We start from the raw sequence: 115,343 nt of genomic DNA on the forward strand, positions 1-115,343 counted from the left end.
CATCGCGGAGTCGATCTTCAGCCAGCTCGCTCTGGAACGGCACCGGATCCCGGCCTGGATCGTCGTCGGCGCCGGCACCGGAGGCACCAGCGCGACCATCGGCCGTTTCGCCCGATACCGCCGCTTCGCCACGAAGCTGTGCGTTGTCGACCCGGAAGGCTCGGCGTTCTGGCAGGCTTATCTCGCCGGCGACTGGAGCGTCGTGACCGGCCAGGGTTCCCGCATCGAAGGCATCGGCCGCCCCCGCGTCGAACCGTCGTTCCAGCCGGGCGTCGTCGACCGGATGGTGCACGTCCCGGACGCCGCGTCGCTCGCCACCATGCGAGCCGGCTCGGAAGTGCTGGGCCGCCGCCTCGGCGGATCAACCGGCACCAACCTCTGGGGCTCGTTCCGCCTGATCGCCGAAATGCTCGCTGCCGGCCGCACAGGTTCCCTGGTCAGCCTCATCTGCGACGGCGGCGAACGCTACGCCAACACCTATTACTCCGACGACTGGGTCGCCCGCCAAGGCCTCGACCTCGCCCCGCACACCGCGATCGTCAACCGCTTCCTCTCCGACGGCGAGTGGCGAGACCGCTGAGGGATTCTCACGCTCTTCCTTTGGTACGCGTAACGCAAAGGCTGGCCTGGCACGCCGGACACGCTCTACTGCCCACTCAAGGCCGTCGGCGGCCTCCGGCGGCCCCGGAACGCAGCCTCCAAAGCAAAAGGCCCGGCACGCTGATCGCGTGCCGGGCCTTTCATCATGCTTCTAGCGGTTGTGCACCGCCGGCCTCAGCTCAGTAGCTGCGGGCCGGGCGGGACGAGCCGACGCGACCCTGGGGGCCCTCGCGGCGGTCGCCACGGGGAGCCTCACGGCGCTGGCCGGTCGGACGGTCACCGTAGTGACGCTCGCCGGCCGGACGGTCGGTACGGGCCGGACGGTCGCCACCGGCGAAGCCGCCACGGTCACGGTCGCCGAACGAACGCTGCGGGCGGTCGCCGTAGCCACCACGGTCGCCGGCGGGCCGGTCACCGTACTGGGGGCGGTCGCCACCGGCCGGACGGTCGCTGCCGGCCGGCCGGTCGCCGTACTGCGGGCGGTCGCCGAACGAGCGCTGCGGGCGGTCGCCGTAGCCACCACGGTCACCGGCGGGCCGGTCACCGTACTGCGGGCGGTCGCTGCCGGCCGGACGGTCGCCGAACGAGCGACGCGGACGGTCACTGAAGCCGCCACGCTCGTTGCGGTCGCCGAACGAACGCTGCGGGCGGTCGCCGTACCCACCACGCGACGGACGGTCACCGAAACGACGGGGACGGTCGCCACGCTCGCGGCGCTGCTCCGGCTCCTCGACAACCGGGATGCCGCTCGGCTGGCGAGCGCCGGTGATCTCGGACAGTTTCTCGTCGCCGACCCGGACCCGGGTCTCCTCCGGCGCCACGCCGGCCTTGGTCAGCATCGCCTGAGTGGTGCGGCGCTGCTTCGGCAGGACCAGCGTCACGACCGCGCCGGACTCGCCGGCCCGAGCGGTACGACCGGCCCGGTGCAGGTAGTCCTTCGGGTCCTTCGGCGGGTCAACGTGCATGACCAGCGAGATGCCGTCGACGTGGATGCCACGCGCCGCCACGTCCGTCGCGACCAGGACGTTCGTCCGGCCTTCCTTGAACTCGGCGAGCGTGCGGGTGCGTACCCGCTGGGTCTTGCCACCGTGCAGCGCACCGGCGCGGACGCCCACCGCGGCGAGCTGCTCGACCAGGCGGTCGACGCCCATCTGGGTGCGGGCGAAGACGATGGTCTTGCCCTCCCGGTTGGCGATCCACGAGGTGATCGGGAACTTGTCCGCCGGCGGGATCAGCAGCATGTGGTGATCCATCGTGGACACGCTGGCCTCGGCCGGCGCGGTCGAGTGGGTCACCGGGTCGTGCATGAAGCGCTTGACCAGGCTGTCGACGTCACCGTCCAGAGTGGCCGAGAACAGCAGGCGCTGCGCGTTCTCCGGCGTCTTGGACAGCAGGTCGGTGACCTCGGGCAGGAAGCCCATGTCGGCCATCTGGTCGGCCTCGTCCAGCACGGTGATCTCGACGTCGTCGAGACGGCACGCGCCACGCTCGATCAGGTCGGCGAGCCGGCCCGGCGTAGCGACGATGACCTCGACGCCACGGCGCAGAGCGTCCATCTGACGGTCGTACGGAACGCCGCCGACGGCGGTCTTCAGGAAGACGCCGACCGAACGGCCGAGCGGCATGAGCGAGTCGGCGACCTGCATCGCCAGCTCACGGGTCGGCACCAGGATCAGGGCCTTCGGGTAGTGCGGGCGAGCCTTGCCGCTCAGCGCGATCCGGGCGAGCACCGGAAGGCCGAAGGCGAGAGTCTTGCCGGAGCCGGTCTGGCCACGGCCGAGCACGTCACGGCCGGCAAGCGCGTCCGGAACGGTGGCAGCCTGGATCTCGAACGGGGTGGAGATGCCCTCACGGGTCAGCACCCGGACGAGCTCAACCGGCAGGCCCAGGTCAGCGAAGGTGAGGCTCGGGACCTCAACGGCCTCCGGCACCTCAGCGGCCTCGGGGGCCGCAGCGATCTCGGGAGAGTCAGTCTGCTCAGCGGCGGCCTCAACGGTCGCGCTGGCCTCGGTGGTCTCGGCCGTCTCCGAGGACTCCGGGGCGATGATCTCCGTGGTCGCGGTGGTTTCTTCCGATGTTGCGGGGGTTTCGAGTACGGACGGGAACGTGCTGGGATCAGCGAAAGTGGTCAAGAGAACCTCTCTACGGGGGCGCATGCTCGCGAATGGCCCGCCGCGGATCTCTGAGAACCGCTCGCTGAAATGCCCGCAAGAACGCCCGTGGCGCGCACCGGGTGGGCACGCCGCGTGAATAACTGTCATTAGTGTACGGGTCAACGTTTGCCAGACCGGCCGCATTCCCGGCTGGTAGTGGGCAGGCTCACCCGGAGCACAACCCTGCAAGCTTAGGTCTAGACGCTCCCAGCGGCAAATACTCACCGCATCGGGTTAACCCGTCCGTCCTCGCCGTAACCTCCACCCGGTCCGAATTCAGCCGCTCTCAGCCGCCGATGTTCTTGACCATGTCGGTGAAGGCGTCGCCCGCGGTGAACACGAAGATGAGACTGATCGTGACGAGCAGGCCGAGTACGGCGAGCATCGCGACGACCACCTTGAAGTTGCTCCGCCGCTGGTCGACGGGGCCGTCGTGCCAGCCCTGCGCCAGGATGTGCCCGGTCAGCGAGCCGGAGTTCTCCACCGGGTCGACATTGACCGGCATCGTCATGTCGATGGCCGGGTAGCCGCCGGTGCTGTAAACCGTCCCGCCGGCCTGCGCCCGCTGCTGCGGCACGCCGTTCTGCACCGGCGTGGTGGGCGGGGGAGCGTTGAACCCGTACGAGTTCCCGGTCTGCACCGGTTGAGTCATGTCGCTGGGAACCTGCTGCGTCATGTCGCTGTTCTCCGGTGCGGACGGGAAGCCCGGGTAGGCCTTCGAGACGGGCGTGCCATAGGTCTTCGGCGGTCCGGCAGGCGGCAACCCACCCGGCCCGGCAGCGGGCGGCAAGGTGTAGGCCGGCAGCCCACCCCCCATGACCGGCGGCACCGGCCCAGGCCCAGGCGGCATAGGCCCGGGCCCCGGAGGCACAGGGCTAGGCCCCGGCCCGGGCGGCACAGGGCTAGGCCCGGGACCGGGCGGCACGGGGCTGGGTCCGGGACCGGGCGGCACGGGGCTGGGTCCCGGAGCCGGGGGCACCGGGCTAGGTGTTGGGGCCGGGGGGACCGGGTTAGGTCCTGGGCCGGGAGGGAGCGGCGTCGGGGCCGGCTCCGGCGTGGGCGTCGGGAACGGCACAGACGGCTCCGGAACCGGCACCGGACTGATCGGCTCCGGCCGGATCGGTCCGGGCTCGGGCTCGGGCTCGGGCTCAGAAGGCTTAGGCCGCGCGGGAACAGGCTGCGGCACAGGCGCGGGGTCCGCCGGGTCTGAGGGATCGGCAGGGTCGGCCGGATCTGAGGGGTCGGCGGGGTCCGCCGGGTCCGCTGGGTCGGCCGGGTCTGCTGGGTCGGCGGAGTCTGGGTCGGCTGGTTTGGCGTCGGTCGAGGCAGAGCCGTTGGAGGACTCGGCAGCCTTGAACTCCGCCACCTTGGCCTCGAAGAACGAGGAACCGCTGACCGGCTTGACGGCCTCACTTCCAACAGCCTTGACCGCGGAGCCGTCGGAAGCGGCAGGGCCGGCATCCTCAACCACGCCGGAATCATCGCCAGGCTGGTGCGGAGCTCCATAAACAGCCGGCGTCCCGGACGAGTGCACCTCACCGTCGCCGGGCCGGATCGCGCCCGGCACAGCGGCCCGGGCGGCACCGGCTGCGGGCACAGCTGAAATCGGCCGAACCGACCCACCGGACAAAGGAACCCCCGACACCGGCGCGGAGCCGACAGCCGGAGGCAGTGAAACAGGAGCCGACCCACTCGCAGGTGGGCTGGAAACAGAAGCCGACCCACTCGCAGGTGGGCTGGAAACCGAGGCCGACCCCGAAGCCCACAGGGCTCCAGGCGCAGGTGGGGGCGGTGGTGCGTACCCCTCGGTGTCGGGCGCCGGCGGCCGCGCGGCTGCCGGCGTGCCGAGCTCGCCGTCCCGGGTCGCCTGCTGGTCCTCCATGGGTCCTCCCGACCACCGCTGCCGACGGTTCGGACGTCGCGCGCTGACCTTAACCGTGCCACATCAGCCGGTGTGAACACACCCGGCATCAGGCTCGCCTGCCGGACGCCGGGTGTCCGATGGGCTGATGGCCGTTTCGGATGGAATTTCGGGAGTTTTTATCGACCCAATTCCGACTATTCGCCAGAGGACGATGTGGACTCGGAAGGCGAAACCGACTCCGCGTTCGCGCTCGCCGCGGAAGACTCGGCCGCCGCGTCCGACGACTCGACCGCTGCGGGTGACGTGGAGGTCTCCACCGGGTTCGGCGTGGTCTCCGGCTCGCTGGTCGTGGTGGTCGGCGACGGCGCGGTGGTCGTGGTCGTCGGCGTGCTGGGCGACGTGGTCTTGGTGGGCGACGTCGAAGTGCTCGGCGAGGTCGTCTTGGTCGGCGACGTCGACGGCGAGGTCGTCTTCGTAGGCGTCGTCGACGGGGACGGCGTCTTGGACGGCGTGGTCGGCGAAGTTGGTGAAGTCGGCGAGGTCGACGGTCCCGTCGACCTCGTGGGCGACGCCGACGGTGAGGTCGGTGTGGTCCCGGCCGGTGACGTCGGGGTGGTCCCGGCAGGCTCGTCCGGGTCGGGAGCGCCCAGGTCAGGAGCCTCGGTGTCACCCTCGATCGAGCCGAACACCCGGGTGGCCGCGAAGAGCCGGCTCCACCGGACCGGCGTGAGCCGGACGTTCAGACCGGTGCGGGGGGCTTCCACCATCATGCCCTCGCCCGCGTACATGGCGACGTGGTGAATGCCGGTCCAGCTGTTCGAGGAGCTGAAGAAGAGAAGGTCACCGGGGAGCAGCGAGTACCGCGAGACCGTCTTGTTGCGGGTCTGGCTGAACTGGTCGCGCGACACGCGGTTGAGTGCGTAACCCGCGCCGGACGAGCGGTAGGCCGCGTACATCAGGCCGGAGCAGTCGTACTGATCCGGGCCCTCTTCGGACCACACGTACGGGTCGCCGCGCTGCGCCAGCGCGAACTCGAGCGCCTTGATGGCGCGAGCGTCGGCGCTGCGACCGGCTTCGGTCCCGGCGAGGTAATCGGTGCCGAGGGCCTGGTCGGCCGCGTTCTGCACGGTTTCGGCGGCGCTCAGCTCGGCCGCGTTGTCCAGCTCGAGTTTCTGCTGGGCAGCCTGTTTCTGGGCGAGCTGGGCGCTCAGTTTCGTCCACTCGCCGTTGAGCTTCGTGTACTGGCTGCCGGACAGGGTCTGCTCGTCCAGCGCGAGCTGCGCGGCGGTCTGCGCCGAGTCGAGCAGGCGGGCGGCTGCCTGGTGCACGGTGTCGTCACCGCGCTGGAGCCGGGCCAGCGACTCGAGGTCGATCAGGCCGGAGCCGGTGGCGCCGGGCGGGAGCGCGGCAGCATCGAGGACCGCGGCGTCAGCGGCCTCGACAGCGGCGGTCTGCGCGGATCGGAGTGATTCCTGCGCGGCCAGCACCTTCTGATTCGCGGTGGTGACCTGGGTCTGCACGATGTCGCGGTCCTGGCCGACCCGGATCAGCTCGTCGCCGAGCGTGGCGATCTCAGCGCGGCCCTTTTCCACCTTGGCGACGATGGGGCTGGTCGCGATGCCGGTGATCGAGGTCGCCGGAATGGTCGTGGTGGTGGAGGCCGGGGCGCCGGGAAGAACAAGGGATCCGAGCTGCGTCGGCCGGGAGCCGCTGTCGGGGATCGAGACCGGGGTGGCGGGTGCGGGGTCGGTCGGCGCGGCCATCGCGGGGATCGGCTGGAACAGCGCGGCGATCGCCGCGAGCACCGCCGCCGGGTACACGAACGGACGGAGACGCCAAGGTACGAAGCGTGACGATCCGTACCGCACTGCCTTGGACATGAGCTCCCCGTCCGCGCGGACCTAGACCGCGCTAGTCGTTCCTTAAGGTTCATACCCCAGGGCGAGGACCGGTGTCGATCGAAAGAAGGTGAAAACACGCTGAGAAAATTTCGACTTTCCGGTGTCCGTGAAGATCATCGCAGGTGCCGGAGGTAACGCCCCCGCACGTCCCGTGCTTGTTGTCGGACCCGGCACGTACCCTCGACCACGAGGTTGACGGAAAGGGGCGCACATGGACGCCGGGCTCAAACGCGAACTCGAGGCGAAGGTCTACGCCGGCGAGCGGCTGACCCGTGAGGACGGCATCGCGCTCCACGAGTCGGACGATCTGGCCTGGCTCGGCCGGCTGGCCCATCACCGCCGCACCGAGCTGAACGGTGACCGCGTGTCGTTCACCGTGAACGACCACCCGAACGTACTTGGCGAGCTGACGGCCGCGCTGCCAAACGTGAACCTCGACGAGATGATCGCCGCCGGCGTCGCGACGATGCTCTACGGCCACATCGACGAGCCGGGTGACCGGGTCGACGAGGTGCTGCGCCTGCGCGCGCGTCAGGACGAGACCGGTGGCTTCCGCACTTTCGCCCCGGTGCGCCACGAGTCGGCGATGCCGGCCGAGTCGCTGAAGACGTTCGCCGTCGCCCGCCTGCTCCTCGACAACGTCCCGCACCTCACCGCTCTCTGGGACTCCCACGGCCTGTCCGTCGCCCAGCTCGCACTGAACTTCGGCGCCGACGACCTGGCCAGCGCGGCGCCTGGAGATAAAGACGAAGCGCCGGATGCAAAAGACGACCTGCTCGACCTGATCGGCGACGCCGGTTACCAACCGGTCGAGCGAGACGACAGCTTCGAGATCGTTCACGAGCACGACAAACCCATTTCGTACGCCGAGCGGCGCAGCGAGCCGCAACGGGTCTGGGCCTGACAGGCGGTCCGCGATGACTCAGCAGAGAAACGTGCCCGGTCTGCGGCGTGACGCCGATGGCCGGCTCGCGACCATCAACGATCTGCTGGGCGCGGCGTTCGCCGGGCTCGCGGTCGGCCTCGTCGTGCTGCTGATCTTCGAGGCGGTGATGGCGCTGACCGGACTCGGCGAGTTCGGCGCGTCCAACGGCTGGCTTGTTCTGATCCTGCCGGTCTGGCTTTTCGTCGAGGAGTTCCGGGCCGAGGGCTTCGGCGCGGACCGGGTGATCGTCGCCGCCCTCGCCGGCGGTTTCGGCGTCGCGTGCGGGATGTCGGTGGCCGGCCTTGTCTCGTCAGTGGCACCGGCACTGGTCAGCGGCGTGGCCGGAGCGGCCACCGGTACGGTTCTGTACTGCCTGATCTGGTTCTACGGCCTCCGCTGGCTCGGCCAGCGGTCCGGCTGAGGGAGAGTAAAGATGAGCCCCGCCATCAAATACACGTTCGGCCGGATCGGCCTGTTCGTGATCGTCTTCGTCGCGCTGTCACCCACTCCGCTGAACATCCTGGTCAAAGCGATGGTCGCGTTCGTCGCCTCGGCCGGGCTCTCGTTCCTGCTGCTGCGCAAGTGGCGTGACGAGATGGCCGAGCAGCTCGGCACGATCTCCGCGAAGCGCACAGCGGAAAAGGACCGGCTGCGATCCGCTCTGGCCGGCGACGAGGACGCCGCGGCCGCGGGTGACCGGGTCGTCGCCGCCGACTCGGCCGAGAAAGCACCCGACGCCCGCTCCTGACAAGAGCCGAGAAAGCACCCGGCGCCCGCTCCTGATAAGAGCCGACAAAACGTCCGTCGGTCGCCCCTGATAAGAACAGGTCATGCGACAACGACGTCTGATCAGCACCGCGATAGCCGCGACCGCTCTGCTCCTCGCCGCATCCGGCTGTGGTGGCGAGGAAACCGCGGATCCGACGGTTGCGCCGGCCGGCTCGTCAGTGGCGTACCCGGTCGCGGTTGGTGCCGTGACCCTGGAGGCCCGGCCGGAGAAGATCGTTTCGCTGAGCCCGACCGCCACCGAGATGCTCTTCGCGATCGGCGCCGGGCCGCAGGTCACCGCGGTCGACGACCAGTCCACCTACCCGGCCGACGCGCCCAAGACCGACTTGTCGGGCTTCAAGCCGAACGCCGAGGCGATCGCGGCGAAGGACCCGGACCTCGTGGTGGTCTCCAACGACACCGAGAACATCGTGGCGCAGCTCGACAAGCTGTCCATCCCGGCGTTCGTGGCGCCGGCCGCGACCACGCTGGACGAGACCTACGACCAGATCAGCGACCTGGGCACGCTCACCGGCCACCGGGCCGAGGCGGACAAGGTCGGCACGGACATGGCCGCCAAGATCGACGAGATCGTGAAATCGGTCCCGGCCCGCACCGAGCCGCTCTCCTACTTCTACGAGCTCGGCCCGGAGCTCTACTCGGCCACCTCGAAAACGTTCGTCGGCTCGGTCTTCACCAGGTTCGGCATGACCAACGTGGCCGACTCCGCCGACCCGACCGGTTCCTTGGGCGGATACCCGCAGCTCACCCAGGAGTCGCTGGTCAAGGCGAACCCGGACACGATCTTCCTGGCCGACACCAAGTGCTGCCAGCAGTCCGCCGAGACGGTGAAAGCGCGCGCCGGCTGGGCCGCGGTCACCGCCGTCGAGAAGGGTCAGATCTACGGCCTCGACGACGACATCGCGTCGCGCTGGGGTCCGCGTACCGTCGATCTTGTCCAGGCTGTCGCCGACGCGGTGAGCAAGGTTCCCGCGTGACCGATCGCCGCGTCGTGGCGCGGCCTGCCGGGCTGCGTCCTGCGTGGCTGGTCGCGGGGGTGCTGTCGGTGCTGGTCGCGATGCTTCTCGGCCTCGCCTTCGGCTCCGCCCGGCTGCCTCCCGCAAGCGTCGCGGTGGAGATCTTCAATCAACTTCCTTGGGTACGCGTGGACAGCGGCCTCAGTGATCGTGAAGTCGCGATCCTGATAAAGTTGCGGCTGCCCCGGGTCGTGCTGGGTCTGCTGGTCGGCGCGATGCTGGCCCTGGCCGGTGCCGCCTATCAGGGTGCTTTCCGCAATCCGCTGGCCGACCCGCACCTGCTCGGGGTGGCGGCCGGCGCGGGGCTCGGCGTGACAGCGGTGATCGTGCTCGGTGCCGGCGCCGCCACTGAGCTGCCGGTGGGCGTACCCATGGCTGCTTTTGCCGGTGCGGTGATCGCTGTGGGTCTCACCTGGTTGCTCGGTGCGGCCGGCAGCCGGGATCGATCGCCGGCCGCGCTGATCCTGGCCGGTGTCGCGGTGTCGGCGTTCCTGTCGGCGGCGCAGACCTACTTACTGCAGCGGCATGTCGAGTCGTTGCAGCAGGTGTATTCGTGGCTGCTCGGCCGGCTGTCCACCGCCGGGTGGCACGACGTGCTGGTGATCCTGCCGTACGTCGTGGTGACCGGCGTGATCGTGCTGGCCCAGCGCCGGGAGTTGGACGTTCTGACCGTCGGTGACGCGGAGGCGGCCAGTCTCGGGCTGCATCCGCAGCGCAGCCGGTACCTGTTGATCATCGCAGCGTCGCTGGGTACCGCGGCGGCGGTGTCCGTCTCCGGGCTGATCGGGTTCGTCGGGATCATCGTGCCGCACACCATCCGGTTGCTGACCGGCCCGAGCTATCGGTCGTTGCTGCCGCTGTCGGTGCTGTTCGGTGCCGCGTTCCTGACCCTGACCGACCTGCTGGCCCGGACCGTCGCCGGTGACGCGGAGATCCCGATCGGTGTGGTCACCGCGTTCCTCGGCGCGCCCTTCTTCGTGCTGGTCATGCGCACGATGAAGTCGATGCCGACATGACCGCAGCGATTTCCGTACGCGGCCTGACGGTCCGGCTGGACGGCAACCTGATCGTCGACGGTGTTGATCTCGACGTCGCCGAGGGCGAATGGGTGACCGTGATCGGACCCAACGGCGCCGGTAAGTCCACGGCGCTGCGGGCGATCGGCGGCCTGCTGCCGCACGACGGGGAGATCCATTGGCACGGTACGCCGATCGCCCGGCTGCACCGCCGGGAACGCGCGAAGGCGATCGCCACCGTGATGCAGTCGCCCGTGGTCCCGCCGGCCATGGGGGTCTACGACTACGTGCTGCTCGGGCGTACCCCGTACATCCCGCCGCTGGGCCGTGAGTCGGCCTCGGACCTGGCCGTTGTCGACGAGGTCCTGGCCGCGCTCGACCTGGAGCCGTTCGCCGGGCGCCGCCTCGACACGCTCTCCGGAGGCGAACGGCAGCGGGTCTTCCTGGCCCGCGCGCTCACCCAGGGCGCCGGCATCCTGCTGCTGGACGAGCCGACCAGTGCCCTCGACATCGGCCACCAGCAGGAAGTCCTCGAACTCGTCGACCGGCTGCGCGCCGAACGCGGCCTCACCGTGCTGGCGACCATGCACGACCTGTCGACCGCGGGGGAGTACGCCGACCGCATGATCCTGCTGGCCGGCGGTCGTGTCGTCGCCTCCGGCACACCCGCCGAGGTGCTGACCGAAGCGAACCTGGCCGAGCACTACCGGGTACGCGTACGCGTCATCGACGGTGAGCACGGCCCCCTGGTCGTCGCGGTCCGCGGCAACCCGAATGCAACCGTTTAGCACTCGAAAAACTCTTGATTCGCCCGAACAGTTCGTTATGACGGACACGATGGTGGTGGAACTAGCGCTCCAGGCCATGACCATCTCGGCGAAGCTGGCGGCACCGGTGCTGCTCACCGCGCTCGGGGTCGGCTTCGTGATCTCGCTGTTCCAGTCGGTGACCCAGATCCAGGAGGCGACGCTCTCCTTCGTCCCGAAAGCGATCGCGATCGGGCTCGTCCTGCTGCTCACCGGCAACTGGATGCTCCGCGAGATGATGACGTTCACCGAGCAGCTGTACGCCAAGATCCCGCAGCTGCTGGCCTGAAATCAGGGTGCCAGGATCGCGAAGCGGCCACCCTGCGGGTCTTCCAGCAGTGCGTACCGGCCCGCCGCGATCGTGGTGGGCCCGTGCACGACCCGGCCGCCGAGCTGGTGTGCGTGCTCGGCCGCGGCGTCGCAGTCACCCACCGCGAAATAGACCAGCCAGTGCGGCAACAGGTCATCGGGCCACCCCGCACCGGCCATCAGCTGGAAACCGGCGACCGGCTGCTGGCTGAGCTGGCACAACGCGTACGGCAACCCGCCGATGCTGGTGTCCTGGTACTGCCAGTCGAACACCAGGGCGTAGAAGTTCTTCGCGCCGTCCAGGTCGCGGGTGTTCAACTCGTTCCAGGTGAGGGCGCCCGGTGCGTTGAAGATCTCGGCGCCGCGCATCATCCCCGGCTCCCACACGCTGAACGGCGCGCCGGCCGGGTCGAGGAACGCGGCCATCCGGCCCTGATCCATCACGTCGAACGGCGCGACCAGCACTTTCCCCCCGACCGCCTCCACCCGGGCGGCCACCACGTCGGCGTCGCCGGCGGCGAAGTACGTGCTCCAGGCGGTCTGCTGGCCCTCGCCGAAGAGCGGCCCCGCCCCGGCCACCTGCAGGCCGTTCAGCAGGAACGTCGTGTATCCACCGAAGTCGTCGCCGGAGACCTCAGCGGTCCAGCCGAACATCTCGGTGTAGAAACGGGTCGCGTCTCCCAGGTCGGCGGTGGCCAGATCCACCCAGGTAGGCACGCCCGGCGCTGGAACGGTCATGTTCCGCATGGTCGCATTTACATGCTCCGCTCAGAATGAAACTGTCGTTGTTCCGGCTCACCTGAACCAAATCGGTAACCGGCGACGTAACTATCATGGCGGTCATGATCTTGAGGCCGGTGCGTCGCGACGAGTTGTCCCAGGTCCTGGCGTTCTGGCAGGAGGCGGCGGAAAACGACGTCCGCCCGGTCGACACCCTCGCGGCGGTCGAGGCCCTCGTCGACCGTGACCCGGACGCGCTGATCGTCGCGGTTCTCGACGAGGTCGTCGTCGGCACGATCGTGGCCGGATGGGACGGCTGGCGCTGCCATCTGTACCGGCTCGCGGTCGCGCCGTCGCACCGCAGGGAAGGCATCGGCGGCCGGTTGATCGAGGCGGCCGAGCAGCGGTTCCGCGAGCTGGGCGGTACCCGCGCCGACGCCATGGTCCTCGACCACAACACCAAGGCGCACGGCATCTGGGCAGCGCACGGCTATTACCAGCAGGGCGAGTGGTCCCGCTGGGTGAAGCCGCTCTAGTACAGGTGGGTGCGCTCGTCGAGGAAACGCGACGGGGTGCCGCCGAAGACGCCGATGGCTCCGAATGCGAGGTTCAGCGTGTCGAGGCGGTAGCTCCACTCGCCGTCGCGCAGGTGTGCGATCCGATAGTTGATCTGCCAGCGCAACCACTGCCCGGGCGCGAGCAGCACCATCGACCCGCGGTACCACCGGGACGGATTCATGTCCGGCTCGGGGACGAGTTCCACACTCAGCAGCCGACCGGCCGGGCGCAGCGAGACCCGGGACGGATCCGGCAATTCGCGCCGCAGCGTGAACCGGGGGTCGAAGTCGTCCCACTCCGCCATGTCGATCTCGTGCAGGATCGGCGTGCCGGCCTCCGGGACCGGAAACGCGATCGGCATCGCATTGCGCCGCGCGGCTGCTTCCCCGCCGCGCGACTGTTTCGTCCATGCAGTTCGTACCCACTGGGCGACGATGTCCACATCGGGATCGTCGCCCGAGCCGACCCGGTTCGGCGAGTGGGATTCCCCGTTCAGGGGAGGGAAATCAGCGGCCCAGCGCTGCGAGCGTGGTCCGCACCTGGCCGACCGGGTCCGGGCCGAGGGGTCGCAGCACCAGCGTGCTCATCCCCGCGTCGGTGATCGCCTGCACCTTGGCCGGGATCTGTGCCACCGGGCCGATCAGCGAGAACAGGTCCGACGGGTCGACGCCGAGCCACTCGGACTGGATGCGTACCAAATCGCCTGTGATCTTTTCGGCGTCAGCCGAATCGTCGTTGACGTGCAGGAACACGAAAACGATCGCCTCATGATCGGGTTTGGCGCCGCCCTCGCGCACGTGCGCGAGCGACTCGCTCAGCTGCACCGGGCCGTTGCCCTCGGCGATGATCGTCCCGTCCGCGACCCGGCCGGAGAGCGCCAGCGAGAGCGGCTTGACCACGCCGGTGACGATCGGCGGCACGACCTTGGGCGGGTGCACGAGTTTCACTCCATCGATGTGCACCTCGCGGCCGTGCAGCGTCACCGTCTCGCCGTTCAGCAGGCCGCGGGTCGCGACGATGCTCTCTTCGAGCAGGGCGAGTTTCGACTTGTGATCGGCGCCGACCTGGCGCATCCAGCCCGCGACGCCATGACCGAGGCCGGCGACGACGCGGCCGGGGTAGACCCGGGCGAGCATCGCCAGCTCCATGGCGAACAGCGCCGGGTTGCGGAGCGGCACCGGCGCGATGCCGATGCCGACCCGGATCCGCGAGGTGGCGGCGAGGGCCAGCGCCACCGTGCTGATCGCCCCGGCCCAGCCCAGATCCTCGACGACCCAGAGGTCGTCGACGCCGGCCTCCTCCATCGCCTTGGCGTAGGCGGGCAGTTCCTCGGGGGCACGGTCGCGGTCGAACATCACTCCGATTCGAGACATCAATCGATCCTAAGGGCGTCGGGCAGCGGCTCGGCGTGCAACACCGACAGCCGGGTCACGGCCCGGGTGAGCACCACGTAGAGGCGGTTCAGACCCTTCGGCTCGGCGGCCACGATCGCGGCGGGCTCGTGGACGATGACATGGTCGTACTCAAGGCCTTTGACCAGCGTCGCGGGCACCACCGTGACGCGCGCTTCGGACTCGGTCTCGTCGGGGGTCGCGTGCTCGATGCCCGCCGCGGTGAGGTGACCGCGGAGCCGGTCCACCGCGTCGTCCGCGGCGATGACCGAAACCGATCCCTCATGCCCGAGCGCGGCGGTGACCTCGGCGAGAGTCCGGGCGTCCAGGTCCGCGGGGTCCGGCACGGCGATCACCGCGAGGTCGCCGTCGCGGCGAAGCGACACCGCTTCCGGCACGTTCACCCCGAGCCAGGGCAGCAGGCGATTCGCCAGCGCAACAACTGCCTCGGGTACGCGGAACCCGACGGTCAGCGGCACCACGGCGGCGTCCGGCTTGCCGAGGTGCCCGAGGATCTCCCGCCAGTCCGTGGCCGCCCAGGGTGCCGTGCCCTGCGCGAGATCACCGAGCAGCGTGATCGAGCCGTGCTCGCTGCGCCGGGCGATCACCCGGGCCTGCATGGGCGACATGTCCTGAGCCTCGTCGACGACCACGTGACCGAAACTGTTCTCCCGGTCGAGGAGCCCGGCGGCCTCGTCGAGCAGCACCAGATCGGCCGTCGTGAACTTCGCCGACTTCGCGGTCTTCGGCGGCTTGGCCCAGCGGATCGCGTCCTGTTCGGACTCGGTGAGCAGGTCGCCGGCGATCGACGGGTCGGTCAGCACGCCGGCGACCAGCGTCTCCGCGGTGACGGCCGGCCAGGTCGACTCAAGGAACTCGGTGACCGGCCCGATCTTGCTCATCTTGCGCAGCCAGGTCTCGTTGGGGGAGTTGCCGGTGCGGTACTCCGACTGGCGTTGCAGCAGGCCGACGACGCGGGCGCGGACACGTTCCCGGCCGACCGCGTACGGCAGGCCGTCACGGCGTGCCTCGTCGACGATCCGGCGCAGCGGCTCGGTGTCGATCCGCCAGCGGTACGAACCGTCCGACACCATGATCGGCACGGTGGGCTTGCCCAGGCGGCCCCACAGGGCTTTGCGGAGCACCTGCGCCATGCGTACGTCATGTTTGATCAACGCAGCCGGCGGCGAGTCGACCGCCTTGACCGGCACCCGGCCGATGAGTTCTTCCAGTGTGGACTGCTGAACCTCGACCTCACCGAGGGTCGGCAGGACCGCCGAGATGTACGACAGGAATGCGGTGTTCGGCCCGACGATCAGCACGCCGGAGCGGCGCAACCGTTCCCGGTGCAGGTAGAGCAGGAATGCCGCGCGGTGCAGGCCGACCGCGGTCTTGCCGGTGCCGGGCGCGCCCTGCACGCAGATCGAGTCGCCGAGATCGGCGCGGACCAGCTCGTCCTGCTCCGGCTGAATGGTGGCGACGATGTCCCGCATCGGCCCGACACGTGGGCGCTCGATCTCAGCGGTCAGGATCCGGCTGCTGGTGCCGAGCTCCTCGCCGCGATCAAGATGCTCGTCCTCGAAGCTGGTCAGATCACCTTTGACGAAGCCGAACCGGCGCCGGACGGCGACACCCTGCGGGTCACGGACGCTGGCCCGGTAGAAGCTCCGCGACAGCGGCGCCCGCCAGTCGAGGACCATCGGCTCGCCCAGGTCGTCGGTGACGTGCCGCCGCCCCACGTGATAGGCGGCCTCGTCGATGTCGAGCCGGCCGAAGAAGAGCGGCGTCTCCGGGTCGTCGGCGAGCTCCTTGACCCGCCGGGCCATGTGCCGGCCCAGCTGCTCGGCGGTGTACGCGTCGCCGGCGACCTTGTCACCCGCGGCGAAAAGCGACTGCGCCCGGTCACGCATGCGGCGCAGCGCGGCCCGGGACTCGATGAGATGGGTACGTTCGGCGGCGAGCTCAGTATCCAGATCGGTGGGCACAGATCATCCCCAGAGAATTCGAGGGCTGCTGCTCGCGTATCCGCAGGACAGGTAGGCCGCCGGCGGCGCGGGGACGCCCGCTGCGGTGCATTGTCACCACGGCCGTCAAGCGGCCCTCCACGCTACGCCTTGACAGCCGTCTGTCCACCGAATTAGCGACTGCCAGTCGAGATATCCTGAGATATCAAAGGGGGTGTGGAGATGGATCTATTGATTCGTGACGTTCCCGACGAAGTGGTGGCTGCCATGGACGCCGAGGCCAGGCGCCTCGGCCTCTCCCGCAGCGAGGTCCTGCGGCGAACCTTGGCGCGGGCATTCCCCCAGGAGAACCGCAAGGTGACGATGGCCGATCTGGTGAGCTTCGAAGACCAGTACGCCGGGCTCGCCGACGAGGAGTTGATGACCGAGGCCTGGCGGTGACCGGCTGGCTGATCGACAAGTCGGCCCTGGTGCGCATCTCGAAGAGCGTCGACGCCGAGGGCTGGCTCGAACGGCTCGGGCGGGGGCTGGTCCGGATAACCACCCCGACATTGCTGGAGGTCGGCTTCTCGGCGCGGTCGGGTCCCGAGCATCGCAGGCACTCGAGTCAGCCGCCGCTCTCGTTGATGCCGGTCGAGTTCATGACTCCCGCCGCGGAGCAGCGTGCTGTCGAGGTGCAGGCGCTTCTGGCGGATCAGGGCCGGCATCGGGCGCCGTCCGTTCCTGACCTGCTGGTCGCCGCGGTTGCCGAGCGATCCGGGCTCACCGTGCTGCATCTCGACAAGGACTTCGACATCATCGCTGAGATCACCGGCCAATCTGTGGAGCGCCTCCACGTGACGGGAGATGAGTGATGGCGGAGCAGGAGAGTGGGCTGGCTCAGGTGCGGATCAGCGATGCGCGGACGATGCGGGCGCTGGCGCATCCGGCGCGGATCGAGATCGTCGAGCATCTCACCGTGACCGGGGCCGCGATGACGGCGACCGAGTGTGCCGGGCTCGTCGGCCTCTCGCCGAGCGCTACCAGCTATCACCTGCGTGAGCTGGCGAAATACGACCTCGTCGAGCAGGCGCCGAGCCAGGGTGACGGCCGGGAGCGGCGGTGGCGCAGCAAGGCCGCCAACCTCATGTTCGACGCCGACGCCGAGCATCCCGAGTCGTTCGCGGCGGAGCGGGCGCTCGTCGAGCTCTACCTGGCCCGCGACAAGGACCGCATCCGCGAGTGGATGGAGCGTCAGCCGCAGGAGACGAAGCAGTGGCGTGAGGCGTCGCAGCTGATGGGCCAGCAACTCCTGGTCACCGCCGAGGAGCTGACCCAGCTGAGTGATCAGATTCGGTCGCTGCTGGAGCCCTACAAGCTGCGGACCAGGCAGGACGACGCACCCGAGGACGCCCGCCAGGTGGTGATTCAGTACGCGGCTTTCCCCGTGACTACTTGAGTCGATCAGATGTGAAGGATTACTTTCGAAGTATGTCCTTCACATCTGCCGAGTCGCGCTGGGCTGACGTCCACCTCGCCGCGACCGGACGCGCCATCTCGGTCTGCGGCGATCTGCTGGCGGCGACCACGCTCGCCCTGGTTCTTCAGGACTCCGGGCACGGTGGTCTCGCCGTCTCCGGGCTGCTCCTGGCGGCGAGCCTCCCGATCGCACTGCTCGCCCCGCTCACCGGGCGTCTCGTGGACCGTGCGGACAGTCGTACCCTCCTGGTTTGCGCGGGTCTCGCCCAGGCCGCGCTCTGCGCGGCGCTGATCTTCACCACCCAGCCGGTTTTGATCATCGCGCTGGTGGCGCTGCTCGCGTGCGGCGTCGCGGTCACCCAGCCGACCTTCGCCGCGCTGGTCCCGGGCATGGTGCGCGAGGCCGATCTGGCGCGCGCGAGCGGCCTCGTGCAGACCGCCGGGCAGATCGGGATGCTCGCGGCACCGGCCCTCGCCGGCATCCTGCTCGGTCAGGCCGGCCCGAAACTGCCACTCACGCTCGCTGCCGCGAGCTATCTCGCGCTGGTCGGAATCGGACTTCTCATTCGTACGCGTAGAGGCGCACCCACCGGGGCCACAAAACCGCCGGCCGTGTCTTTTCGGCTGCGCGACGACCGCGTGCTCACCGTGATGACCGTGGCGGTCGCCGCTGTCGTCGGCGGGGTGAGCGCGATCAACGTCTTCGAGGTCTTCTTCATCCGGGACACGCTCGGCGCCTCCACCAGCGTCTACGGCTTCGTGATGGCGTCCTGGACGGTCGGGATGCTGTCCGCGAGCCTGACCTTCGGGCGGGCGCCGCGCCGCTGGATCACCCTGCCGACGGTTCTCGCTCTGCTCGGCTTCACCTGCGCCATGGTGTGCGCCGGCGCGACCGTGTCCAGTGCCGGCTGGCTGATCCCGCTCTGGATCGTCGGCGGGGCGGCGAACGGCGCTCTCAACATCTGCACCACCGTGCTGATCGCGAGCCGGGTCCCGTCGGCGGCGCACGGCCGTGCTTTCGCCGTGACGACCGCAGCCGTGCAGGGCGCCGGGCTGACCGGCCTGCTCGTGGCCGGCCCGCTCGCCGAGGCCTTCGAGCCCCGGATCCTGGTCGCGGCCGCCGGAGCCGCCGGGATCCTGGCCGCGCTGGCGTGCCTGCCGATGGTGCGATCTGAGCCACCCGCCACCCCGGCGACCGGTGGTCGCAGCGAGATCAGGGATAACGTCGCAGCATGAGCGACAGCGTCCGTCGGCCCCGGGTCGGGCACATCCAGTTCCTGAACTGCCTCCCGATCTACTGGGGGCTGATGCGTTCGGGCGCTCTCCTCGACGTCGACCTGCACAAGGACACTCCGGAACGGCTCAGTGCCGCGCTGGTCGCCGGTGATCTGGACATCGGGCCGATCACCCTCGTCGAATACCTGCGGCACGCCGACGAGCTGCTCCTGCTGCCTGACCTGGCGGTCGGCAGCGACGGGCCGGTGCTCTCGGTCAATCTGGTCTCCACCCGGCCTCCGGCCGAGCTCGACGGGCGGCCGGTCGCGCTCGGTTCCACCTCGCGGACCGGCGTCCTGCTCGCGCAGATGCTTCTGGCCGAGAGGTACGGGGTGGAGCCCGAGTACTTCCGCTGCCCGCCCGACCTGTCGCAGATGCTGATGGAGGCCGACGCCGGCGTGCTGATCGGCGACCCGGCCCTGCGCGCCATGTACGAGGCGCCCGCCCTCGGCCTCCAGGTGATCGACCTGGCCGACGCGTGGAAGGAGTGGACCGGGCTGCCGATGGTGTTCGCCGTCTGGGCGGTCCGCAAGGACTTCGCAGCCGCACACCCGGGCCTGGTCAAGGACGTGCACGAGGCGTTCCAGCGGTCCCGCGACCTGGCGCTCAAGGAACTGGACGAGGTCGCCGAGGCCGGCGCCCGGTGGGAGCCGTTCGACGCGGCCACCCTCGCCAACTACTTCCGGGCGCTGGACTTCTCGCTGGGTGAGCGGCAGATCGCCGGGCTGCGCGAGTTCGCCCGGCGTGGAGCGCTGCGTGGCGAGGTGCCGGCGCTTCCCGAGGACGGGCCCCACTTCGCCGACGTCTAGTTTTCGTCTCTCCTTCATCGGAGAGGTTCCCTGGTCCTCCCCGGTCGCCTTTAGGATCCTCGGACTTCCCGCCGTTGATCTCTGAGATCGGTGACCATGCGTCTGCGTACTCTGTTCCATCGTCTTGCCCTGTCCGCACTGGTCAGTGGCCTGGCCGTGACCGGTCTGGCCCTGCCCGCGCAGGCCGCCGAGGAAGAGTTCCCGTTCGTGGCGGTGCTTGGCCCGGAGACGGTCACCGTGATCAGCGGGCAGTCGAAGACGGTCGAGCTCGACATCTACAACCTGACCACCATCGCGGCGAAGGACGTGGTCCTGAGCTTCGGCACCAAGGCCAAGCCGATCGGCGCGGACCTGGGGTTCACCCCGCCGGAAGGCTGTGACCAGACCACCTGCGACCTGGGCGACGTCAAGCCGGGCGAGCGGCGCAAGGTCAAGTTCTCGGTGAAGCCGGTGGCCGGCGCCGGCCCGGCGATTCATGTTCCCGTCGCCACCTGGGTCGGTGGCCTGCCGAGCTTCGAGACCTCGATCGCGGTGGTGCAGACCGCCAAGGGCGGCGTCGACCTGGAAGTCAGCGACATCGCGAACCTGAAGGTCGGCCGGGGCAAGAGCGCGAACGTGCCGTTCGAGGTACGCAACACCGGCAACCGTGATGTCGAGGCGGTCGGCCTGTTCGTCTTTACGGCGTACTCCGACGTGGTCCCGGTGCTGAACTACCGCAACTGCCTCGTCGACGACGAGCTCGGCGGCGTCATCTGTGTCATCGACGAGCCGCTGGCGGGTGGCGGCACGTTCACCCTGCCCGAGTCGGCCCCGCTGCGGATCAAGGTGAAGCCCGACGCGCCAGGCCCGTACGAATACCCGGTCATCGTCGGCGCGGTCGGCCTGAGCGGCGATTACCTCGATGACTTCGCGCGCAAGACCGCGGGCGCGGCCGGCGCGGAGCTGAAGCTTCAGTCGGTGCCCACGGCGTCAGCCGACGAACCGGCCGGGATCGACGACCTCAACCCGGACGACAACCTCGCCGATTTCACGGTGGCGGTGCCGAAGTCGGCGGCGGACAGCAAAGCCATCGGCGGCGTCTTCGAGGGCAGTGCCGGGCAGACCGTGTCGGTCGAGGTCGGCGTACAGAACCTGGGCCCGACCGGGACGGTTCCGGCGAGCTTCCAGTGGTTCCCGTACGTCCACGTCACGATGCCGACCGGCGTCGCGCTGAGCGAGATCGACGAATCGTGCCTGGCCGGGACGTCGCCGACTGAACTCAGTGACATCGAGTCGCTGGACGGCCGGGATTACGTCTGCGCGCTGGACGGCGTGGCCAAGAACGCCAAGGCGACCTTCACCTTCACCGGCGAGATCAGCGAGGGTGAGCACGCGCCGGGGACCGTGACGGTCGACGGCGGAGTGCAGGACGCGAAGAGCGGCAACGACACGGCGGCTCTCACGGTGAAGCTGACCTCGGGCGGCGAGGGTGCCGGTGAGGCGCTGCCGATCACCGGGGCGCCGGCCGGCCTGCTCGCTGGTGGGGGTGTGGCGTTGCTGCTCGCGGGCGTGATCGCGTACCGAATGGCCCGTCGTCGCCGGATCATCACCGTCGTCGAGTGAGAGTTTGCAGGCCGGGAGCAACGCTCCCGGCCTTGCTCGTCAATTGAGGATCGTCTCCAGCGCCACGATGTCGGCCGCGGTGAGTTCCCAGGACCCGGCCGCCGCGTTCGCCTGGACCTGCTCGGCCGTGGTGGCGCCGGCGATCACGCTGGTCACCGCGGGCAGCGCGGCAAGACCGGCGATCGCGACGTCGAGCAGGCTGTGGCCCCGCTCCGCACCGAACGCGGTCAGCGCCTCGATGGTGTCCCAGTCGGCCTCCTCCAGCCAGGGCGTGTAACGGTCCTGGGACAGGCGGGTGCCGGCGGCTGGCGGCTCGCCACGGCGGTACTTGCCGGACAGCAGGCCGGAGTCGAGCGGGAAGAACGGCAGCAGCCCGAGGCCGAACTGCTCGCAGGCCGGGACCACCTCCGCTTCGGCCTCCCGGTGCAGCAGGCTGTACCGGTTCTGCGCGCTGATGAACCGGGTCTGCCCACTGGTCCGCGCGGTCCAGTCGGCGTCGGCGATCTGCCAGCCGGAGAAGTTCGAGTTGCCGAGGTACCGGACCTTGCCGGAGCGGACCAGGTCGTCCAGCGCGGCGAGCGTCTCGTCGATCGGGGTGGCCGGGTCCGGCTCGTGCATCTGGTAGAGGTCGATGTAATCGGTCTCCAGCCGGCGCAGCGACGCCTCGACGGCCCGGGTGATGTACCGCCGGGAGCCACGGGCGCCGAAGTCGCGGCCGTTCAGGCCCTCCATGTTCATACCGAACTTGGTGGCGAGAACCGCTTCCTCGCGCCGGCCCTTGAGAGCGGCGCCGAGCAGCTCTTCCGAGGTGCCGTGCGGGGCGCCGTAGATGTCCGCCGTGTCGAACAGCGTGATGCCGGCGTCGAACGCCGCGTCGACCACCTCGCGGGTGCCCTCGGCGTCCAGCTTGCGGCCGAAGTTGTTGCAGCCGATGCCGACGACGGACACCACGAGGCCCGAGTCGCCCAGCCGGCGGTAGGTCATCTCACTCACGGTCGTTAACTCCAATATTGGTTGTCATCTATTGACACGACATGTCACCTCTCGCAAAGTTGAGGGCACTCCCGGTAACCTCACAGGCCGCCGCGTCCATCGTGGACTCGCCCACGATCGGTTCACGATGGGCGCGGCCCGGGGTGTCATTCCTCAGCTTTGCCCAGGTCTCGGTACGCGGCTCGGAGCGTGTCCACCAGCGGGATGTGCCGCACCTTCACTGGCGGCGGGTCGAGCGCCCGCAACAGCAGCTCCGGCGGCGTGCCACCCCGGGCCGGGCGTTCCCGCAGCCGGCCCAAACTGATCCCGGGCGCGTAGAAGTCGGCCAGCCGGTCGTCCAGCGGCTCCTCCTCGATCGCGAGCGGGTCCGCCATCTCCTCGTCCGGCTCGGGGGTGCCCCGCAGGTCGTCGAGGAGCGTGTCCCGGCCCCGGCCACGCCAGGCGAGCACCAGGAACGGATCGTCGTCGAAGGCCTCGGCCAGCACGTAGAGCGCCGCCGAACCGTGCTTGCACGGGATGCCCCAGTCCGGGCAGGAGCAGGAGATGTCCAGCTCCGAGGGGAACAGCGGCATGCCCAGGTCGGTGAAGAGCTCGACGATCTCGTGCGGCATCTCACCGGCCAGCAGCGCCGCCCGGTACAGCGCCCGGCTGCCGAGCGCCTCGGTGATGTCGGTCCACTGCGCCTCGTCGTAGGCCGGGATCCGGATCTCGACCTGGTAGGGCACCGGGCGCGAGCCTTGCACGCGAGCGGTCACCCGGCCAGGCGCAAGGGCAAAATCCAAGACCTGACCCTTACGAGCGTACGTTCGTCCGCGCGCCAGCCGCCCCGGCTGGCAGACGCCTTCAAGCCAGTCCACGAACCGCCGTGACCACCACTGCTCGCCGATCTTGCCGCGCTGTGCCCGGACCGCGAGCCCGCCGTCCACCTCGATCGGGCGCCCGGCTTCGTAGAACCGCCCGCTCTGGTCGACCGGCATATCAGCTCACCGCCCCGGGGCCGAGGGAGAACAGCTCACGCAGCTGATCGGTGTCCAGGTCGGTGACCCAGTCCTCGCCGGTGCCGACGACCGAGGAGGCGAGCGCCTTTTTCCGCTCGATCATCTGGTCGATCTTCTCCTCCAGCGTGCCGGTGCAGATGAACTTGCGAACCTGCACGTCACGGGACTGCCCGATGCGGTACGCCCGGTCGGTGGCCTGGTCCTCGACCGCCGGGTTCCACCACCGGTCGAAGTGGACGACGTGGTTGGCCGCGGTGAGGTTGAGGCCGGTGCCGGCGGCTTTCAGCGAGAGCAGGAAGATCATCGGCTCGGTGCCGGTCTGGAACCGCTCGACCAGCTCGTCGCGGCGTGCCTTGGTGAGGCCGCCGTGCAGCCAGAGCACCGGCCGGTCGAGCTGAGCCGTGAGGTACGGCTGGAGGAGGGTGCCCCACTCGGCGTACTGAGTGAAGACCAGGGCCTTGTCGCCGTCCTCGACGATCTCCTCGGCGAGTTCTTCGAGGCGGGCCAGCTTGCCCGAGCGGCCGGGCAGGCGGGAGCCGTCCTTGAGCAGGTGGGCGGGGTGGTTGCAGACCTGCTTGAGTTTCATCATCGCGGCGAGCACGTTGCCCCGCCGCTGGATGCCCTCGCTGTTCTCGATCTCGGCCATCATGTCCTCGACAACGGCCTGATAGAGGGTGGCCTGCTCGGGGGTGAGCGAGCACCACACCTTCATCTCGTTCTTCTCCGGGAGGTCCGAGATGATGCTCTTATCGGTTTTGAGGCGACGCAGCACGAACGGGCCGGTCGCCCGCTTCAGCGCGGCGGTGGCGTCCTCGTCCTGCCGGTTCTCGATCGGCTCCTGGAAGCGGCGCCGGAACCGTTTCGCCGGCCCGAGCAGTCCCGGGTTCACGAAATCCATGATGGACCACAGCTCGGCCAGATGGTTCTCCACCGGGGTGCCGGTCAGGGCGAGACGGGTACGCGCCTTGATGGCCCGCACGGCCTGGGACTGCCGGGTCCCGCTGTTCTTGATCGCCTGAGCCTCGTCGCAGGCCACCCGGCCCCAGCTGACCTCACGTAACGCGTCGAGGTCACGCAGCGCGGTGCCGTACGTCGTGAGCACCAGGTCGGCTCCGGCCACCGCCTCGGTGAAATCGTCGCCGCGCAGACGGGTGCCGCCGTGGTGCACGTAGACGCGCAACGAGGGCGCGAACCGGGCCGCCTCTTTCTGCCAGTTGCTGACCAGCGACATCGGGCAGATGAGCAACGTCTTCTGAGAAGGATCGGCCAGGTTTTCGGTGAGCAGCAGGGACAGCGTCTGCGCGGTCTTGCCGAGGCCCATGTCGTCGGCGAGGATCCCGCCCAGCCCGAGCCGGCTGAGGAAGGCCAGCCAGGAGAGGCCGCGTTCCTGATACGGCCGCAGCGTCCCGTGGAAACCGGCCGGTGTGGGCAGCGGAGTCAGGCGTTCCGCGGCCTGCCCGGACAGCAGGTCACCGAGCATGCCGTCGGCGTCGATCTCGACGAGCGGCAGATCCTCGTCGCCACCGTCGACCACCTGCTGGAGCACCTCGCCCGCGGTGAGCTCACCCTCGCGCCGCCGGCTCACCGCCTTGAGCGCCGCTTTGAGCTGGCGATCGTCCAGCTCGACCCACTGGCCGCGGACTCGCACGAGTGGAACCTTGAGCCGGGCCAGCTCGGCCAGCTCCTCGGCGCTCACCGTGCTCTCGCCGATCACCAGGTCGATCCGGAACTCGACCAGCTCGGCCAGGCCGAACCCGGAGTCGGCGACAGCCCGGGACGCGCCGGCCTTGGATTTCGGTTTCGACCGGGTGGTGAGCTTGAGGCCGACACCCTTACGCCCGGCCCAGGACGGCAGCTGCACGCCGAAACCGGCCGCCTGCAACAGCGGAGCCACCTGGCGCAGGAACTCGAACGCCTCCCCGGTGGTCAGCGGCATCGCGGCCGGCCGCTGCTCCAGCAGGGCCATGTGCAGCAGCGGGAAGAGCCGGACCGCCCGGCCCAGCCCGGCCAGCAGCGCCTCGTCGGGACGCCGGGGCAGGCCGGGGAACCGGTCGCCGTCCCATAGCGCGGCGGCCGTGAGATAGAGGCTCGGATCGTCGGCCGACTGGAGCGCGAACTCCAGCGCCCACTCGTCGGACTCGACGCCCGGCTCGATCAGCCGGAAACTGACCCGGATCGGGCCGTTGGCCGCGTTGGCGGCCCGCATCCAGTCGTCGAGCGCCTGACGTAGCTCGCGGACCTCGCCGCTGGGCGCACCGGGCAACGCCGGATCGTCGGTGGTCAGAGCGGAGAGCCAGCGATCGGGCAGCGGCGCTTTCGGCCCGGGCCGCATGCCGGCCAGGATCCGCTCCGGCATGACGTCGCGCGCGGCCACGTCGACCAGCGCTTCGAGCGTCTCCCGCACGATCCGCCCGGCCGGATGACCGGCGGTTTGATCCGCCCCCGGCTTGCCAGCCCCCGGATTTCCGGGCGCCGGCTTTCCGGATGCGGAGGTGACGATCGCGCGGGCCACCGGCGGGATGCCGGTCGCGAAATCGCGGAAGGTCACCGCGTCGGCCCCGGTCAGCACCGGCCGCCAGCGCGCCGCCGGAACACCGGCCTCGACAACCAACTGCGGCAGCATCCGTCCGCGTCGAGCGAGATCGCACGCGTAACCCGCGAGCAGGCAGAGATAACGCAACGACGGCCCGGCGACCCACGAACCGCCCGGGTCGGGCTCGGCGAGGGTCGCGAGCACCGGCGTGGCGGCCTCGGCGGGCACGGTGAGCACCGGGATCGCCCAGGCGGCGAGCCGGAGCCCCCGGGGTGGTCTCCCGGCCTCGGTGTCGATCGCGGCCGCGGCGGCAGCCTCGGGTGAGGGGAGCGGGCCCTGTGCGGTGCCGGGCAACGAGACGGTCGCGGTCTCACCCGCCGCGTCGACCACCGGCTCGCCGAGAGCCGCACGCAGCATGTCGGCGGAGACAGCGAACGGATGCGGACGCGAGCGAGCCCGGGACGCCGAGGTCAGCGGCATCGCCGGGTCCTCGGCCCAGAGCACGAGCCGGCCGGGACCGCCCGCACCCGGAACCCAGCCGCCATGAACGACCAGCACCGCGACCCCCTGCCTGGACCTTTATCTGTACGGCGTACACAATAGCGCCATGGGCGAAGCGCGCCGAACCATCGACCTGCTCTGGTTCCCGGAGCCGGTGGAGAAAAAGCGGGGCCGCCGTCCCGGGCTGAGCGTTGCGCGCATCGTCGATACCGGCATCACTCTGGCCGACGCCGAGGGCCTGGAGTCGGTGACGATGCGGCGTGTCGCGCAGGAGCTGGGCGTCGTCCCGATGACGCTCTACACCTACGTTCCGGACAAATCCACCCTGCTCGACCTCATGCTGGACCGTCTCTACCTGGAGATGCCCCGGACCGAGCTGCTGGGCCGGCCCTGGCGAGAGCGGCTGACCGCCATCGCCGAGGAAAATCACCTTCTCCTCACCGAGCATCCCTGGGCCGCCACCCTGCCGGCCGGGCGGCCGCCGCTCGGACCGGGCCTGACGGCGAAATACGAGCACGAGCTGCGCGCTTTCGACGGCTGCGGCCTCGACGACCCGCAGGCCGACGCCGCGTTGACCTTCCTGATCGGATTCGTGCAGACATCGGCGCGCGCGGCGGCCGAGACACGCGCCGCGGCGTACGCGTTCGGCCTGGGCCGCGTGCTCGACGGACTGGCCGCCCTGATCGATCGGTGACCCGCGCCGCTGACGGGCCAGGCGGACGAGACGTACGCTTCGAGTCGTGACCGCGAATCCGGAGATCGACAGCATCCTGCAACGCGGCGCCGACGGCGGGCGGATCACGCCCGAGGAGGCGCTGCTGCTCTACACGCAGGCCCCCTTCCACGCCCTGGGCGAGGCGGCCGACGCGGTCAGGCGCCGGCGTTACCCGGACGGCATCGTCACGTACCTGATCGACCGCAACATCAACTACACGAACGTCTGTGTGACGGCCTGCAAGTTCTGCGCGTTCTTCCGCGCGCCGAAACACAAGGACGGCTGGTCGCACCCGACCGAGGAGATCCTGCGGCGCTGCGGCGAGGCGGTCGACCTCGGTGCCACCCAGGTGATGCTCCAGGGCGGCCACCACCCGGACTACGGCGTGGCGTACTACGAGGAGCTCTTCTCCTCGGTCAAGCAGGCGTACCCGCAGCTCGCGATCCACTCGATCGGCCCGAGCGAGATCCTGCACATGGCCAAGGTCGACGGCGTCTCGATCGAGGACGCGGTGCTCCGGATCAAGGCGGCCGGGCTGGACTCGATCGCCGGCGCCGGCGCCGAGATGCTGCCCCTGCGGCCCCGCAAGGCGATCGCCCCGCTCAAGGAGAGCGGCGAGCGCTGGCTCGAGGTGATGACCGTGGCACACCGGCACGGGCTTTCCTCGACCGCGACCATGATGATGGGCACCGGCGAGACGAACGCGGAGCGGATCGAGCACATCACGATGATCCGTGGCGTGCAGGACAAGGCCGTGGCTAACGGTTACCGCGACGACGCCGTCGAGCAGACCCACGATGTGGGTGGGTTCCGCGCGTTCATCCCGTGGACGTACCAGCCGGAGAACAACCACCTGAAGGGCCGCACCCAGGCGACCACGGTGGAGTACCTGCGATTCATCGCGGTCTCCCGGCTGTTCTTCGACAACGTCGCGCACCTGCAGGCGTCCTGGCTCACCACCGGCAAGGACATCGGTCAGCTCTCGCTGCACATGGGCGTCGACGACCTGGGTTCGATCATGCTGGAGGAGAACGTGATCTCCTCGGCCGGCGCCAAGCACCGGTCGAACCTCCAGGGCCTGATCTCGATGATCCGCACGGCGGACCGCGTCCCCGCGCAGCGCGACACCTGGTACCGCCACATGGCCGTGCACCGCACGGCGGCGGAGGACCCGACCGACGAGCGCGTGCAGTCGCACTTCTCGTCGATCGCGCTCCCGGGCGGTGGCAAGGGCCGCACTCTGCTGCCTCTCGTGGACGCTTCCTGACCCCTTTGGGGGGTGGTCGTCGGCCGTTCGGCCAGGTTCGGGTCGTCGGACCGGTGAGGGCGGGTTGCTCCTTCGTAACGAGGCCGCTCGTTGCCTGTACCGGGTCGTTCCCGCTGGTTACGTTGCCTGCGTAGGGATTGAACTTCTTATGCGTCGCAGGCCGCGGTCAGGGTCGGTGACGAGCAGTCGGACCCGACCGATGGCGGTCGTATATATAACGCACAAGGCACGGGCGGGATGGGAAACCATCCCGCCCGTTCTGTCTTCCCGGTCTCGGGGCAGTATGGGTTTGTGACGCGCGCAGACCTGGACAAGCAGCCCCATGAGGTCGCCGAGATGTTCGACGGCGTGGCGAGCCGATACGACCTCACCAACACCGTGCTCTCCTTCGGTCAGGACCGAGGCTGGCGCCGCGCCACACGGGCCGCTCTCGCCCTGCGGCCGGGTGAGCGTGTCCTGGACGTGGGCGCGGGCACCGGCGTCTCCACCGAGGAGCTGAGCCTGTCCGGCGCGTTCGCCGTCGGTGCCGATCTCTCGGTCGGGATGCTGCGGGCCGGCCGGGCGACCCGACCGGACGTGCCGCTGCTCGCCGGTGACGCGCTGCGACTGCCGTTCGCCGACGCCACCTTCGACGCGGTGACGATCTCCTTTGCGCTGCGTAACGTCGTGGACACCACCGCTGCGCTGCGTGAGTTCGCCCGGATCACCCGTCCCGGCGGCCGGCTGGTGGTGTGCGAGTTCAGCCACCCGACCAACGCGGCGTTCCGGACGCTCTACATGTCGTACCTGATGCGCTCGTTGCCGACGGTGGCCCGCGGTGTCGCCACCAACCCGGATGCCTACGTCTATCTCGCCGAGTCCATTCGCGCCTGGCCCGATCAGCGGGGCCTGGCCGCGCGAATTGCCGAGTCGGGGCCGTGGGACCGAGTCGGCTGGCGGAACTTGACCGGTGGAATTGCTGCCCTACATCGTGCTACTAGGGTGTAAATCCAGACATTCGGCGTACAAGGCCGCCAATGGCTGTTTAGCTCGGGCCATGACCAATATCGGGCAACTCGAGGACACCGACATCGACATCGCGATCGACGAGGGCGAGGCCGGCGAGCGCCGTGCGACCGAGCTGGCAAACCGTCTTCGCCTGGTCGCGGCCGAAGATCCACTGCTCGCTCAAGACCTGGTTGAAGGCCTGATCGTGGCGTTGGATCGGGCGATGGGCGGAACCATTCGGGATCATCTGGACGGACCCGCTCTCGGCGTGGCGGACAAGGTTCTCTCCGACCCTGAACAGGTTCGGTAGCCACGCCGAAACAATTAGGCAGACCTAAGCGCAAAGATCTTCGATAGTCGGCCTACACTCCGATCGAGGCATGCTTGTGAACTAATTCACGAGCACTGCACGAGATGGAGGTTGGACCGTGAGCGACCACGGAACAGGTTCGATCGTCGCCGATGAGGCGGACGTGATCGTGGTCGGAGCGGGGCCGGGTGGCTCTGCCGCGGCCTACCACCTCGCGAGGCACGGCGTACGCGTGCTGCTGCTGGAGAAGACCGAGTTCCCGCGCGAGAAGGTCTGTGGTGACGGCCTTACGCCGCGCGCGGTTCGCCAGCTGATCCGCATGGGTGTGGACACTTCGGAGAAAGCCGGCTGGCTGCACAACCGCGGCCTGCGGGTGATCGGCGGCGGTGTCCGGATGGAGCTGGACTGGCCGGATCTCGCCAGCTTTCCGAACTACGGCCTGGTCCGTACCCGTCTCGACTTCGACGACCTGCTGGCCCAGCGCGCGGTGGAAGCCGGCGCGCTGTTGCGCACCGGTGTGAACGTCACCGGGCCGGTGTTCGACGAGGACGGCTACGTGATCGGCGTCCAGGCGAAAGCCGACGGCGAACCGGTCGAGTACCGCGCACCGCTGGTGATCGCCGCGGACGGCGTCTCCGGCAAGTTCCCGCTCGCCCTCGGCCTGGCCAAGCGTGACGACCGCCCGCTCGGCGTGGCGGTCCGGCGCTACTACCGCTCGGCCGCCAAGGCCGACGACAACTACCTCGAGTCCTGGTTGGAACTGCGCAGCGCGCAGGACCCGGGCCGGCTGCTCCCTGGGTACGGATGGATCTTCGGGCTCGGCGATGGCCGGGTCAACGTCGGTCTGGGCATCCTCAACTCGTCCGACGCGTTCGGCAAGACGAACTACCGCGCACTGCTCACCGACTGGCTCGGGAGCACCCCGGAGGACTGGGGTCTGCGCGAGGAGGCGAACGCGGACGGACCGACCCTCGGCGCCGCGCTCCCGATGGGCTTCAACCGGGTTCCGCACTACACCCGCGGCGTCCTGCTGGTCGGCGACTCGGGCGGCATGGTCAACCCGATGAACGGCGAGGGCATCGCGTACGCGATGGAGTCCGGCGAGCTCGCAGCCGAGATCGCGGTGCAGGCGCTTGCCCGTCCGGCCGGCCCCGAGCGCGAAAGGGCCCTCCGGGCCTACCCGGCAGAACTCAGTATCCGGTTCGGTGGTTACTACCGGATCGGAGGGATCTTCGTGAAGCTGATCGGCAACCCGCAGATCATGCGGGCCGCGACGAAGTACGGCATGCCGCACCCGACGCTCATGAAGTTCGTCCTCAAACTCCTGGCCAACCTGACCGACCCCCGGGACGGCGACGCCATGGATCGCATCATCAACGGTTTGACGAAGGTGGCGCCCGCCGTCAGGTGACGGAATCGGGCACCCCGAGCAAAGGGATACAAAAGCGCAGGAACTAGTGTGAAGCGGCTAACAGTCGCACGGGAGTGAACATGACGGTCAACCCTTATGTCCCGATCGTCGGGTTGCTGATCCTCGGGGCCCTCTTCGCGTTGTTCTCGGTCTCCGTCGCGCCCATCGTCGGGCCGAAGCGGTACAACCGGGCGAAACTCGATGCTTACGAATGCGGGATCGAGCCTGCGCCACAGCCCATCGGTGGCGGCCGGTTCCCGGTGAAGTTCTATCTGACCGCGATGCTCTTCATCATCTTCGACATCGAGACCATCTTCCTTTACCCGTGGGCCGTCTCGTTCGACGCGCTCGGCCTCTTCGGGTTCGTGGAGATGGTCCTCTTCATCGTCACCGTCTTCATCGCCTACGCGTACGTGTGGCGGCGCGGCGGCCTGAACTGGGACTGATAACCATGGGAATCGAAGAGAAGCTGCCCAGCGGGATCCTGCTCACCTCGGTGGAGAAACTTTCCAACTACGCCCGGAAGTCGTCGTTCTGGGGCGCCACCTTCGGTCTGGCCTGCTGCGCGATCGAGATGATGGCCTCCGGCGGCCCGCATTACGACCTGGGCCGGTGGGGGATGGAAGTCTTCCGGGCCTCGCCCCGGCAGGCCGACCTGATGATCGTTGCAGGGCGTGTCAGCCAGAAGATGGCCCCGGTGGTCAGGCAGATCTACGACCAGATGCCCGAACCGCGCTCGGTGATCTCGATGGGCGTCTGCGCCTCGTCGGGCGGCATGTTCAACAACTACGCCATCGTGCAGGGTGTCGACCACATCATTCCGGTCGACGTCTATCTGCCGGGCTGTCCACCCAGACCGGAAATGCTGATCGACGCGATCCTCAAGATGCGCGAGAAGGTCATGGCCGCGCCACTCGGTCCGAACGGGCGCAAGATGCTGGCCCAGCGTGAAGCCGAGGGCAAACTGCCCGTCGTCGCGCCCGGTGCCATGCCGTCGTCGTACCGCGTGGACAAGACGCGTCGCGCGGAATGGACTCAGGCGGTCAAGGAAGGCCGTGAGGAGCAATTGCGGATCGAGAACTGGATGAAACTCCAGCCGCATTTGCGGGAAGGCGCCAAATGACCATTTCTTCCGACACCCCGTCTTCCGGCACTCAGGGTGGCGTACCGATTACTGCACCGACCGGTGCGAATTTGGGTGCACCAGCTCAGACCCCGGCCAGCCCCGATAAAGGCATGTTCGGAGTCAAAGGGACCGGAGACGTTTCCGGCTTCGGTCGCCTTGTCCGCCCCCGACCTGCTGTTTTTGACAGCCCACGGCCATACGGCGGGTATTTCGACGACGTCTATGACGCGTTGGAGGAAGCTTATCCGGCCTTCTCCGAAGCGATCGAGAAGGTGGTCGTAGATAGGGCGGAACTCACACTTCACATCGGGCCCGAGAGAATCACCGAGGTCTGTCAGGTAATGCGTGACGACGAGTCGTTGCGCTTCGAGCTCTGCTCCTCGGTCGACGCGGTCGATTACCTCGCCACCGACGAGCGCCGGTTCCACGTGACGTACCAGTTGACCTCCATGACGTACCGGCGGCGGGTACGTCTCGAAGTCGCTGTTGCCGACGGTGTGAGCGTTCCCAGTGTCACCGGCGTCTACCCGACGGCCGACTGGCAGGAGCGCGAGGTCTACGACATGTTCGGCGTCGTTTTCGCCGGACACCCCAACCTCACCCGGATCCTGATGCCCGACGACTGGGAAGGGCACCCCCAGCGCAAGGACTACCCGCTCGGCGGCGTACCCGTCGAGTACAAGGGTGCTCAGATTCCGCCGCCGGACCAGCGGAGGGTCTACCAATGACGACATCCGAGTACGCGACCGAGCGCGAGACGACCGAGGGCCGGGTCTTCACGGTCACCGGCGGTGACTGGGACTCCATCGCCGCCGGCGTCGACCCGCTCAGCAACGAGAAGATCGTCGTCAACATGGGCCCGCAGCACCCGTCGACCCACGGCGTGCTCCGGCTGGTGTTGGAGCTTGAGGGCGAGACGGTCACCGAGTGCCGCCCCGTCGTCGGTTACCTGCACACCGGGATCGAGAAGAACCTGGAGTACCGGAACTGGACCCAGGGCGTCACGTTCGTGACGCGGATGGACTACCTCTCCAACATGTCCAACGAGACGGGTTACTGCCTCGCGGTGGAGAAACTGCTCGGGATCACCGATCAGATCACCGAGCGGACGAACACGATCCGGGTCATGTTCATGGAACTGCAGCGGATCGCCTCGCACCTGGTCTGGCTCGCCACGACCGGCATGGAGCTGGGCGCGATCTCGATGATGCTGTACGGGTTCCGGGAGCGGGAGTACATCCTCGACATCTTCGAGGAGACCTCCGGCCTGCGGATGAACAACGCGTACATCCGCCCGGGCGGTCTCGCGCAGGACCTGCCGGACTCCGCGGTTCGCAAGATCCGCGACTTCCTGGTGTACCTGCCGAAACGCCTCAAGGAGTACGAGGCGATGCTCTCCGACCAGGTCATCTGGCAAAAGCGTACCCAAGGTGTCGCTGTTCTTGATGTGACGGGTTGTCTCTCGCTCGGCATCACGGGCCCGGTGCTTCGTGCCACCGGCCTGCCGTGGGACCTGCGCAAGACCATGCCGTACTCCGGTTACGACACGTACGAGTTCGACGTGCCGACCGCGACGACGAGCGACGTCTGGGGCCGTTACCTGGTGCGGCTGGCGGAGATCCGTGAGTCGCTCAAGATCGTTGAGCAGACTCTGGACCGTCTGCGCCCCGGCCCGATCTGGGTCGAGGACAAGAAGATCGCCTGGCCGGCGCAGCTCGCGCTCGGCGTGGACGGTCTCGGCAACTCCCTCGAACACGTCGCCAAGATCATGGGTCAGTCGATGGAGTCGCTGATCCACCACTTCAAGCTCGTGACCGAGGGCTTCCGGGTTCCGCCTGGTCAAGTCTATGTCGCGATCGAGCATCCGCGTGGCGAACTTGGCGTACACGCGGTTTCTGACGGTGGCACCCATCCGTACCGGGTGCATTACCGGGAGCCGAGCTTCGTGAACCTGCAGGCCATCCCCGCGATGGCCGAGGGGGCGCTGCTCGCCGACGTGATCGCCGGCGGCGCCTCCCTGGACCCCGTGATGGGTGGGTGTGACCGCTGATGTCGGAAACCACTGTGGACTTCTCGCCGGCCGCCTCTCCGCTCGCGGAGACGCTGCTCGAGCCGGCACTCGAAATCCTCGCCCGGTACCCGGTCGGCCGGGAGCGTTCCGCGCTCCTGCCGCTGCTGCACCTCGTGCAGACCGAGGAGGGTTTCGTCAGCCCGCGCGGTGTGGCGTTCTGCGCCGAGATCCTGGGCATCAACAAGGCCCAGGTCGGCGCGGTCGCCACGTTCTACACCATGTACAAGCGCCGCCCGACCGGCGAATACCTGGTCAGCGTCTGCACCAACACCCTGTGCAACGTGCTCGGCGGCCAGCAGGTCTACGACGGGCTGGTCGAGCACCTCGGCGTCGGCCATGACCAGACCACGGCCGACGGCAAGATCACGCTGGAGCACGCCGAGTGCCTCGCGGCCTGCGACTACGCGCCGGTGGTGACGGTCAACTACGACTTCACGGTCGACCAGGCCACCCCGGAGTCAGCCGTCGAGCTGGTCGAGCAGCTGCGCCAGGGCGAGCGGCCGACACCGAGCCGGGGCGCCCGGATCTGCTCACTGAAGGACATGCAGTACCAGCTGGCCGGGTTCGCGGACCCGCGCGAGGGCGCGGTCGGCGACGGCGTGGCCGGTGCGCCGACGCTGCGCGGCGTGCGCCTCGCTCAGGAGCACGGTGTCGCGGTGGCCGGATTCGACCCGGACACCCCGATCACCAAGACCAAGCCGTCCCGCGACGAGAGCGCGCTCCCGCCGCGACCGGCGGAGGAGAAGCCCGCGGGCCGTCTCGCGACGCTGGCGAACAAGGCGGCGACGGTGGCCAAGACAGCCGCCGGCACGGTGGCGGAAAAGGTCGGCGAGCACCGCCACGCCGGCCGTACCACCGACACCGGCGACGTCAAGGACCCCGAGGTACGGGCAGCGGAGAGCCGCAACCCGACAGCGGACACGCCGGCTCCATCCGGAACAGCGACGGAAGGCGCGGCCACCGCGCAGGCACCGGAGCCGAGCAATCCGGCCGAGGCCGCTGGTGTGGCCGGCAACGAGCCGGCCGGCGACGGCAAACCCGCTGGTGACGGCACACGTGGCGAGCGGATCGTCGCTCAGCGCACCGTCGGGCCGAAACCGGCCACCAACGTCCCGCGTGGCACCGAGGAGGAGAAGTGACCCAGCCCCGGCCGGAGGTCCTCCAGAAGCTCACCCCCGTCCTCACCAAGCGCTGGCTCTCGCCGGACGCCTGGCAGATCGGCGTCTACGAGCGGCTGGACGGGTACCTGGCGTTGCGCAAGGCGCTCGACGTGCACCCCGACGATCTGATTCAGCTGGTGAAGGACTCCGGCCTGCGCGGCCGGGGCGGCGCCGGCTTCCCGACCGGCCTGAAGTGGGGTTTCATCCCGCAGGGCGACGGCAAGCCGCACTACCTCGTGATCAACGCGGACGAGGGCGAGCCGGGCACCTGCAAGGACCTGCCGCTGATGACGTACGACCCGCACTCGCTGGTGGAGGGCGCGATCATCGCCTCCTACGCCATCCGGGCGAACCGGGCGTTCATCTACATCCGCGGTGAGGCCGTGCACGCGGCCCGCCGGCTGCGGCACGCGGTCGACGAGGCGTACAAGGCCGGGTACCTCGGCAAGAACATCCTCGGGTCCGGCTTCGACCTGGACCTGGTGGTGCACAGCGGCGCCGGGGCGTACATCTGCGGCGAGGAGACAGCGCTGCTGGACTCGCTGGAAGGCTTCCGCGGTCAGCCCCGGCTGCGCCCGCCCTTCCCGGCCATCGCCGGCCTGTACGCGAGCCCGACCGTGGTCAACAACGTCGGCACGATCGCTTCGGTGCCGTACGTGATCCTCGGTGGCGCGGACTGGTGGAAGAGCATGGGCACCGAGAAATCGGCCGGCCCGATGATCTATTCGCTGTCCGGCCGGGTGGTCAACCCGGGCCAGTACGAGTGCGGCCTCGGCATCACCCTGCGCGAGCTGATCGAGCTGGCCGGGGGCATGCAGCCGGGCCACAACCTGAAGTTCTGGACACCCGGCGGATCGTCGACGCCGATGCTGACCGCCGAGCACATCGACACCCCGATGGACTTCGAGGGTGTCGCGGCGGCCGGGTCGATTCTCGGCACCACGGCGATGCAGATCTTCTCGGACCAGGACTGCCCGGTCTACAACACGTGGCGGTGGCTGGAGTTCTACCACCACGAGTCGTGCGGCAAGTGCACCCCGTGCCGCGAGGGCAACTACTGGATGGTCCGCACCTACCGGCGGATCCTGACCGGCCACGGCACCCTCGCCGACCTGGACACCCTGCAGGACACCGCGGACAACATCTTCGGCCGGTCGTTCTGCGGCCTCGGTGACGGCGCCGCGACCCCGGTCGTGTCGACGCTCAAGTGGTTCCGGGACGACTACCTCGGTTACATCGAGGGCCGCACCGCCCCGCGTCTGTCGGAGAAGACCCTGGTGGGAGCTCACTGATGACCGATGTAGCGAAAAAGGCTGACACCGTCACCCTGACCATCGACGGCATCGAGGTGACCGCCCAGAAGGGCGAGCTGGTCATCCGGGTCGCCGAGCGGATGGGTGTCGCCATCCCGCGGTTCTGTGACCACCCGCTGCTCGCACCGGCCGGCGCCTGCCGGCAGTGCCTCGTCGAGGTGGAGGGCCAGCGCAAGCCGGTGGCCTCCTGCACCCAGACGGTGGCCGAGGGCATGGTGGTGAAAACCCAGCTCAGTTCGCCGGTGGCCGCGAAAGCGCAGGCCGGCGTCATGGAGCTGCTCCTGATCAACCACCCGCTCGACTGCCCGACCTGCGACAAGGGCGGCGAGTGCCCCCTGCAGAACCAGGCGATGAGCACCGGCCGGGCCGACTCGCGCTTCGTCGAACCGAAGCGTGAGTACGAGAAGCCGATCCACATCTCCAGCCAGGTGCTGCTGGACCGGGAGCGGTGCATTCTCTGCCAGCGCTGCACCCGGTTCTCCGAGGAGATCGCCGGGGACAAGTTCATCGACTTGATGGACCGCTCCTCCGGCGAGCAGATCAACGTCTACCGGGACGACTTCTTCGGCGGCGAGGGCACCGGGGACGGTCAGGTCGGCGAGGGCGAGGGGGACGTTCCGTTCAACTCCTACTTCTCCGGCAACACCATCCAGATCTGCCCGGTCGGCGCGCTGACCAGCGATCAGTACCGGTTCCGCGCCCGCCCGTTCGACCTGGTCTCCACGCCGACGACGTGTGAGCACTGCGCCGGCGGCTGCTCGTTGCGAGCCGACCACCGGCGCGGCAAGGTGCTGCGCCGGCTGGCCGGCGACGACCCCGCGGTGAACGAGGAATGGAACTGCGACAAGGGCCGCTGGGGCTTCCGCTACACCACGGCCTCCGACCGGATCATGACGCCGCTCGTGCGCGACGCGGTCACCGGTCAGCTGCGCGAGGCCTCCTGGAGCGAGGCCCTGCTCGCGGCGGCGGAGGGACTGAAAGCCGCGCAAGAGCGCGGCGTCGGTGTCCTTCCCGGCGGTCGGCTTACTGTCGAGGATGCGTACGCGTACGCCAAGTTCGCCCGCATCGTCCTCGGCACCAACGACGTCGACTTCCGGGCCCGGCCGATCCGCGCCACGGCATCGCCGGTGACCACGACCGAGGAGGCCGACTTCCTGGCCGCCGCGGTCGCCGGGATCACCGACGTGACGTACGAGGCGGTGGAGAACGCGTCCTCGGTTCTCATCGTCGGGCTCGAGCCGGAGGAGGAGGCGGCGATCCTCTTCCTGCGGCTCCGCAAGGGTCACCTCAAGAAGAAGCTCAAGGTCACGGCCGTTAGCCCGTACCTTTCCCGGGGTTTTGAAAAGCTCGGCGCCGCGCTTGTCGCGGCCGTTCCGGGTGATGAAGCCCGGCTGCTCAACACCGACCCGGCGGTCGCCGGCGCGCTCAGCGCGCCCGGCAGCATCCTGATCGTGGGCGAGCGGCTGGCCACCGTTCCGGGTGGTCTCTCGGCGGCGGCCGCGCTGGCCGAGCGGACCGGCGCTCGCCTTGTGTGGGTGCCGCGCCGGGCCGGTGACCGGGGTGCGCTCGACACCGGTTGCCTGCCGAACCTGCTGCCCGGAGGCCGTCCGGTCACCGACGAGTCGGCTCGTGCCGAGCTCTCGCTGGCCTGGGGGACCGAGCCGGGTGCATTGCCCGGCACGCCCGGACGCGACATCGACCAGATCGTCGCGGCGGCCGCGGACGGCACCCTCGGCGCTCTGCTGGTCGGCGGCGTGGACCCGGCCGACCTGGCCGACCCGGTGCTGGCCGAGCAGGCGCTCGACGCCGTTCCGTTCCTGGTCAGCCTGGAGATGCGGCAGAGCGCGGTGACCCGGCGTGCCGACGTGGTGCTGCCGATCGCCCCGGCGGTCGAGAAGGCCGGCACCTACCTGAACTGGGAGGGACGGCTCCGCTCGTTCGACGCGGTGCTGCCCAGCACGGCGATGACCGACGGACGGGTGCTCGAAGCGATCGCGGCGCTGCTCGACGTCACGCTCGGCACCGGTGACGTCTCGGCGATCCGGCGCGAGCTGGGTGCGCTGCCTGCCGCCGCGGCCCGTCCGGCGGCCCCGGCCACCGCGCCGGTCGAGACGGCCCAGCTCGGTGAGCACGAGGCGGTGCTCGCCACCTGGAACCAGGCGATCGACCTGGGCTCGCTCCAGGACGGTGACGAGGCCCTGGCCGGCACGGCTCGCCCGTCGGTGGCCCGGATCGGCAAGGCCCTGGCCGAGTCGCTCGGTGTGATCGACGGTGACCTGATCACGGTCAGCACCGACCGCGGCGGCGTGACGCTGCCGGCCGCGATCACCGACCTGCCGCCGGCTGTGGTCTGGGTGCCCACCAACTCGCCGGGATCGACGGTGCGCCGCAACCTCGGTGTGACCGCCGGCGCGGTGGTCCGGCTGCAAGCCGGCGTCCCTGGTCCGATCCTTGCCGAAGGGGCTGCTCTGTGAACGCGATTCTGGCGGCGCACGCCGTCGATCCGACACTGGAGACGTTCGAGAACGACATCTGGTGGATCTCGCTGATCAAGCTGTTCGGGTTGTTCGTGCTGCTCCTGCTGCTGACCCTGTTCACGATCAACTATGAGCGCAAGGTCGTGGCCCGGATGGCGGTCCGGCCGGGTCCCAACCAGGTCGGTTTCCGAGGCTATCTCCAGAGCCTCACCGACGGCCTGAAGCTGCCGTTCAAGGAAGAGATCATCCCGAGGACCGCCGACAAGGTGGTCTACTTCATCGCTCCGGTGATCTCCGCGACGGTGGCGTTCACCGCGTTCTCGGTGATCCCGTTCGGTGGCGTCGTCAACATGTTCGGCCAGCAGACCGCGCTTCAGCTCACCGACGTGCCGGTCTCGGTGCTGGTGCTGCTCGCGTGCTCCTCGATGGCGGTGTACGGCGTGGTGCTGGCCGGCTGGGCTTCCGGTTCGACGTACCCGCTGCTCGGTGGCCTGCGGTCGAGCGCGCAGATGATCTCGTACGAGGTCGCGATGGGTCTGTCCATCGTGGCGGTGTTCATGAACGCCGGCACGATGAGCACGTCGCAGATCGTCGCGGCGCAGGCCTCCGGTGAACCGATCAACATCTTCGGCATCGACCTGACCGCACCCGGCTGGTACGCGGTACAGCTGCTGCCGAGCTTCGTGATCTACATGATCGCAGCGGTCGGCGAGACCAACCGGGCGCCGTTCGACCTGCCCGAGGCGGAGTCCGAGCTGGTCGGCGGCTTCCACACGGAGTACTCGTCGTTCAAGTTCGCGCTCTTCTTCCTCGCCGAGTACATCAACATGATCACCGTCTCGGCGTTCTGCACGACGCTCTTCCTCGGCGGCTGGCGCGCTCCCGCGCCGATCACCACCGTCTGGGAAGGAGCCAACTCCGGCTACTGGCCGCTGATCTGGTTCTTCGGCAAGGTGCTGATCCTGCTCTTCGGCTTCATCTGGCTGCGGGCCACGCTGCCGCGCATGCGCTACGACCAGTTCATGCGCTTCGGCTGGAAGGTCCTCATCCCGGTCAACCTGGTGTGGATCCTCTTCCTGGCGTACTTCAAGGTCGCCCGCAGCGGCGAGCTGTCCACCGAGGTCCGGTGGATCTCCACCGGTGCCATCGCGCTGCTCGTGCTGGTGATCGCCTGGCGCTGGCCGTCGCCGAAGAAGCCGAGGCAGATCCCGATCGAGGAGGAACTCGCCCTGAGACCACCGGGCAGCTTCCCGATTCCCCCGATGGATCTCCAGGTGCCGCCGAGCCCACGCGCACGCCGAGCAGTGGCCGAACGTGCCCCGGCCACCGTCGGCGGCGACTCCGAGACGAAGGAGGTGTGACGTGGCTTCACTGACCGGCTCCTTCAAGGGTTTCGGTGTGACCTTCGCGCACATGTTCCGCAAAGTGATCACGACCGACTACCCGTTCTCACCGCCGAAGCCCGCACCTCGGTACCACGGCCGGCACATCCTCAACCGTCACCCGGACGGCCTGGAGAAGTGCATCGGCTGCGAGCTGTGCGCCTGGGCCTGCCCGGCCGACGCGATCTACGTCGAGGGTGGCGACAACACCGACGAGCAGCGCTTCTCGCCCGGCGAGCGGTACGCCAGCGTCTACCAGATCAATTACGCCCGGTGCATCTTCTGCGGGCTCTGCATCGAGGCCTGCCCGACCCGGTCGCTCACCATGAGCAACGAGTACGAGCTGGCCCGGGACAACCGCCAGGACCTGATCTTCACGAAGAAGGAGCTCCTGGCGCCGCTGCTGCCCGGCATGGAGCAGCCGCCCCACCCGATGCGGCTCGGTGAGACCGACAAGGACTACTACCTCGGCGCGCTCACCAACCCGGGCACCTCGGCCGGCGCCGAGCGGGCGCCGTGGTCCGAGAACGAGACCAGGGAGGCCAACTGATGGACGCCGTCTCCACCGGTGAACAGGTCGCCTTCTGGATCCTGGGCCCGCTCTCGGTGATCGGTGCGCTCGGCATGGTGCTGGCCCGCAACGCGGTGCACTCCGCGCTCTGGCTGGTCGTCACGATGCTCTGCCTGGGCTTCCTCTACGTGGTCAACGATGCGCCGTTCCTCGGCATGGTCCAGGTCATCGTCTACACCGGCGCGATCATGATGCTGTTCCTGTTCGTGCTGATGCTCGTCGGCCGGGACGCGTCGGACTCGCTGATCGAGACGTTGCGTGGGCAGCGGATCGCGGCGATCGTGCTCGGCATCGGATTCGCGGCGCTGATCGCGACCGGCCTGGCCCGTTCGCTCGGCGACATCCCGACCGTCGGCCTGACCGAGGCCAACCAGAACGGCAACGTCCAGGGTCTGGCCGCACTGCTGTTCACCAACTACGTCTTCGCGTTCGAGGTGACCTCGGCGCTGCTCATCACGGCCGCGGTCGGCGCCATGGTGCTGGCCCACGTGGAGCGGGCGAAGGAGGACAAGGTCGACCAGGTCACCCGGATGAAGGAGCGCTTCCGGCCGGGCAATTACCCCGGACCGAAGCCCGGGCCGGGCATCTACGCGAACACCATGTCGGTGGCCGCGCCGGCCCGCCTGCCGGACGGCAACGGTGCCGAACGCAGCATCTCGCCGATCCTGCCGGTTCGTGAGCTGACCGACAACGAGGTCGCGCCGAAGGGGACCGAGAAGTGACTCCCGACTACTACATCGTTCTGTCGGTGATCCTGTTCAGCATCGGTGCGACCGGTGTGCTGATCAGGCGCAACGCGATCGTCCTGTTCATGTGCATCGAGCTGATGCTGAACGCGGCGAACCTGGCGCTGGTCACCTTCAGCCGGATCAACGGCGGCCTCGACGGCCAGATCATCTCGTTCTTCGTGATGGTCGTCGCGGCGGCCGAGGTCGTGGTCGGCCTCGCCATCATCATGTCGATCTTCCGTACGCGGCGCTCGGCGAGCGTTGACGACGCGAACCTCCTCAAGTACTGAAGGGCCTTCACGTGGAACAGACTGTGGAGTTCGCCCCAGCGACGGGGGTGCTGAGCAGCATCTGGCTGCTCGTCGCGATCCCGCTCGCCAGTGCGGCCGTTCTGCTGCTGCTCGGCAGACGGGCCGACAAGTGGGGGCACTGGCTCGGCGTCCTCTCGGTCGCCGCCTCGTTCGTGCTCGGCCTGGTCTTCTTCGCGAACCTGGCAGGGCTGGACGCGGAACGGCGCTCGGCCGAACTCAACCTCTGGGACTTCATCGTTGTCGGCGGCCTGCACGTCGACTTCGGTCTTCTCTTCGACCCGCTCAGCGGTGTCTTCGTACTCCTGATCACCGGCGTCGGATCACTGATCCACCTATACGCGGTCGGCTACATGGAGCACGACCCCGGACGCCGGAAATTCTTCGCCTACTTCAACCTCTTCGTCTCGGCGATGTTGCTGCTGGTCCTGGGCAACAACTACGTGATGCTCTACTTCGGCTGGGAGGGCGTCGGTCTGGCGTCGTACCTGCTGATCTCGTTCTGGTACACCCGCCCGTCGGCGGCGACGGCCGGTAAGAAGGCGTTCCTGATGAACCGGGTCGGCGACGCCGGCCTGGCCATCGGCATCTTCCTGATGTTCACCGAGCTGGGCAGCACCCAGTACGACGACGTCTTCAACGGCGCTCCGACACTCGCCGCCGGCACGGTGCTGATCATGGGCATCCTGTTGCTGCTCGGCGCGTGCGGCAAGTCCGGCCAGTTCCCACTCCAGGCCTGGTTGCCGGATGCCATGGAGGGCCCGACCCCGGTGTCGGCGCTCATCCACGCGGCGACGATGGTCACCGCGGGCGTCTACCTGATCGCCCGGTCCAACCCGATCTTCTCGGCGAACACCACGCTCCAGCTGATCGTGGTGAGCGTCGGCGCGCTGACGCTGCTGATCGGTTGCGTCATCGGTTCGGCGAAGGACGACATCAAGCGGATCCTCGCCTGGTCGACGGTTTCGCAGATCGGCTACATGTTCCTGGGCGTCGGGCTCGGTGGCGGGGCGTACGCGCTCGCGATCATCCACCTGCTCGCGCACGGTTTCTTCAAGGCGAACATGTTCCTCGGTGCCGGCTCGGTCATGCACGGGATGCACGACCAGGTCGACATCCGGCGGTTCGGCGGCCTGTCGAAGCACATGAAGATCACCTGGATCACGTTCGCCACCGGCTGGCTCGCGATCATCGGCATCCCGCCGCTCTCCGGATACTTCTCCAAGGAGCCGATCATCGCGGCCGCGTTCGAGCGCGAGGTGGCCTGGGAGGCGTGGGTCTTCGGTCTGGCCGCGCTCATCGGCGCCGGTCTCACCGCGTTCTACATGACCCGGCTCTTCGTGCTGACGTTCCACGGCCCGGCCCGCTGGACCGACGACATCAAGCACCCGCACGAGTCGCCGCCGCTCATGACGATCCCGCTGATCCTGCTCGCGGCCGGCTCGATCGGCGCGGGTTACCTGATGAGCACGAGTGTGGCGGACTGGCTCACGCCGGTCTTCGGCGAGGAGCAGGCTGAGGCGGCGCACGGCGTCCTCTCGCACACCGTGATCACCATCCTCTCGCTGCTGGTCACGGTGCTCGGCGCGGGCCTGGCCTGGTCGCTGTTCCGCAAGGGCACGGCGACCGAGCCGCAGCCCGCCGGAGTCCTGGTCACCGCGGCGCGACGCAACCTTTACACCGACTCGTTCAACGAGGCGGTGTTCGAACGGCCCGGCATCTACCTCACCCGGGCGCTGGTCTACCTCGACAACAAGGGCATCGACGGCGTCGTGAACGGCCTTGCGGCCGGGATCGGCGGAGGCTCCGCGCGCCTGCGGCGGCTTCAGACCGGTTTTGTACGGTCGTACGCGCTATCGATGCTCTCCGGAGCGCTCCTCGTGGTTGGCGCCTTTATCGCGATCCAGTTGGGGTGGTTGGCGTGAGCGAGTTTCCTTTTCTGAGCGTTCTCACGCTCCTTCCCCTGGTCGGCGCGGCGGTGGTGGGGTTCATCCCCCGGGCCAAGGCCGAGCTGGCCAAGATGGTGGCGCTGGTCTGGTCGCTGATCGTTCTCGGACTCAGCGTCGTGATGTGGCTGGCGTTCACCATCGACGGCGACCGGTTCCAGTTCCGTGAGTCGTACGCGTGGATCCCGTCCTGGGACGCCCGCTTCACCTTCGCCGCCGATGGCATCGCGCTCGTCATGCTGATGCTGATCGCCGTGCTGTTCCCGGTCGTCATCCTGGCCTCCTGGAATGACGTCGATCAGAGCCGGCGGTCCGCTCCGGCGTACTTCGCTCTGCTGCTCTCGTTCGAGTTCACGATGATCGGGGTGTTCGCCGCGGCGGACGTCTTCCTCTTCTACGTGTTCTTCGAGGTCATGCTGATCCCGATGTACTTCATCATCGGATCGTTCGGCTCCGGCCAGAAGCAGTACGCGGCGGTGAAGTTCTTCCTCTACAGCCTGGTCGGCGGCCTCTTCATGCTGGCCTCGGTGATCGGGCTCTGGGTGGTCGGCGGGCACACCTTCGACTTCACGAACCTGGTCGAGTCGACCGCCGCGATCGACCAGAACACCGCGCGATGGCTGTTCCTCGGCTTCTTCGTGGCGTTCGCGATCAAGGCGCCGTTCTTCCCGTTCCACACCTGGCTACCGGACTCCGGTGGTGCCGCCCCTGCCGGTGCGGCCGCGCTGCTCGTCGGCGTGATGGACAAGGTCGGCACGTTCGGCATCCTGCGGTACTGCCTCTCGCTCTTCCCGGAGGCGTCCCGCTGGTTCGCTCCGGCGGCGATGGTCCTCGCGGTCATCGGCATCATCTACGCGTCGCTGCTCGCGGTCGGTCAGAACGACCTGAAACGCCTGGTCTCGTACACGTCGATCGCGCACTTCGGCTTCATCGGCATCGGGATCTTCGCGTTCACCACGCAGGCCGGGACCGGCGCGGTGCTCTACATGGTCAACCACGGTCTCGCGACCGGCCTGCTCTTCATCGTGGTCGGCATGTTCGTTGCCCGGCGCGGATCCGCCCTGGTCAGCGACTTCGGCGGTGCGGGCAAGCTGGTTCCGGTGCTGGCCGGCGTCTTCTTCTTCGCCGGCCTCGCCTCGCTGGCGCTGCCCGGCACGGCACCGTTCGTCAGCGAGTTCCTGGTGCTGATCGGCACGTTCAGCACCCACAAGGCGTACGCCGTGGTGGCCACCCTGGGCATCATCCTGGCCGCCGCCTACGTGCTGTGGATGATCCAGCGCACCACACAGGGCACGCTCAACCCGGCGCTGACCGAGGTACCGGCGATGTCCAAGGACCTCACCCTGCGGGAGAAGTTCGTGGTGGCACCGCTGATCGCGCTCCTGCTGGTGCTCGGCTTCTATCCGAAGCCGGTCACCGACGTGATCAACCCGGCGGTGCAGGCGACCCTGCAAGACGTCGGCACGACCGACCCGGCCCCGTCGGTGGTCGCGGATGGAAAGGTGGGCGGCTGAGCCATGGGAGAACTACAACTTCCCGAGATCAACTATGGCGCGCTGCTGCCGATGCTGATCCTCTTCGGAGCGGCGTGCGCCGGCGTGCTGGTCGAGGTGCTCGTACCGCAGAAGATCCGCAACAGTGTCCAGCTGGTGCTGTCACTGACCGCCGTGGTGGCGGCGCTGGCGGCCGTCGTGGTGCAGCGCGACACCCGGATCACCACGATCGGCGGCGCGGTCGCGATCGACGGGCCGTCGCTGTTCCTGCAGGGCGCCATCCTGGTGCTCGGCGCGGTGTCGCTGCTGCTGATCGGTGAGCGCACGATCGAGAAAGGCGGCGCGTTCGTCGCGCAGGCCGCGATCACCGTCGGCTCGCAGAAAGACCTGAGGCAGGCCGGCGGAGCGCCGGGCGCCACCGAGGTCTACCCGCTCACGTCGTTCGCCCTCGGCGGCATGATGCTGTTCGTCGCGGCGAACGACCTGCTCACCATGTTTGTGGCGCTGGAAGTCTTCTCCCTGCCGCTCTACCTGCTCTGCGCGCTGGCTCGTCGCCGGCGGCTGCTCAGCCAGGAAGCGGCGTTGAAGTACTTCCTGCTCGGCTCGTACGCCTCGGCCTTCTTCCTGTTCGGCGTGGCCTTCATCTACGGCTTCGCCGGCGGGATCCAGCTGGAGGCCGTGCAGGCCGCGGTGGCGAACCCGCAGCGCAGCCAGGTGCTGCTCTACGCCGGTTTCGCACTGATCTCTATCGGTCTGCTCTTCAAGGCGGCGCTGGCGCCGTTCCACGTCTGGACGCCCGACGTCTACCAGGGGGCCCCGACACCGATCACCGCGTTCATGGCGGCCTGCACCAAGGTCGCCGCGTTCGGTGCGCTGCTGCGCATCCTGTACGTCGCGTTCGCCGGTGTGCAGTGGGACTTCCAGCCGGTCCTCGGGACGATCGCGGTGCTCACCATGTTCGTCGGCGCGATCCTGGCGGTGACACAGACCGACCTGAAGCGCCTGCTGGCCTACTCGTCGATCGCGAACGCCGGTTACCTGCTGGTCGGCGTGCTGGCGATGAACGAGGCGGGTCTGTCCAGCACGCTGTTCTATCTGGTCGCGTACGGCTTCTCGGTGCTCGCGGCGTTCGCGATCATCAGCCTGGTGCGGGACGCCGACGGCGAGGCCACCCACCTGTCCCGGTGGGCCGGCATCGGCCGGAAGAGCCCGCTGCTTGCTGCCACGTTCACGTTCGTCCTGCTCGCCTTCGCCGGCATTCCGCTGACCAGCGGCTTCATGAGCAAGTTCGCGGTCTTCGGAGCGGCGATCGAAGGCGGACAGACCTGGCTGGTGATCTTCGGTGTCATCTCCAGCATGCTGCTGGCGTTCCCGTACCTGCGGGTCGTCGTGCTGATGTGGCTCTCCGAGCCGGGCGAGACGACGCCGGCGGTCTCCATCCCGGGCTTCCTGACCGCCACGGCGCTGGGGCTCGGCGTGATCGCCACGGTGGCGCTGGGCGTGGCCCCGGCGCCGCTGCTGGAGCTGACCGAGCAGGCGGGCCAGTTCGTCCGCTGAGCGAGCGGGCCGGTTGGTCCGCTGAGCGAGCGGGCCAGTTGGTCCGCTGAGTGAGCGACCCGGTTCGCCCACTGACCGATTCGGACCATGCGAGGCCCCGGCTGGAGAGCCGGGGCCTCGGTGTTTATCGGACGTTTATCGCTTAATGCCTACTATGCGCGCCGTGTCTGACTCGACTGTCCTCATGGCGCCCGGATCCCCGCTCGTGGAGTCCATCGAGGCGTACCGCACCTGCGAGTTCGCGACGCTCACCAAGAGCGGCTCACCGGTCGCCTGGCCCACGTCCGGGCTGGTGAAGGCGGACGGGACGATCCTGCTGACCACGGCGCTGGGATACGCACAAAAGGCGTTCAACGTGCGCCGGGACGGCCGGGTCGCGCTGCTCTTCTCGAACCCCACCGCGAGCGGCCTGAAAAACCCCGGGCAAATCTTGGTACGCGGCCGCGCGACCTGCCCGGACGTCGTGCACACCGAGCCCAGGGGCGACCTGGGGCAGCTCTGGGGCCGGCTCATGGAGCGGCAGCCGAGCTCACAGGCCTACCTCGACTGGCCGATGACGCTGATGACCGATTTCTATTACATGCGTCTGCTCATCACGGTGACGCCGACCGAGGTGATCGAGCGTCCCCTCCCGCAGTCCGCTGGCGAATCCGCAGCACCGGCCGAGAACGGGCTGGCCGACAGTGGGCTGCTGGGTGCGGAGGTGCTCGCGGCGTTCGACTCGGTGGTGCTGACCGCGGTGGACGAGGCCGGCGCGCCGGTGTTGCTGCGGACCACTGTCACTGCGGAGGACGGCGGATACCGGGTCGCCGTACCCAGTGATGTGCTGGTCGCCGCCGGCCAGGCCGGGCTGCTCGTACACCGGCACGACGACAGCCTGTGGAACCTCTACAACGCGAGCGTCCGCGGCGAACTGGTCACCGACGAGCGAGGCTGGCTGCTCCGCCCGGAACGCCTCGTGGAGCCGGGCGCGCGACACGACGCCGGGCCCCTCGACCAGCTGCGAATCCTGCGGGCGACCCGAGCCGCCACAAAGAACTACCTGAACCGCCGCGGCCTGGCCCGCCCGTCAATCCCGTGGGCCGAGTACCGCACGATCCGCTCCCGAATCCGCAACCCCTGACCTCTCCGCCACGGCACTCGCAGAAGCACCCGGTGTGTGTCGAGTTGAGGCGCGCTCCGCACCCAAACTCGACACGCAAGCCGGACCGCCACCGACCGCGCGCCAGCCCGCAAGCTGGACCGCAACACCCGGACGTCCGCCGGAGAAGCGCACGCCGCGAGCATCCCGCCCGGTGTGTGTCGAGTTGAGGCGCGTATCGAACCCATAATCGACACACTCGTCGGGCCCGCGAGATCTTGGGCCGCTGTTCCTGTTGGGGTGTGGTTCGGGGACCACGATCGCCGCGAGAGCGCCACCGCAGCCCGCAGCCCGCAGCCCGCAGCCGACGGGATTTCAATCAACCAGCAGGGGTCCGCCCAGCCCAGCCGGTCCGGCTGGCGCCCAGGGCTGTCACATCGCCCCGAATCCAGGGCCCACCGTGTGCCCCCGACCCGCTTCTGCCCGGCCCGCTTCTGCCCGGCCCGGCCCGCTCCTGCCCGCCCCGCTCCTGCGACGGCGGGGCTCTCGCGTGTCAAATCGGGGTTCGGATTGCGCCTCGACTCGACACGCCAGTGCCTTCGGAGCCGGCCCACCGATCGGCCTGGCTGTAGCTCAAGCACCAACCACCACCCCGTACATTTGCTGTCGGATTTTGGATCTTGTCCCTTGCCACCCTGGGACTGAAACCGTCGGACCGGTATGGCATCGTGAGAAGCGTGGTGAGCACCGGTGATCTGACGCTGTCGTCGCTGGGCCTCGACGTCGATCCCGCGATGGACGCGTCGGTGTCGGCGACGCTGGCCGCTGTGGAGGAAGCGCTGCGCGGCCATGTGGCCAGCGCCGACCCTCTGGTGGCCGAGGCCTCGCGCCATCTCGCCGATGCCGGGGGCAAGCGGTTCCGGCCGTTGCTCGTGGCGCTCGGGGCGCAGTTCGGTGATCCCACCTCACCGCAGATCGTCGATGCGGCCAACGTGGTCGAGCTGACGCACCTCGCGACGCTCTACCACGACGACGTCATGGACGAGGCCGCCGTGCGCCGGGGCGCACCCAGTGCGAATGCGCGCTGGGGCAATTCGGTGGCGATCCTGGTCGGTGACTACCTCTTCGCGCAGGCCGCTGACCTGGCCGCCCAGCTCGGGACGGAGGCGGTGCACCTTCAGGCGCAGACGTTCGCCCGCCTGGTGCACGGCCAGATCGCCGAGACGGTCGGCCCGCGCGGCACCGACCCGATCGAGCACTACCTTGACGTGATCAAGGAGAAGACGGCTTCGCTGATCGCCACCGCGGCGCGGTTCGGCGGGCTCTTCTCCGGCGCCGAGCCGGGGCACGTCGAGGCGCTCGCGCAATACGGCGAGATCATCGGCATCGCTTTCCAGCTCTCCGACGACCTTCTGGACATCGCCTCCGAGTCGGTCCAGTCGGGCAAGACGCCCGGCACCGACCTGCGTGAGGGTGTGCCGACGCTGCCGGTGCTCTACGCGCTGGCCGGCGACGACACCGACGCGTCGGCGGTCCGGCTGCGAGAGCTGCTCTCGGCCGGCCCGATCACCGACGACGCCCTGCACGCCGAGGCGCTCACGCTGCTGCGCGAGTCGGCGGCGATGAAGCAGGCGCGCGAGACGGTCCGCACCTACACCGAGGACGCCCGCGCGAGCCTCGCCCCGCTCCCGACCGGCGAGGCCAAGCGGACCCTCGAAGCCCTCTGCGACTTCATCGCCGACCGCACCAACTGATCGCCGGTCCAGCCGAGCGATTCGCTCACGCTCAACCATTCTTGGGTACGCACTAAGCGCTCGCGTGCCGCCGCAACAACCGGCTTCCGAGCAGCATGAGCCCGGCCGCACTGAGCATCGCGACCGCCCCGGCCGTCCACATGGCCGGATAACCGGCGTAACCAGCGACGGCACCCAGACCGAGCGGCCCCACACAACCACCGGCGTAGACACCGGTCTGCGTGATCGACGTGGCCGCTGCCGGCGCTTGTGGGTGCAGCCGGACCACGGCGAAGTTCATCAGACCCGGCCACGCCCAGCCGAACCCGAAGCCGAGCACGATCCCGGCCACCATCGCCACCGGCCCGGGTGTCGCCAGCAGGGCCAGTCCAACGGCTCCGGCGGCGAGCAGGGCCGCGATCGTGCCGACCTGCCGGTCCGGGCGCCGGTCGGCCTGCCAGCCGCCGGTGATCCGGGCTATCGCGCAGATCGCGCCGCCAAGTGTCAGCGCCAGGCCGGCCGGTCCGGGCGCGATGCCACGGTCCACCGCGGAGGCGACCACGAAGGTGCCGAGCGCGTTCGCTGATCCGGCCGCCAGGGTCGCGGCCAGGCCGATGACGACAAGAGCCGTGGTGGCCTGTCCGGTCTCGGCGGCCCGGCGGCGATGGCCTGAGTCCCGGGGCACCAGCGGAATGGCCGCCGCCGCGGCCAGACCGGCCAGGACGAACGCCCAGCGCCATCCGACGGTCAGGGCCACCACCGGTACGGCCGCGCCGGCCAGCAGCGTGCTGATCGGGATGGCGGCCTGCTTGATGCCGAAGGTCAGCCCTTGCCGCCGGGCCGGAACGTGCCGGGACAGGCTGGTGTTGCTCGCCAGCTGTCCCATGGCATTGGCGGCGGCGCCGAGGGCGAGGATCGCCACGAGCGTCCACAGTGACCGCGCGAAGGCCGCTACCGCGATCAGGGAGACGGCGGCGAGGACGATGCCGGTCCGGGCGATCCGAGTCGCTCCGTAACGCTCGACGAGGGTTCCGGCCGGCACCGAAGCGAGCGCGCTCACTCCGAAGTAGGCGGATACGGCGAGACCGAGGCCGGCCGGGGAGAAATCAAGTTCCTCGCCGACCTGAACGGCGAGACCTCCGACCAGGAAGACGGGTATCGAAACAGCGATGGTCGTGGTAAGCGCCCCGGCCGTGACCCATCCCGCGTTCATGCTGGAGAAACCGGTTCCATTCGGGTTGATCTTCGCCTCTCGCACCCGTCGCAGACTAAGCCAGGATCGGCGTCTCCGGCTGCGCACAGTCCTATTGATCACACCCGCTGTGCAAATCGATCGTGATCCACATGGGTTTGGCATTCCGTCGACGAACGATTCTTCATATGGTGTAAGTCCCTGGGCCTCGGAGGTAGCTGTGCGTGACCCTCTAGCGGAGCCGTCAGATCTCATCCGGAGCGTGTCGCGCGCATTGCGCGTCCTGGAATCGGTCGGGCGGGCGCCGCGTGGACTCACCGTCAAGCAGATCGCTCGACGATGCGAGCTGACCGTCGCGACGACCTATCACCTGGTGCGAACGCTGGCCTACGAGGGATACGTGATCCGGCGTGAGGACGGCACGTACATCGTCGGGCTGGAGATAGCCGATCGATACCGTGAGCTGGTGTCCGCGTTCCGCGGCCCGCCGGCTGTCGGCGAGGCGCTGCGGCGTGCCGCCCTGGACACCGGTTACAGCCACTACCTCGGCCGCTTTGTCGGCGGCCGGATAGCGGTGACCGCTTCCGCCGAGGGTGCCCGCTCACCGTTTCTGGACGACGTCGCGCCCGGCTTCGACGAGGGCGGTCATGCCACCGCGCTCGGCAAGGCGCTGCTCGCCACGCTCACCCCGGACCAGCGGTCGCGATACCTGCGGGATTACGGCATGCGCGGATTCACCCCCACCACACTGACCACCCCGGAAGCCCTCGAGGCCGACCTGGCCGCCGGCGAGCGGCGGGGCATGCAGATCGAAATGGGACAGTTCCGGCAAGGGCTGGCCTCCGCGGCGGTGGTCGTCGTCGCGGATCGAGACATGGAACGCCGCCTTGTCCTGGCGTGCTCGATGCCGGCTGCCGAGATGCTGACCTCGGCGCGGGTGGTCCGGGCGAAACTCACCGCGGCCGCCCGAAATGTGGCCGAGGCGCTCTCCGGCGGCGAGTCCGCAACCGCCTGAATGGGTGGTGGCTCTCCGCGTTCGGGCCGCCACGGCCTGACCGGGGGCGCTAAGGATTCGTTGAACCTTCGTGCCTTTCACCGCGTACCAGAGACCGGGACGGTCGAGCCGGGCTGGAGGCGGTACGCATGCGATGCGAGGACGGGCACGATGACGCCGCCTATGTCCTCGGCGCGCTGTCGCCGGGGGAACGGGCCGCTTACGAGAGCCATCTGGCTTCCTGTTCGTTCTGCCGGGAAGCGGTCGCGGATCTTTCCCGCGTACCGGACATGCTTGATCGCCTTGACGCCGACGAGTTCGCGAAGCTGCTCGATCCCACTCTCGGCGCGCCGGTTCAGCGCCGCCGGCCAGCACCGGCATCCCGGCGCTCGCGCGCCCGGACTCTCTCGATCCGTGTTCTCAGCACCGCGGTGGCGGCCGTCCTGGTCCTGCTGATCGGTGGCGGCGTGGTCGCCTGGGGCCTGAATCAGGAGACTCCGACGACACAGCCGCCCGGACCGGCGCTCGCGATGACACCGGTCGGCGGTGTCTCCCCGATCACCGCCACGGTCCGGCTGAGCAGCACCCCGGGCGGCACCAAGGTCGAGATGCAGTGTTCGTACAGCGAGTCGGCGGATCAGGCGTACACGTTCCGGCTGATCGCGTACGGGCCGGATGAGCAGAAGGAACAGCTCGGGTCGTGGCTGGCGCAGCCCGGCACGGATTTCCGGATGCCCGGCGCGACCCACTTCGGCGAGGGCAGCCTCTCCAAGCTGGAGATCGTGCGGTTCGACGGGAAGGCGATGCTCGCGTACGACCTTCCCGGGTTCGACTGAGACACCTCCCGCAGAGGTCAGCGGGAGGGCAGGGCGGCGGCGGCCGACCCGCCGGCGGTGGCGGCCGTCGCGGCGGCCGCCGCACGTTCCCGCGCCGCGGCCCGGGTGTGCCGGATGCCGTCGAAGGTGAAGACCACCAGCGCGAGCCAGACCAGACCGAACCCGGCAAGTCGGGCCGCCGGCATCGGCTCGTGGTAGATCAGCACACCGCAGGCCAGCTGAAGGATCGGCGCCACGTACTGCAGGATGCCGAGGCCGACGAGCGGCACCCGGTTCGCGGCGCCGGCGAAGAGCAGCAGCGGGATCGCGGTGGCGATGCCGGAGACCAGCATCAGGGCGGTGTGCGTCGCCGACACGTGCCCGAACTCGGCGCCACCGGACAGGTTCAACCAGGTCAGGTACGCGAGAGCGGGCAGAGCCAGCACACCCGACTCGACGAACAGCCCCTCGGCCGGCGGCAGCGACATCCGCTTCTTGATCAGGCCGTAGCAGCCGAACGAGGCGGCCAGGGTCAGCGCGACGTACGGCAGGTGCCCGTAGTCGAGGGTGAGGATCACGACCGCCAGTGCGCCGATCCCGACCGCGACCCACTGCCAGGCTCTGACCCGTTCGCGCAGCACGGTGACGCCGAGCAGGACGCTGACCAGCGGAGTGATGAAGTAACCCAGTGCTGTCTCGACCACCCGTGACGAGTTCACCGCCGCGATGTACGTGCCCCAGTTGATGCCGATCAGGATCGCGGCCAGGGTGATGCCGCCGAGCAGGCGCGGGGTGCGCAGGAGCCGGCCGAGGAACGACCAGTTGCGGGCCACGGTGAGCACCAGCGCCACGAACAGCACGGACCAGACGATCCGGTGCGCGAGGATCTCCAAGGCCGGCGAGGGCTGCAGCAGCTTGAAGTAGATGGGGAAGAAGCCCCAGAGCGTGTACGCCGTCAGGCCGTACAGATAACCGCGCCGCTCTTCGCTCATGCCCTCACCGTAAGGCGCGGGATGGGGAGCGGTCCTTGCTGTTGTGACTCCGGACACCAGGCCAATTCACGGTGCCTGGCCTGTTGATCAGGAGGGCACCGGCAGGGTGCCCTCCTGAATCGCTGTCAGTTGTCGCCGTCCGGAACCAGCATGTTCAGCACCCAGCTCACGACACCGACCAGCAGCGCGCCGAGAAGCGCGGCCGGCCAGAAGCTGTCGACGTGGAAGCCGAGGTCGAGCTCACCGGCGATCCAGCTGGTGAGCAGGAACAGCAGGCCGTTCACGACGAGCGCGACCAGGCCGAGCGTGAGAACGTAGAGGCCGCAGCCGAGAACCTTGATGATCGGCCGCAGGATCGCGTTGACCACACCGAAAATCACCGCGACGGCGATCAGCGTGCCGGCCTTGCCGGCCGCCGTTTCGGAGGTGAGGTCGATTCCGTCGATCACCAGGGTCGCGATCCACAGTGAGACGGCCGTGATCAACAGCCGGATGAGGATGCCCATGGCAGGGGATCGTGCCACGCGCGGGCCAGCGGTGGGAGCGACACCCCGCGATCTTCATCCAGGTGCGACCGGAGAACCCGCTCAGATCGAGATTTGTCGCTTATTTCGCTGTAGGGCGAGGATGCGTGCGGGCTGCCCGATCAGGACTTTCTCGACGGATGTCGGGGTGAGCGCCGCCCAGCGGACCGCCTGCGTCGTGACGACGGCGACCGTGCCGGGACTCATCCGGGTCAGCAGTCCGGCGGTCTCGCCGAGAGCGAGGGCGGGCCCGAGCGACGCGGCCTCGTCCGGGGTGAGCGGCTGAAGCAGCAACAGGTCGGCGGAGGCGGCGAGACCGGCGTCCACCTGTTCGAGAACGGTCAGTGTGGTCACCCACGGAAGCGTCACGCCGATGCCCGGGGCGCCGCTGTCCTGAACGAGGAGAACGGGCCGCAGTGGCGAGCCGGCCGGTGGCTCGCCGGATGTGGAGGAAAGCAGCCTCAGCGACTCGTCGCCGTCCAGGCCGTGCAGCAGGGGTGCCCAGGCCGCCGGCCGGTCCGTGCTGACCAGGACGCGGGCGCCGACGGCCAGCGCGCGGAAGGCGATCAGCTGCGCGCACCGGGTCGTGCCGACCAGGACCATCCGGGTCGGCTCGGGGCGGAACGGACGGATCAGCACCGGGCGGCCCTGACGGCTGCGTCCGAGCATCAGCCCGTGGTTGATCACGGGCAGAGCCAAGCCGTGCGACGACGGTCCGCTTTGATGGGAAGCGGTCGCCAGGGGGAGTGTCGCTGCCAGGCCGGCCAGCTGCTCGCCGTCGTGGTGTTGAGCGGTCATCCGCTCGCTCGCCAGCAGCCGGCCGAGATCTTGGATGGCCGTATCCAGCGTGGGAGCAGCGACCCGGACCAGCAGAGATGGTGGGTCGAAGGTCAGGGCCACCGTTGTTGCGGTCGCGGGCAGGTGCAGCAGCCGGGAGATCAGCCGCGCGGAGATCCCTGCTCCGGGCTCGGGCGTGCATCGAAACGTCACCTGAGCCAGACCGCCGACCGCCAGGCCGGTCCATGTTTCGTGCAGGCCGGCGCCCGCCTCGGCATGTGCCAGCTCGGCGATCACGCGTACCAACGCTGTCTCGGTCAACGGCCCGGCGGCCGAAGTTCCCAGCTCGCGCCGCAGTTTGCGGATCGCGGCCGTCAGGGCGCGACGCAGATCCTCGTCCGACTCGGTGCCCTGGCGCAGCGCCCGGATCGCCAGAATCATCCGGAATCGTGCCAGCGGATCACCGCGGCTCAGCGACCGATAGGAGATCGCGGCCGGGCCGGCGCGGGCGGTCGTCGCCGGAACGCCGGTCAGCACCAGCTGGAGCCGGATCGCCGGATCAAGATCCAGTGAGTCGAAGCGCGGCAGCGTGGGCAGCTCGACGAGCGTGGTCAGGCCGAGATCGTCGATCAGGACGGCGGCCGGCGCGCCGGACAGCCTCGTCGTCGCCAGCCGGGTCCGCGGCGCGACCAGGGCCAGGATCGCGGGCGGATCGCCGAGCGCCCGGATGTGGCGGCGCGCGGCGAATCGCGCCACGAGGCCGAGCCATTCGAACACCCAGCGGCCGCGGACGCGTACCCAAGTGATCGTCAGCAAGCCGGCGGCGGCGCACGCGGCGCAAGTCACCGCGAGGCCGCCGCCTGCGGCGCCGAGAAGCATCAGTACGGCGGCGGCCTGCGTTGCCACCAGCTGATTCATGGGTACGCGCGAAAGCCGTCCACTCCGGACGGAAAGCTGCCCGGTCACCGGCTCATGGTAGGGCTCGGGCAGCGGGCGGACGAGGTTGTCCACAGGCGGTTGGCCCGGTTGTCCACAGGCTGCGAATCGCGCCGTCCTGATGACCTGAATCCGGCTAACGTCGGCTGCGAAATCGCACGTCTAGTGATCTGTGTCGATGGCGTGCGACAGTCCACAACAGATGTTCCGGCGAGGGTCGAGGGGCGGATCCGGAAATGACCGAAACGCAGGCCGAATTGGCGGTGATGACTCGCACCGCGGCGAAGTTCGATCAAGTGAACGATGCGCTGCAAGGCACGTTGCGAGGCTTGATGTCCGAGTTGTCGGTGTTGCAGGGCGCCTGGCGCGGGCTCGGTGCGGAGGCGTTCGAGCGGGCCAGGTCTCAGTACGCGGCCGATCTGCGGCGACTCGGCGGAGCACTCGCCGAAACCGCCGAGGCGATCCGATCGGCGGGCGGCGGATATCAGGCCGCCGACGCGGGCGCGGCAGCCCGGATGGCCCGGTCCGGTGGCTCGATCGAGCTCCCGCTCTGATTGCCGGGGGAAATCGATGAATGACGGTCTTCTCCGGGTCAGCTTCGTAGCGTTGCGGCAGGCCGGCGCGGACATCGACAAGGCGCTGCTCGCCCTGCGCGCTCAGCTCGACCAGCTGGAGCGCGACGCCGGCCCACTCGTGGCGACCTGGTCCGGCACGGCCCGGGAGGCGTACGAGCAACGCCAGGCCACCTGGCGTGCCGCCTCCGAGGATCTCCAGACGATCCTGCGGCAGATCAGGGTTGCTCTGGACGAGTCGGCGGCCGATTATGCGGAGACCGAACGGGTGGCTACCCAGCGGTTCGGGTGACCGCGCCAGGCGGCGATTTGGCATCGCCCGTTCGCGTACTGGCGGCGGCGACTTGCGCAACTACCATCGGTGGTTGGATGATCGCGCCCGGCGATCAATAGTGGTTCGCGGGGTCCGCTGGATCTCGTGCCGGGAACACTGCGAAAACGACTCGGTAGTCAGCATGCCGCCGCCCATTGTGATTGCGGCCTGACCTTGTAGGTTATACGCGTTGAGTTGGCTCGTTCGCGGCGTGGCGCTTCGCAGTGTAGGGAGAGGGTGGACGTGTCCGAGTGGGAACCGGCTACGGACGCCGAGGTCGCGATGCGCGATGCGTTGCGCACCGATGACCAGGAGTCCTACTTCCGCATTCTCTCCGGTGTCGACCTTCTGTTACCAGTTTCTGCCGACGCGTTAGCGGGTCTGGCACCACTGGGCTGGGGGACGTGGAGCACCGGTGGGCGTACGCATGTGCTCGCCTTCACCTCTCAGGCCGCACTGAAGTCGTGCCTCGCCGACTACACCGGTTCGGCACGACGCGTGCCTTATGCGGAGTTGGCCAACACCTGGCCCAACCTCGAGTGGTGGCTCGCCGTCAACCCCGGCCTGCCCGTCGAGGGATACCTTCCGGCCTGGTTCGTGGCCCAGCTCGCCCGTGGCGACCTGCGGCTGCCGACCCGTGGCCCGGGTCGCGAGGTGCAGGGCTCCGCGTCGAAGATCCAGGAGATCGGTGCGGCGGCGCTCGCTGCCAACCGGAGCTCCGAGGCCGTCGGCGGGCCTACTCATGACTCTTCGCCGGTTGCCGTTCCCGCGGCTGCCGGGGCACTCGCTCCCGCTGTTCCGCCGGTTGGCGCTGCTCCGGCCGGGCCTGGTGGCCTGCCGGTCCGCCCGTCGGCCGCGCCCGCTTCCACACCTGGTGGCCTGCCGGTCCGTGGCGCGGAGGCGCCGGTTGGTGCTGCTCCGGCTGGGCCTGGTGGTTTGCCGGTTCGTGCTCCCGAGGCGCCGGCTTCGACGCCTGCGGGCCTGCCTGTGCGGACGCCTGGCACGGCTGCTCCTGGCGGGACCCCGGCTGCCTATCAGCCGCCGGCGGCCTATCAGGCTCCGGCTGTTCCGGCGCCGGCGGCCTATCAGGCTCCGGCTGTCCCGGCGCCGGCGGCCTATCAAGCTCCGGCTGTCCCGGCGGCCGCCCCGAGTGCTTCCCCGTTTGGTGCTCCCGCGTCGGCTGCCCCGCGGGCGACTCCGGCTCCGGCCGGCGCGCCTGCCGCTTATCAGCCGCCTGCGGCTCCGCCGTTGCCCGCTCGTCCGGCCGGTCCGGCCATCGGTGGGCCGACGCCGGGTGCCGGTCTGGCGACGCCGGGCTGGGACAAGCCGTCCGGCCAGTTCAGCCCGGAGCAGGACCCGCGCGGCCCGCTGCAGGACCTGGGCGCTCCGCTGCCGGTCCGGCAGCCGATGGCCAACACGCCGCCGGTTCCGGAGCACGTCGCGCCGTACGACCCGGCCGAGACGGAGTTCGCGCCGAACTGGTCGGGCCAGCGCCCGCCAGGGGCTCCGGCCGGCCCCGCTCCGGCCGGCCCCGCTCCGGCTGGACCCGCTCCGGCTGGACCCGCTCCGGCTGGACCCGCTCCGGCTGGACCCGCTCCGGCTGGACCCGCTCCGGCTGGCCCCGCGTCCGCTGCTCCTGCGTCCGCGCCGCCTGCCTCGCCGTTCGCACGGCCCGCGCCTGCTACTCCTCAGTCCGCACCGCCGGCGCCTGCCGCTCCGGTCTCGGCCGCTCCGGCTTCCGGCGGCGGGCTTTCTTCCGGTGGCGGGCTTTCGGGGGCCGGTGCCGCTCTGCCGCGTCGTCAGCCCGGACAGTCGGCGGGGACCGGACAGGCCGGCAGCAGCGCTGCCGCGTTCACCAGCTTCCCGGGCTTCTCCAAGTCGGGGTCTACACCGGCGGCATCCGCACCGGCAGCGCCGGCCGCTCCGGCTCAGGCGCCGTCGTTCCCGCAGGGACCGGCATCTCCGCTGGCCGCGGCCGCTCAGGGCGTCGCCGGTTCCGGTCAGTCGGATCCGGCGCAGCCTGTCTCGGCTCTGCCGGCCTCAGGTCTACCGGCTTCGGGTCTGCCTGCTTCGGGTCTTCCGGCCTCGGCTCTGCCGGCTTCGGATGGACCCGGAAACGGTCTGCCTCGCCGTCAGGTCACCCCGCCGTCGGAGCGCCCCGCCTCGATGGCGGCCGCCGCACAGGCGCTCGGTAACCGCCAGCCGGCCGCTGAGCAGGCTCAGCCCGGTGCCGACCGCTTCGGTCCGTCCGGGCCGCCGCCGTCGATCCAGACGCTTCCGGCCGGAGCGCCCGCCGGTGCTCCCGGCCTCGCGCCGCCGGTAATCCCGGGACCCCCGGCCGCCCGTCCGGGGCTCGCTGCCGGATATGGCCCGGCAGCACCGGGCAGCCCAGCCGCTCCGGCAGTCCCGGCGGCCTACGCGGCGCCCCAGGCCCCGGCCGCTTCCGCAGCTCCTCAGGCTTACGCGGCTCCTAATGCCTACGCGCAGCCGGCAGCGGCTCCTAACGCCTACGCGCAGCCTGCAGCGGCTCCTGACGCCTACGCGGCTCCGGGATCGCCTGCTGTGCCCGGTGCTTACGCGGTTCCGGCTGTTCCGGCTCCTCCCGCTGCCTACGCCGCCCCGCCGGCGCCGCAGATCCCGGGCATGCCGCCGCAGGGCAGCCCGGCTTCGGCATACGCCGCGCCCGGTTACGGGAACGCGTACCAGACCCAGGTCATCCCGGTGGCACAGGCGAATTACGGGAACAACAACCCGGCCGCCTCCGGTCTCGGTGTGGCCGGTTCGGCAACCGGTGGTCAGTCGCCCGCGGACAGCGTCGACGCCGTCGAGTTCCTGCCTGCCAACGACGTCGAGCGCGACCTTCAGGACGCCGCCGACGCCGGTAACACCGACGTCTTCCTCTCCACGCTGCTGCTGGCGAACGTGCTGGTGCCGGTCGCGAGTCACTCCCGCCCGGGTAGTTCGCCGGGTGAGTCGGGCTTCGCGTTCCTGCCGGAAGAGGTCGACGGCGAGCGGTTCCTGATCGTCTTCACCAGCCGGGACCGGCTCTCCGATCACTTCGGCGAGCCGACCCGGACGGTCGGCGTCCGGTTCTACGACCTGATCCGCAACTGGCCCGACCAGGCCTGGTCGTTCGCGGTCAACCCGGGCACTCCGGTCGGGGCGAAATATCCGGGCGCGCAGATCATCGCGCTGGCGAACTGGGCCACCGAGGCCGGTCTCGGAGCGGAGCCGGTCGACGGCCCGACCGCCGAGGAGACCTTCAGCCCGGTTCCCGCACCGGAGCCGGCCAGTGACGAGGCGCAGTCCGCCACCGTCATGCAGAAGACGATCTCCGCGGCGCAGGTCGACTACTACCTGGACCGTGGGTACGACCGGGTTGCCGGTTTCGTGCACCGCGCCTCCGAGGTCGAGCACCTGCGCACCCCGGCTGAGCTGTTCGGCGCGCTCGGGCTCACCTACGAGGCCTCGCCGTTCCAGCAGGACGTCAAAGAGGCGTTCGTGCTGCGGTGGCCGGCGTACCGGCCGAGCCTGTACCGGATTCCGTACGGCGGTCAGAACGAGCAGGCGCTGCGCGCGATGGACGGCTGGGTGATCGAGCGGCCGCCGTTCCGGGGCAACGGGTTCGCGCCCGGCGAGGGCCGCGACGTGATCGCCGAGTTCAAGGTGGACAGTGTCCGGCTGCCGCACGGCGCCCAGCTGTGGCAGATCGACGCGGACGGCAACGAGCGGATGCTGGCGATCTTCGACACGGACGCCCCGTTGTGGCGCCGGGTGGGTGAGCAGTGATGCGTGACGGTTACGTGGTGACCTGGCAGGGCCGTGAGTACGACGCGGCGCCCGACGGGGACAAGGTGCGCATCTACGCCACCAGTCCCGAGGAGGGCTTCGACGAGGTCAAGCCGGGACGATACGTCCGGATCATCGAGCCTGACGAGTACGACGAGGTCGCGTACGTGCGTACCCTCTGCACCTGGCGCGGTGAGCCGTTTATCGTGCTCGCCGAGGCGGACAGCTGGCTGCGCCTGGAATACACGGGCGGCCGTGCTCCCGTCGCACGCCGGCTCGGCCTCGAAGAGTTCGATTACGGCGTCTACCAGGGCTGGGCTCCGGCCTCAGAGGTCCGCGACCTCTACGAACACAAAGTCTGAGAAGCAGGGTCAGGTCGGCGTCTTCAGCCAGCGGATGATCTCGCCGGTGACCACGTCGGGTGCTTCGCGGTGCAGGAAATGGCCGGTCTCCGGGATGAGACGCCACTCGTACGGCGCGGTCACATAGCGCCCTGAGCCCTGTGCAGTGCGCGGCAGCACCGCGGTGTCGAGCGAACCGTGCAGCTGCAGGGTCGGCACGTTCGACGGACGCTGCATCAGCTTGACGAAGCGATATCCCTGAAGGCGCAGCGCGCTACGCGCGACCCAGCGATATGCCTCCAGGGCGCAGAACGCCGCCTGCGGGATCTGCATGGCCTTACGGCATCGGTACGCGTAATCGCCGAACTCCTCCGAGTCAGCGAATTTCGGACTGCTCCATTTGGACATGAGCTCGCCGACCAGCGCGGCGTCGTCCCGGGTGAGCACGTGCTCGAACCTCGGCACCTGGAACCGGACGATGGCCGAGGACGCCGCGAACTGCCCGCGCGGATCGGCGAAGAGTGCCGCCCGCAGCCGCAACGGGTGTGCCGCGCCGAGCACGACGAGCCGGTTGACCAGTTTCGGGTGGAAGGATGCGGCCGCCCAGCCGACCATGCCGCCCGCCCCGGCGCCGACCACGGTCGCCGACCGCTCGCCGAGGGCGCGGATCAGGCCGGTGACGTCGGCAGCCATCGTGTATCCGTCGTAGCCTCGGGGTGGTTTGTCGCTGGCGCCGTAACCACGCAGGTCGATCGCGGCCGCCCGGAAGCCCGCGTCGGCGACGCTGACCATGATGTCGTGCCAGGCCCACCAGTACTCCGGGAAGCCGTGCAGGAACAGAACCAGCGGGCCGGTGCCGACCTCAGCGACGTGGAAACGGGTGCCGTTGGCGCCGACGAAGCGATGGCTCCACGGCCCATCCGTCAGTACGAACGACTCGTCCATGTGGTCAGACTATGCGGCGCTGTCACGGTAGCCCGCAAGACTCACTTGATCGGTTCGGCATCGGTCATCGCCATCAGGTTGCCGGGCCCGCAGTAGATCCGGATCAGTGTGGTCTCCAGCTGCACCTTCACCCGATCACCCTGGGTCAGCTCTTTTCCGTCGGCGTTGTACAGCGCGTACCGCGTACCGTCGTCGGCGGTGAAGCCGTAGCACGGACCTTGACCACCGCGGGTGACCGATCCGCTCACCCAGCCGGTCACCGGAGGGTTGTCGCCAGGCTCGCGGACAGGCTCCGAAGGAGCCGGAGCGGCCTCCGAGGGTGACGGCACCGCAGAGGTGGCCGACGGTGCGGCCGGCGATTCCGATCCGGTCGCGCAGCCCGCGACGACCGTCCCTGCTGCCATGGCGATGCCGATCCGGAGTGTGGCGTTCGCGCGCATTCCGTCATCCTTCCCGAGCGAGTGTGTCCCGGATGAGACGGAACGCGGCGAGCCGGGGTTCCCGGGGAGCGGACTCCCCGGGAACTCACCTCACTTCGCGGTTACCGTGCCCACCTCCAGCCGCTGGTTCGCGGTGGACGCCATCGGCATCTTCACCTCGACGATGACGTTGTACTCACCCGCCATCGGCACGTTCGTCATGGCCTCGTAAACGCCCGGCCTGCCGGACATCTCGGCCATCACGATCGGACCCTGCTTGTGCGCCGTCGGCATCGCGACCATGTCGGTGTATGCCACCACCTGACCCTTGGTGATCGGGTCGTAACTGGTCGGTGAGCTGACCTTCGCCTCGATCCGTACCTGGAGGTCGCCCAGGTGCTCACTGACGATCGAGATGGCGGCCTGCGGATCGGCGGCGGCGCCATGGTTCTGCTCCGCCGGCGCCTCGGCCACCGGAGCGGCCGTGCGCGGTGTGGTGAGCAGGAAGCTCACCACGCCGACCAGCAGCGCACCGGTCATCCCGATGCAGACGCCCAGGATCAGGCCCTGCCGGAACGGCCGGGACCGCTGCTGCGTCGTCTTTTTTCGCATCCTGGCCGGAGGCCGGTTCTGCTTGCCGTGCCGGAGATTATCCGGCAACCGCCACTTCTCCTTCAGCGCGGTCATCACGTCACCGGCCTGTCCGGCAGCGCGATCAAGCCGGTCTGCTTGGTCGCGTGCACCCGGAAGATCCCCCACTGGCCGCTGTTCAGATGCCGCTGGAGGGTGTTCGACTTGTAGAGGTAGTCCCCAGCCGCGGCGCGACGCCCTCCGGCGCCACCGGTCACCGCAGGATCAAGGACGATGGGGTACGAGATCCCGGGGTTGAACTGCCCCTGGTTCGCCGCCAGCTGTGACTGGGCGTCGTTCGGCGCCCGCCGCCACAGATGGTCGTGCAACGCGAAGCTCGTCGACCGCGCGTCACCGGTCGCCTGTCCGACGTAGAACACCGTCTTGTCCCCGCCGTACGCCTGGAACGTCGGTGTCGACGGGTCCCCGTGCACGTACGAACTGAAGATGTTTGTGATGTTCTGGTCGGTCGCGTACCGATGCGACCAGGGCTCGTTGGCGTAGTTGATCGAGAATTCGCCCTGGTCCTCGGCGTCGTCGGCTTCGTCGCTCGGCGTCTGGACCAGGTCGAGGTTGTCCGGGACCGGCTGGTCGTCGGCGGTGTTGCCGTTGGTGTCCTTGCGGAACAGCGCCAGGTCGCTGTTCATCAGGACGATGTTCTCCCGGAAGTCCGGCACGTTCGGGTTGGCGATCACCGCGCTGGTCCCGCTGGTCAGAGCGGCACCGGTGGCCGGGTTGAGGTACATGGACCCGGTCGGTTCGATGATCAGTGCGCCGTAGAGCCCGTGCGTGGCGTGGTGCATCGGGTCGGCCATGTCACGCAGCATCGCCATGCCCGGCCCGGTGTTCAGGTACCACCGCGAGGTGATCTGCTCGCCGGGGCCGGCCGTCCGGTCGTACCCGTTGATCGTTCCGACGTTGACCCCGGACGAGAAGCTGTAATGCGTGGTCAGCTGCGGCCGGATGGAAACCCGGTTGCTCACCTTGAGCGGCTGGAAGCCCGGGACGTTGACCTCGTTCTTCGGTGGCTGGTCCAGGCAGTCCGGATAGCTGAGATGGCTGTAGCGATAACCCAGCTGCCCGGGTTCGACCCCTTCGAAGCAGGTCGGTTTCATCTTGGCCGGGTCCAGCTTGTTCTTCAGCGTGACCTCGACACAGTCGCCCTGGTTGGCACGGATGACCAGGGGCTCGTTCTTGACCGTGTTGTTCAGCCAGTCGGACTCCAGGGCGTACTGCAGGCCGTTGGGGTCGTGGTCGCCGGCCTTGTTGTAGGTGATGTCCCGGTTGATCGCGACGATGCTGAACGACTTGACCGGTGCGCTGCCGCAGGGCTGGCCCGGCGGCTGCGTGATCGGCTTGGGCGGTGTCGTCGGTTGCTCGTTGATGCAGTTCAGCGCGTTGGCCGTGTTGTCCGGCAGCGGGTACAGGGCAATCTCCGGCGCCGGTGGCGGATCGTCCGGGCCCGGTGATATCGCCGCGCCGTAGGTCTGACATCGGAAGACCCGGAGATGTCCCCACGCCCCGAGGAACAGGTCGTCGTTGCCGCCTAGGTAATACAACTCGTCCCGGTCGATCGGATAGAAGTGGTACCCCTCCGACGTCGTCTTCACCTGCATCTCGAAGTACTCGAGGATTCCGATGTGCTGGGCGGAGACGATGTTCGAGCCGTCGTCCTTCGGCTCATGTCGCCACTTGGCGTCGATGTTGATGCCGTGCGACTCCTCTTGGGAGAGCTGGAATATTCGCCACTTGATCCGGTCACCGCGGAACGCCGCTGGTGTCGGTGTGTAGGGGAGGTTGCCCCAGGCATCGAGTTGGGCGCTGTCCGGCTGGACCGTGAATATTTGGGACGGATCTCGGTCCCGGCGTGCCTCGAATGGCTCCAGCCGATAGTTGATGCCCATCACGCCGTAGTCGTCGTTGCTGGACGGGAACTTCGCCGGGTAGATCGGCACGCCGTCCTTGGTGACGAACTGGTCGTCGTTTGTCGTGGTGGAGTCGGCGGGTTTGAACATCGGCACGTGGTCCTCGATGAAGAGGGAGACGTTCCGGTAGTCGTACCCGTCGGTCTGTGTGCCGTTGTAATCGGTGGTCGCGGTGCAGTGCACCGCGACGATCGTGCCGATCTTCACTTCCTCGTTCGTCCGCCCGTCCCGGAAGACGCAGCCGGCGTCGTGGATCGTCCCGCCACCGAACAGGCCGGCGTCCTGGTGGACGTTCGCGTAGAAGTGGTCGTGGAACGAGTTGGTGGACGTGTTCTCGTGGACGAAGTTGCGGTACGTGATGGTCTGGCCGTTGCCGTTCGCCGCCCCGTCCGCGCCCTCGTCGTAATTCCACCCGTTGGCGGCGCCGTCCGAGGAGAGCACGTCGAACTGCACCATGTGCTGGTGCAGGCCCACCTCGTTGGTCACCTGCTGCCTGTCGAACGTGGTCCCGCCGTAATCGAGCGGTAGCCGGTTCGTCAGCTTGTAGATCACGCAGTCGCCGACGTTGAGCAGCGGTGAGAACGGCTCTGGCTTCTTACCGGCCAGCACCGCGTCCCGCTCGGTATTCAGCACATATATTCGGGATTGTGGATTGGTCCAGTTGACCGTCGGGTTGTAGACCTGCTTGAGCTGGATCGCCGATATCTCGAATTCCTTCACCGGCCGGCCGGTCGGGCATGGGTTCTGGAAGAACCCGCCCGGCACCTGCGCGCCCGGGTCCGCCGCGGCCTGCTCTTTCGCGGTGGGAGGGAAAGCGCCGGTCGAGGTACGGCTGGAGACACCCAGCGGCGGTTTCGGCGCCTTGAACCCGAACTTGCCGGGCACGAAGTGCGGGAAGCCGACCTTGGCCGTGTCCGGGACCGGCGGCTTGTCCAGCGAGGTGCCGGCGGTCGGCTGGTAATCGAAGTCGGCGAGCGGCTCCAGCCTCGGGATCGGCGTACCGTCCGGGTTCGTCCGGGTGCCGTCCTCCAGTTTGTCGAAGGTCCGGTTCAGCCCCCACATGCCTGTGGCGAAGTGTGGGTAGAGGTGGCAGTGGAAGATGATGTCGCCGAACGTCGCCTGTTTGTCCTTGTGCGCCGAACCGGCGCCACCCTGCACGACCAGGTCGTAGTGCGCGCCGGGGGAGACCGACTGCACGTCCAGGATGTTCGTCGTCTTGGTGATGTGGTTGGGGCTGCTGATCGCGTCCAGCCCGCCCTCGTCCAGCGGGTCGTACGCCCACCGGTTCACGTGCCAGTGGAAGGTGTGCGTCTCGTACTCGGCGGCGTGCATGAGGCGGACCTGGGCCGGCTCACCCCGGTAGTTCGGGAAGATCAGGTCACCGCCGCCCGGGTCGCCGTACACCCAGGACGACAGCGAGGTCTCCTCGCCGACGCACTCGTTGGCCGCGTAACCCTGGCCGGACACGCTGGCCGAGGGACAGCCGAGCTCCTCCCGGTTGAAGGTGGGCTCGGAACGGTAGTTGAACGCGAACCACTCGAGCTTGATCGGAATCTGCTCGTGGTACTGCAGGATCGCGTCCGCGTCGCCGCCACCGAGGCCTGGAAGCGTGCCCTTGGTCAGGACCGCTAGCTGCGCCGCGGTGGGCTGGATGCACTCGCCGTTGTCGGCGGCTTCGTCATCGTCGTCGTTCCCGGTGCGGCAGTACCGCGTCAGGATGCCCGGTGCGGCCTCCACCTCGTCGTGCATGAAGAGCACGTTCTCGCGGAAGTCCTTGTTGCCGGGCCGCTTGATGATCGCCCGGGTGCCGGACGCGATCGCCCCACCGGTACGCGAATCGACCCAGGTGGCGTCGGCCGCCTCGACGACGATCGCGCCGAACGCACCGAAGCTGTGCGAACCGATGTACTGCTTAGCGCCGCCTGGCTGGGTCGACACGGACGTGAAGTCCGCGCCGTCCTTGAACTGGAACTCCCCTTCGGCCTGCGCGTGCAGCAGGTACGTGATCGACGCGCCGGGAGCGGCCGTGGAGTCCGGGTTGTTGCCGACGGCCGTACCGTCTCCGGTCTTGACGTCGTAGTCGAGACCTTCGAAGTGCATCGACGCGTTCGGCGCCTTCGCCGGGTCGAAGTCGATCTTCGGTGCGGTGAGTGCGGGTGCGAACTCGCGGGCGCCCAGCGTCGACGCGCCGGCCGCTTTCTTGATCTCGCCGGGCAGGGTGTAGATCGCCGAGTCGCGTACCGTCCGGTCGAGCTGCGGCGCTGCCTCGTTGAGGCGGTTGGTGAAACTGACCGAGACGCAGTCGCCCTTGTTGGCGCGGATGGTGAGCGGCTCGATCAGATCGTTGACGTTCGCCTTGGACGGGTCGGCGGCGTACTTGAAGTTCTGCCGGACCGTCGAGATGTTCGCGTCAAGGATGTACATCCGGCCTTCGGGTACCACATCCCCGAACCGGTTGAGGAAGATCGGCAGATTGATCAGCGAGACGTTGAACGTCTTCGTCGGCGCCCCGGTGACACATGGGCTCACCGCCGCGCCGGCCTTGGGCGGCAGCACTGCCGCCGCGGTCGCCTGGCTGACCATCCACATCGCACCGGCGACCAGACCCATCCACAGGCCTGCTCCGACGGTGAGGGCGACCCGGACCGGGCCGCTGGGCCGCCGCCGCGCGCTGAGCAACACGTACGCGGCGAACGTTGTGACGAGTAGTAGGGGTATTAGGTCAATGGGTGTTGACACGCCACCTCCTGGACGCGGGACACAGGGCTCCGCGCAGGCGTGTCTGCCAGGTGGCGTGGCCCCGTATCCACGACAACTGTCGACCGCAAAGCTAAGTGACTTATTTAGATACGTCTATGAGTTTCCCGTGTTCCGGACATGAGAAGGCCCGCCGGGGCCAACCCCGGCGGGCCTTCGCTGAGCTGCTCCGACTTACTCGGTGACGGCCGTCACAACGACCGAGCCGCGGCCGACGACCGCGCCCTCGTCCGTCACGATCGAGACGTCGCCGAACATCGAACGACCCGCCGGCGGGACCGCGGCAGCGGTGACCGAACCGGTGACCGTCGCGCTCTTGCCGTTGGCGAGAGAGAACGGCGTGCTCTGCGTGGTGATCGCACCCAGAGCCGGGCTGTAGTAGACGTCCAGGTAGTCGTACGCCGTGGAGCCACTCGGCACCGCGTAGCCGTCCACCAGGACCGTGTAGGTGCCGGCGGCCGGGTTGGCGACCGAGACGGCCTCCTCCGAGTCGCCGTCCGCCTGCTGCGCGACGACCGCACCGGCCTCGTTGTAGAGGACCAGGTCCAGGTCGGCGGCAGCGTCACTGGTGTTGCCGATCGACACGCTCAGCCGCTGAACGCCTGCCGGCACCGCGACCTCGTACGTCTGCTGCTCGTGGTCGGCGATCGTCGGCCGCGCCTTGAAGCCGCTGCCGAGCGGGCCACCCTGAGCCGTGAGGTTGAGCGGGCCGAAGTTGTTCGTGACCGTCCAGGTCAGCGGCGACGCCACACCGGCCTTGACGCTGGCGAGCGTCTGGGTGGCCGGGTCGACGGTGACGCCCTGGATCTTCGCGGTCAGCTTGTACGGGTTGTTCAGCGCCGGCGACGTACGACGGGACTCGACTTCGAGCTCCCAGATACCCGGGATCGGGTTCTCGTACGACCGCTCCTGCGGCTTGCAAGCAGCCGCGTCGGAGAAGTTGGTGTAGCAAGCGGTGCTCGCGGTCGCCTCGACCGGAACGCCCCACGGGTTGATCGCGATCCACCGGGTCTGCGAACCGGTGGCGATGCCCGCGAGGTTCACCTGCAGCGCCGTGGCGCCTTCCGGCACAACCACGAAGTACGAGTTGCTGGAGTTGCGGTCGACCGAGCCGGAGAAGGTCTCGGCGTACGCCGGCTTCTTCGTCTCGACGCCGGTGAGCACCGTGTTGAGCACCTCGAAGTCGATGACCGGCGTACGCGGGTCGTCGACCTTGAGGATCGCGCTGCTCGCGCCCTGAGCGGGCTTGACCTTGACCTTGACGCTGACGGTCTTGTTCAGCGGCAGGTCGACCGAGCCGGCGGAGGAGAACACCTTGGTGTCGCCCAGCCAGCGCAGGTTGTGCTTCACGGACTTGCTCGGGCCGCTGGTACGGGTGAGCTTGACCGTGACGGTCTTCTCCTTGCCGACCGTGTAGCCGCCGTCACCAGCCGTGCAGCGGTTGTAGATGCCCAGACCCTGGTTCGGGGTCGCCAGCTGCTCGGAGAGCGGCGTGCAGACCGGAGCCGAGGACGTGTAGTCCCGAGTCTCGGACTCCTTGGTGAGGAGCTTCCAGGCGGCCGGAACGTCCATCTGGCCGTAGCCCTGCGCGTGCACCTTCTCGCCCTTGATCGGGTCCGCGGTGGTGTAGAGCGCACGGCGCAGGCCGGCCGGGGTGACACCCAGGTCGGTCGCCTTCGCGGCAGAGAGCAGCAGAGCCACGCCACCGGTGGTCTGCGGCGCCGACATCGAGGTGCCGTTCTGCATCGAGTAACCCGGCGGCAGGGTGTAGCCGACGGTGTCGAGACCGGCCAGCGTCTCCCAGGTCGGAACCGTGGAGATCGCCGAGCCGGGCGCCGCGATGTTCGGCTTGAAACCGCCGTCCTCACGCGGGCCACGCGACGAGAAGTTGAACAGCTGCAGGTCCCGGCGGGTCACCGAGCCGTAGTTGGCGAGCCAGGTCTCCTTGGAGATGCTGGCCGCCGAGCTGATCACGTCGGTCGCGACCGACGGGTCGCCGATCGTGTTGGTGCCCGGACCGGAGTTGCCGGCCGAGATCACGATCTGCACGCCGTAGGTGTCGATCAGCGTGTCGTAGAGCCGCGCACGGGCGTTGTTGCCGTCGTTCAGCGCGGGCAGGCCACCGATCGACACGTTGATCACGTCGACGTGGCGGTTCACCACGAGGTCGATCATGCCGGTGGTCAGCGAGGCCGCGGTGCAGCCGCCGCCCCACGAGCAGGACCGCGCGGAGACGATCTTCGCGCCCGGGGCCTGTCCGTCGAGGTTGACGTTGCCAAACAGGTCGTTGCCCGCGGCGATACCGGCCACGTGCGTACCGTGCATGCCCTCGACGATGCCGATGTTGACGAAGTCGGTGGTCGCCGGCAGCGTCGGGTCGCCGTACGGCGCGAGGGAGACGTCCTCGCGGTACTCGACCACGAACGGCATCCGCTCGGCGATCGCGGTCGCCGGGTTGTCGGTGCCGAAGTAACCGACGTCGTACTTCTCCTTGTACGGCCGCATCACGGCGTCGTCGGTGAAGTCGAAGTTCTGGTTGGTGTCGACACGGATGTCGTGGCTCACCGGGTCGTAAAGGACGCCGAACTGGTCGGTGGTGTCCCCGTCCCGGTTCACGTCGCCGGCCGGCTCGGAGGCGGCCGTGATGGACTCGATGAAGCGGTTGACCTGGTACGTGCCCGCCGGAGCGGTCCAGGTGACACCGAGGTACGCGAACGTCGGACCGGAGACCGAGCCGAGCATGCGCCGCCAGGTGCCGTCACTCTCGACCACCGGGTCGGTCGCGGTCACCCAGTCGACGATCTTGCGCTCGCCGGTGGTGGTCTTCTGGAGCGCCGGGTGCGCGAGGTCCACACCGGAGTCCATGATGCCGATGGTCACGCCACGGCCGTCGTACTTCGCGTTCTTCTTCTTGAAGTCGACCGAACCCGTTTCCGCTGTGGGCATGTACGGGTTGTCGGCGGGCGTGGTGGCACCCGGACCGGCCGGGAGCGCGGCCTGCTTGGCAGCGTTCTTGCTGGCCGGCAGGTCGGTCTCGGGCAGCTTGATGGTCTCGTCGAGGTCGATGGCCGAGACGCCGGCCAGGTTCGCGGTGTTCAGAACCTTGGCGGTCGGCACGGTCGCCAGAACGTACCCGACCTGGTCGAACTGTCGGTTGATGCTGCCGCCGAGGCTCTTCACCTTGGCCGCTACGTCACCCGTCTTGCCCTTGTCGGTCGCGATGATCACGGTGACCCGCGGCTTCTTCTGGGCCTCGGCGTCCGCCAGCAGATCGGCGTCGTGCGAGCCCAGCGTGTCGGCCGGTGAGTCCTTGGGAGTGGCTGGCTCCTGCGATACGGCGGGAATCGTGCCCGTGCCCGGTTCCGCCGCGGCGGGAAGAGGGCTGCTCAGCGTCGTCACGCCGGCGGCAACGCCGAACGCGAGGACTGAGGTGACGGTTCGCCGGCCCCAGGTGATTTGTTGTGTCACGTACGGGTCCTCCGGAAGGAACAGCGCCCGAGGGGTTGATCGGGCGAATCCCCGTGATCCTGCGATCGATCCGGATGAAAGTCACTACGGTCGATGACGTTGTGACCGGGCCGTGACCTTGCGTTGCAGGGCCGGTAAGAGAACCGGCCCTGCGATGTCGGCGATGTTTCAGTCTTCGGACTTGGCGGTGTTCATCCCCGAGGAGATCAAATCCATGACCGTCGAGTCCTGAAGAGTCGTGACGTCACCCAGCGACCGCTTCTCCGCGACGTCGCGGAGCAGGCGCCGCATGATCTTGCCGGAGCGGGTCTTCGGCAGTTCGGCGACGAGCATGATCTGCCGCGGCTTGGCGATCGGGCCGAGCGTCTTGGACACGTGGTTACGAAGCTCCTGGATCAGCGCCTCGCCGGCCTCGCCCTCGGTCTCGACGTTGCCGCGCGGGATGGTGAACGCGACGATCGCCTGGCCGGTGGTCGGGTCGGTCGCGCCGACCACGGCCGCCTCGGCGACCGACGGGTGCGACACCAGCGCCGACTCGACCTCGGTGGTGGAGATGTTGTGGCCGGAGACGAGCATGACGTCGTCGACCCGGCCGAGCAGCCAGAGCGCGCCGTCCTCGTCCTTCTTGGCGCCGTCGCCGGCGAAGTAGATCCACTCTGTGGAAGAAGAGCCGGACCCGGCGCCGAACCGCGACCAGTACGTCTCCAGGAACCGCTTGTCGTCGCCCCAGATCGTGCGCAGCATCGACGGCCACGGCTCACGCAGCACCAGGAAACCGCCGCCACCGTCCGGAACGGACTGTGCCTGGTCGTCGACCACGTCGGAGCTGATGCCGGGCAGCGCGGTCATCGCCGAGCCGGGCTTGGTCGCGGTGACGCCGGGCAGCGGGGAGATCATGATCGCGCCGGTCTCGGTCTGCCACCAGGTGTCGACGATCGGGGTGCGTTCCCGGCCGACGTGCTCCCGGTACCACATCCAGGCCTCGGGGTTGATCGGCTCACCCACGCTGCCGAGGACCCGCAGCGACGACAGGTCGTACTTGGCGGGGATGTCGTCGCCCCACTTCATCATGGTGCGGATCAGCGTCGGCGCGGTGTAGAGGATCGACACCTTGTACTTGTCGACGATCTGCCAGAAGCGGCCGCGGTCCGGGGTGTCCGGCGTGCCCTCGTACATGACCTGGGTCGCGCCGTTGGAGAGCGGTCCGTACACGATGTACGAGTGGCCGGTGACCCAGCCGATGTCGGCGGTGCACCAGTACACGTCGGTCTCGGGCTTGAGGTCGAAGACCGCGTGATGGGTGTACGAGGTCTGCGTCAGGTACCCACCCGTGGTGTGCAGGATGCCCTTCGGCTTACCGGTCGTGCCCGAGGTGTAGAGGATGAAGAGCGGGTGCTCGGCGTCGAACGGCTGCGCGTCGTGCGTCGTGCCGGCCTGCTCGACGGTCTCGTGCCACCACTTGTCCTTCTCGGTCCAGGCGACGTCCTGGCCGGTGCGGCGCACGACCAGCACGTGCTCGATGCTCTCGGTCCGCGCCACCGCCTCGTCCACTGTCGGCTTGAGGGCGGACGGCTTGCCGCGGCGGTAACCGCCGTCAGCGGTGATCACGACCTTGGCGGCGGCGTCCTGGATCCGGGTGGCCAGCGCGTCCACCGAGAAGCCACCGAAGACGACGCTGTGCGTCGCGCCGATCCGGGCGCAGGCGAGCATCGCCACCGCGGCTTCCGGAATCATCGGCAGGTAGATCATCACGCGGTCGCCGGCGACGACGCCGAGGTCGGTCAGCGTGTTGGCGGCCTGCGAGACCGACGTCAACAGCTCCGAGTACGTGACAGTGCGGCTGTCGCCGGGCTCGCCCTCCCAGTGGATGGCGACCTTGTCACCGTTGCCGGCCTCGACGTGCCGGTCCACGCAGTTGTACGCGATGTTCAGCTCGCCGCCGACGAACCACTTCGCGAACGGCGGGTTGGACCAGTCCAGCACCTGGTCCCACTTCTTGGCCCAGACGAGACGCTCGGCCTGGGTGGCCCAGAAGGCGAGGCGGTCGGCACCTGCCTGTTCGTAGGCCTCAGCCGTGACGTTCGCGTTCGCCGCGAGTTCCGCGGGCGGCGGGAACTGCCGCGTCTCCGAGGACAAGTTCTCCAGGGTCTCGCTCATGAGGGCGGCTCTCCTCTGCCTTGGCCGGGTCTCTTCGTTGCACACTAGTTCTGCCGGATCGTCCGGCGAAGGGTTGCGAGGCGGGACGCGCCCGGCGGTGCCGTTTGCGCGCCAACCGGCCACGCGTTGATCGCTTCTGCGCGAATCTTGCCATTTCCACGCTCATTTGTGCACCCCATGTTTCCGCCGGTTTCGCCGGTTACCGTGTGCGTGTGGATCCACTAGCTCCGTTGCTCGATCTCGCCGACGTCGCGCCCGCCTTCGCGGAAGCCCGTGACACCGTCGACGCCGCGATGCGGCACCGCGCACTGCGCCGCCACGGCGGTCAGGTCGCGGCCGAGTCGAGCCTGCGCGCCGCCGTCGCGAGCGCGGCCCTCGAAGGCAATATCTACGACCTCGAAGAGGTACGCGGCGGGACCGTCACCGACCCGGTCGTGCAGGGCTCCCTGCGGGTCGCCGGGGCGCTCGGAGGTCTCGTCGACCTCTGGCCGCGCGCGCCGCGCCAGGTCCTCGCGAAACTGCACGTGCTCGCCGCCCGTGGTGTCGTGCACGACCACGACCTGGGCCGCCTCACCTCCGGCGCGGAACGTGTCGACGCGCTCGCCGGGCTGGTCGCGGGCAACGAGGAGACGCCACCGCTGCTGCTCGCCGCGATCGTGCACGCCGAGCTGATCACCCTGCGGCCGTTTGCCGGGCCGGCCGGCGTCGTGGCCCGGGCGGCGGCTCGCCTCACTCTGATCGGCCGGGGATTCGATCCGCGCGGCCTGGTCGGCGTCGAGGTGGGGCACCTGGAGCGCGAGCCGGAATATCAGGGCTCGGCCGGCGCCTATGCGACCGGCACGCCGGACGGTGTGCGGTCGTGGCTGCGGCACTATGCCTCGGCGATCACCGTCGGCGGCGAGCAGATCACGGTGATCGGCGACAGCGTCCTGGCGTCGGTCTAACCCCGGACAGTTAAGAGCCGGCGTCCCGCTAGGGGCGCCGGCTGTACACGTCCGGACCGGGTTAACAAGCGTGCACCTGGGTCGTTGTCGACAGTCCTGACACCCTCTCGCGAGGGCGGAGGTCCCGCCGCAACGTGCCTGCCGTGGCTGATCGCGCGTGGGTTCCCGGTGGCCGTGCACGGTTCCCGTTTCCACGGGACCGCGACTTCTTTCTACGCCCTTTGCCGCATGATCGCCAGGTATGCCGGATTACTCAGACCAAACGCATTTGCGCTGGTCATTACGCCACTGCGGCGCGAGTACGCCGGTGGCGCCCATAGATCGCGAAGCCGATCGCGACCCCGACACCGACGCCGAGAGCGGCTGCGGCAACCGGTACCGCGGGGCGGTCGCGGAGGCGTTTGCCCAGCGGCACGGGGTTGCGGAACTCCAGGATCGGCCAGGTCCGCTCGGTGGCGACCCGGCGCAGAGCCCGGTCCGGATTGACGGCGCTCGGATGGCCCACCGCCTCGAGCAACGGCAGGTCGCTGCTGGAGTCCGAGTACGCGAAACACTCGGCCAGGTCGTAACCACGGGACTCGGCGAGCTCCTTGACGCCGACCACCTTGTTGGGCCCGGCCGAGTAGAACTCGACCTCGCCGCTGTAGAGCCCGTCGACGATCGACATCCGGGTCGCGATGATGTCGGTGATGCCGAGCAGCGCGCCGATCGGGCGGACCATCTCGTCACCGGAGGCGGAGACCAGGACCACGTCACGACCGGCCGCCTGGTGCTCGGCGATCAGCACGGCGGCCTCGGCGTAGACGTACGGATTGATGAGGTCGTTCAAGGTCTCGGCGACGATCTGCTGCACCTGCTCGACACGCCAGCCCTTGCTCAGGGCCGCCATGTAGTCGCGTGTGCGTGCCATGGCCTGCTCGTCGGTGCCACCACCGAGGCGGAACATCAGCTGCGCGTAACCGGACTTGACGACGTCACGGCGGCTGATCAGGCCGTCACGATAGAAAGGCCGTCCGAAGGCCAATGCGCTGGACTTGGCGATGACGGTCTTGTCGAGGTCGAAAAAGGCGGCGCTCGGGCCCACGGGCCGAAATTGTAGTCGTACCGCGCCCGCACCGGTTGATCCGGCATCCCTCGGTGACGCGCTGTGAAAACGGTCAGACGGGCAGGGAGCGTCGCATCGGGTCACATTCGGTACTCGACGGATCGGCTGAGTCTGAGGCAGACTTGTGTTCGCCACTGTGAAGCGTGTTGTTACGGACGCGTCCAGTGAGCGGTTCCGCTGGCCCTCGGTGGTTGCGCCCCCCGCGATCACCGAGTTGATTCGGCTCGACCCCCCCGGAGCCGAATCCAAGGACGGCCCCCGTCTCCCCCGACGGGGGTCGTTCCCTTTCCGCTGCTAGGCGCCCTTTGCCTGGCTGCGCTCAGGGATTTCCGCCGAGGTGGCGGTCGCGTCCGCGTCGATCAGGCCGAAGAAGTCGGAGAGGCCGGTCACGCTCAGGACCCGGCGGAAGTTGTCGGTCGGGTTGACCACGGCGAACGAGATCCCTCGATCGGTGGCGTCCCGGTAACCCTCGATCAGGGCGCCGAGGCCGGTCGAGTCGACGAACGTCGCCTGGGCCAGGTCCACCCGCACCGCGGACGGCGACCAGTCGACGAGAGCGTCGCGAATCCCCTGGGCCACGTCGTCGGCGCTGGAGAAGTCGATCTCTCCCAGCACGGTGACGGTGACAGCCCCGTCATCGGCGAGCGTGGTCCGGATCGAGTTGTCCATGCCAGCTCCATCGGTCCGAGTCGGCACCAAAGATACCCAACCCGCTCAGGTTCACACCCTGGGCGGGTACGCGTACCAGATCGCCCAGAGACGACCGGGGTTATCCACAGGATCCGAAGTTATCCACAGGCGGGACGCGGCCGGTTGTCCGGCCCGGACCCGGCCCGCGACGGTGGTCGCCCGAACGCCACCGTCGAAGCTGGAGGCTCGCCATGCCTGGCCCTCGCCGTCCCCTGGTCGTGACCGCCGACCACGAGTTGCTCGACGACCTGCTCCGGCTCGCCGCCGCCGGTGGCACCGACGTCGACGTCGCACCCGATCCGGCCGCCGCCCGCGCCCGATATCCCGGCGCCTCCCTCGTCGTGATCGGCTCCGATCAGGTGGCCGCGTGCATACGCGCCCGGCTGCCGCGCCGCCGGAAGGTGATCGTGGTCGGCCGGCATTCCGCCGTGGACGCCACCACCTGGCAGAACGCCGAACCGCTCGGCGCCGAGCACGTCGCGGTGCTGCCCACGGCCGAGACCTGGGTGGTGGAGCAGTTCAGCGAGCGGCCGGAGCCGGGGCTCGCGTCGCGCACCATCGCGGTGATCGGCGGGCGAGGCGGCGCCGGCGCGAGCATCCTGGCGGCCGGGCTGGCGACCACGGCGGTGCGGTTCGGGCATCGGACCCTGCTCGTCGACGCCGACCCGCTCGGTGGCGGGCTCGACCTGCTGCTCGGCTGGGAGGACATGACCGGTCTGCGCTGGCCCGGTCTCAGCGGCGCCGACGGGCGGGTCGATCCGCCGGCCCTGCTCGGCGCGCTGCCCCGGCGCGGTGACCTGGTGCTGCTCTCGTTCGACCGGGAGCAACTGCCGGGTGTACCGGCCGAGGCGATGGCGGCGACGCTGGACGCGGCTCGGCGTGGCCGCGACGTGATCGTGGCCGACCTGCCCCGGCAACTCGACGACGCCGCGGTACTGGCGTTGCAGGCCGCCGACCGGACGTTGCTGGTCGTGCCGGCGGAGCTGCGGGCTGCTGCTTCGGCCGCGCGTACCGCGGCCACGATCCGGATGCACTGCGAGGACGTCGCGGTGGTGGTGCGTGGCCCGGCGCCGGGCAAGTTGCGCGCCCGGGAGGTCGCCACCGCCCTGGGCCTGCCTCTGGCCGGCACGCTGCGCCCCGAACCCGCCATGTGCCAGGCGGTCGAGAACGGCACCGCGCCATGCGCGGATGGGAAGGGCCCACTCTCCGACCTCTGCCGCCGGCTTGTCGAAGACCTCATGGGTACGCGTACCAGCACGGCGTCGCCCGCATGAGCATCCTGAGCACCCGGGTTCGACGGCAATTCGCCTACGACGGCGTCGAAGCCACCCCGGCAGCCGTGGTCAACGCCGTACGCAGGGAGAACGGTGTCCTCGGCGACACCGCCGTGCTGCGCCTCGCCGACCAGGTCCGGGACGAGCTGCTCGGCGCCGGCCCGCTGGCGCCCCTGCTCGCCGACCCCGAGGTCACCGACGTCCTGGTGAACGAGGCGCAGGTCTGGGTCGACCGGGGCGCCGGCCTGCAACGCGCCGCCATCCGGCTGAGCGGCCCCGACGAGGTACGCCGTCTCGCCCAGCGCCTCGTCGCCGCGTGCGGCCGCAGACTCGACGACGGCCAGCCGTACGCGGACGCCCGCCTCCCGGACGGCACCCGCCTGCACGCGGTGCTCCCGCCGGTCGCGGTCGGTGGGCCGTACCTGTCGCTGCGCACCTTCCGGCAGCGTCCGTTCACCCTCGCCGACCTGGTCCGGCACGGCACGGTCCCGGCGGCCGCCGCGCCGGTGCTGGAGGCGGTGGTCGAGGCGCGTCTGGCGTACCTGGTGACCGGCGGCACCGGCAGCGGCAAGACCACCCTGCTCGCGACGCTGCTGGGCCTGGTACCGCCGTCCGAACGGATCGTCCTGGTCGAGGACGCTGCCGAGCTGCGCCCGGTGCACCCGCACGTGGTCGCGCTACAGGCACGCACCGCCAACGTCGAGGGCGCCGGCGCGGTCGGCCTCACCGACCTGGTACGCCAGGCGCTGCGAATGCGCCCGGACCGTCTGGTGATCGGCGAGTGCCGGGGTGCCGAGGTCGCCGACCTGCTGGCCGCGCTGAACACCGGCCACGACGGCGGCGCCGGCACGCTGCACGCCAACGCGCCCGGCGATGTCCCGGCCAGGCTGGAGGCGCTCGGCATGCTGAGCGGCCTGCCCCGGGCCGCGTTGCACGCGCAGGTGCTGGCGGCGCTCCAGGTGATCCTTCAGGTGCGGCGCACCGCCCGCGGCCGGGTCCTGGAATCGATCAGCGTGCTCGTGCCGTCGGGGGAGTCCCGCCTGATCTCGGTCCTACCGGCCTGGACGGGCACGCTCGCCCCCGGAGCCGCCGTCCTGGCCCGGCTGCTCACCGAACGCGGCGTCCGGGTCCCACCCGTTCTCCAGGGCCGGTCCGGATGAGCGGAATGCTGGCAGCCGCACTTCTGCTCGCCGCAGCCGCCGTGGTCGTGGGTCCGCGACCCGCCGCGCGGGTCAGGCTCGCAGGGCGCCGTCGCGCTCCAACCCTTCCCCGGGTACGCGAGACCGCCGCCCGCCTCGTCACCGGACCACCCTGGAAGGTGGCGCTGATCGCGGCAGCGCTGGCAGCAGCGGCGGGCCTGCTCTTCGGCGGCCCGGTCGGCGCTCTGATAGCGGCTGTCTACGCCGTGCTGGCCGCCGACGAATGGCTGCGCCGCGCCCGCCGCAAGCAGTCGGCCACCGCCCGGGCAGCCGAACTCGACGGCCTGTGCGCCCTGGTAGCCGACCTGCGAGCCGGCCTCCCACCAGCCGCTGTGGCATCCGTCAGTCCGGTTGATGGTGGTGGGCGGGTTCGGGAACTTGTCGCGGCGGTGTGGCGGCTCGCCGAGCAGACCGGGGCGCCGGCCGCCGATCTGCTCGACCGGATCGAGGCGGACGCCCGGGCGGCTGACCGGGCTGTCGCCGGCGCGGCGGCCCAGGCAGCGGGTGCCCAGGCGACGGCGTTTCTGCTGGCCGTGCTGCCGGTGGGCGGGATCGTGCTGGGTTACGTGATCGGGGCGGACCCGCTGAATGTCCTCCTGCACACCCCGATCGGCGCCGGCTGTGCGGTCGCGGCGGTGCTGCTCCAGGCCGGCGGGCTGCGCTGGTCCCAGCGACTCGTCGACGGGCCACCGCCGTGATCGGGGTCGTGGCGGGCTGTGTGCTCCTTGCCGGGGTGCTGCTGGTGCTCCCGAGGCCCGGGGCAGGGCGGCGGCTGCGGCGGGTCAGCGTTGCGGCCGAGAAGCCCGCCGGCGACGGCCGTCGCTCTCGGATGCTGCTGTCAGTGCTGGCCGGGCTGGGGGTCGTGGTGTTCATTGGGAACGCTTGGGGCGTACCCATGGGCCTGCTGGCGGCGCTCGGAGCGGAACGCGCGCTGCGGCGCCGGGAATCTCCCCGCTCGCGGCGTGAGCGGCAGCGAGCGCTCGCGGACCTACCGCTCGGTGCGGATCTGCTGGCCGCGGCCTTGCGTGCCGGCGCTCCGGTGGACCGGGCGGCGGCAGCGGTGGCAGACGCGCTGGGCGGCCCGCTCGGAACCCGGCTGGAACGCGTGTCCCGCTCACTGCGCCTGGGCGCGAGCTCGTCCGAGGCCTGGTCCTGCCTCAGCGACGTGTCCGGCGCGGAACGGCTGGTAGCGGCCGCGATCCGCTCCAGCGCCAGCGGCGGGGCACTGGCCGGAGCGCTGGAACGCCTCGCCGTCGACCTGCGCTCCGACCGCACGGTGGCGGCCGAGGCAGCCGCCCAGCGCGCCGGCGTCCTGATCGTGCTGCCGCTCGGCCTGTGCTTCCTGCCGGCGTTCCTGCTGGCCGGCCTGGTCCCGGTCCTGGTCGCGGTGCTGGGGGACGTGCTCTGAGCACTTTCAAGACTCGGCACGGCAGTCCGCTGTGCCGCCTGTAAACCGGCACGGCAGTCCGCTGTGCCGCTTGTAAACCGGCACGGCAACGGCGCCGTGCCAACTACCCGAGGAGGATCCACGTGCACAACCTCGTCACCCGTTTCCGGCGGCTTCAGGCGGAGGCCGGCGACGCCGGAATGAGCACCGCCGAATACGCCGTAGGCACGTTAGCCGCGGTGGCATTCGCCGGCATCCTGCTCAAGGTGGTCTCAAGCCCGGCAGTGCAACAGGCACTGACCGGCATCATCGGCCGGGCACTGAAGTGAGACGGCGCCGGCGGCCCGCCCGCGATTCCTCAGTGACGCGACACCACGACCGGGGTTCCTTCACCGCCGAACTCGCGGCCGGGCTGCCGGCGCTCCTGCTGCTGTTCTACGCGGGCCTCACCGCGGTGGTCGCGGTGATGGATCAGGCCCGCTGCCTGGACGCAGCCCGAGAGGCAGCGGTGGCAGCCGCCCGAGGCGAGGTGTGGTCCTCGTCCTCGTCTTCGGCTTCGGCGCGCGCCGAGCGGCTAGCGCCGCCAGGCGCAAAGATCCGCGTGTCCAGCGACGCGGAGACGGTCACGGTGGTGGTCACTTCCCGGGTACGCACCCCAGGCGGCCACCTACCAGGCCTGACCGTGCAGGCGAAGTCCCACGCCGCCCGAGAGCCCGCCCAGGTCCAGTGGTGACAACGCAACCCAGCAACGGAGCCGACCGTGGTGTCCGCCGCGGTCGGGCCTTTCAGCATCGCGATCAGGGTGCCGCGTCGATTCTGGTGCTGGCGTTGGGCCTGGTGCTGCTCGCCGCCGGGCTGGCCGCAGCAGCCGTAGGTTCCGCCCAGTTAGCCCGCCGCGAAGCCCGCAACGCCGCTGACCTCGGTGCCCTGGCCGGTGCTCAACAGGCAGTCCTGGGCGCCGACCAGGCATGCCGCGAAGCCGCCCGAATAGTCACGCTCAACCAGGCCCGAATGACCTCGTGCGTCCTGGAAGGCCTGGAAATCGTGATCCACACGGAGGTGACGACCGGCCGCCTCGGCACAGCCAAAGCCGCAGCCCGAGCCGGCCCGGTCTACACCCCAGCCTGAGTCGGCCCGGTCTACACCCAGCCTGAGCAGACAACTCGGAACCGCCCGGCCGCGCGCAGATCGCTCGCGTGTGCGTTCACCGCTCCTGGCCGCTCAGATTGCGGAAAGCATGGGGCACAGTGGCGCACGGCGACCTCTGCCGTCCGCGATCTTGTGAGCTTCCGCCGCCTCGTCGACCGAAAAATCACAAGATCGCGGAGGGCAGGCGCGCGGTGCGGCGCCGCCTGCGGCAACTCGCCGAATCTTGTGAGTTTGTGCCGCCGCGCCAGCCACAAACTCACAAGATCGCCTGCGGGCCGCTCAAACGGGCTTGGTGTTGAGGGCTGTCAGGACTGTGTCCAGGACCTTCACGGCTCCGGCCTTGTCGAGCGGGTTGTTGCCGTTGCCGCACTTGGGGGACTGGACGCAGGCTGGGCAGCCCGCCTCGCAGACGCACGACGCGATCGCTTCGCGGGTGGCTCGCAGCCAGTCCGAGGCGACCGCGTACGCGCGCTCCGCGAACCCCGCCCCGCCAGGATGCCCGTCGTAGACGAAGACCGTCGGGGCCTCCGTGTCCGCATGGCCGGCCGTCGACAGGCCGCCGATGTCCCAGCGGTCGCAGGTGGCGATCAGCGGTAGCAGGCCGATGCCGGCGTGCTCGGCCGCGTGCAGGGCGCCCGGGAAGTCGGACGGTTCCACACCGGCCGCGACCAGCGCTTCCGGTGAGATCGTGAACCAGACCGCCACGGTACGCAGCTCGCGCACCGGCAGATCGAGCGGCCGAGTGTCGATCACTTCGCCGGTGCCGATGCGACGTCTCTGGTAGGACACCACCTGGTTGGTCACGTCCACCTCGCCGAGGAAGAGCCCGACCGGTCCGGCGTCCACGTACGAGCGGACGTTCACCACGGACAGGTTCGTGACGTCCCGGGCATGTGTGGACCAGTCCGGTTCCTCCTGGCGGACCAGGGCGATGGCGTCGTCCAGGTCCAGTTCGTCGACCACGTACGAAACGCCCTGGTGCAGGTGGACCGCGCCGGTGTGCAGCATCGCATGTGAGGAGCCCTGGTCGACAGTGCCGAGCAGGCGGCCGGTCGACGACTCGACGACGGCGACCGGTGCGCCGCCGGTGCCGCGCAGATCCACGTCGGGCCGGCCGCGGTGGGTCCAGTAAAAGCCGGACGGCCGGCGTCGCAGCGCGCCCTCCTCGACCAGCGCCTGGACCGCGGCGGCCGCGGCCGGGCCGCCGAACAGCTCCAGGTCGCTCTCGGTGATCGGCGCCTCGGAGGCCGCGCAGCAGAGTTGCGGACCCAGGACGTAGGGGTTGGCCGGGTCGAGCACTGTCGCTTCGACGGGACGGCCGAAGACCGCTTCCGGGTGGTGCACCAGGTACGTGTCGAGCGGGTCGTCCCGGGCGATCAGCACCGCGAGGGCCTCGCCACCGGCCCGGCCGGCCCGGCCGGCCTGCTGCCAGAGCGACGCCCGGGTGCCGGGATAACCGCAGATCAGCACGGCGTCCAGGCCGACCAGGTCGACGCCGAGTTCGAGGGCGTTCGTCGAGGCCAGCCCGAGCAGCTCGCCGGAGAGCAGCGCCCGCTCGATCGCCCGCCGGTCCTCGCGCAGGTATCCGGCCCGATAGGCGGCGACCCGCTCACCGAGACCGGGCACCGCCTCCTCCAGAGCGCGCCTGGTCATCGAGGCGACAACCTCGGCGCCACGCCGAGAGCGGATGAAAGCGAGGGTACGAGTACCGGCCACGATCGCGTCGGTCAGCAGATCCGCGGTCTCCCGCAGCGCCGACCGCCGAATCGGCGGCAACTCGACGTCGACGAAGAGCGACTCGTCAGCGGCAGAATCCGGCGACGAGTCCGGCAAATCCGATAAGTCCGGCAAGGCATCCGACCCAGGCACAGCCACCGACGACGAGTCCGGCGGTGACGAGACTGGCGAAACTGACTGGATCGGCAGCGACAACGTGGACTGCGGGAGCAGCGGCGGCTCCCAGAGCGCGAACGTCACCCCACCCCGAGGCGACGTGTCCTCTGTGACCTCCGTCACCGGTAGCCCGATCAGCCGGGACGCCGCACCGGCCGGATCGCCCGACGTCGCCGAGGCCAGGACGAACGTGGGAGCGGACCCATAACGCACCGCCGCCCGGCGAAGGCGACGCAGAACATGGGCCACGTGGGAGCCGAAAACACCGCGATAGGTGTGGCACTCGTCGATGACCACGTACGAAAGGCGCCTGAGAAAGACCCCCCACCGAGCGTGACCGGGCAGCAGGGAGTGATGCAGCATGTCGGGGTTGGTCAGCACGAAGCGCGCGTGCTGGCGGACCCATTCGCGTTCCTCGCGCGGTGTGTCGCCGTCGAAGGTCGCGGGGCGCACTCCGTCGAGTCCGAGGCGGGCGACGGCGCGTAATTGGTCCGCTGCGAGCGCTTTGGTAGGTGACAGATAGAGCACGGTCGCCTTAGGGTCCGTGGCGAGCGCGCTGAGAGCCGGCAGCTGGTACGCGAGGGATTTGCCCGACGCGGTGCCGGTGGCCAGCACGACGTGCTTGCCCTCCCAGGCGAGGGTGGCGGCGGTTGCCTGATGCTCCCACGGAGCGTGGATCCCGGCGGCGGCGAACGCGTCGCGCACCGAGGGATCGGTCCAAGTGGGCCACGGCGCCGGTCGTCCGGATCTGGGTGGGACTCGTTCCACGTGTGTGATCGGCGACGCCTCGGCGGTGCCGCGAGCTCGCAGCCGATGCAGCAGCTCAGCGGGACCGAAGGCGGTGGAGGTCACGCATTGCACTGTGACACCGGTATGCCCCGAACCTCAAACGGGTAGGGACGGTGGGTGCCACGCGTCGCCCGCAACCCGTCGGTGGTTAGATTTCGCGGGGGAGATCAGGGAGGAGGACCGATGGAGCTGTCGCTGGCGGACCGTACCGTCGCGGGCCACACCGTGCTCGAGGTCGGTGGCGAGGTCGACGTTTACACCGCTCCTCGGCTGCGTGAGCGGCTGATCGAGCTGGTTGACGCGGGTGCGCGAGACGTGGTCGTCGACTTGGAACGGGTCGAGTTCCTCGATTCGACCGGGCTCGGCGTGCTGGTCGGCGCCTTGAAGAGGCTGCGTACGGCGCACGGGACCTTTGGTCTCGTCTGCGCGAAGGAGCCACTTCTCAAGATTTTCCGGATCACCGCGCTGGATCAGGTTTTCCCGATCTTCCCGACTGTCGAGGCGGCCACCGAGCGCGACGGCAGCGGTCCTGTTTCGTGATGGCGACGGTTCGGCTCTCCTTCTCGCCGGCTCCGGTGCATGTGCGCACCGCGAGGCTGGTCGGTGTCGCGGTCGCACGCCGGGCCGGTGTCGCCGAGGAGTTGCTCGACGAGGTCCGGCTGGCGATCGGTGAGGCGTGCACCCGCGCGGTGACCCTGCACCGCCAGTACGGCCTCACCGAGCTGGTCACCGTGGAGATGTCCGACTCGGACTCGTACACGGTCCGGGTCATCGACCATGCTCCGATCGAGGCGAGTGTGGGGCTGACGAAGCTGCCCCCGGACGAGCTCGCCGACGAGTCGCTGACCGACGACGCCCTGACGACCGGTGTCGGTTTCGCGCTGCTCGCCGGATTTGTGGATGACCTTCAGGTGCGGCCGGTGGACGATGGCCCGGGCACCGAGGTCCGCATGGTCTGGCCCGTCACCCGCCGCTGACCCTAAAAGGCGGCACTACCAGCGGAAAAAGATCAACCGGTCCCAATACACGCTCGCCGCGGCGCTAACACAGCGGCAAACATCATCGCGACACGGCTGTGCGCAGGTGTGACGATCGCCATATCGGCCCTATACAGTACGCGAGTTGTCAGCTACTGCTGGTCCGCGTCCGCGGGCCTGATCGCTCGCTCCCCGCGATCCGGGGAATGCGCCCGGAGGTCTCGTCCACCGTCCGGGTGCGGTCGGTGTGTACAGGAGGACATTGATGTCCGGGACCTCGATAGACCTCGCCGCCGAGGGTGGCGGGGTGTCCCTGAGCGGTGAGAACCTCTCCTATGTCATCGTCGCGCTGGTATTCGCGCTGGTGGCGCTCGGCTTCGCCGCGATGTTCGTTCAATCCGTGCTGCGCCACGGGCGTGGTACCCCGAAGATGCAGGAGATCGCCGGCGCTGTTCAGGAGGGCGCTTCGGCGTACCTGATCCGGCAGTTCCGGACTCTCGCGATCTTTGTGTTGATCGCGGTCGTGCTGCTGTTCCTGCTGCCGGTGCACGCGACCGAGAACGAAACGCTCGTCAAGATCGGCAGATCGCTCTTCTTCATCGTCGGTGCCATTTTCAGCGCGTTCATCGGTGGCGCCGGCATGGCCCTGGCGACGCGGGCGAACCTGCGGGTCGCCGCGGCAGCCGGTGAACCCGGCGGCCGCGAGAAGGCGATGGGCATCGCGTTCCGTACCGGTGGCGTGGTGGGCTTCCTCACCGTGGGCCTCGGCCTGTTCGGAGCGGCCCTGGTCGTTCTGATCTTCAACACCGACGCGCCCACCGTTCTGGAGGGCTTCGGCTTCGGCGCCGCGCTGCTCGCCATGTTCATGCGGGTCGGCGGCGGCATCTTCACCAAGGCCGCGGACGTCGGCGCCGACCTGGTCGGCAAGGTCGAGCAGGGCATCCCGGAAGACGACCCGCGCAACGCCGCCACGATCGCGGACAACGTGGGCGACAACGTCGGTGACTGTGCCGGCATGGCCGCCGACCTCTTCGAGTCGTACGCGGTGACGCTGGTCGCGGCGCTGATCCTGGGCCAGGCCGCGTTCGGCCAGGACGGCCTGATCTTCCCGCTGATCGTCTCCACGATCGGTGTGCTGATCGCGATCGTCGGTGTCTTCATCACCCGGCTGCGGCAGAGCGACCGTAACGGCCTCACCGCGATCAACCGGGCCTTCTACATCTCGGCCGCGATCTCCGCGGTCGCGGTTGCCGTGGTCAGCTTCCTCTACCTGCCGAACACCTTCGCCGGTTTCGGCGACACCGGCATCGACGAGGGGGTCCTGGCGAGCGGCCAGAACCCGCAGCTGATCGCGATCGGCGCGGTAATCATCGGCATCGTGCTGGCCGCCGCCATCCAGGCGCTGACCGGGTACTTCACCGAGACCAACCGCCGCCCGGTGCAGGACATCGGCAAGTCGTCGCAGACCGGTGCGGCCACCGTGATCCTGGCCGGCATCAGCGTCGGCCTGGAGTCGGCGGTCTACTCGGCGCTGCTGCTTGGCGCCGGCGTCTACGGCGCGTTCCTGCTCGGCGGGTCGTCGCTGACGCTGTCGCTGTTCGCGGTGGCGCTGGCCGGTACCGGCCTGCTCACCACGGTCGGCGTGATCGTGGCGATGGACACGTTCGGCCCGATCTCGGACAACGCGCAGGGCATCGCCGAGATGTCCGGTGACGTCGACGAGCGCGGCGCGCAGATCCTCACCGAGCTGGACGCGGTCGGCAACACCACGAAGGCGATCACCAAGGGCATCGCGATCGCGACGGCGGTTCTCGCTGCCACGGCGCTGTTCGGGTCGTACACGAACAGCCTGGCCAGTGCGCTGGCCGACGCCGGGGTGGCCGAGGTGGGCAACGAGATCCTCGGACTGCTCAACATCGCGAACCCGCGCAGCCTGGTCGGTCTGCTGATCGGTTCGGCGGTGGTCTTCCTCTTCTCCGGCCTGGCGATCAACGCGGTCTCCCGCTCGGCGGGCGCCGTCGTGATGGAGGTTCGCCGCCAGTTCCGCGAGTTCCCGGGGATCATGGACGGCACCCAGCGTCCGGAGTACGGCCGCGTGGTCGACATCTGCACCCGGGACGCGCAGCGTGAGCTGCTCACCCCCGGCCTGCTGGCGATCATGGCCCCGATCGCGGTGGGCTTCGGCCTCGGTCCGGGCGCCCTGGCGGCGTACCTGGCCGGTGCGATCGGCACGGGCACGCTGATGGCGGTCTTCCTGTCCAACTCCGGTGGCGCGTGGGACAACGCGAAGAAGCTGGTCGAGGACGGCTCGTACGGCGGCAAGGGCTCCGAGGCGCACGCCGCCACGGTGATCGGTGACACGGTCGGTGACCCGTTCAAGGACACCGCCGGACCGGCGATCAACCCGCTGCTGAAGGTGATGAACCTGGTCTCGCTGCTGATCGCTCCGGCGGTCGTGGCGGTCAGTTACGGCACTGACGCGAGCATCGGCATCCGGATCGGTGTCGCGGTCCTCGCGGTGGCGATCGTGACCGCCGCGGTGGTCTGGAGCAAGCGTAAGCCGATCTCGATGGGTGATGACCCCGCCGAGGCCTCGGCCGCCGGCGCCGCTGACGCCGCGAAGGCCGCTCAGGATGCCCGCGAATCGTCGGCTTCCCGAGTGAAGGACAACGTCTGACCAGGACGAATCGCATCATGAAGGGCACCCGGTCTCCGGGTGCCCTTCGCTATGACTCGATCGAGGCGTGTGGAGTGTCCGCCGGTGGCCGTACTCTGCTCCCATGCGCGCGGTCCGACCGATCTCCCTGGCTCTCGTTCTCGTGCTCGCCGTGCCGCTGAGCGCCTGTTCCGGGCAGCCCGGAGCACAGGCCTGGGCCGCCCTGGTCTGCACCTCGCTGAACCCGTGGCGCAGCGAGATCGACTCGCTGACGACTCGGGCGCAGGCGCAGATGACAGCGGGCACGACACCCGGCCAGGCGAGAGAAAACCTGGCCCGTCTCTTCGACGGCGCGGCTACCGCGAGCGAGCAGGCCAGAGCCGGTGTGGAGCGCGCCGGGGTGCCCGCCGTGGACGACGGCCAGGAGATCGCCGACGGGTTCCTGGGCTCGCTGGCCGGGATCCGCGACGCGTACGGGCAGGCACGCACCGGCGTGGAGGCGCTCGCCACCCGGCCAGCCGACGCTTTCTACGCCGAGGTGAGCAAGGTGCTCGACCGGCTCACCACGGATTACGAGAAGAGCAGCCTCGACACCACGAAACTGGAGTCGGTCGAGCTGAGGCAGGCCTTCGACTCCCTGCCGGAATGCCAATGAGCGCGGAGCTCCGGTGAGATGACCGACGCGGGGTGGCCGCTGATACCGCGCGAGATCCTTCCTCCGCCGGTCCCGGTGGCGAAAAGGATCATCCAGCGCGGTTCGGTGGGCGGGCGGCCGGGCCGCCAGCTGACGATGTTCGGCGCGGAGACCATCGAGCCGTCGCCGGCCGATCTCGCCGGGCTGCTCGCCGGCCCCGGCAAGCTCGGCCGGATGGGTGGCACGGCCCGGGTCTCGGTCCAGGTGGATGCCGCCTGGCGGGTGCATGTGCTGGTCGGCGAATTCGTCGCACGCGGACTCGCCGCGGGCTGGGAGCCGGTCGAGAAACCCGAAGAGCCAGCGGAACCCGCTAGAGAAGAACCCGGCGAAGAAGAACCCAGTGAACAAGAACCCAGTGAAAGTGACGAACACGACGAACTCGCCGACGACCCGGAGCCTGTCCAGCAGCTTTTCGAGGTTCGTACCGCGTACTCCCGAAGGTTGAACGCCCTGGCGAACGGGTGGCCGCAGGCCGCCGCCCAGCTCTTCCTCAGCGGACCTCGGCTACGGCTCTGGGTGGCCGCCGCAGGCGGACCCCAAGCCGGCGGGTACGCGCTGGGCCTCGACCCGGAGAAAGATCCTCTTCCGGTGGAAGCCGCGCTGGTCCGGGCCGGTTTGGCGGGCCGGGTGTCGGATGATGGACGGATCTATCTCGTCACCGGCCGGCGGCGGCTCACGCGACTCGCGGAGTTGGTCGGTGAGCGTCCGTCAGCAGCGCCGCAGGAGGTTTGGCCAGGCAGCGCGGCCGCGTGATCTTCCGGGATTGTGTCCGACACGACACCGGTTTCCCGGTGTACGGTGTCGCGGTCGGACGCATGCGGTGGCCGGACCGTTACCATCCGGCTGCGGGGTTCCCGGGGAATGCAGGCCCGTCCGGCGCGTTACGTTGAACATCTGTGCTCCGCCGGGCAAGAGCGCCGGGCAAGTGGGGGAGCGCCGAGTATCGATAGCTGGGAGTGCCGTGCCGAGTAACGCCAGGACGACCCGTCTGGTCATCGTCGAGTCTCCGTCGAAGGCCAAAACGATCGCCGGTTACCTGGGCCCCGACTACTTCGTCGAGGCCTCCTTCGGTCATGTCCGCGACCTGCCGCGCAACGCCGCCGACGTCCCCGCGAAGTACAAGGACGAGGCGTGGGCCCGGCTCGGTGTCGACGTCGACAACGGCTTCAAGGCGCTCTACGTGGTCTCCCCGGACCGCAAGGCCCAGATCGCCAAACTGGTGAAGCTGTCGAAAGAGGTGGACGAGATCTTCCTCGCCACCGATGAGGACCGCGAGGGCGAGGCCATCGCCTGGCACCTGGTCGAGACGATCAAGCCCAAGGTGCCGGTCAAGCGGATGGTCTTCCACGAGATCACCAAGCCGGCCATCCAGGCCGCGGTGGCGAACCCGCGTGAGATCGACCGTTCCCTGGTGGACGCACAAGAAGCACGCCGCATCCTGGACCGGCTGTACGGGTACGAGGTCAGCCCGGTCCTGTGGAAGAAGGTGATGCCGAAGCTCTCCGCAGGGCGTGTGCAGTCGGTCGCCACCCGGATCGTGGTCGAGCGTGAGCGGCAGCGCATGGCGTTCCGCTCCGCGGAGTACTGGGACATCCTGGCCTCCCTCTCGGTGCAGGGCCAGGTCGAGGGCGCCCGCAGCTTCCAGGCCACGCTGATCGCGCTGGACGGCGACCGGATCGCCACCGGCAAGGACTTCGAGCCGACCACCGGCAAGGTCAAGCCGGGCGCCGGTGTGGTGCATCTGGACGGTGACGGCGCCCGAGGGCTCGCCGCCCGCCTGGAGGACCGGCCGTTCACTGTCACCCGGGTCGAGGAGAAGCCGTACCGGCGCCGGCCCTACGCGCCGTTCATCACCTCGACGCTTCAGCAGGAAGCCGCCCGTAAGATGCGGTTCTCCGCCTCGCAGACGATGCGCACGGCGCAGAAGCTGTACGAGAACGGTTACATCACCTATATGCGTACCGACTCGGTGAACCTCTCCGAGACGGCTCTGACCGCGGCCCGCCGCCAGATCGCCGAGCTGTACGGAGCGAACAACGTTCCGCCGCAGCCGCGCCGCTACACCGGCAAGGTGAAGAACGCGCAGGAAGCGCACGAGGCGATCCGGCCCGCCGGTGACAACTTCCGCACGCCGGGAGAGGTCGCCAAGGAGCTGACCACCGACGAGTTCAAGCTCTACGAGCTGATCTGGCGGCGCACGATCGCCTCGCAGATGACCGACGCGGTCGGCAACTCGGTGAGCGTCCGCATCCGGGCGATCTCCACGGCGAACGAAGAGGTCGACTTCTCGGCCTCCGGCAAGACCATCACCGACCCCGGCTTCCTGCGGGCCTACGTGGAGTCGTCCGACGACGAGACCGCCGAGGCCGAGGACGCCGAGCGCCGCCTGCCGAACCTGGTGAAGGACCAGCCGCTGACCGCCGACGAGCTCGCCGCGGTCGGCCACCACACCTCGCCGCCGGCGCGTTACACCGAGGCCTCGCTGGTCAAGGCGCTGGAAGAGCTGGGCATCGGCCGCCCGTCGACCTACGAGTCGATCATGCGGACCATCCAGGACCGCGGTTACGTGGAGAAGCGCGGCCAGGCGATGATCCCGTCGTTCCTGGCGTTCGCCGTGATCGGCCTGCTCGAAGGCCACTACCCGCGGCTGGTGGACTACAACTTCACCGCCTCGATGGAGACCCAGCTCGACGACATCGCCGGTGGCGACCACGCCGCGCTGGACTTCCTCACCTCCTTCTACTTCGGCAGCCAGACGCCGGGCGCGGACGACGCGATCGCCCGGGCCGGTGGCCTGAAGAGGATGGTCACCGACAACCTGAGCGCGATCGACGCCCGCGCTGTCAACTCGATCCCGCTCTACACCGACGAGCAGGGCCGCGGCATCGTGGTCCGGGTCGGCCGGTACGGGCCTTACCTGCAGCGTGAGTTGCCGGGCGCGGACGACGAGACGCCGGGCGACCGTGCCTCCATCCCGGAGGGTGTCGCGCCGGACGAGCTCACCCCGGAAAAGGTCGACGAGCTCTTCCTCGGTGGCGGCGGCGAGCGCAGCCTCGGCGACGACCCGGCGACCGGCGAGTCGGTCCAGCTCAAGTCCGGCCGCTTCGGGCCGTACGTGCAGAGTGGCGAGCGCAAGGCTTCGCTGCTAAAGACGCAGACGCCGGACTCGCTGACCCTGGAGCAGGCGCTCAAGCTGCTGGAACTGCCGCGGTCGGTGGGCAAGGACCCGGACGGCAACGAGATCCTGGCGAACAACGGGCGCTTCGGGCCGTACGTGAAGCGTGGTGACGACTTCCGGTCGCTGGCCAGCGAGGACCAGCTCTTCACGGTCACACTGGAGGAAGCGCTCGCCCTGCTGGCCGCGCCGAAAACCCGTCAGTCCCGCACGGCCAAGCCGCCGCTGCGCGAGATGGGCAACGACCCGGCGACCGAGAAGCCGATGATCATCAAGGAGGGCCGGTTCGGCCCTTACGTGACCGACGGCGAGTACAACGCGTCGCTGCGGCGCGGTCAGACGCCGGAAGAGCTCACCATCGCGGAAGCGTCCGAGATGCTCGCCGAGAAGCGCGCGAAGGGCCCGGCTCCGAAGAAGAAGGCCGTCGCGAAGAAGGCGCCCGCCAAGAAGGCAGCCGACGGCACGACGGCGGCCAAGAAGGCTCCGGCGAAGAAGGCGACCGCCGCCAAGAAGGCGTCTCCGGCGAAAAAGGCCGCCCCCGCGAAGAAGGCGGCCCCCCGCAAGGCTGCGGCGTCCTCTGAGTGATCAGGCTCCCAGCACCCGGTCCAGGTAATCGTTGGTGAAGACCCGGACCGGGTCCAGGCGGTCGCGAACCGCCACAAAATCATCAAATCTTGGGTACGCCGGACGAAGGTTCGCCGCTTCCCGATAGTGCAGCTTCCCCCAGTGCGGCCGGCCACCCAGCGGCTCGCAGAGCGACTCGACAGCCCGGAAGTACGGCTCGTACTCGCTACCGATGAACTGGTGCACCGCGATGTACGCGGACTCCCGCCCGTACCCGTGCGACAGCCAGACGTCGTCCGGCCCGGTGAACCGCACCTCGACCGGGAACTGCACCTTGAACGGCAGCACGTCGTAGATCCGGGGCAGGGCGTCGAGCACCTCGGGGAGCGCAGCCCGCGGGATCTCGTACTCCATCTCGGTGAACCGCACCCGCCGCGACGAGCAGAAGACGCGGTCGGACCGGTCGGTGTACGACCGAGGGCTCAGCGCGCGGGCCGCGAACGAGTTCACCGACGGAACCGTCCCGGGCAGCCGCTGGCCCAGCTTGCAGACGCCCTCCCAGAGCGTGTTGGACAGGAACTCGTCGTCGAGCCAGCTGCGGAACTTGGAGAGCGGCTTGTCGTGCACGTCCACGATGTTGTTGCGCTTGAGCTGCGCCCGATCGGTGTACGGGTACCAGTAGAACTCGACGTGGTCGTTGCTCCCGATCCACTCCTGGATGCCGGCCAGCACGTCGGCGAGCGCCATCGGCTCCTCGTCGGCACGCAGCACGAATTGGGGCACGCACCGCAGCGTCACCTCGACGAGTACGCCGAGCGCGCCGAGTCCGAGCCGGACCGCCTGGAACTCCGGTGCGTCCGCGGTGAAGTGCTCGACCTTCCCGGCCGCGGTCACCATGGTCACCGCCTCCACGCTGGACGCCAGGGTGGAGTGTGCCGCGCCGGTGCCGTGCGTTCCGGTGGAGATGGCGCCGGCGACCGTCTGCGCGTCGATGTCGCCCAGGTTCGGCATGGCCAGCCCGTTGGCGGCGAGCAGTGCGTTGAGAGTGGACAGGTGCATCCCGGCCTGCACGGTGACGAGCGGGCCGTCGATCGAGACGAGCTGGTTGAGCCGGTGAACGGTCATCCGCTGGTCGTCGGCGACCGCGATCGCAGTGAACGAGTGGCCGCTGCCGACCACTTTCACGCGCCGCCCGTTTGCCGCGGCCTGGTTCACTGAGGCTGCTACCTCGTCGACACTGCCGGGGGTCAGAAGCTCCGCGACGGACTCCTGGTTGCGTCCCCAGTTGGTCCAGCGCCGAGCGTTAACGGGTGTAGTCATTCCGGCTTTTGTCCTCCATCCGAGCGGACACCGGTACACGGCGTCCCGTCGATGCGCCTCGCTCGTTGATCCGAGTAACGTTCTTTTTAATACTGCTGAGAGGGAGTGGCGACGCGTGTCGACACCAACCGTCAGCACCGGACCGCTGCGGCGGGTTCCGGTGCAGGGCAGAAGCGTTGCCCGGGTACAGCGCATGCTCGACGCCTGCGCCGAGCTGGTGGATGAGGTCGGTTATGAAGGACTGACCACCACCCTGCTTGCCGAGCGCGCCGAAGTCGCCATCGGCTCGGTCTATCAGTTCTTCCCCGACAAGAGGGCCATCGTTCAGGCTCTGGCGTTGCGCAACATGGATGCGTACCTCCAGAGTCTTTCCGATCGATTCGCCAGCGAGACGTTCACCCATTGGTGGGACGCCGTCGATGCGGCGATCGATGGGTACATCCACATGCACCGCAGTGTTCCGGGTTTCCGGACGCTGCACTTCGGCGATGTGGTTGATCTTCACCTGCTCGACTCCGACCGTGACAACAACGCGGTCATCGCCGAGCGCCTGGCCGAGCTTCTGGTCGAGCAATTCCAGTTGATCGACCGGGTTCGGCTCCGGTTCGCTCTGCAGATCTCGGTGGAAGCGGCGGACGCGCTGATCAAGCTGGCGTTCCGTCGTGACCCGTCGGGTGACGAAGCGGTGCTCATCGAGGCGAAAGCGTTGATAAGGGAATACCTGCACCGCCACGTCAAAGCCTGAGGTTTCACCCCAGGAAGGCATGACCTTCTCCGCGGTACGTGGGGGCCGGCGTCGCTGTGTCACCGTCGATCAGTTGTACGTGATTGACGCGTTCACACAGCTCGCCGGCCTTGGCGTGCCTGAACCAGACCCGGTCGCCGGGCCGTAACCCGTCGGCGACCGTGCCGAGCAGGGGCGTCTGCACCTCGCCGGCGCCCTCGTCACTCTTGAACTTCAGGCCCTCCGGCAGGTACGGAGTAGGCAGCCGGGACGCCTCGGGCGGACCGGACGCGATCCAGCCGCCGCCCAGCACGGTCGCGATCCGCGGCGCCGGCCGGCGGACCACCGACAGCGCGAAGAACGCGGCCGGTGCCGGCTTCCAGTTGCGGTACGAGTCGAAGAGCGTCGGGCCGTACAGGCCGGAACCGGCGGTCACCTCGGTGACGGACGGGTCGGCGCTGGTCGCGGCGACGCTGCCGGTCCCGCCGCCGTTGACGAACTCCAGGTCGGCGTGCTGCCGGATCGCGTCGACCGCAGCGCCGCGCCGGCTCAGAAGCTCGGGCAGCGCGGTCTTCTGCATGAGGCGGATGGCCCGTGCCCGCAGCGCGCGGCCGGGCGGGTCGTCGCCGACGCCGGCGATGTGCGCTTCGTACGACATCACCCCGACCAGCTTGAAGCCCTGCCGAGCAGCGATCTTGCGGGCCAGCGTGCCGGCCTGAGCTGCCGAGTGCACCGGCGAGCGCCGGACGCCGACGTGCAGGGGCCCCGCGGGCTTCCAGGAGGCGTCCACGTCGATGCAGAGGCGGATCGGCGACCGGGACCCCGGCGCCGAAGTCTGGTCGATCAGGTCCAGCTGAGAGGGGTGGTCGACCATGATGGCGATGGAGGCGGCCAGCGACGGGTCGGCGGCAAGCTCGCGCAGCGCGGTCCGGTCGGCCGTCGGGTACGCCACCAGGACGTCGTCGGTCACACCGGCCCGGACCAGCCAGATCGCCTCGGGCAGCGTGTACGACATGACGCCCCGCCATCCGGGCCGGGCCAGCACTCGTTCGAGCAGCGCCCGGCAGCGCACCGACTTGCTGGCGACGCGGATCGGCTTGCCGGCGGCGCGGCGCGTCAACTCGGCGGCATTGCCGTCGAAGGCGACCAGATCCACCGCGGCGACCGGGGTCTCCAGGTGGTCGGTGGCCTTGTCGAGCCGCTGTCGCAGGGCAATGCGGTCAGTGAGCACGTCAGTACGTTAACCGCTCGAAGGGGTAACGCGAAAGACATTCATCTCTGCGCCACTCGAACGTGCGGATCCGGGCTGGAGCCGCCGGACCCCCGGTGAGCTGCGGCGGCCGGTTACAGTGCTCCGAGCAGTGACCACGGGAGGTAAGGGCCATCAGTACGGAAAACCGCCAGGAGAGTGGCCCCGTCGACCTGTCCGGAGCGGCAGCATTGCGCTCCGTGCTCCGGCTCCGAGGCTTCCGCCGGCTCTGGCTCGTCCTCGCCGCGGCGTCGTTCGGTGACTGGATCGGCATCCTCGCCACCGGCCTGTTCGCCTCGGCCCAGTTCGACAACCCGGCGGCACAGGGCGCCGCGTTCGGCGGCACGATCGCCGTACGCCTGCTGCCCGCGCTGCTGCTCGGCCCGATCGCCGGTGTCATCGCCGACCGCTTCGACCGCCGCTACACGATGGTCATCGTCGACCTGCTGCGGTTCGTGATCTACCTGTCGATCCCGCTCGTCCCGCTGTTCGGCGGGTCACCCGGTCTCACCGTGGCCTGGGCCACGATCGCCACGTTCCTCGGCGAGACGATCACGCTGATCTGGATCCCGGCCAAGGAGGCCGCGGTTCCGAACCTCATCCCGAAATCGCGGATCGAGATCTCCAACCAGCTGACCCTGATCACCACGTACGGGATCACGCCGATCCTGGCGGCGCTGCTGCTCTCCGCGCTCACGGCCGGCCTGCAGCAGTCCGGCGCCTCGCTGCCGGACTGGGCGCAGCCCGTGCAGATCGCGCTCTACATCAACGCGTTCTCCCGGCTGGCCACCGCGATCGTGGTGTTCTTCGGCATCAAGGAGATCGGCGGCAAGAGCGCGGCCCGCGAACAGGCCGCCGAGCAGACCCTGGGCAAGCAGTTCACCGCCGGCTGGAAGTACATCGGCAGCACCCCGATGGTCCGCGGCCTGGTGGTGGGCATCTTCGGCGCGTTCGCGGCCGGCGGCATCGTCATCGGCGCGGCCCGGACCTACGCGGTGTCGCTCGGCGCCGGTGAAGCCGCGTTCTACCTGCTCTTCGGCACGATCTTCATGGGCCTGGCGCTCGGCATCGGCCTCGGCCCGATGATCGTCCGGGATCTCTCCCGGCGTCGCTGGTTCGGCATGAACATCGTGCTCGCCAGCGGCTCGGTGATGTTCCTCGGCCTGGCCTTCCACCTGTCGATGGCGCTGGTCGGCGCCCTGCTCGTCGGCGCCGGCGCCGGCATGGCGTTCCTCGCGGGCACCACCCTTCTGTACGCCGAGATCGCCGACGAACTGCGCGGCCGGGTCTTCGCCGTCGTGCAGATCGGCGTCCGGATGGTCCTGCTGCTGGCGATCACCCTGTCCGGTGTCCTGGTCGGTCTCGGCAGCTCCCGCCGGGTCGACCTGGGCGCGTTCAGCGTCGACGTCTCCGCCACCCGGGTGCTGCTGCTGGTCGGCGGCGCGATCGGCATCTGGGTCGGCATCGGCTCGTTCCGCCAGATGGACGACAAAAAGGGCGTGCCGGTCCTCGCTGACCTGTGGGGTTCGCTGCGCGGGCGCCCGCTCTCACCGGCCGAGTCGTTTGTGCAGGCCGGCGTGTTCGTGGTCTTCGAAGGCGGCGAGGGCGCGGGCAAGTCGACCCAGGTCACGCTCCTCTCGGAGGCGCTGCGCGAACAGGGCCGGGACGTGGTCGTCACCCGCGAACCGGGCGCCACCGACCTCGGCTCCCGGATCCGCGGCCTGGTGCTCAACAAGGTCGAGGACGCGCCTTCAGCGCGAGCCGAGGCACTTCTGTACGCGGCCGACCGGGCACACCACGTCGCCACCGTCGTGCGGCCGGCTCTGTCCCGTGGCGCTGTCGTGGTCAGCGACCGTTACGTCGACTCTTCGCTGGCTTACCAGGGCGCTGGGCGTACCCTCCCTGTCCAGGAAATCTCCTGGCTGTCGTCCTGGGCCACCGGCGGGCTCAAGCCCAACCTCGTGGTGCTGCTGGACGTCGAACCCGGCGTCGGGCTGACCCGGGTCGACTCCCGCGGCGACGGCGCCGACCGCCTGGAGAGCGAGTCACGGGCCTTCCACGAGCGGGTGCGGTACGCGTTCCTCGACCTGGCCGCCGCCGACCCGAAGCGTTACCTGGTGCTGGACGCGTCCCGCCCGGTCGACGAGTTGGCCACTGCGGTGACGACGCGGCTCGCCGGGCTGCTCAGCGAGGTCGATGAGGCGTACCCGGAGAACGCTCCTTCTTGATGGGTCACCCTCGCCAGAGGGTGACCATCATCGCTTCCAGGGCGATGTCCGGTTTGACGTTGCGCTCGATGGCGTCCTGGCAGGCCAGAACGGCTTCCAGGCGCCGCAGCACGCTTTCCGGCGACCAGCGCTCGGCGGCGGCCGCGGACACCTGCTCGATGTCGGCGTGCACGACGGCGACCGGCGCCCGCAGCCCGGTGATCAGCACGTCGCGGTAGAAACCGGCCAGATCCTTCAGCGAACGGTCGAGCGCGTCACGCTGCGACCGGGTCGACCGGGATTTCTGCCGTTTCTCCAGCTCCTTGATCTGGCCGGCCGAACCGCGCATGGCAGTGGTCGCACCCCGCCCGGTGCCGCCCGCGCCGAGCGCCTGCTCCAGCGCGGCCTTTTCCGCCGCGTCGGACTCGGCGACCGCGTCGGCCGCCTCACGCCGTGCCGAGTTCACCATCGCCTGCGCCAGGTCGAAACACGCCCCGATGCTGCTCAGCCTGCGCGGCACCGCGAGCACCTCCTCACGCCGGAGGCGCGCGTGCTCGTCGGTGGCGAGCTGCCGGGCGCGGTCCACGTCACCCTGCGCCGCGGCGGCCGCCCAGGCGGCCCGCTCCGGATCGATCCCGTCCCGGTTGGCCAGCACCTCGGCGACCGCAGCCGCCGGAGCCTGCCGCAGCGGCACCACCCGGCACCGCGAACGGATCGTCACCGAGATGTCGTCCGGATGCACCGACGGCGTGCACAGCAGGAAGACGGTCCGTGGCGACGGCTCCTCGACGGCCTTGAGCAGCGCGTTGCTCGCCCGCTCACCGAGCCGGTCAGCGTCCTCGACGATCACCACTTGCCACCGCCCAGCCGACGGCGAACTCGCCGCCCGCATCACCAGCGCCCGCATGTCACGCACGGCGATCGACAGCCCCTCGGAGACCACGATCCGCACGTCAGCGTGCGTCCCGCCGAGCGTCGTGTGACACCCGTGGCACTCGCCGCAGCCGACCCCGTCCCGCTCACACTGAAGCGCCGCCGCGAACACCCGCGCCGCCGTCGCCCGCCCCGACCCCGGCGGCCCCGTGAAGATCCACGCATGCGTCATGCCCCCGGCGCCGGCGGGGTCACCCGCGATCGCCCGAGCCGCGGCGGCAGCCGCCCGGCGGAGCATCTCGACAGGCTCGTCCTGCCCCACCAGTTCCGCGAAGACATCACCCACCCGACGATGGTATTGCCCCACCCCGACATTCCCCGCACGCCGTGTCACCCCCGGGTCCCTCCAGGCGCCCAGCTGCAGGCTCCAACCCCAGGGGTACGGGGTAATGGCCCGCGCTCGCCCGCCGCCGCCCGCGCTCGCCCGCCGCCGCCCGCGTTCGCCCGTTGCCGCGCGTGCTCGCCTGTTGCCGCCGCCGCTTGTCCGTTGCCGCTCGTGTTTGTCCGTTGCCGCGCGCGTGCCGGGAGCACACGGTGTGCTCGTGGTCGTGCGAGGCCGGTCAGTCGTGTGAGCTGGCTGTGCTCGCGGTGGTGTAGAGGCGGCAACGCGGCCGTGAGCACCCGAATTCTGCCGTTTTGTGGACCTGAGAGTGGGTTCGGTCAGCGCGGCGGCTCTCGTTGCGAGGCGTTTGCTCCAGATCTTGTGCGGTTCGGCCGTCCGATCGACCACAAACTCACAAGATCCCGGGCAGGGGCGGCGTGACGGGTCGTTTTCGTGTGGTCCGCGAGCTTTGTGGTGACGCGCCGTCACCGCAACGGTGGAGAGTGATGGCTTTGCGGAAACCTGTGGGGGTCAGAGCACCCACAGGTTTCCAAGATCAGGCCGACGCCAGCGGCACCCTTCGCCGGGTACGCACCCTCCGTGAGGCCCGGCGGAAAGTGACGCCAAATGGGCCATCCGGCCCACCGTGTGCTCGTGTCTCGCCGAGCTGGCGGCTCACCGTGGGCCCCCGTCTCGCCGAGCTGGCGGCTCACCGTGTGCTCGTGTCTCGCCGAGTCGACGGCTCACCGTGTGCTCGTGGCTCGCCGGGCCGCCGGCCCACCGTGGGCCCTCGTCTCGCCTGACCCGCGGCCCAGCCCCGCCACCCCCGCCACCCCGGCCGCTACTTTCGGTCACCCTGATCGGGATCACGGTTACCCTCGGTCGCTATGCCCAGAGTTATCCACAGGACCCGGTTGCGGCGTAGCGGGACCGTCACCGAAGCGGTACGGTCTGATGCCGGAACGCTACGGCGGCATGACACGCGGTGAGGAGCCGGAATGGCCCGCGAGATCGACGAGGCGTGGATCGACGAGGCGATCGAGCGATACCGGCGCGTCGAAGACCTGCGGTCCGAGTTTGATCGGGCGGTGGCCGCGCATTCCGTCTCGGTGCACTCGCCGGACCGGTCGATCGAGGTCGTGGTCACCGCTGCCGGGGCCATTGTGGATGTACGGCTGCACGGCGAACTGCGCCATCGTGATCCAGCCGAATTCGCGGCGGAGATCAAGGCCGCCGTGGTGAGCGCTGCCGAGGCCGCCCGCTGGGCGAGAGAAAAACTGCACGGCGAAGTTTTCGGATCATTCCGCACGCTGGAGGGGCACTGAGGTGGACCGACTCGCCGACCAGATCGACAATGCCGCGGCTGTTCTGTCGACGATGGACCGACAGATGCCGTTGCTGGCACCCGCCGCGGCCGTTTTCGGGGCTGACGACTCGGGCCGGCCCGGGCGGATCGGCCGCGCGCTCTACGCCGGCTGGACCTCCGTGCTCGCCACGCGGGCACGGGAAGCGGCTGCGGCCTCCGTTTCGCTGTCCGAGATCGCCCAGTCGGTGCGGTCCGGGGCCCGTTCTTATGCCGATACCGACGAGACGGTCCGCCACAGGTTCCAGCGGGGGCTCTAGATGATGGACCGGCTGGATCACCTGCTGGACGCCGCCAGCCCTCTGCTGGACCGGGTGGACCGGGTGCTCTCCACGGTCGGCGCGCCCGAGGGCCATCCGGTCTGGACCGAGCTGCGCCGGGTCCGGCTGCTGCCGGGCGACGCGGCGCGGGCGGTGGGCGCGCTCTACCCGGAGGCGATCCGCGACGCGGTGCCCGAGCTACGTGCCAACGCACGGGCGTACGCGTCGGTCGCCGACGCGTTGCCGCTGGCCGGCGCGTGGGAGGGCGAGGCCGCCGACGCGTACGAACGTGCACGTCGCCGCACCGCCGAACACCTGAACGGCGGCCCGGACAGCCTGGGCCGCCGGATGGAAGCGACGGCCGACTTCGCGGACGCGCTGACGAGCTGGATGGCCCGCTCCCGCGGCGACCTGGCGGCGATGCTGGCCGCCGCGCTGGTCTCCGCGGAAGCGGTAACGCTCACCACGGAGACCCTGCCGCCCGACGAGGAGGCCCGCCTGGCGGCCGCCGTCGCCACCCCGCTTCTGCGAACCGTGGCCGACAGCTACGACCGAGGCGAAACCCTCCTGAACCACTCGGTTTCCCTGCAAAACTGACTGCCGAGGTTCAGAAGGAACCGTCCACAGTGTGCGCTTTCAGACTTCCCGGCGCCGGCGGCTGCTCAGGAGGAAAACGCACACCCCGCCGATCACCAGGGTTGAACCGGCCAGCAGCAACGGGATCGCACCCGGCCCGGTGATCGGCAGCCCGGCCGCGCCGACGCCGGCCGCCTCGGAACCGGACCCTCCGGGAACATCGGAACCATCGGAACCATCGGAGACAGCGCCGCCGCCAGGAGCATCGGCGAGAGGCTTCGGGGCCACGGCCGCCCCTTCAAGCCTGCCCAGCCCTAAATCAGCGACGACCGCCCGGGAATATCCGGACTTATCGCGATCGTCGTTTCCGCGTACCAAAGAGATCTTGACCGCGGTTGCTCGCGCCGCGATGGCCCTGCCCTTCGTCGCCTGCCGCGCCGCACCGAGCGAGATGCGCAGCCTCGCGCCACTGTCGCCACCGGCTGCACCACCCGCTGGAGTGCTTTCCACATCGCCCAGTGCCGGCAATCCGGGGATCGACGGCAGTGGCAGCGGGTCAGCCGCCGTCAACCCGGCCGGCAGCGACTCCAGCGGCACCGCTTCCTCACCCAGGGTGATCTCTTTGTAGTCACCCGGAGTGTTCAGAAGCGTCGGCTTGCCGTCCCTCTGGGTCACCTCGACAACCGGCGGCTGGTAATCGACCTCGCCCCGCCCGCCACTCGACATGCTGACCCGCAGCGTCGCCGCCCTCAGCACCCGGATGCGCACCTCGCCGTCGGCCAGGATCAGCCGCCCGGCGGCCAGCGTCGTGGTCGACACGGACTCCGCCTTGCCGCCGCGTTGCCGCACGCCGGTGGTGCTGGACGCGGTGAACCTGTCCGGCACGCGGACCAGCGACTGGTTTCCGCCGCCGGTCAGCGTGACCTGGTTCAGCTCCGCCGACGACGTCGACGCCTCGCCGGTGGTCGAACCGCAGGCCAGGCCGTCGTTCCAGCGGGCCTGCGCGGACAGGTTCCCGGAACCGGCCCGCAGCGGCCCGAAACGCTTCGCACCCAGCAGCCGCGTGCTCGCCTTGCGGTTTCCCGGCGGCGCCTGCTGCGCCACCAGGTCGTTGCGCGACGCACCGCCCGCGAGCTTGCCGCGCGCCGCGCCGCCCGCGACCCGTCCGTCCAGGGCCCGGGACGCCGCCGCCGACTTGACCGAGCCGTTCGCGATCAACACGCTCCGGGCGTCACCCAGGGCGACTCCGCTCACCGCGGGTGCGCTTTCGTGCGTACGCCCGAAGCCCTTGCCGTGAGATGCAGAAGCGGGACTCGCGGCACCACCGGAAGGCACCGCAGGGGCCGCGGCCGGTGAGGTGGAGCCGGCCCACCCGCCTTGACCACCGCTGTCCGCGGAGCCGCCGGGGGAGGACCGGGTCGCGGGAGTTGCCACCGCCCCGAGCTCGAGCCGATTGATCCGCAGCAGCTGGGCCGACGACTGCGCGGCGTGACTACCGGGCTTGGCACAGGACGAGGCATGGGCGAGCGCTGGCAACGGCACGGTGATCGCGCCCGCGAAACCCAGCGCGACAGCACTGGTGATCACCGACCTGGCGGATGTCATGAAGGGTCCTTTCGAGGCGGCGTCTACGGGACTGGCCAACGAATGTCGATCAGGCCGGTTGCGTAACGTCAATGCGACAACCCTCGCGGGTAGTTCAAAACCGGCATTTGGTACGGCTTGCCGAGGGTCGTAGGGTTGATCGCATGGGCATGCTGTGCGCGGTCAGCTTCAACCGGTACGGCCGCCTCTACTACCTCGATCCGAACGGGTTCACCCCGGCTGTCGGCGACCGCGTTCTGGTGCCGACCGACGACGGTCCCGAGGTGGCGGAGTGCGTCTGGGCGCCGCAATGGGTCAGCGAGGAGACCGACGGTTTCCCCAAGGTCGCCGGGCTCGCGGACGACCGCGACCTGCGCCGCGACGAGCTGCTGCGCAAACGCAAGGCCGAGGCGAAAGTCGCCGCCAAGAAACTGATCAAGGCACATGAGCTGCCGATGAAGGTCGTCGCCGTCGACCACGTCCTGGAGCAGGGCGACTCACCCGGCGGCGCGCGCACGACGATCTACTTCACCGCGCCGCACCGGGTCGACTTCCGATCTTTGGTACGCGACCTCGGCGCCACCCTGCACTGCCGGGTCGAGCTGCGTCAGCTCTCCGCCCGCGACTCCGCCCGGGTGCAGGGCGGCATCGGCTCCTGCGGACGTGACCTGTGCTGCGCCACGTTCCTCACCGACTTCGAGCCGGTCACCATCCGGATGGCGAAGGACCAGGACCTGCCGCTCAATCCGCTGCGGATCTCCGGCGCCTGCGGCCGGCTGATGTGCTGCCTGAAATACGAACACCCGCTGTACGCGAAATTCCAGGCCTCAGCCCCGGCGGTCGGCACCCGGGTGACCACTCCCGAGGGCGACGGCCGTGTGGTCGGGCACAGCGTGCCCAAGGACGCCGTCGTCGTCCGGCTCGACGCCGACGGGTCGCGCTGCTCGTGCAGCCGGGCCTCGGTGTGCGGTCCGCGCCAGGCTCACGACGCCGAATACAACTCTACGGACGAGGCGCCCTCGGCCCAGCAACCTTGATTGGCGGCTCGATCCGGTGCGGGTCGAGCGGGGTTTTCGGCCGAAGCCACGGGCTCGCAGGCGTGCCCGTGGGGTCCGGCACCCACTCGTGGCAGACCTTGCGCAGGCCGATCGGGTGGATGGTCAGCGTCCCGTCCGCGTCGATGTGCATGCGCAGGAAACTCTTGCCGTCCTCGATGCCCTGGCCGGCGTACAGCTCGTTGTGGTTCACCCCGAAGCTGGCCGCGATCAGCAGGTAGACGGCGGTCAGCTGGGTGGCGAGCACCGCGATCAACGGACCGTAGGCGACCGCCGCCACCACCAGCGGGCCCGGCCACTCCCACAGCCGGAACTCCAGCCGCAGCCAGACGTACGTGCCACCGACAGCCAGGGCGATCTGCGCGAAACCGTGCAGGATCCCGAGAATCCAGTGCCGGACGTGTTTCGGTGAGGACGCACCCGGCGGCTGAGCGAACAGGATCGTCGCCGCCATGATGATGACCAGCATCAGGACCAGCGGAATCGTGAACAGCCGCTGAATGCTCCCGCCCTGGCTGGCCGCTCCGGCGCCGGCCATCGCCAGCATCGTCAGCGTCTGGATGATCCCGAGCATCGTGGCGAACCCCGCGTTGCGGCGCGGCAGCCGGTGAAAGACACCCCAGCCCCACTTGCGCGACGTCGCCGCGTCCGGGAAGCGTTCGGCCAGTTGGTACGTCCGGCTGCGGCTCTTGCTGCGCGTCAGCGTTTCCCGCGGCGGCACCGTCAGCTCGTCCGGCAGATTCTGCGTACCCAGCAGGTACGCCCCGCCGCCCCCGCAGGTGATCAGCTCACGGTCCTCGCCGCTGTACCGCGCGTAGTGGTGCAGGTCGCCGGAGACGAGCACCCGGACATGCGCCCGGGTCGGCGCCAGGATCGTCCGGATGAAGTAGTCGACCGCGTCGTACTCCTCCGGGGCGTCCGCCGCCTTCACCCAGGTCGGCGACGGCGTCATCAGGACGACCCGGTCGTCCGGCCCGATCCCCTCGGCGGCCCGCTCGAAATACAGCAGCTGCGGGTCGTCGATGTACGCCCCGAACTGCTCGTCCACCGCGAACAGCCACCAGTTCGCCGGCAGCTTCACCGCGAAATATGACCGGCGCTGCTCGGTGCGCCAGCCGCCGATGTGGCCGTCCTTGCGGCGGGCGAAGAGCCGGAGGAACGCCGTCAGTCCGTCGTACCAGTCGTGGTTGCCCGGCAGCGCGAAAAGCGTGGGCCGCGGCTCGCCGGCCGGCGCCTCCGGCAGGGCCGCGCGGTACGGGCCCTTCATCCGGTTCTCGTAACCGTCGCCGCTGGCCAGCGGATAGACCTGATCGCCGCCCATCAACAGCAGCCGGCCACGGGGGAGAAGGTCACCGTCCACTTCAAGCTCGGGCCGGGCGAGCAGGTGCGCCATCGAATACGTGGCGTCGAACCCGTCGCCGAGATCCGCCACATAGTCCAGCCACAGATCACCGTCGGCCGTCGCCGAGTGATCGAAGACGTCGTCGTCGAGCGCGTTCTGAAGCTCACGCTTGTCCAGGTAGGCCCCGAAGAGGATCGCCAGCAGCGCCCGCAGACCGGTGCTGAGCAGCAGAAGCGGCGCCAGCCAGCCGATCGGCCCTTTAGGCGTGAAGCCGAGCTCCTGAGGGTCCATGCTGCTAGGCCGATCAGGGACGGTCTGCTCGGACTCCGCCGGATCCTGTCGTGGAACGAAGGACATCGACTGATCCTAGTCACGCGCGGGGCATCTGGCGTCCCCCGCTCCGAGCCGCCGGACACATGCCGTACACTGATTTCTCGTTGCCGCCTTAGCTCAGTCGGCTAGAGCGACGCACTCGTAATGCGTAGGTCGACGGTTCGATTCCGTCAGGCGGCTCAGAAGAAGCCCCAGGTCACAGACCTGGGGCTTCGTCATTTCTGGAGCTTGGGTCACGCGCGGCTGCTGGTTGCGGCTCGGGCGAAGGCTGGGGCTCGGCCGTTTGCCAGTTCGCTGGCGAACCAGGCGCCGAAGATCGAGAGAGCGAACGCGAGCAGCTCGACGGCGAAGAGGCCGCCGCCGACCACGCGGTCGGGGGTGTGCACGCGGAGCATCAGGATGACCGCGAAGATCACCAGTACGCCCATGTTGATCAGGCCGCGCAGCACGCCGAGGCGGCGCGTGTCGGGGTTGTGCACGAACATGACGTCGACAGCTCCGGCCAGAGCGGCGAGAAGCCCTCCGACCAGCCCGGCGATGATGTTCCAGTAGGCCAGTGCGCCCAAGATGCTAGGGCCGCCCAGCAAGTCGGCCATATCGAACAATACGGCCATCGCGAATAGGCCCAGCGGGAACATCACCAAGATCGGCTGTACCGCCTGCCCCGCGACACTCAATCGGCTCTCCATTCGGCATTCGCCTTCCCACCTGCGTCAATACAGATTCGTCGCGGCATCCGAGTTTGGGCTACCCGGTCCGCTGAGGGCTGAAACGCCGACGCGGCGAGCGTGGCCGTGCCCACAGAGGGCTTAGCGGCTTGTACGCAATCTGCAACATGGCAGATTGAGTGATGGCGGACAGCGTTGTGGCGTGCTGTACTACGAATACGGCAACAAAGGGGTGGAGTCGGAGGGAGAGACAAACAACGGCACCCGGCGGCAAACGGGTGCCGTTGTCGCTCTTCACGACTGTTATTGATTCACGGCACTGATCTTGCTTCTCGCCTGAAGATCATTTGCGGCACGCGAGGCCGGGGATGTCCTTCGCGCCAATGGTGGTCCGCTCCCCTCCCCCTCGCAAGGGAAAGTGAAGAGGAGTTCGCCATGCGCACACGCACCTATTACTCCGGGCCCGACGCCATGGTGACCGACGATCAATTCGTCTGGATAACCGTCTCGAACCAGCACACCTTCACCGTGCGAGACCTGCGCAATGTCGGCCTGGTCCAGGCGCCCTCGCGCATGCGGCCGTTCGCTCCCGCGCTCGCCGTCGGCGTTCTGTTCGCCGCGGTCGCCGGTTGGAGCCTGATGACGAGCCCAACGTGGTACGTGGCCGGCTTCGTCGCCGTCTCAGCACCCGCTGTAGTCGCCATCTGGCGCAAACCGAGGCATTGGGAGCTTCACGCGCAGTACCGAAACCAGGCTGTCGTGCTCTACTCCTCGGCCGACGCCCGCGTTTTCAACCAGGTGAGCCGGGCACTGCGGCGCGCGATGGAGGACACCGGCCGGACGCCTTGGGGGTACGGGCTAGCCGCCGCGTGACCAGGTATTTCGCGAATACCTCTCGGGTGAGATCTCTATTTGATCAAAACCGCACGTTGCGCCTGTCGTTCTGATAGGACAGTAATAGGATGTCCGCGACCTCGCTGAGTGCCAGTTGGCAATCTGCGAGGTGGCACCTCGCAGGATATTCATTACTTTCAGTTACACCCCGACTTCGACGTTGAAGGACTCATGGCTGAGGGCGATTCGCCTACGATCGCACGCCGGCGGGTGCGCCTCGCGCTCCGCGAAGCGCGCGAGCGAGCAAATCTCACTCAGGGACACGTCGCCGAGGCCATGGAGTGGTCGACGAGCAAGGTGATCAGGATCGAGAACGGGGATGTCAGCATCTCCCCGAACGATCTGCGCCCGTTGCTCGTACTCCTCGGCATCAAGGACAAGGCCACCACCGCGGCGCTTCTCGCGGACACTCGGATCGCCCGCACGCGGCAACGGCAGGCGTGGTACCAGACCCCCGAGTTCCGCGAGAACCTCACCGACCCGATGCGCAAGCTCATCGAGTACGAGATCGAAGCCACCGAGATCCGCTCGTACGCGATCTATTACATCCCGGGCCCGCTGCAGACCACCGCGTACGCCAGCGCACTGATGACCCGGTTCGAGGACGAGCTCTCCGAGGACGAGCGCAACCTGCGCATCGAGGCCCGGACCAAGCGGCGCGAGGCTCTGCTCCCCAGATCCGGCAGCCAGGTCAAGTTCATGTTGATGCTCGACGAGTCCGTGCTGCGACGCACCATCGGCGGCCCGCGGATCTTCGCCGAGCAGCTGCGTTACCTGCTGGAGCACGCGGAAGCGGGCACGATCCGGGTGCGGATGGTGCCGTTCTCCATCGATGCGTCAGTGACCAACAACGCAAGCTTCGACCTCCTCGTTCTGAGCGAGGGCGAGGTCCTCTACCGGGAGACCGGTCTGAGTGACGAAATGATCGAAGACCGCGAAGCGACCGCGAAACACCGCGCTCGTTACGACAAGGTTTGGGAAGAAGTCGCCGATGAGCAAGACACGATCGAATTCATTCAGCGACAGATTGTAATCCTCGAAGGCGGCGGAATTGATCAACCGCCAGGGGAAATCCGATAGCCAAGGCCGGGGCCGTCTTGACAGGTCCGGCATCTAAACGTGAGGTCCACAATGGGAGAGACAACCGTGCCCGCATGGCGGAAGAGCAGCCGTTGCGCCACGTCAACCTGCGTCGAGGTTGCCAAGGTCGACGATCAATACCTGATCCGTGATTCGAAGAATCCCGAGGTCACGCCGCTGAGCTTCACGAAAGCTGAGTGGGAAGCGTTCGTGTCGGGCGTGAACGCGGGCGAGTTCCGCTTCTGAGGTCGTCGACCTGCCCGCCCTGCGTGTGAATGGTAGAAGTCAGGGCGGGCCGGTCTAAAAAATACTCACAAAATTCATATTTCATCCCGAACGAGCGCCGCATACCTCACATTTGAGGTGATAAGCGGCGTCGTTTTGTTTTCACTCATGTACGCAGCCGCCCACGTCCGGTTCATTCGCTTACCGTGGATTCGAGCCGTCATGGAGGTGCGTACAAATGATCAAAAAGGCGGAAGGGCCGCGCTGGCGACGGAGTAGACAATGTGCCAGTGGGGCATGTGTCGAGGTGGCAAAGGCCGGTGATGAGGTCCTGATTCGGGACTCCAAGAACCGTCATGTCACGCCCCTGGCTTTCAGTCGAGCCGAATGGGACGCGTTCGTCGCCGGAGTCAAGGCCGGGGACTTCGGTTTCGAATGAGGCCGCTTCGCCCGAAGCCACTCAGCGCCGCTGGCCGAGAGCGGCATACTGCACTGGTGGACGGCTATCAGCACGCCACCGACTCGGACCGCTTCAAGGTGCTCCACGATGCGGCCGAAATCCTGCTGGACGAACTCTCCGAGCGCTGCCTGGTGGAGCGCCGCGAGACCAAAGAACCGTTCGGGCTCGACGACGCGCTCGTACGGACCGTCCGGCTCATCCCCCGTTCTCCCGCCGGAGCGCCACTGGCGATCCACTTCACCGGGCCGGGTCTGATCCTCCGGCTCGGCCGATGGTGGGAGGAGTCTCTTCCGACCTGCACCTGCGACACCTGCGCCGAAGACCCGAGAGGCCTGGTGGAACGGTTGCGTGCCCATGCCGCCGCACTGATCGAGGGCGGTTTGTGGGAGCGCGTCCGTCGCGGGGTGGGCGGATCGTGGTTCGAGACCAGGTTGATCGGCACCGGAGTCAGTGAGGGCCACGAGGGCCCGCTCTCCGCGGCCGGCGCCCGGGACGCCCGCCGTGGCGGCTTCGCTGCCGCAGTGCAGTGGGCACCCTGGCAGGTCCGGGCATAACGTCCCCAACGATTCAGCCGGGCAGTCCCGGCAGCTGCGGTCATCGGCGGTTCCCGGCAGCTGCTCATCCCCGGCCGAATGCCCCGGACGCACGGCTCGCGGCCGGCCGGTCCTCTCCCGGTCGGCCGCCAATTCCCGCCGCGCCGGTCTTCCTCAGGAGCGGGAGGCGGCGGTGGCGGCCCACTCGTCGTCGGCGGCCTTCTTCAGGGCCATGCCGTCCTTGCCGTTGTAGCGAACCAGCTTGGGGAGTGCCGCGGCCAGGGCGAAGCTGCCGGCCACGCAGAGGACGCCGCCGACCCAGATCGCGCCGCCGATGCCCAGGGATGTGCGGGCCATCAGGCCGGCTCGGAGCTGGCCGGCCAGTGGGCCGGTGGTGTACGAGAGCATCTCGATGCCGGCCAGGCGTCCGCGCAGGTGGTCGGGGATGGTCTGGTTCCACATGATCATGCGGAAGATGCCGGAGATCATGTCGGCGGCGCCGGCGAAGGCCAGGCAGAGCAGGGTCAGCCAGAGGGTGCCGGAGAGGCCTACGCCGATGATGCCGACACCCCAGAAACCGGCCGCGACCAGAACCATGAGGCCGTGCCGGTGCACCCGGGAGGTCCAGCCGGAGCCGAACGTGGCGATCAGCGACCCGACGGCCGGCGCGGCGTAGAGCAGGCCGAGCACGCTGGGGCCGCCGAGCTTGTTCGCCAGGAACGGGTAGAGCGCGGACGGCATCCCGAAGAACATCGCGTTGATGTCGACCAGGTACGTGCCGAGCAGCTCGGGGCGGGACCTGGCATAACGCAGGCCGGTGACGACGCTGGACAGCGACGGGCGGTCGGCGGCCGGCGGCGGCGGGACGGCCTTGACCAGGGTCAGGCAGACCAGCGACACGGCGAACGTGAGCAGGTCGAACGCGTACACCCAGGCCAGGTCGAAGTTGGCGACCAGGATGCCGGCCAGGGGCATGCCGAGGAGCTGCGCGAACTGGGCGCCGAGCGACTGCAGCGACATGGTCGCCGGCAACTGTTCCGGTTTCACCAGGCGCGGAATCATCGACTCCAGGGCAGGCCGCTGCAGGCCGGCCACCGCTGCGGTCAGGAACGCGGCGATGTAGAGCAGCCACAGGTGCGGCTCGTCGGAGAGCGAGTTGATCAGCAGGATGCCGCAGATCGCGGCGAGTGCCAGCTCGGCACCGCGAACCAGCAGCCGCCGGTCGATGTAATCGGCGAGCGCACCACCGACGAACGCCATGATCAGGATCGGTACGAGCTCGCAGACACCGATCAACCCGACCATGAGCGGGTCATCGGTCAGCTTCGCCACCTGGTACGGGATGGTGACGTAGCTGATGAACGAGCCGAAACTCGTCACGACGCCGGCGATGAAGACGAACCGGAAGTCCCGGGACGTGCGTAACGGAGCCAGGTCCAGGAGGCGCTTACGGTCGGTCACGAGGGGCCATCCTGCCCTGGGACACCCCTGTCTCGCACCGCGATTTACGTCATGGCGTTCACTTCATGACGAGCCGGCCGGTCTTGCCGAACTCCTCCAGGTCGGCCAGGGCCTCCTCGATCACCAGAGACTTCTGCCCGGGCAGCTCGTCGAGGGCGAAGAAGCCCGCGTCCACGCTCTCCTCGGTCTCCCGGAGCAGCTCACCCTCCCAGGAGTGGACCACGAAGGTCATCAAAACCTGTTGGTACGTGTGACCGAAATCGTTCGTGTACGTATACGCCGTGTAGAACGCGTACGGCGTGAGCGAGGTGGCCGTCAGCCCGGTCTCCTCCCAGAGCTCACGGACCGCGCACTGCTCCATGCTCTCGCCGAGCTCCATCGCCCCGGCCGGGATCGCCCAGCGGTGGTTGTCGGAGCGCTGGATCAGCAGCAGCCGGTTCTGGTCGTCGAGGAGCACGGTCCGTGCCCCGACGAAGAAGATCGTGTCGGTGTCACCGACGCTCGCGCGCACCCGCCCGAGGTAAGACTCTGCCCACGTCAGCGACACCGGACCACCTCACGACCGAGGATGCCCGGAACCCATGCAAATCCCATGGACCGAGCGTAGTCATGCGGACTTCTTGGCGGGCTTCTCGGCGGCCGTGGATTTTCTCGCAGCGGTGGTCTTCTTGGCCGGGGCGGCCTTCTTCGCCGCGGGGGCGGCCTTTTTCGCGGCCGCGGTCTTCTTGGCCGGCGCCGACTTCGAAGCGGATTCAGCCTTCGCCGCGGATTCAGCCTTCGCCGCGGATTCAGACTTCGAAGCGGATGCTGACGAAGGCGTACCCGAGGAATCGCGCGCCTTGCGCGCGCGTTCGACGGAGGCCTTGAGCGCCGCCATCAGGTCGATCGCCGCCGCCGGCGCCTCCTCGGCCTCTTCCGGCTGCACGACCTCGCGGCCTTCGACCTTGGCGTCGATGACTTCCTGGAGCGCGGCCCGGTAGTTGTCGGTGAAGTCCTCGGCGTTGAAGCTGCCCGCCATCGAGTCGATCAGCGAGCTCGCCATCGCCAGCTCGGCCGGGCGGGTCTCGATGTCGTCGTCGAGGAACCCGAAGTCCGGGGTACGCACCTCGTCGGGCCACATCATGGTGTTCAGGATCAGCACGTCGTCGCGGACCCGCAGGGTGGCGAGCTGCTCCCGCTGCCGGATCGCGATCTTGACGATGGCGACCCGATCGGCGTCGCGCAGCGCGTCACGGAGCAGGATGTAGGGCTTCGCGGCCTGGCCCTCGGGTTCGAGATAGTACGACTTGGCGAAAAGAATCGGGTCGATCTGTTCGGCCGGAACGAATTCCAGGACGTCAATGGCTCGCGACGTGCTGAGCGGGAGCTCGGCGAAGTCCTCGTCCGTCAAGATCACCATTTCGCCGCCGCCGATGTCGTACCCCTTGGCGATGTCGTCGTAGCTGACCACTTCGCCGTCGACCGAGCAGGTGCGCTGGTACTTGATGCGACCACCGTCGGTGCGATGCACCTGGTGGAAGCGGATGTCTTTCTCCTCGGTCGCCGAGTACAGCTTGACGGCGATCGACACCAGGCCGAACGAGACAGCGCCTTTCCAGATCGCTCGCATGTTCTCAGAATCGCATTACTGGGACGCCTGCGTAAGGTGATTGCTTCTGCCTATGGTGATCAGATGCCGGGTCCACCCCTGTCGCCGATGCTCGCGACGGCGGGCCCGCTGCCGGTGGGGCCGGAGTGGAGCTACGAGTTCAAGTGGGACGGCGTTCGCGTCCTGGCCCTGTTCGGTGGCGGCCCGACGGACCTTTTTGCGCGCTCGGGCGCGGTGGTCACCCCGGCATACCCGGAAATAGCCGACTTGCACCTGCCGGAGGGCACCCTTCTCGACGGCGAGATGGTGGTCCTCGACGCGGCCGGCCGGCCGTCGTTCACCGCGCTCGCCGAGCGGATGCACGTCCGGGACAAGCCACGGGCGGCCCGGCTCGCGGCGAGCCTCCCGGTCACGTACATGATCTTTGATCTGCTTTTTCTCGACGGCATGGACCAAACCGGGCTGCCCTATCTGGCTCGCCGGGAGCGGCTCGAGGAGCTCGGGCTGAACGAGGAGCGCTGGATGGTGCCGCCGTCCTTCGGCGACGGGCAGGCGACGGCCGACGCCGCCCGGGAGAACCGGCTCGAAGGCGTCATGGCGAAACGATCAGATTCGGTCTACCTGCCCGGCCGCCGGTCAACCGACTGGATCAAGGTGAAGTTCGACCAGACCGGCGACTACGTGATCGGCGGCTGGCGTCCCGGCGCCCGCAAACTCGGCGGCCTGCTGGTCGGCGTACCCACCGCTGACGGTCTGGCGTTCCGTGGCCGGGTCGGCGGCGGCATCGGCGCGGCCGCCGAGAAAGAGCTTCTGGCCCGGCTCGAGCCGATCGCCTCCGGCGATTCGCCTTTCGCGCCGGGCGCGGTCCCGCGCGAGGATTCGCGAGGAGCCAATTGGGTACGCCCGGAACTGGTGGCCGAGATCAAGTTTGGCAACCGGACTCCCGATCGCCGGCTGAGGTTCCCCCGGTTTCTGCGGCTGCGCGACGACAAGACGCCAGCGGAGTGTGCCGACGATGAAGAGTGAACGGTTCCTGGTGACCATCGAGGGCCGCGACGTCGAGCTGTCCAACCTCGACAAGCTGATGTACCCGGCCGCCGGATTCACCAAAGGCGAAGTGATCGATTACTACACCCGGATCGCACCGGTCATGCTGCCGCACCTGCGCGGCCGGGCGGCCACCCGGATCCGCTTCCCCAACGGCGTCGAGGACATCCACTTCTTCGAGAAGAACAAACCCGGGGGTACGCCCGACTGGGTCCGGCTGGAGACGCTGCCCGTACCCGGGTCGACGAAGAGCCGGGAGACGATCGAGTTCGTGGTCGTCGACGACCTGCCCACCCTTGTCTGGCTGGCGAATCTGGCCGCTATCGAACTGCACACCCCGCAGTGGCGGGTCGGTGCGGAACCGGATCTGCTCGTCGTCGACCTCGACCCGGGTGCGCCCGCTGGGCTGAAGGAGTGCTGCGCCGTCGCGACGCTGATGCGGGATCGGCTCGGGGAGGACGGCATCACCGCCTATCCGAAGACCTCGGGGAAAAAGGGGATGCAACTCTGCTGTCCGATCTCGGGGGCACAGGATGCTGAGGTCGTTTCCGCGTACGCACGAAGGGTTGCGGAAGAGCTGGCGGCGATGGTCCCGAGCTCGATCACCGCGAAGATGGCCAAGGCCGTCAGGCCTGGCAAGATCTTCATCGACTGGAGTCAGAACGCGGCGGCGAAGACGACGGTGACGCCGTACTCGCTGCGAGCTGGCGCGAAACCGACAGCGTCGGCGCCGCTGACCTGGGACGAGGTGATCGCGATGGCGACCGGGGAGTCCGAGGCGCGGCAGTTCGGGGCGGGTGAGGTGCTGGAGCGGGCCGAGGAGCACGGCGATCTGCTGACCGACCTGCTCACACCTGGCCCGGAAGTGCCCATTCGGACATCGACTTAGTTGATCAACAGGAGTTAAGCTCCGCCGCGGATTTCATCGGCGGGGGAGCCACTTTGAAGTTGTTGCGGACCGCGGTCGCCGCGGCGCTTTGCAGTTCACTGATTCTTACTGCGGCCGGCCCAGCGGTCGCCGACGAGATCGTCGACACCACAGCGCCGGTGGTCACCGCCACCGGTGTCAGCGAGGGCCAGCTTCTCGGACACTTTGTCACGCTCCATCCCACCTTCAGCGACGACGTCGGGGTCCTCAGGGTCGACGTCCTGATCAACGGGGAGGGCCAGGGCTCGGCCTGGCCCGACGAGATCGCGACCGGGGGACTTCGATTCTCTCCGAGCACCGCGTTCAACGGCATGGACGTGAATCTCACCGTCCGCGCGACTGACCACGCCCGTAACGTCGGCGTGCTGACGACCCGCGTGCGTATCGACACGGCGCTTCCGGGTGCTGTGTTCACGCCCGATGACGGCGCGAAGCTGCATGGCATGACGTCGATCCAGTTCTCGAAGGTGTCCAGCGATGTCGTTCAGGTCGCGCTGATCTGGGAGGACAAGGAGGTCAGCCGGGCGAATGCCGCACCGTGGACGCTTCCCTGGGACACCCGGAAATTCCCGGGGCAGGTGAGTGGGGAGACCCGGATGACGATCCGGGTGACCGACCGCGCGGGCAACTTTTTCGACTACCGATACGACTATCTCGTCGACAACGCCGGGCCCGAGGTCAGGACATTCGAGTTCCCGGATGTCGTGGGACCGGGCACCACTCATCTCTACGCGCACGGGCGCGACCTGTCCGGTACAGCCCGCCTCGAGTGGTGGGTGGACGGCGTCCGCCGGGCCACCACCGAGAATTACAGTCACGACTTCGGTGGGAAAAGCCGGATCGCCGCTGTGACGATCAAAGCCTGGGACAAGCTCGGCAATGCTTCCTCGATCACCCGGACGGTGACTGTGGACGCGACCGGGCCGACGGTCACTTGGCTCTCACCGAAGTCCGGCACTCTCGTTCGCGGGCGGTCGATTCCGACTTCGATCCGGGTGGCCGACGCTCACCCCGAGACGACTGCTCTGCTGCTCAACAACGCCACCGGCTATCTCGACTGCAAACCGATCTGCGGCTCGAAAGCCCTGTTCACGGCGGATGGTAAGCAGTCCATAGTCTGGGTTGCCTACGACCGTTTCGGTAATGGGACGACCGTTCGGCGGACGGTGATCGTTGACAGCCAGAAGCCGTCTCTGAAGGTGACCAAAGCGCCGAAGAACAAGGCGAAGGTCAAGGGAACCGTGAAGGTCAGGGCCTCGGCGAGCGACAAGAACGGCGTCGCGCGGGTCGAGCTGCTGGTCAACGGCAAGGTGGTCGCTGTCGACAAGAAGG

General features: G+C 68.9%; 102 protein-coding genes and 1 tRNA gene (2 of these 103 running past the window's edge). 71 read left to right on the forward strand and 32 right to left on the reverse strand.

Annotation, left to right across the window (positions count from 1 at the left end):
- Positions 1–580, forward strand: the 3' portion of a protein-coding gene (cds1, locus tag B0I29_RS27115) for an L-cysteine desulfhydrase Cds1 (protein ID WP_375790627.1). The gene continues 515 nt to the left of window position 1, outside the view; only the last 580 of its 1,095 coding nucleotides appear in the window; its start codon lies off the left edge, out of view; its stop codon occupies positions 578–580.
- 199 nt (positions 581–779) lie between these two features.
- Here the strand turns inward: cds1 and B0I29_RS27120 are convergent, their stop codons facing one another.
- The 3 genes from B0I29_RS27120 to B0I29_RS27130 form a co-directional block, all read right to left on the reverse strand.
- On the reverse strand, positions 780–2,732 hold the full coding sequence (locus B0I29_RS27120; RefSeq protein ID WP_111651925.1) for a DEAD/DEAH box helicase: 1,953 nt from the start codon (positions 2,730–2,732) through the stop codon (positions 780–782).
- Between the two features lie 307 nt (positions 2,733–3,039).
- Positions 3,040–3,429 carry a hypothetical protein gene (locus B0I29_RS27125; protein WP_111651926.1) on the reverse strand — a complete coding sequence of 130 codons (390 nt, stop codon included), beginning with the start codon at positions 3,427–3,429 and terminating at the stop codon, positions 3,040–3,042.
- Positions 3,430–4,811: 1,382 nt separating this feature from the next.
- Positions 4,812–6,497, reverse strand: a complete 1,686-nt coding sequence (locus tag B0I29_RS27130) for a C40 family peptidase (RefSeq protein ID WP_111651927.1) — start codon at positions 6,495–6,497, stop codon at positions 4,812–4,814.
- A 232-nt stretch (positions 6,498–6,729) separates the two neighbouring features.
- Here B0I29_RS27130 and B0I29_RS27135 point away from each other — a divergent pair, with 232 nt between their 5' ends.
- The 7 genes from B0I29_RS27135 to fliQ all read left to right on the forward strand — a co-directional run bounded on the left by B0I29_RS27135 (position 6,730) and on the right by fliQ (position 11,359).
- On the forward strand, positions 6,730–7,422 hold the full coding sequence (locus tag B0I29_RS27135; RefSeq protein ID WP_111651928.1) for a hypothetical protein: 693 nt from the start codon (positions 6,730–6,732) through the stop codon (positions 7,420–7,422).
- A 13-nt stretch (positions 7,423–7,435) separates the two neighbouring features.
- A complete protein-coding gene (locus tag B0I29_RS27140; protein ID WP_111651929.1) occupies positions 7,436–7,864 on the forward strand; it encodes a hypothetical protein in 429 nt (142 codons plus the stop codon).
- 12 nt (positions 7,865–7,876) lie between these two features.
- The gene (locus B0I29_RS27145; protein WP_111651930.1) at positions 7,877–8,191 is read left to right on the forward strand and encodes a DUF4229 domain-containing protein; all 315 of its coding nucleotides are present in this window, start codon (positions 7,877–7,879) and stop codon (positions 8,189–8,191) included.
- A gap of 82 nt (positions 8,192–8,273) precedes the next feature.
- Positions 8,274–9,209, forward strand: coding sequence for an ABC transporter substrate-binding protein (locus tag B0I29_RS27150; RefSeq protein ID WP_111651931.1), 936 nt, complete (start codon positions 8,274–8,276; stop codon positions 9,207–9,209).
- A complete protein-coding gene (locus B0I29_RS27155; protein ID WP_111651932.1) occupies positions 9,206–10,264 on the forward strand; it encodes a FecCD family ABC transporter permease in 1,059 nt (352 codons plus the stop codon). Before B0I29_RS27150 ends, B0I29_RS27155 begins: the two co-directional genes overlap by 4 nt.
- Complete coding sequence (locus tag B0I29_RS27160; RefSeq protein WP_111651933.1) at positions 10,261–11,052, forward strand: ABC transporter ATP-binding protein; 792 nt, start codon at positions 10,261–10,263, stop codon at positions 11,050–11,052. The genes B0I29_RS27155 and B0I29_RS27160 overlap by 4 nt, the downstream gene beginning before the upstream one ends.
- Positions 11,053–11,089: 37 nt before the next feature.
- Positions 11,090–11,359: a flagellar biosynthesis protein FliQ gene (fliQ, locus tag B0I29_RS27165; RefSeq protein ID WP_111651934.1), complete on the forward strand. Its 270-nt coding sequence runs from the start codon at positions 11,090–11,092 to the stop codon at positions 11,357–11,359.
- A 2-nt stretch (positions 11,360–11,361) separates the two neighbouring features.
- Here fliQ and B0I29_RS27170 read toward each other — a convergent pair whose 3' ends face one another.
- On the reverse strand, positions 11,362–12,117 hold the full coding sequence (locus tag B0I29_RS27170) for a VOC family protein (protein WP_311733592.1): 756 nt from the start codon (positions 12,115–12,117) through the stop codon (positions 11,362–11,364).
- A gap of 104 nt (positions 12,118–12,221) precedes the next feature.
- Between B0I29_RS27170 and B0I29_RS27175 the strand changes: the two genes are divergently transcribed.
- On the forward strand, positions 12,222–12,635 hold the full coding sequence (locus B0I29_RS27175; RefSeq protein WP_245972763.1) for a GNAT family N-acetyltransferase: 414 nt from the start codon (positions 12,222–12,224) through the stop codon (positions 12,633–12,635).
- Here the strand turns inward: B0I29_RS27175 and B0I29_RS27180 are convergent.
- The 3 genes from B0I29_RS27180 to B0I29_RS27190 all read right to left on the reverse strand — a co-directional run bounded on the left by B0I29_RS27180 (position 12,632) and on the right by B0I29_RS27190 (position 16,033).
- Positions 12,632–13,099 (reverse strand): hypothetical protein, encoded by a 468-nt coding sequence (locus B0I29_RS27180; protein ID WP_111651937.1) that lies wholly within the window; start codon positions 13,097–13,099, stop codon positions 12,632–12,634. The genes B0I29_RS27175 and B0I29_RS27180 overlap by 4 nt on opposite strands.
- 64 nt (positions 13,100–13,163) lie before the next feature.
- Positions 13,164–14,030 carry an LLM class flavin-dependent oxidoreductase gene (locus tag B0I29_RS27185; protein WP_111651938.1) on the reverse strand — a complete coding sequence of 289 codons (867 nt, stop codon included), beginning with the start codon at positions 14,028–14,030 and terminating at the stop codon, positions 13,164–13,166.
- Positions 14,030–16,033 carry a HelD family protein gene (locus tag B0I29_RS27190; protein ID WP_111651939.1) on the reverse strand — a complete coding sequence of 668 codons (2,004 nt, stop codon included), beginning with the start codon at positions 16,031–16,033 and terminating at the stop codon, positions 14,030–14,032. The genes B0I29_RS27185 and B0I29_RS27190 overlap by 1 nt, the downstream gene beginning before the upstream one ends.
- Before the next feature lie 201 nt (positions 16,034–16,234).
- Between B0I29_RS27190 and vapB the strand changes: the two genes are divergently transcribed.
- The 6 genes from vapB to B0I29_RS27220 all read left to right on the forward strand — a co-directional run bounded on the left by vapB (position 16,235) and on the right by B0I29_RS27220 (position 21,156).
- Complete coding sequence (vapB, locus tag B0I29_RS27195) at positions 16,235–16,453, forward strand: type II toxin-antitoxin system VapB family antitoxin (RefSeq protein ID WP_111652109.1); 219 nt, start codon at positions 16,235–16,237, stop codon at positions 16,451–16,453.
- Positions 16,450–16,866: a PIN domain nuclease gene (locus B0I29_RS27200; protein ID WP_245972764.1), complete on the forward strand. Its 417-nt coding sequence runs from the start codon at positions 16,450–16,452 to the stop codon at positions 16,864–16,866. The genes vapB and B0I29_RS27200 overlap by 4 nt, the downstream gene beginning before the upstream one ends.
- The gene (locus B0I29_RS27205; RefSeq protein ID WP_111651941.1) at positions 16,866–17,450 is read left to right on the forward strand and encodes an ArsR/SmtB family transcription factor; all 585 of its coding nucleotides are present in this window, start codon (positions 16,866–16,868) and stop codon (positions 17,448–17,450) included. The genes B0I29_RS27200 and B0I29_RS27205 overlap by 1 nt, the downstream gene beginning before the upstream one ends.
- Positions 17,451–17,482: 32 nt before the next feature.
- Positions 17,483–18,706 carry an MFS transporter gene (locus B0I29_RS27210; protein WP_111651942.1) on the forward strand — a complete coding sequence of 408 codons (1,224 nt, stop codon included), beginning with the start codon at positions 17,483–17,485 and terminating at the stop codon, positions 18,704–18,706.
- Positions 18,703–19,554 (forward strand): menaquinone biosynthetic enzyme MqnA/MqnD family protein, encoded by an 852-nt coding sequence (locus tag B0I29_RS27215; RefSeq protein WP_111651943.1) that lies wholly within the window; start codon positions 18,703–18,705, stop codon positions 19,552–19,554. Before B0I29_RS27210 ends, B0I29_RS27215 begins: the two co-directional genes overlap by 4 nt.
- Before the next feature lie 96 nt (positions 19,555–19,650).
- Complete coding sequence (locus B0I29_RS27220) at positions 19,651–21,156, forward strand: COG1361 family protein (protein WP_146616894.1); 1,506 nt, start codon at positions 19,651–19,653, stop codon at positions 21,154–21,156.
- 39 nt (positions 21,157–21,195) lie between these two features.
- Here B0I29_RS27220 and B0I29_RS27225 read toward each other — a convergent pair whose 3' ends face one another.
- The 3 genes from B0I29_RS27225 to B0I29_RS27235 form a co-directional block, all read right to left on the reverse strand.
- A complete protein-coding gene (locus B0I29_RS27225; protein WP_111651945.1) occupies positions 21,196–22,140 on the reverse strand; it encodes an aldo/keto reductase in 945 nt (314 codons plus the stop codon).
- A 155-nt stretch (positions 22,141–22,295) separates the two neighbouring features.
- Entirely contained in the window at positions 22,296–23,126 is an 831-nt protein-coding gene (locus tag B0I29_RS27230; protein ID WP_111651946.1) for an SWIM zinc finger family protein, read from the reverse strand.
- 1 nt (position 23,127) lies between these two features.
- Positions 23,128–26,238: a DEAD/DEAH box helicase gene (locus B0I29_RS27235; RefSeq protein WP_111651947.1), complete on the reverse strand. Its 3,111-nt coding sequence runs from the start codon at positions 26,236–26,238 to the stop codon at positions 23,128–23,130.
- A gap of 49 nt (positions 26,239–26,287) precedes the next feature.
- Here B0I29_RS27235 and B0I29_RS27240 point away from each other — a divergent pair, with 49 nt between their 5' ends.
- The 21 genes from B0I29_RS27240 to B0I29_RS27340 all read left to right on the forward strand — a co-directional run bounded on the left by B0I29_RS27240 (position 26,288) and on the right by B0I29_RS27340 (position 49,838).
- Positions 26,288–26,875 carry a TetR/AcrR family transcriptional regulator gene (locus tag B0I29_RS27240; RefSeq protein ID WP_111651948.1) on the forward strand — a complete coding sequence of 196 codons (588 nt, stop codon included), beginning with the start codon at positions 26,288–26,290 and terminating at the stop codon, positions 26,873–26,875.
- Between the two features lie 46 nt (positions 26,876–26,921).
- Positions 26,922–28,163, forward strand: a complete 1,242-nt coding sequence (mqnC, locus tag B0I29_RS27245; RefSeq protein ID WP_111651949.1) for a cyclic dehypoxanthinyl futalosine synthase — start codon at positions 26,922–26,924, stop codon at positions 28,161–28,163.
- A gap of 237 nt (positions 28,164–28,400) precedes the next feature.
- The gene (locus tag B0I29_RS27250) at positions 28,401–29,150 is read left to right on the forward strand and encodes a demethylmenaquinone methyltransferase (protein ID WP_111651950.1); all 750 of its coding nucleotides are present in this window, start codon (positions 28,401–28,403) and stop codon (positions 29,148–29,150) included.
- A gap of 49 nt (positions 29,151–29,199) precedes the next feature.
- A complete protein-coding gene (locus B0I29_RS27255; protein WP_111651951.1) occupies positions 29,200–29,460 on the forward strand; it encodes a hypothetical protein in 261 nt (86 codons plus the stop codon).
- Positions 29,461–29,578: 118 nt separating this feature from the next.
- Positions 29,579–30,871: a geranylgeranyl reductase family protein gene (locus tag B0I29_RS27260; RefSeq protein WP_245972765.1), complete on the forward strand. Its 1,293-nt coding sequence runs from the start codon at positions 29,579–29,581 to the stop codon at positions 30,869–30,871.
- 80 nt (positions 30,872–30,951) lie between these two features.
- Positions 30,952–31,317, forward strand: coding sequence for an NADH-quinone oxidoreductase subunit A (locus tag B0I29_RS27265; RefSeq protein ID WP_111652111.1), 366 nt, complete (start codon positions 30,952–30,954; stop codon positions 31,315–31,317).
- Between the two features lie 5 nt (positions 31,318–31,322).
- Entirely contained in the window at positions 31,323–31,994 is a 672-nt protein-coding gene (locus tag B0I29_RS27270) for a NuoB/complex I 20 kDa subunit family protein (protein WP_111651952.1), read from the forward strand.
- Entirely contained in the window at positions 31,991–32,725 is a 735-nt protein-coding gene (locus B0I29_RS27275; protein WP_111651953.1) for an NADH-quinone oxidoreductase subunit C, read from the forward strand. The genes B0I29_RS27270 and B0I29_RS27275 overlap by 4 nt, the downstream gene beginning before the upstream one ends.
- The gene (locus tag B0I29_RS27280; protein ID WP_111651954.1) at positions 32,722–34,047 is read left to right on the forward strand and encodes an NADH-quinone oxidoreductase subunit D; all 1,326 of its coding nucleotides are present in this window, start codon (positions 32,722–32,724) and stop codon (positions 34,045–34,047) included. The genes B0I29_RS27275 and B0I29_RS27280 overlap by 4 nt, the downstream gene beginning before the upstream one ends.
- Positions 34,047–35,207 carry an NADH-quinone oxidoreductase subunit NuoE gene (nuoE, locus tag B0I29_RS27285; protein ID WP_111651955.1) on the forward strand — a complete coding sequence of 387 codons (1,161 nt, stop codon included), beginning with the start codon at positions 34,047–34,049 and terminating at the stop codon, positions 35,205–35,207. Before B0I29_RS27280 ends, nuoE begins: the two co-directional genes overlap by 1 nt.
- The gene (nuoF, locus tag B0I29_RS27290; protein WP_111651956.1) at positions 35,204–36,520 is read left to right on the forward strand and encodes an NADH-quinone oxidoreductase subunit NuoF; all 1,317 of its coding nucleotides are present in this window, start codon (positions 35,204–35,206) and stop codon (positions 36,518–36,520) included. The genes nuoE and nuoF overlap by 4 nt, the downstream gene beginning before the upstream one ends.
- Positions 36,520–39,015 carry an NADH-quinone oxidoreductase subunit G gene (locus B0I29_RS27295; RefSeq protein ID WP_111651957.1) on the forward strand — a complete coding sequence of 832 codons (2,496 nt, stop codon included), beginning with the start codon at positions 36,520–36,522 and terminating at the stop codon, positions 39,013–39,015. Before nuoF ends, B0I29_RS27295 begins: the two co-directional genes overlap by 1 nt.
- Positions 39,012–40,379, forward strand: coding sequence for an NADH-quinone oxidoreductase subunit NuoH (gene nuoH, locus B0I29_RS27300; RefSeq protein ID WP_375790622.1), 1,368 nt, complete (start codon positions 39,012–39,014; stop codon positions 40,377–40,379). The genes B0I29_RS27295 and nuoH overlap by 4 nt, the downstream gene beginning before the upstream one ends.
- Before the next feature lies 1 nt (position 40,380).
- Positions 40,381–40,950, forward strand: a complete 570-nt coding sequence (nuoI, locus tag B0I29_RS27305) for an NADH-quinone oxidoreductase subunit NuoI (RefSeq protein WP_111651958.1) — start codon at positions 40,381–40,383, stop codon at positions 40,948–40,950.
- Positions 40,950–41,693 carry an NADH-quinone oxidoreductase subunit J gene (locus B0I29_RS27310; protein ID WP_111651959.1) on the forward strand — a complete coding sequence of 248 codons (744 nt, stop codon included), beginning with the start codon at positions 40,950–40,952 and terminating at the stop codon, positions 41,691–41,693. Before nuoI ends, B0I29_RS27310 begins: the two co-directional genes overlap by 1 nt.
- The gene (nuoK, locus tag B0I29_RS27315; protein WP_111651960.1) at positions 41,690–41,989 is read left to right on the forward strand and encodes an NADH-quinone oxidoreductase subunit NuoK; all 300 of its coding nucleotides are present in this window, start codon (positions 41,690–41,692) and stop codon (positions 41,987–41,989) included. Before B0I29_RS27310 ends, nuoK begins: the two co-directional genes overlap by 4 nt.
- Positions 41,990–42,000: 11 nt before the next feature.
- Positions 42,001–43,932 (forward strand): NADH-quinone oxidoreductase subunit L, encoded by a 1,932-nt coding sequence (nuoL, locus tag B0I29_RS27320; RefSeq protein WP_111651961.1) that lies wholly within the window; start codon positions 42,001–42,003, stop codon positions 43,930–43,932.
- On the forward strand, positions 43,929–45,467 hold the full coding sequence (locus B0I29_RS27325; RefSeq protein WP_111651962.1) for an NADH-quinone oxidoreductase subunit M: 1,539 nt from the start codon (positions 43,929–43,931) through the stop codon (positions 45,465–45,467). Before nuoL ends, B0I29_RS27325 begins: the two co-directional genes overlap by 4 nt.
- A gap of 3 nt (positions 45,468–45,470) precedes the next feature.
- The gene (nuoN, locus tag B0I29_RS27330; RefSeq protein WP_111651963.1) at positions 45,471–47,003 is read left to right on the forward strand and encodes an NADH-quinone oxidoreductase subunit NuoN; all 1,533 of its coding nucleotides are present in this window, start codon (positions 45,471–45,473) and stop codon (positions 47,001–47,003) included.
- Between the two features lie 163 nt (positions 47,004–47,166).
- A complete protein-coding gene (locus B0I29_RS27335) occupies positions 47,167–48,126 on the forward strand; it encodes a pyridoxamine 5'-phosphate oxidase family protein (protein WP_220091411.1) in 960 nt (319 codons plus the stop codon).
- A 752-nt stretch (positions 48,127–48,878) separates the two neighbouring features.
- A complete protein-coding gene (locus B0I29_RS27340; RefSeq protein ID WP_245972785.1) occupies positions 48,879–49,838 on the forward strand; it encodes a polyprenyl synthetase family protein in 960 nt (319 codons plus the stop codon).
- A gap of 52 nt (positions 49,839–49,890) precedes the next feature.
- On the opposite strand, the gene B0I29_RS27345 is transcribed toward B0I29_RS27340, so the two are convergent.
- Complete coding sequence (locus B0I29_RS27345; RefSeq protein ID WP_111652113.1) at positions 49,891–51,030, reverse strand: MFS transporter; 1,140 nt, start codon at positions 51,028–51,030, stop codon at positions 49,891–49,893.
- Positions 51,031–51,229: 199 nt separating this feature from the next.
- Here B0I29_RS27345 and B0I29_RS27350 point away from each other — a divergent pair, with 199 nt between their 5' ends.
- On the forward strand, positions 51,230–52,024 hold the full coding sequence (locus B0I29_RS27350) for an IclR family transcriptional regulator (RefSeq protein ID WP_111651966.1): 795 nt from the start codon (positions 51,230–51,232) through the stop codon (positions 52,022–52,024).
- 128 nt (positions 52,025–52,152) lie between these two features.
- Entirely contained in the window at positions 52,153–52,839 is a 687-nt protein-coding gene (locus B0I29_RS27355; RefSeq protein ID WP_111651967.1) for an anti-sigma factor, read from the forward strand.
- Between the two features lie 17 nt (positions 52,840–52,856).
- On the opposite strand, the gene rarD is transcribed toward B0I29_RS27355, so the two are convergent.
- The 3 genes from rarD to B0I29_RS27370 form a co-directional block, all read right to left on the reverse strand.
- Positions 52,857–53,810: an EamA family transporter RarD gene (rarD, locus tag B0I29_RS27360; protein WP_111651968.1), complete on the reverse strand. Its 954-nt coding sequence runs from the start codon at positions 53,808–53,810 to the stop codon at positions 52,857–52,859.
- A gap of 125 nt (positions 53,811–53,935) precedes the next feature.
- Positions 53,936–54,316: a phage holin family protein gene (locus B0I29_RS27365; RefSeq protein WP_111651969.1), complete on the reverse strand. Its 381-nt coding sequence runs from the start codon at positions 54,314–54,316 to the stop codon at positions 53,936–53,938.
- A gap of 81 nt (positions 54,317–54,397) precedes the next feature.
- Entirely contained in the window at positions 54,398–56,077 is a 1,680-nt protein-coding gene (locus tag B0I29_RS27370; RefSeq protein WP_146616895.1) for a type VII secretion protein EccE, read from the reverse strand.
- A gap of 206 nt (positions 56,078–56,283) precedes the next feature.
- Between B0I29_RS27370 and B0I29_RS27375 the strand changes: the two genes are divergently transcribed.
- From B0I29_RS27375 to B0I29_RS27395, 4 genes are all read left to right on the forward strand, one after another.
- Positions 56,284–56,601, forward strand: coding sequence for a WXG100 family type VII secretion target (locus B0I29_RS27375; protein WP_111651971.1), 318 nt, complete (start codon positions 56,284–56,286; stop codon positions 56,599–56,601).
- Positions 56,602–56,617: 16 nt separating this feature from the next.
- Entirely contained in the window at positions 56,618–56,911 is a 294-nt protein-coding gene (locus B0I29_RS27380) for a WXG100 family type VII secretion target (RefSeq protein WP_111651972.1), read from the forward strand.
- A 264-nt stretch (positions 56,912–57,175) separates the two neighbouring features.
- Positions 57,176–60,721: an SseB family protein gene (locus tag B0I29_RS46925; protein WP_245972766.1), complete on the forward strand. Its 3,546-nt coding sequence runs from the start codon at positions 57,176–57,178 to the stop codon at positions 60,719–60,721.
- Positions 60,718–61,083, forward strand: coding sequence for a hypothetical protein (locus tag B0I29_RS27395; RefSeq protein WP_111651973.1), 366 nt, complete (start codon positions 60,718–60,720; stop codon positions 61,081–61,083). Before B0I29_RS46925 ends, B0I29_RS27395 begins: the two co-directional genes overlap by 4 nt.
- A gap of 9 nt (positions 61,084–61,092) precedes the next feature.
- On the opposite strand, the gene B0I29_RS27400 is transcribed toward B0I29_RS27395, so the two are convergent.
- The 6 genes from B0I29_RS27400 to acs all read right to left on the reverse strand — a co-directional run bounded on the left by B0I29_RS27400 (position 61,093) and on the right by acs (position 73,363).
- Complete coding sequence (locus B0I29_RS27400; RefSeq protein WP_111651974.1) at positions 61,093–62,007, reverse strand: alpha/beta fold hydrolase; 915 nt, start codon at positions 62,005–62,007, stop codon at positions 61,093–61,095.
- A 41-nt stretch (positions 62,008–62,048) separates the two neighbouring features.
- Entirely contained in the window at positions 62,049–62,447 is a 399-nt protein-coding gene (locus B0I29_RS27405; protein ID WP_111651975.1) for a hypothetical protein, read from the reverse strand.
- Positions 62,448–62,537: 90 nt separating this feature from the next.
- Positions 62,538–63,113, reverse strand: a complete 576-nt coding sequence (locus B0I29_RS27410) for a FixH family protein (RefSeq protein ID WP_111651976.1) — start codon at positions 63,111–63,113, stop codon at positions 62,538–62,540.
- Positions 63,113–67,720 (reverse strand): hypothetical protein, encoded by a 4,608-nt coding sequence (locus tag B0I29_RS27415; RefSeq protein ID WP_146616896.1) that lies wholly within the window; start codon positions 67,718–67,720, stop codon positions 63,113–63,115. The genes B0I29_RS27410 and B0I29_RS27415 overlap by 1 nt, the downstream gene beginning before the upstream one ends.
- 192 nt (positions 67,721–67,912) lie before the next feature.
- Positions 67,913–71,206, reverse strand: coding sequence for a S8 family serine peptidase (locus B0I29_RS27420; protein WP_111651978.1), 3,294 nt, complete (start codon positions 71,204–71,206; stop codon positions 67,913–67,915).
- Between the two features lie 168 nt (positions 71,207–71,374).
- Complete coding sequence (gene acs, locus B0I29_RS27425) at positions 71,375–73,363, reverse strand: acetate--CoA ligase (protein ID WP_111651979.1); 1,989 nt, start codon at positions 73,361–73,363, stop codon at positions 71,375–71,377.
- A 206-nt stretch (positions 73,364–73,569) separates the two neighbouring features.
- Between acs and B0I29_RS27430 the strand changes: the two genes are divergently transcribed.
- Positions 73,570–74,307 carry a Fic family protein gene (locus tag B0I29_RS27430; protein ID WP_111651980.1) on the forward strand — a complete coding sequence of 246 codons (738 nt, stop codon included), beginning with the start codon at positions 73,570–73,572 and terminating at the stop codon, positions 74,305–74,307.
- A 280-nt stretch (positions 74,308–74,587) separates the two neighbouring features.
- Here B0I29_RS27430 and B0I29_RS27435 read toward each other — a convergent pair whose 3' ends face one another.
- Both B0I29_RS27435 and B0I29_RS27440 read right to left on the reverse strand, forming a co-directional pair.
- The gene (locus tag B0I29_RS27435) at positions 74,588–75,391 is read right to left on the reverse strand and encodes an HAD family hydrolase (protein WP_111651981.1); all 804 of its coding nucleotides are present in this window, start codon (positions 75,389–75,391) and stop codon (positions 74,588–74,590) included.
- A gap of 315 nt (positions 75,392–75,706) precedes the next feature.
- Positions 75,707–76,081, reverse strand: coding sequence for an STAS domain-containing protein (locus B0I29_RS27440; RefSeq protein WP_111651982.1), 375 nt, complete (start codon positions 76,079–76,081; stop codon positions 75,707–75,709).
- 212 nt (positions 76,082–76,293) lie between these two features.
- Between B0I29_RS27440 and ssd the strand changes: the two genes are divergently transcribed.
- The 7 genes from ssd to B0I29_RS27475 all read left to right on the forward strand — a co-directional run bounded on the left by ssd (position 76,294) and on the right by B0I29_RS27475 (position 81,090).
- A complete protein-coding gene (gene ssd, locus B0I29_RS27445; RefSeq protein WP_111651983.1) occupies positions 76,294–77,376 on the forward strand; it encodes a septum site-determining protein Ssd in 1,083 nt (360 codons plus the stop codon).
- The gene (locus B0I29_RS27450) at positions 77,373–78,536 is read left to right on the forward strand and encodes a TadA family conjugal transfer-associated ATPase (protein WP_111651984.1); all 1,164 of its coding nucleotides are present in this window, start codon (positions 77,373–77,375) and stop codon (positions 78,534–78,536) included. Before ssd ends, B0I29_RS27450 begins: the two co-directional genes overlap by 4 nt.
- Entirely contained in the window at positions 78,533–79,273 is a 741-nt protein-coding gene (locus tag B0I29_RS27455; protein WP_245972767.1) for a type II secretion system F family protein, read from the forward strand. The genes B0I29_RS27450 and B0I29_RS27455 overlap by 4 nt, the downstream gene beginning before the upstream one ends.
- Positions 79,270–79,983, forward strand: coding sequence for a type II secretion system F family protein (locus tag B0I29_RS27460; protein ID WP_245972768.1), 714 nt, complete (start codon positions 79,270–79,272; stop codon positions 79,981–79,983). The genes B0I29_RS27455 and B0I29_RS27460 overlap by 4 nt, the downstream gene beginning before the upstream one ends.
- A gap of 179 nt (positions 79,984–80,162) precedes the next feature.
- A complete protein-coding gene (locus B0I29_RS27465) occupies positions 80,163–80,291 on the forward strand; it encodes a DUF4244 domain-containing protein (protein ID WP_221402608.1) in 129 nt (42 codons plus the stop codon).
- Between the two features lie 32 nt (positions 80,292–80,323).
- Positions 80,324–80,695 (forward strand): TadE family type IV pilus minor pilin, encoded by a 372-nt coding sequence (locus B0I29_RS27470; protein WP_111651986.1) that lies wholly within the window; start codon positions 80,324–80,326, stop codon positions 80,693–80,695.
- On the forward strand, positions 80,692–81,090 hold the full coding sequence (locus B0I29_RS27475; RefSeq protein ID WP_111652117.1) for an Rv3654c family TadE-like protein: 399 nt from the start codon (positions 80,692–80,694) through the stop codon (positions 81,088–81,090). The genes B0I29_RS27470 and B0I29_RS27475 overlap by 4 nt, the downstream gene beginning before the upstream one ends.
- Before the next feature lie 300 nt (positions 81,091–81,390).
- Here the strand turns inward: B0I29_RS27475 and B0I29_RS27480 are convergent, their stop codons facing one another.
- Positions 81,391–83,865 (reverse strand): DEAD/DEAH box helicase, encoded by a 2,475-nt coding sequence (locus B0I29_RS27480; protein ID WP_111651987.1) that lies wholly within the window; start codon positions 83,863–83,865, stop codon positions 81,391–81,393.
- Between the two features lie 111 nt (positions 83,866–83,976).
- On the opposite strand from B0I29_RS27480, the gene B0I29_RS27485 reads away from it, so the two are divergent.
- The 6 genes from B0I29_RS27485 to topA all read left to right on the forward strand — a co-directional run bounded on the left by B0I29_RS27485 (position 83,977) and on the right by topA (position 91,880).
- A complete protein-coding gene (locus tag B0I29_RS27485; RefSeq protein ID WP_014440444.1) occupies positions 83,977–84,333 on the forward strand; it encodes an STAS domain-containing protein in 357 nt (118 codons plus the stop codon).
- Positions 84,330–84,770 carry an ATP-binding protein gene (locus tag B0I29_RS27490; RefSeq protein WP_111651988.1) on the forward strand — a complete coding sequence of 147 codons (441 nt, stop codon included), beginning with the start codon at positions 84,330–84,332 and terminating at the stop codon, positions 84,768–84,770. Before B0I29_RS27485 ends, B0I29_RS27490 begins: the two co-directional genes overlap by 4 nt.
- A gap of 265 nt (positions 84,771–85,035) precedes the next feature.
- Entirely contained in the window at positions 85,036–87,447 is a 2,412-nt protein-coding gene (locus B0I29_RS27495; RefSeq protein ID WP_111651989.1) for a sodium-translocating pyrophosphatase, read from the forward strand.
- Between the two features lie 103 nt (positions 87,448–87,550).
- Positions 87,551–88,081 carry a hypothetical protein gene (locus B0I29_RS27500; protein ID WP_111651990.1) on the forward strand — a complete coding sequence of 177 codons (531 nt, stop codon included), beginning with the start codon at positions 87,551–87,553 and terminating at the stop codon, positions 88,079–88,081.
- An 18-nt stretch (positions 88,082–88,099) separates the two neighbouring features.
- Positions 88,100–88,873, forward strand: a complete 774-nt coding sequence (locus B0I29_RS27505) for a hypothetical protein (RefSeq protein WP_111651991.1) — start codon at positions 88,100–88,102, stop codon at positions 88,871–88,873.
- Positions 88,874–89,081: 208 nt separating this feature from the next.
- Positions 89,082–91,880, forward strand: coding sequence for a type I DNA topoisomerase (gene topA, locus B0I29_RS27510; protein ID WP_111651992.1), 2,799 nt, complete (start codon positions 89,082–89,084; stop codon positions 91,878–91,880).
- Here topA and B0I29_RS27515 read toward each other — a convergent pair whose 3' ends face one another.
- A complete protein-coding gene (locus B0I29_RS27515; protein WP_111651993.1) occupies positions 91,881–93,179 on the reverse strand; it encodes a D-arabinono-1,4-lactone oxidase in 1,299 nt (432 codons plus the stop codon).
- Positions 93,180–93,294: 115 nt separating this feature from the next.
- Here B0I29_RS27515 and B0I29_RS27520 point away from each other — a divergent pair, with 115 nt between their 5' ends.
- Complete coding sequence (locus tag B0I29_RS27520; protein WP_111651994.1) at positions 93,295–93,924, forward strand: TetR/AcrR family transcriptional regulator; 630 nt, start codon at positions 93,295–93,297, stop codon at positions 93,922–93,924.
- A gap of 4 nt (positions 93,925–93,928) precedes the next feature.
- Here the strand turns inward: B0I29_RS27520 and B0I29_RS27525 are convergent, their stop codons facing one another.
- On the reverse strand, positions 93,929–95,134 hold the full coding sequence (locus B0I29_RS27525) for an amino acid deaminase/aldolase (RefSeq protein WP_111651995.1): 1,206 nt from the start codon (positions 95,132–95,134) through the stop codon (positions 93,929–93,931).
- 218 nt (positions 95,135–95,352) lie between these two features.
- On the opposite strand from B0I29_RS27525, the gene tmk reads away from it, so the two are divergent.
- Positions 95,353–97,380 carry a dTMP kinase gene (gene tmk / locus B0I29_RS27530; protein ID WP_181557994.1) on the forward strand — a complete coding sequence of 676 codons (2,028 nt, stop codon included), beginning with the start codon at positions 95,353–95,355 and terminating at the stop codon, positions 97,378–97,380.
- Between the two features lie 4 nt (positions 97,381–97,384).
- On the opposite strand, the gene B0I29_RS27535 is transcribed toward tmk, so the two are convergent.
- Positions 97,385–98,578 (reverse strand): DNA polymerase III subunit delta', encoded by a 1,194-nt coding sequence (locus B0I29_RS27535; protein WP_111651997.1) that lies wholly within the window; start codon positions 98,576–98,578, stop codon positions 97,385–97,387.
- 1,034 nt (positions 98,579–99,612) lie between these two features.
- Here B0I29_RS27535 and B0I29_RS27540 point away from each other — a divergent pair.
- The 3 genes from B0I29_RS27540 to B0I29_RS27550 are packed head-to-tail and all read left to right on the forward strand — an operon-like array spanning position 99,613 to position 100,834.
- Positions 99,613–99,939 carry a YbaB/EbfC family nucleoid-associated protein gene (locus tag B0I29_RS27540; RefSeq protein ID WP_111651998.1) on the forward strand — a complete coding sequence of 109 codons (327 nt, stop codon included), beginning with the start codon at positions 99,613–99,615 and terminating at the stop codon, positions 99,937–99,939.
- Between the two features lies 1 nt (position 99,940).
- Positions 99,941–100,237 (forward strand): hypothetical protein, encoded by a 297-nt coding sequence (locus B0I29_RS27545; RefSeq protein ID WP_111651999.1) that lies wholly within the window; start codon positions 99,941–99,943, stop codon positions 100,235–100,237.
- Positions 100,238–100,834 (forward strand): hypothetical protein, encoded by a 597-nt coding sequence (locus B0I29_RS27550; protein ID WP_111652000.1) that lies wholly within the window; start codon positions 100,238–100,240, stop codon positions 100,832–100,834.
- Between the two features lie 39 nt (positions 100,835–100,873).
- On the opposite strand, the gene B0I29_RS27555 is transcribed toward B0I29_RS27550, so the two are convergent.
- Complete coding sequence (locus B0I29_RS27555; protein ID WP_146616897.1) at positions 100,874–102,418, reverse strand: hypothetical protein; 1,545 nt, start codon at positions 102,416–102,418, stop codon at positions 100,874–100,876.
- A 143-nt stretch (positions 102,419–102,561) separates the two neighbouring features.
- Between B0I29_RS27555 and B0I29_RS27560 the strand changes: the two genes are divergently transcribed.
- Positions 102,562–103,434: a PSP1 domain-containing protein gene (locus B0I29_RS27560; protein ID WP_111652002.1), complete on the forward strand. Its 873-nt coding sequence runs from the start codon at positions 102,562–102,564 to the stop codon at positions 103,432–103,434.
- On the opposite strand, the gene B0I29_RS27565 is transcribed toward B0I29_RS27560, so the two are convergent.
- Positions 103,400–105,151: a metallophosphoesterase gene (locus B0I29_RS27565; protein ID WP_111652003.1), complete on the reverse strand. Its 1,752-nt coding sequence runs from the start codon at positions 105,149–105,151 to the stop codon at positions 103,400–103,402. The two genes, B0I29_RS27560 and B0I29_RS27565, sit on opposite strands and share 35 nt — an antisense overlap.
- An 82-nt stretch (positions 105,152–105,233) precedes the next feature.
- On the opposite strand from B0I29_RS27565, the gene B0I29_RS27570 reads away from it, so the two are divergent.
- Positions 105,234–105,307 (forward strand) — tRNA-Thr (locus B0I29_RS27570).
- A gap of 53 nt (positions 105,308–105,360) precedes the next feature.
- Here B0I29_RS27570 and B0I29_RS27575 read toward each other — a convergent pair.
- The gene (locus B0I29_RS27575; RefSeq protein ID WP_111652004.1) at positions 105,361–105,816 is read right to left on the reverse strand and encodes a DUF2231 domain-containing protein; all 456 of its coding nucleotides are present in this window, start codon (positions 105,814–105,816) and stop codon (positions 105,361–105,363) included.
- Positions 105,817–106,230: 414 nt separating this feature from the next.
- Between B0I29_RS27575 and B0I29_RS27580 the strand changes: the two genes are divergently transcribed.
- The 5 genes from B0I29_RS27580 to B0I29_RS27600 all read left to right on the forward strand — a co-directional run bounded on the left by B0I29_RS27580 (position 106,231) and on the right by B0I29_RS27600 (position 109,008).
- On the forward strand, positions 106,231–106,668 hold the full coding sequence (locus B0I29_RS27580; protein ID WP_111652005.1) for a DUF6232 family protein: 438 nt from the start codon (positions 106,231–106,233) through the stop codon (positions 106,666–106,668).
- Between the two features lie 108 nt (positions 106,669–106,776).
- A complete protein-coding gene (locus B0I29_RS27585) occupies positions 106,777–107,769 on the forward strand; it encodes a helix-turn-helix domain-containing protein (protein ID WP_245972770.1) in 993 nt (330 codons plus the stop codon).
- A gap of 51 nt (positions 107,770–107,820) precedes the next feature.
- Positions 107,821–108,015, forward strand: coding sequence for a DUF397 domain-containing protein (locus B0I29_RS27590; RefSeq protein WP_111652007.1), 195 nt, complete (start codon positions 107,821–107,823; stop codon positions 108,013–108,015).
- A gap of 217 nt (positions 108,016–108,232) precedes the next feature.
- Positions 108,233–108,433, forward strand: coding sequence for a DUF397 domain-containing protein (locus B0I29_RS27595; protein ID WP_111652008.1), 201 nt, complete (start codon positions 108,233–108,235; stop codon positions 108,431–108,433).
- 56 nt (positions 108,434–108,489) lie between these two features.
- Complete coding sequence (locus B0I29_RS27600) at positions 108,490–109,008, forward strand: DUF6226 family protein (protein ID WP_111652009.1); 519 nt, start codon at positions 108,490–108,492, stop codon at positions 109,006–109,008.
- Between the two features lie 153 nt (positions 109,009–109,161).
- Here the strand turns inward: B0I29_RS27600 and B0I29_RS27605 are convergent, their stop codons facing one another.
- Genes B0I29_RS27605 through ku form a run of 3 tightly spaced genes read right to left on the reverse strand, consistent with a single transcriptional unit; the run spans position 109,162 to position 112,057 of the window.
- Complete coding sequence (locus tag B0I29_RS27605; RefSeq protein WP_111652010.1) at positions 109,162–110,448, reverse strand: MFS transporter; 1,287 nt, start codon at positions 110,446–110,448, stop codon at positions 109,162–109,164.
- 58 nt (positions 110,449–110,506) lie between these two features.
- The gene (locus B0I29_RS27610) at positions 110,507–110,995 is read right to left on the reverse strand and encodes an NUDIX domain-containing protein (protein WP_111652011.1); all 489 of its coding nucleotides are present in this window, start codon (positions 110,993–110,995) and stop codon (positions 110,507–110,509) included.
- Positions 110,996–111,055: 60 nt separating this feature from the next.
- Positions 111,056–112,057, reverse strand: coding sequence for a non-homologous end joining protein Ku (gene ku, locus B0I29_RS27615; RefSeq protein ID WP_111652012.1), 1,002 nt, complete (start codon positions 112,055–112,057; stop codon positions 111,056–111,058).
- 63 nt (positions 112,058–112,120) lie between these two features.
- Between ku and ligD (B0I29_RS27620) the strand changes: the two genes are divergently transcribed.
- The 3 genes in view from ligD (B0I29_RS27620) to B0I29_RS27630 are tightly spaced (at most 53 nt apart) and all read left to right on the forward strand, a layout consistent with a single transcriptional unit that may run on beyond the window.
- Positions 112,121–113,062: a non-homologous end-joining DNA ligase gene (gene ligD, locus B0I29_RS27620; RefSeq protein WP_111652013.1), complete on the forward strand. Its 942-nt coding sequence runs from the start codon at positions 112,121–112,123 to the stop codon at positions 113,060–113,062.
- Complete coding sequence (ligD, locus tag B0I29_RS27625) at positions 113,052–113,972, forward strand: non-homologous end-joining DNA ligase (protein WP_111652014.1); 921 nt, start codon at positions 113,052–113,054, stop codon at positions 113,970–113,972. The genes ligD (B0I29_RS27620) and ligD (B0I29_RS27625) overlap by 11 nt, the downstream gene beginning before the upstream one ends.
- A 53-nt stretch (positions 113,973–114,025) precedes the next feature.
- Positions 114,026–115,343 carry the 5' portion of an Ig-like domain-containing protein gene (locus B0I29_RS27630; RefSeq protein WP_146616898.1) on the forward strand. 119 nt of this gene lie beyond the right edge of the window, so 1,318 of the gene's 1,437 nt are visible here — the first part of the coding sequence; the start codon lies at positions 114,026–114,028; its stop codon lies beyond the right edge, outside the window.

This window comes from Actinoplanes lutulentus, from assembly GCF_003259845.1.
In the GTDB taxonomy this organism is placed as follows: domain Bacteria; phylum Actinomycetota; class Actinomycetes; order Mycobacteriales; family Micromonosporaceae; genus Actinoplanes; species Actinoplanes lutulentus.

What these genes read in the sequence shown, in the direction of transcription:
- B0I29_RS27340 (WP_245972785.1), top strand. Translation starts at nt 48,879, where the DNA reads ATGGACGCGTCGGTGTCGGCGACGCTGGCCGCTGTGGAGGAAGCGCTG.
- B0I29_RS27410 (WP_111651976.1), bottom strand. Translation starts at nt 63,113, where the DNA reads ATGACCGCGCTGAAGGAGAAGTGGCGGTTGCCGGATAATCTCCGGCAC.
- B0I29_RS27540 (WP_111651998.1), top strand. Translation starts at nt 99,613, where the DNA reads ATGGCCCGCGAGATCGACGAGGCGTGGATCGACGAGGCGATCGAGCGA.
- B0I29_RS27220 (WP_146616894.1), top strand. Translation starts at nt 19,651, where the DNA reads ATGCGTCTGCGTACTCTGTTCCATCGTCTTGCCCTGTCCGCACTGGTC.
- B0I29_RS27455 (WP_245972767.1), top strand. Translation starts at nt 78,533, where the DNA reads ATGAGCGGAATGCTGGCAGCCGCACTTCTGCTCGCCGCAGCCGCCGTG.
- B0I29_RS27135 (WP_111651928.1), top strand. Translation starts at nt 6,730, where the DNA reads ATGGACGCCGGGCTCAAACGCGAACTCGAGGCGAAGGTCTACGCCGGC.
- B0I29_RS27280 (WP_111651954.1), top strand. Translation starts at nt 32,722, where the DNA reads ATGACGACATCCGAGTACGCGACCGAGCGCGAGACGACCGAGGGCCGG.
- B0I29_RS27140 (WP_111651929.1), top strand. Translation starts at nt 7,436, where the DNA reads ATGACTCAGCAGAGAAACGTGCCCGGTCTGCGGCGTGACGCCGATGGC.
- B0I29_RS27590 (WP_111652007.1), top strand. Translation starts at nt 107,821, where the DNA reads ATGGGAGAGACAACCGTGCCCGCATGGCGGAAGAGCAGCCGTTGCGCC.
- fliQ (WP_111651934.1), top strand. Translation starts at nt 11,090, where the DNA reads ATGACGGACACGATGGTGGTGGAACTAGCGCTCCAGGCCATGACCATC.
- B0I29_RS27595 (WP_111652008.1), top strand. Translation starts at nt 108,233, where the DNA reads ATGATCAAAAAGGCGGAAGGGCCGCGCTGGCGACGGAGTAGACAATGT.
- B0I29_RS27130 (WP_111651927.1), bottom strand. Translation starts at nt 6,497, where the DNA reads ATGTCCAAGGCAGTGCGGTACGGATCGTCACGCTTCGTACCTTGGCGT.
- B0I29_RS27505 (WP_111651991.1), top strand. Translation starts at nt 88,100, where the DNA reads ATGACCGACGCGGGGTGGCCGCTGATACCGCGCGAGATCCTTCCTCCG.
- B0I29_RS27355 (WP_111651967.1), top strand. Translation starts at nt 52,153, where the DNA reads ATGCGATGCGAGGACGGGCACGATGACGCCGCCTATGTCCTCGGCGCG.
- B0I29_RS27240 (WP_111651948.1), top strand. Translation starts at nt 26,288, where the DNA reads ATGGGCGAAGCGCGCCGAACCATCGACCTGCTCTGGTTCCCGGAGCCG.
- B0I29_RS27185 (WP_111651938.1), bottom strand. Translation starts at nt 14,030, where the DNA reads ATGTCTCGAATCGGAGTGATGTTCGACCGCGACCGTGCCCCCGAGGAA.
- nuoE (WP_111651955.1), top strand. Translation starts at nt 34,047, where the DNA reads ATGTCGGAAACCACTGTGGACTTCTCGCCGGCCGCCTCTCCGCTCGCG.
- B0I29_RS27495 (WP_111651989.1), top strand. Translation starts at nt 85,036, where the DNA reads ATGTCCGGGACCTCGATAGACCTCGCCGCCGAGGGTGGCGGGGTGTCC.
- B0I29_RS27375 (WP_111651971.1), top strand. Translation starts at nt 56,284, where the DNA reads ATGACCGAAACGCAGGCCGAATTGGCGGTGATGACTCGCACCGCGGCG.
- B0I29_RS27440 (WP_111651982.1), bottom strand. Translation starts at nt 76,081, where the DNA reads ATGGACAACTCGATCCGGACCACGCTCGCCGATGACGGGGCTGTCACC.
- B0I29_RS27270 (WP_111651952.1), top strand. Translation starts at nt 31,323, where the DNA reads ATGGGAATCGAAGAGAAGCTGCCCAGCGGGATCCTGCTCACCTCGGTG.
- B0I29_RS27380 (WP_111651972.1), top strand. Translation starts at nt 56,618, where the DNA reads ATGAATGACGGTCTTCTCCGGGTCAGCTTCGTAGCGTTGCGGCAGGCC.
- B0I29_RS27485 (WP_014440444.1), top strand. Translation starts at nt 83,977, where the DNA reads ATGGAGCTGTCGCTGGCGGACCGTACCGTCGCGGGCCACACCGTGCTC.
- B0I29_RS27210 (WP_111651942.1), top strand. Translation starts at nt 17,483, where the DNA reads ATGTCCTTCACATCTGCCGAGTCGCGCTGGGCTGACGTCCACCTCGCC.
- B0I29_RS27160 (WP_111651933.1), top strand. Translation starts at nt 10,261, where the DNA reads ATGACCGCAGCGATTTCCGTACGCGGCCTGACGGTCCGGCTGGACGGC.
- ligD (WP_111652014.1), top strand. Translation starts at nt 113,052, where the DNA reads ATGAAGAGTGAACGGTTCCTGGTGACCATCGAGGGCCGCGACGTCGAG.
- B0I29_RS27555 (WP_146616897.1), bottom strand. Translation starts at nt 102,418, where the DNA reads ATGACATCCGCCAGGTCGGTGATCACCAGTGCTGTCGCGCTGGGTTTC.
- B0I29_RS27515 (WP_111651993.1), bottom strand. Translation starts at nt 93,179, where the DNA reads ATGACTACACCCGTTAACGCTCGGCGCTGGACCAACTGGGGACGCAAC.
- B0I29_RS27405 (WP_111651975.1), bottom strand. Translation starts at nt 62,447, where the DNA reads ATGCGCGCGAACGCCACACTCCGGATCGGCATCGCCATGGCAGCAGGG.
- B0I29_RS27205 (WP_111651941.1), top strand. Translation starts at nt 16,866, where the DNA reads ATGGCGGAGCAGGAGAGTGGGCTGGCTCAGGTGCGGATCAGCGATGCG.
- vapB (WP_111652109.1), top strand. Translation starts at nt 16,235, where the DNA reads ATGGATCTATTGATTCGTGACGTTCCCGACGAAGTGGTGGCTGCCATG.
- B0I29_RS27560 (WP_111652002.1), top strand. Translation starts at nt 102,562, where the DNA reads ATGGGCATGCTGTGCGCGGTCAGCTTCAACCGGTACGGCCGCCTCTAC.
- B0I29_RS27465 (WP_221402608.1), top strand. Translation starts at nt 80,163, where the DNA reads ATGAGCACCGCCGAATACGCCGTAGGCACGTTAGCCGCGGTGGCATTC.
- B0I29_RS27145 (WP_111651930.1), top strand. Translation starts at nt 7,877, where the DNA reads ATGAGCCCCGCCATCAAATACACGTTCGGCCGGATCGGCCTGTTCGTG.
- B0I29_RS27250 (WP_111651950.1), top strand. Translation starts at nt 28,401, where the DNA reads ATGGGAAACCATCCCGCCCGTTCTGTCTTCCCGGTCTCGGGGCAGTAT.
- B0I29_RS27275 (WP_111651953.1), top strand. Translation starts at nt 31,991, where the DNA reads ATGACCATTTCTTCCGACACCCCGTCTTCCGGCACTCAGGGTGGCGTA.
- B0I29_RS27565 (WP_111652003.1), bottom strand. Translation starts at nt 105,151, where the DNA reads ATGTCCTTCGTTCCACGACAGGATCCGGCGGAGTCCGAGCAGACCGTC.
- B0I29_RS27170 (WP_311733592.1), bottom strand. Translation starts at nt 12,117, where the DNA reads ATGACCGTTCCAGCGCCGGGCGTGCCTACCTGGGTGGATCTGGCCACC.
- B0I29_RS27550 (WP_111652000.1), top strand. Translation starts at nt 100,238, where the DNA reads ATGATGGACCGGCTGGATCACCTGCTGGACGCCGCCAGCCCTCTGCTG.
- B0I29_RS27215 (WP_111651943.1), top strand. Translation starts at nt 18,703, where the DNA reads ATGAGCGACAGCGTCCGTCGGCCCCGGGTCGGGCACATCCAGTTCCTG.
- B0I29_RS27580 (WP_111652005.1), top strand. Translation starts at nt 106,231, where the DNA reads ATGCGCACACGCACCTATTACTCCGGGCCCGACGCCATGGTGACCGAC.
- rarD (WP_111651968.1), bottom strand. Translation starts at nt 53,810, where the DNA reads ATGAGCGAAGAGCGGCGCGGTTATCTGTACGGCCTGACGGCGTACACG.
- B0I29_RS27345 (WP_111652113.1), bottom strand. Translation starts at nt 51,030, where the DNA reads ATGAACGCGGGATGGGTCACGGCCGGGGCGCTTACCACGACCATCGCT.
- B0I29_RS27125 (WP_111651926.1), bottom strand. Translation starts at nt 3,429, where the DNA reads ATGACGCAGCAGGTTCCCAGCGACATGACTCAACCGGTGCAGACCGGG.
- B0I29_RS27365 (WP_111651969.1), bottom strand. Translation starts at nt 54,316, where the DNA reads ATGGGCATCCTCATCCGGCTGTTGATCACGGCCGTCTCACTGTGGATC.
- B0I29_RS27255 (WP_111651951.1), top strand. Translation starts at nt 29,200, where the DNA reads ATGACCAATATCGGGCAACTCGAGGACACCGACATCGACATCGCGATC.
- ssd (WP_111651983.1), top strand. Translation starts at nt 76,294, where the DNA reads ATGCCTGGCCCTCGCCGTCCCCTGGTCGTGACCGCCGACCACGAGTTG.
- acs (WP_111651979.1), bottom strand. Translation starts at nt 73,363, where the DNA reads ATGAGCGAGACCCTGGAGAACTTGTCCTCGGAGACGCGGCAGTTCCCG.
- B0I29_RS27295 (WP_111651957.1), top strand. Translation starts at nt 36,520, where the DNA reads ATGACCGATGTAGCGAAAAAGGCTGACACCGTCACCCTGACCATCGAC.
- B0I29_RS27500 (WP_111651990.1), top strand. Translation starts at nt 87,551, where the DNA reads ATGCGCGCGGTCCGACCGATCTCCCTGGCTCTCGTTCTCGTGCTCGCC.
- B0I29_RS27450 (WP_111651984.1), top strand. Translation starts at nt 77,373, where the DNA reads ATGAGCATCCTGAGCACCCGGGTTCGACGGCAATTCGCCTACGACGGC.
- B0I29_RS27310 (WP_111651959.1), top strand. Translation starts at nt 40,950, where the DNA reads ATGGACGCCGTCTCCACCGGTGAACAGGTCGCCTTCTGGATCCTGGGC.
- ku (WP_111652012.1), bottom strand. Translation starts at nt 112,057, where the DNA reads ATGCGAGCGATCTGGAAAGGCGCTGTCTCGTTCGGCCTGGTGTCGATC.
- B0I29_RS27265 (WP_111652111.1), top strand. Translation starts at nt 30,952, where the DNA reads ATGACGGTCAACCCTTATGTCCCGATCGTCGGGTTGCTGATCCTCGGG.
- B0I29_RS27175 (WP_245972763.1), top strand. Translation starts at nt 12,222, where the DNA reads ATGATCTTGAGGCCGGTGCGTCGCGACGAGTTGTCCCAGGTCCTGGCG.
- B0I29_RS27230 (WP_111651946.1), bottom strand. Translation starts at nt 23,126, where the DNA reads ATGCCGGTCGACCAGAGCGGGCGGTTCTACGAAGCCGGGCGCCCGATC.
- B0I29_RS27400 (WP_111651974.1), bottom strand. Translation starts at nt 62,007, where the DNA reads ATGGACGAGTCGTTCGTACTGACGGATGGGCCGTGGAGCCATCGCTTC.
- B0I29_RS27150 (WP_111651931.1), top strand. Translation starts at nt 8,274, where the DNA reads ATGCGACAACGACGTCTGATCAGCACCGCGATAGCCGCGACCGCTCTG.
- B0I29_RS27225 (WP_111651945.1), bottom strand. Translation starts at nt 22,140, where the DNA reads ATGACCTACCGCCGGCTGGGCGACTCGGGCCTCGTGGTGTCCGTCGTC.
- ligD (WP_111652013.1), top strand. Translation starts at nt 112,121, where the DNA reads ATGCCGGGTCCACCCCTGTCGCCGATGCTCGCGACGGCGGGCCCGCTG.
- nuoN (WP_111651963.1), top strand. Translation starts at nt 45,471, where the DNA reads ATGGGAGAACTACAACTTCCCGAGATCAACTATGGCGCGCTGCTGCCG.
- B0I29_RS27575 (WP_111652004.1), bottom strand. Translation starts at nt 105,816, where the DNA reads ATGGAGAGCCGATTGAGTGTCGCGGGGCAGGCGGTACAGCCGATCTTG.